This window comes from Faecalicoccus sp. LCP19S3_E2, assembly GCF_052121255.1.
Taxonomy (GTDB): Bacteria; Bacillota_I; Bacilli_A; order Erysipelotrichales; family Erysipelotrichaceae; genus Faecalicoccus.
The window spans coordinates 173,014-280,464 of record NZ_JBQKEP010000003.1 but is presented as its reverse complement, the minus strand read 5'-3'; the positions used below and the strand labels follow the sequence as shown (position 1 = coordinate 280,464).

The 107,451-nt window shown below is 39.2% G+C and carries 105 protein-coding genes, 1 tRNA gene, 1 pseudogene and 2 other annotated features (1 of these 109 only partly in view); of the genes and pseudogenes, 56 read left to right on the top strand and 51 right to left on the bottom strand.

All coding sequences use genetic code 11. From position 1 onward, the window contains the following. The 10 genes and pseudogenes from ACTQX6_RS04710 to ACTQX6_RS04665 all read left to right on the top strand — a co-directional run. Positions 1 to 340 (top strand): annotated as a pseudogene (locus ACTQX6_RS04710) (MalY/PatB family protein); the annotation flags it as partial. Next, a complete protein-coding gene (locus ACTQX6_RS04705) occupies positions 327 to 1,571 on the top strand; it encodes a dicarboxylate/amino acid:cation symporter (RefSeq protein ID WP_441657328.1) in 1,245 nt (414 codons plus the stop codon). The pseudogene ACTQX6_RS04710 and the gene ACTQX6_RS04705, both read left to right, overlap by 14 nt. 146 nt (positions 1,572 to 1,717) lie before the next feature. Beyond that, positions 1,718 to 3,649 (top strand): DNA topoisomerase IV subunit B, encoded by a 1,932-nt coding sequence (gene parE, locus ACTQX6_RS04700; RefSeq protein ID WP_195221934.1) that lies wholly within the window; start codon positions 1,718 to 1,720, stop codon positions 3,647 to 3,649. Then, entirely contained in the window at positions 3,642 to 6,122 is a 2,481-nt protein-coding gene (gene parC / locus ACTQX6_RS04695; protein ID WP_294688986.1) for a DNA topoisomerase IV subunit A, read from the top strand. Before parE ends, parC begins: the two co-directional genes overlap by 8 nt. Positions 6,123 to 6,124: 2 nt before the next feature. Next, positions 6,125 to 7,015 (top strand): DMT family transporter, encoded by an 891-nt coding sequence (locus ACTQX6_RS04690; protein ID WP_294688984.1) that lies wholly within the window; start codon positions 6,125 to 6,127, stop codon positions 7,013 to 7,015. Positions 7,016 to 7,060: 45 nt separating this feature from the next. Then, complete coding sequence (locus ACTQX6_RS04685) at positions 7,061 to 7,276, top strand: YneF family protein (RefSeq protein ID WP_022789121.1); 216 nt, start codon at positions 7,061 to 7,063, stop codon at positions 7,274 to 7,276. Between the two features lie 238 nt (positions 7,277 to 7,514). Beyond that, positions 7,515 to 8,495, top strand: coding sequence for a mannose/fructose/sorbose PTS transporter subunit IIB (locus ACTQX6_RS04680; protein ID WP_195221909.1), 981 nt, complete (start codon positions 7,515 to 7,517; stop codon positions 8,493 to 8,495). A 20-nt stretch (positions 8,496 to 8,515) separates the two neighbouring features. Further along, positions 8,516 to 9,325 carry a PTS mannose/fructose/sorbose transporter subunit IIC gene (locus ACTQX6_RS04675; RefSeq protein WP_022789119.1) on the top strand — a complete coding sequence of 270 codons (810 nt, stop codon included), beginning with the start codon at positions 8,516 to 8,518 and terminating at the stop codon, positions 9,323 to 9,325. Positions 9,326 to 9,345: 20 nt separating this feature from the next. After that, on the top strand, positions 9,346 to 10,257 hold the full coding sequence (locus tag ACTQX6_RS04670) for a PTS system mannose/fructose/sorbose family transporter subunit IID (protein ID WP_022789118.1): 912 nt from the start codon (positions 9,346 to 9,348) through the stop codon (positions 10,255 to 10,257). Between the two features lie 51 nt (positions 10,258 to 10,308). After that, complete coding sequence (locus tag ACTQX6_RS04665; protein ID WP_022789117.1) at positions 10,309 to 10,692, top strand: DUF956 family protein; 384 nt, start codon at positions 10,309 to 10,311, stop codon at positions 10,690 to 10,692. A gap of 9 nt (positions 10,693 to 10,701) precedes the next feature. On the opposite strand, the gene recD2 is transcribed toward ACTQX6_RS04665, so the two are convergent. Then, a complete protein-coding gene (gene recD2 / locus ACTQX6_RS04660) occupies positions 10,702 to 12,825 on the bottom strand; it encodes an SF1B family DNA helicase RecD2 (RefSeq protein WP_294688979.1) in 2,124 nt (707 codons plus the stop codon). Further along, positions 12,818 to 13,981, bottom strand: a complete 1,164-nt coding sequence (gene mnmA, locus ACTQX6_RS04655) for a tRNA 2-thiouridine(34) synthase MnmA (protein WP_294688977.1) — start codon at positions 13,979 to 13,981, stop codon at positions 12,818 to 12,820. Before mnmA ends, recD2 begins: the two co-directional genes overlap by 8 nt. 131 nt (positions 13,982 to 14,112) lie before the next feature. Between mnmA and ACTQX6_RS04650 the strand changes: the two genes are divergently transcribed. Beyond that, positions 14,113 to 14,199, top strand: a tRNA-Leu gene (locus tag ACTQX6_RS04650). Positions 14,200 to 14,263: 64 nt separating this feature from the next. On the opposite strand, the gene ACTQX6_RS04645 is transcribed toward ACTQX6_RS04650, so the two are convergent. Beyond that, positions 14,264 to 14,779, bottom strand: coding sequence for an ECF transporter S component (locus ACTQX6_RS04645; protein ID WP_168965870.1), 516 nt, complete (start codon positions 14,777 to 14,779; stop codon positions 14,264 to 14,266). Positions 14,780 to 14,869: 90 nt separating this feature from the next. Between ACTQX6_RS04645 and ACTQX6_RS04640 the strand changes: the two genes are divergently transcribed. The 10 genes from ACTQX6_RS04640 to holA all read left to right on the top strand — a co-directional run bounded on the left by ACTQX6_RS04640 (position 14,870) and on the right by holA (position 25,107). After that, positions 14,870 to 16,174 carry an aminotransferase-like domain-containing protein gene (locus ACTQX6_RS04640; RefSeq protein ID WP_117445399.1) on the top strand — a complete coding sequence of 435 codons (1,305 nt, stop codon included), beginning with the start codon at positions 14,870 to 14,872 and terminating at the stop codon, positions 16,172 to 16,174. An 8-nt stretch (positions 16,175 to 16,182) separates the two neighbouring features. Next, positions 16,183 to 16,373 (top strand) — a binding site (T-box leader). A gap of 31 nt (positions 16,374 to 16,404) precedes the next feature. Beyond that, entirely contained in the window at positions 16,405 to 19,032 is a 2,628-nt protein-coding gene (alaS, locus tag ACTQX6_RS04635; protein ID WP_294688685.1) for an alanine--tRNA ligase, read from the top strand. A gap of 101 nt (positions 19,033 to 19,133) precedes the next feature. Then, entirely contained in the window at positions 19,134 to 19,385 is a 252-nt protein-coding gene (locus ACTQX6_RS04630) for an IreB family regulatory phosphoprotein (RefSeq protein WP_117445397.1), read from the top strand. Next, the gene (gene ruvX / locus ACTQX6_RS04625; RefSeq protein WP_022789112.1) at positions 19,385 to 19,810 is read left to right on the top strand and encodes a Holliday junction resolvase RuvX; all 426 of its coding nucleotides are present in this window, start codon (positions 19,385 to 19,387) and stop codon (positions 19,808 to 19,810) included. Before ACTQX6_RS04630 ends, ruvX begins: the two co-directional genes overlap by 1 nt. Before the next feature lie 34 nt (positions 19,811 to 19,844). Then, a complete protein-coding gene (locus ACTQX6_RS04620; RefSeq protein WP_022789111.1) occupies positions 19,845 to 20,099 on the top strand; it encodes a DUF1292 domain-containing protein in 255 nt (84 codons plus the stop codon). Further along, positions 20,092 to 21,180 carry an endolytic transglycosylase MltG gene (gene mltG, locus ACTQX6_RS04615; protein WP_168965864.1) on the top strand — a complete coding sequence of 363 codons (1,089 nt, stop codon included), beginning with the start codon at positions 20,092 to 20,094 and terminating at the stop codon, positions 21,178 to 21,180. Before ACTQX6_RS04620 ends, mltG begins: the two co-directional genes overlap by 8 nt. A 59-nt stretch (positions 21,181 to 21,239) precedes the next feature. Next, positions 21,240 to 21,725 (top strand): transcription elongation factor GreA, encoded by a 486-nt coding sequence (gene greA / locus ACTQX6_RS04610; RefSeq protein WP_117445394.1) that lies wholly within the window; start codon positions 21,240 to 21,242, stop codon positions 21,723 to 21,725. 45 nt (positions 21,726 to 21,770) lie between these two features. Further along, positions 21,771 to 22,250: a helix-hairpin-helix domain-containing protein gene (locus ACTQX6_RS04605; protein WP_167698216.1), complete on the top strand. Its 480-nt coding sequence runs from the start codon at positions 21,771 to 21,773 to the stop codon at positions 22,248 to 22,250. A 179-nt stretch (positions 22,251 to 22,429) separates the two neighbouring features. Then, on the top strand, positions 22,430 to 24,175 hold the full coding sequence (locus tag ACTQX6_RS04600) for a ComEC/Rec2 family competence protein (RefSeq protein WP_294688687.1): 1,746 nt from the start codon (positions 22,430 to 22,432) through the stop codon (positions 24,173 to 24,175). A gap of 2 nt (positions 24,176 to 24,177) precedes the next feature. Further along, positions 24,178 to 25,107 carry a DNA polymerase III subunit delta gene (gene holA, locus ACTQX6_RS04595; protein ID WP_441657330.1) on the top strand — a complete coding sequence of 310 codons (930 nt, stop codon included), beginning with the start codon at positions 24,178 to 24,180 and terminating at the stop codon, positions 25,105 to 25,107. 31 nt (positions 25,108 to 25,138) lie between these two features. Here holA and rpsT read toward each other — a convergent pair whose 3' ends face one another. Beyond that, on the bottom strand, positions 25,139 to 25,402 hold the full coding sequence (gene rpsT, locus ACTQX6_RS04590; RefSeq protein WP_022789105.1) for a 30S ribosomal protein S20: 264 nt from the start codon (positions 25,400 to 25,402) through the stop codon (positions 25,139 to 25,141). A gap of 110 nt (positions 25,403 to 25,512) precedes the next feature. Between rpsT and fmt the strand changes: the two genes are divergently transcribed. From fmt to ACTQX6_RS04480, 22 genes are all read left to right on the top strand, one after another. Beyond that, complete coding sequence (gene fmt, locus ACTQX6_RS04585) at positions 25,513 to 26,445, top strand: methionyl-tRNA formyltransferase (RefSeq protein WP_294688690.1); 933 nt, start codon at positions 25,513 to 25,515, stop codon at positions 26,443 to 26,445. Positions 26,446 to 26,456: 11 nt separating this feature from the next. Next, positions 26,457 to 28,259: a translation elongation factor 4 gene (gene lepA / locus ACTQX6_RS04580; RefSeq protein ID WP_272005326.1), complete on the top strand. Its 1,803-nt coding sequence runs from the start codon at positions 26,457 to 26,459 to the stop codon at positions 28,257 to 28,259. Then, on the top strand, positions 28,259 to 29,341 hold the full coding sequence (gene hemW, locus ACTQX6_RS04575) for a radical SAM family heme chaperone HemW (protein ID WP_272005329.1): 1,083 nt from the start codon (positions 28,259 to 28,261) through the stop codon (positions 29,339 to 29,341). Before lepA ends, hemW begins: the two co-directional genes overlap by 1 nt. Before the next feature lie 87 nt (positions 29,342 to 29,428). Beyond that, positions 29,429 to 29,695, top strand: coding sequence for a 30S ribosomal protein S15 (rpsO, locus tag ACTQX6_RS04570; RefSeq protein ID WP_117445387.1), 267 nt, complete (start codon positions 29,429 to 29,431; stop codon positions 29,693 to 29,695). Positions 29,696 to 29,763: 68 nt separating this feature from the next. Further along, on the top strand, positions 29,764 to 31,917 hold the full coding sequence (gene pnp, locus ACTQX6_RS04565) for a polyribonucleotide nucleotidyltransferase (RefSeq protein WP_272005332.1): 2,154 nt from the start codon (positions 29,764 to 29,766) through the stop codon (positions 31,915 to 31,917). Positions 31,918 to 32,148: 231 nt separating this feature from the next. Next, positions 32,149 to 33,525: a dipeptidase PepV gene (gene pepV / locus ACTQX6_RS04560; RefSeq protein WP_272005334.1), complete on the top strand. Its 1,377-nt coding sequence runs from the start codon at positions 32,149 to 32,151 to the stop codon at positions 33,523 to 33,525. A gap of 8 nt (positions 33,526 to 33,533) precedes the next feature. Further along, the gene (trmB, locus tag ACTQX6_RS04555; protein ID WP_306803547.1) at positions 33,534 to 34,178 is read left to right on the top strand and encodes a tRNA (guanosine(46)-N7)-methyltransferase TrmB; all 645 of its coding nucleotides are present in this window, start codon (positions 33,534 to 33,536) and stop codon (positions 34,176 to 34,178) included. Further along, positions 34,162 to 34,491 (top strand): thioredoxin family protein, encoded by a 330-nt coding sequence (locus ACTQX6_RS04550; protein WP_117445382.1) that lies wholly within the window; start codon positions 34,162 to 34,164, stop codon positions 34,489 to 34,491. Before trmB ends, ACTQX6_RS04550 begins: the two co-directional genes overlap by 17 nt. Before the next feature lie 2 nt (positions 34,492 to 34,493). After that, a complete protein-coding gene (locus ACTQX6_RS04545) occupies positions 34,494 to 35,135 on the top strand; it encodes a hypothetical protein (protein ID WP_294688695.1) in 642 nt (213 codons plus the stop codon). A gap of 15 nt (positions 35,136 to 35,150) precedes the next feature. Further along, a complete protein-coding gene (locus ACTQX6_RS04540) occupies positions 35,151 to 36,461 on the top strand; it encodes a UDP-N-acetylmuramate--L-alanine ligase (protein WP_303971603.1) in 1,311 nt (436 codons plus the stop codon). Between the two features lie 139 nt (positions 36,462 to 36,600). After that, a complete protein-coding gene (locus tag ACTQX6_RS04535; protein WP_294688192.1) occupies positions 36,601 to 36,972 on the top strand; it encodes a histidine kinase in 372 nt (123 codons plus the stop codon). After that, complete coding sequence (locus tag ACTQX6_RS04530) at positions 36,969 to 37,550, top strand: hypothetical protein (protein ID WP_117445378.1); 582 nt, start codon at positions 36,969 to 36,971, stop codon at positions 37,548 to 37,550. The genes ACTQX6_RS04535 and ACTQX6_RS04530 overlap by 4 nt, the downstream gene beginning before the upstream one ends. A 3-nt stretch (positions 37,551 to 37,553) precedes the next feature. Beyond that, a complete protein-coding gene (locus ACTQX6_RS04525; protein WP_294688188.1) occupies positions 37,554 to 38,561 on the top strand; it encodes a LacI family DNA-binding transcriptional regulator in 1,008 nt (335 codons plus the stop codon). A 51-nt stretch (positions 38,562 to 38,612) separates the two neighbouring features. Continuing rightward, a complete protein-coding gene (ybeY, locus tag ACTQX6_RS04520) occupies positions 38,613 to 39,068 on the top strand; it encodes an rRNA maturation RNase YbeY (protein ID WP_117445377.1) in 456 nt (151 codons plus the stop codon). After that, entirely contained in the window at positions 39,049 to 39,393 is a 345-nt protein-coding gene (locus tag ACTQX6_RS04515; RefSeq protein ID WP_167698202.1) for a diacylglycerol kinase family protein, read from the top strand. The genes ybeY and ACTQX6_RS04515 overlap by 20 nt, the downstream gene beginning before the upstream one ends. Before the next feature lie 12 nt (positions 39,394 to 39,405). Further along, positions 39,406 to 40,302: a GTPase Era gene (gene era, locus ACTQX6_RS04510; RefSeq protein WP_320863436.1), complete on the top strand. Its 897-nt coding sequence runs from the start codon at positions 39,406 to 39,408 to the stop codon at positions 40,300 to 40,302. Continuing rightward, a complete protein-coding gene (gene recO / locus ACTQX6_RS04505; RefSeq protein WP_294688179.1) occupies positions 40,292 to 41,014 on the top strand; it encodes a DNA repair protein RecO in 723 nt (240 codons plus the stop codon). Before era ends, recO begins: the two co-directional genes overlap by 11 nt. An 80-nt stretch (positions 41,015 to 41,094) precedes the next feature. After that, positions 41,095 to 42,042, top strand: a complete 948-nt coding sequence (locus ACTQX6_RS04500) for a hypothetical protein (protein WP_441657331.1) — start codon at positions 41,095 to 41,097, stop codon at positions 42,040 to 42,042. A 3-nt stretch (positions 42,043 to 42,045) separates the two neighbouring features. Further along, positions 42,046 to 42,702, top strand: coding sequence for a (d)CMP kinase (cmk, locus tag ACTQX6_RS04495; RefSeq protein WP_168965833.1), 657 nt, complete (start codon positions 42,046 to 42,048; stop codon positions 42,700 to 42,702). Positions 42,703 to 42,716: 14 nt separating this feature from the next. Further along, the gene (der, locus tag ACTQX6_RS04490) at positions 42,717 to 44,024 is read left to right on the top strand and encodes a ribosome biogenesis GTPase Der (protein ID WP_294688172.1); all 1,308 of its coding nucleotides are present in this window, start codon (positions 42,717 to 42,719) and stop codon (positions 44,022 to 44,024) included. A 10-nt stretch (positions 44,025 to 44,034) separates the two neighbouring features. Then, a complete protein-coding gene (locus tag ACTQX6_RS04485; protein WP_294688171.1) occupies positions 44,035 to 45,030 on the top strand; it encodes an NAD(P)H-dependent glycerol-3-phosphate dehydrogenase in 996 nt (331 codons plus the stop codon). A 1-nt stretch (position 45,031) separates the two neighbouring features. Continuing rightward, positions 45,032 to 45,322, top strand: coding sequence for an HU family DNA-binding protein (locus ACTQX6_RS04480; protein ID WP_167698195.1), 291 nt, complete (start codon positions 45,032 to 45,034; stop codon positions 45,320 to 45,322). Positions 45,323 to 45,411: 89 nt separating this feature from the next. Here ACTQX6_RS04480 and ACTQX6_RS04475 read toward each other — a convergent pair whose 3' ends face one another. After that, positions 45,412 to 46,167 carry a DeoR/GlpR family DNA-binding transcription regulator gene (locus ACTQX6_RS04475; protein WP_167698194.1) on the bottom strand — a complete coding sequence of 252 codons (756 nt, stop codon included), beginning with the start codon at positions 46,165 to 46,167 and terminating at the stop codon, positions 45,412 to 45,414. A gap of 137 nt (positions 46,168 to 46,304) precedes the next feature. Between ACTQX6_RS04475 and hxlA the strand changes: the two genes are divergently transcribed. The 3 genes from hxlA to ACTQX6_RS04460 are packed head-to-tail and all read left to right on the top strand — an operon-like array spanning position 46,305 to position 47,854. Next, positions 46,305 to 46,934: a 3-hexulose-6-phosphate synthase gene (gene hxlA, locus ACTQX6_RS04470; RefSeq protein WP_117445369.1), complete on the top strand. Its 630-nt coding sequence runs from the start codon at positions 46,305 to 46,307 to the stop codon at positions 46,932 to 46,934. Further along, entirely contained in the window at positions 46,931 to 47,491 is a 561-nt protein-coding gene (hxlB, locus tag ACTQX6_RS04465) for a 6-phospho-3-hexuloisomerase (protein ID WP_117445368.1), read from the top strand. Before hxlA ends, hxlB begins: the two co-directional genes overlap by 4 nt. Positions 47,492 to 47,500: 9 nt before the next feature. Beyond that, complete coding sequence (locus ACTQX6_RS04460; RefSeq protein ID WP_294688164.1) at positions 47,501 to 47,854, top strand: cupin domain-containing protein; 354 nt, start codon at positions 47,501 to 47,503, stop codon at positions 47,852 to 47,854. Between the two features lie 991 nt (positions 47,855 to 48,845). Here ACTQX6_RS04460 and ACTQX6_RS04455 read toward each other — a convergent pair. From ACTQX6_RS04455 to ACTQX6_RS04445, 3 genes are read right to left on the bottom strand one after another with little or no spacing between them, the layout of a single operon-like run. Continuing rightward, on the bottom strand, positions 48,846 to 49,208 hold the full coding sequence (locus ACTQX6_RS04455; RefSeq protein ID WP_117445366.1) for a DUF1667 domain-containing protein: 363 nt from the start codon (positions 49,206 to 49,208) through the stop codon (positions 48,846 to 48,848). A 1-nt stretch (position 49,209) separates the two neighbouring features. Beyond that, complete coding sequence (locus ACTQX6_RS04450) at positions 49,210 to 50,466, bottom strand: NAD(P)/FAD-dependent oxidoreductase (RefSeq protein WP_117445365.1); 1,257 nt, start codon at positions 50,464 to 50,466, stop codon at positions 49,210 to 49,212. 11 nt (positions 50,467 to 50,477) lie between these two features. Further along, positions 50,478 to 51,917 carry an NAD(P)/FAD-dependent oxidoreductase gene (locus ACTQX6_RS04445; protein ID WP_117445364.1) on the bottom strand — a complete coding sequence of 480 codons (1,440 nt, stop codon included), beginning with the start codon at positions 51,915 to 51,917 and terminating at the stop codon, positions 50,478 to 50,480. A 289-nt stretch (positions 51,918 to 52,206) separates the two neighbouring features. Between ACTQX6_RS04445 and ACTQX6_RS04440 the strand changes: the two genes are divergently transcribed. Continuing rightward, positions 52,207 to 53,286, top strand: coding sequence for a LacI family DNA-binding transcriptional regulator (locus tag ACTQX6_RS04440; protein ID WP_117445363.1), 1,080 nt, complete (start codon positions 52,207 to 52,209; stop codon positions 53,284 to 53,286). Positions 53,287 to 53,317: 31 nt separating this feature from the next. On the opposite strand, the gene ACTQX6_RS04435 is transcribed toward ACTQX6_RS04440, so the two are convergent. The 10 genes from ACTQX6_RS04435 to ACTQX6_RS04390 all read right to left on the bottom strand — a co-directional run bounded on the left by ACTQX6_RS04435 (position 53,318) and on the right by ACTQX6_RS04390 (position 62,635). After that, on the bottom strand, positions 53,318 to 54,127 hold the full coding sequence (locus ACTQX6_RS04435) for an HAD-IIA family hydrolase (RefSeq protein WP_117445362.1): 810 nt from the start codon (positions 54,125 to 54,127) through the stop codon (positions 53,318 to 53,320). Positions 54,128 to 54,135: 8 nt separating this feature from the next. Beyond that, positions 54,136 to 54,837: an L-ribulose-5-phosphate 4-epimerase gene (gene araD, locus ACTQX6_RS04430; protein WP_441657332.1), complete on the bottom strand. Its 702-nt coding sequence runs from the start codon at positions 54,835 to 54,837 to the stop codon at positions 54,136 to 54,138. Between the two features lie 4 nt (positions 54,838 to 54,841). Next, positions 54,842 to 56,131 (bottom strand): sn-glycerol-1-phosphate dehydrogenase, encoded by a 1,290-nt coding sequence (locus tag ACTQX6_RS04425; protein WP_294686956.1) that lies wholly within the window; start codon positions 56,129 to 56,131, stop codon positions 54,842 to 54,844. A gap of 60 nt (positions 56,132 to 56,191) precedes the next feature. After that, positions 56,192 to 56,494: a PTS sugar transporter subunit IIB gene (locus ACTQX6_RS04420; RefSeq protein ID WP_117445359.1), complete on the bottom strand. Its 303-nt coding sequence runs from the start codon at positions 56,492 to 56,494 to the stop codon at positions 56,192 to 56,194. Then, positions 56,491 to 56,985: a PTS sugar transporter subunit IIA gene (locus tag ACTQX6_RS04415; RefSeq protein WP_117445358.1), complete on the bottom strand. Its 495-nt coding sequence runs from the start codon at positions 56,983 to 56,985 to the stop codon at positions 56,491 to 56,493. The genes ACTQX6_RS04420 and ACTQX6_RS04415 overlap by 4 nt, the downstream gene beginning before the upstream one ends. Before the next feature lie 77 nt (positions 56,986 to 57,062). Further along, entirely contained in the window at positions 57,063 to 58,478 is a 1,416-nt protein-coding gene (locus ACTQX6_RS04410; protein ID WP_117445357.1) for a PTS galactitol transporter subunit IIC, read from the bottom strand. A 112-nt stretch (positions 58,479 to 58,590) separates the two neighbouring features. Then, positions 58,591 to 58,746, bottom strand: coding sequence for a hypothetical protein (locus ACTQX6_RS04405; RefSeq protein WP_441657705.1), 156 nt, complete (start codon positions 58,744 to 58,746; stop codon positions 58,591 to 58,593). Between the two features lie 54 nt (positions 58,747 to 58,800). Then, positions 58,801 to 59,427: a rhamnulose-1-phosphate aldolase gene (gene rhaD, locus ACTQX6_RS04400; RefSeq protein ID WP_294686952.1), complete on the bottom strand. Its 627-nt coding sequence runs from the start codon at positions 59,425 to 59,427 to the stop codon at positions 58,801 to 58,803. A 13-nt stretch (positions 59,428 to 59,440) separates the two neighbouring features. Next, positions 59,441 to 60,469, bottom strand: coding sequence for a 2-hydroxyacid dehydrogenase (locus ACTQX6_RS04395; protein ID WP_117445355.1), 1,029 nt, complete (start codon positions 60,467 to 60,469; stop codon positions 59,441 to 59,443). 120 nt (positions 60,470 to 60,589) lie between these two features. Continuing rightward, positions 60,590 to 62,635 carry a BglG family transcription antiterminator gene (locus ACTQX6_RS04390; protein ID WP_317396066.1) on the bottom strand — a complete coding sequence of 682 codons (2,046 nt, stop codon included), beginning with the start codon at positions 62,633 to 62,635 and terminating at the stop codon, positions 60,590 to 60,592. 133 nt (positions 62,636 to 62,768) lie between these two features. Here ACTQX6_RS04390 and ACTQX6_RS04385 point away from each other — a divergent pair, with 133 nt between their 5' ends. Next, complete coding sequence (locus ACTQX6_RS04385) at positions 62,769 to 63,626, top strand: alpha/beta fold hydrolase (protein WP_294686948.1); 858 nt, start codon at positions 62,769 to 62,771, stop codon at positions 63,624 to 63,626. 87 nt (positions 63,627 to 63,713) lie between these two features. Here ACTQX6_RS04385 and ACTQX6_RS04380 read toward each other — a convergent pair whose 3' ends face one another. The 3 genes from ACTQX6_RS04380 to ACTQX6_RS04370 are packed head-to-tail and all read right to left on the bottom strand — an operon-like array spanning position 63,714 to position 66,713. Further along, entirely contained in the window at positions 63,714 to 64,637 is a 924-nt protein-coding gene (locus ACTQX6_RS04380) for a hypothetical protein (protein ID WP_117445352.1), read from the bottom strand. Positions 64,638 to 64,650: 13 nt separating this feature from the next. Continuing rightward, complete coding sequence (locus tag ACTQX6_RS04375; RefSeq protein ID WP_117445351.1) at positions 64,651 to 65,400, bottom strand: type 1 glutamine amidotransferase; 750 nt, start codon at positions 65,398 to 65,400, stop codon at positions 64,651 to 64,653. Then, entirely contained in the window at positions 65,397 to 66,713 is a 1,317-nt protein-coding gene (locus ACTQX6_RS04370) for a MurT ligase domain-containing protein (RefSeq protein ID WP_117445350.1), read from the bottom strand. Before ACTQX6_RS04370 ends, ACTQX6_RS04375 begins: the two co-directional genes overlap by 4 nt. 202 nt (positions 66,714 to 66,915) lie before the next feature. Here ACTQX6_RS04370 and purC point away from each other — a divergent pair, with 202 nt between their 5' ends. Next, complete coding sequence (purC, locus tag ACTQX6_RS04365; protein ID WP_117445349.1) at positions 66,916 to 67,629, top strand: phosphoribosylaminoimidazolesuccinocarboxamide synthase; 714 nt, start codon at positions 66,916 to 66,918, stop codon at positions 67,627 to 67,629. A 1-nt stretch (position 67,630) separates the two neighbouring features. After that, the gene (gene purB, locus ACTQX6_RS04360) at positions 67,631 to 69,061 is read left to right on the top strand and encodes an adenylosuccinate lyase (protein WP_294686881.1); all 1,431 of its coding nucleotides are present in this window, start codon (positions 67,631 to 67,633) and stop codon (positions 69,059 to 69,061) included. A gap of 4 nt (positions 69,062 to 69,065) precedes the next feature. Here purB and ACTQX6_RS04355 read toward each other — a convergent pair whose 3' ends face one another. The 16 genes from ACTQX6_RS04355 to truB are packed head-to-tail and all read right to left on the bottom strand — an operon-like array spanning position 69,066 to position 83,370. Beyond that, positions 69,066 to 69,692 (bottom strand): M48 family metallopeptidase, encoded by a 627-nt coding sequence (locus ACTQX6_RS04355; protein ID WP_294686880.1) that lies wholly within the window; start codon positions 69,690 to 69,692, stop codon positions 69,066 to 69,068. Further along, on the bottom strand, positions 69,686 to 70,522 hold the full coding sequence (locus ACTQX6_RS04350) for an Mrp/NBP35 family ATP-binding protein (protein WP_294686879.1): 837 nt from the start codon (positions 70,520 to 70,522) through the stop codon (positions 69,686 to 69,688). The genes ACTQX6_RS04355 and ACTQX6_RS04350 overlap by 7 nt, the downstream gene beginning before the upstream one ends. A gap of 1 nt (position 70,523) precedes the next feature. Further along, the gene (locus ACTQX6_RS04345; protein WP_294686878.1) at positions 70,524 to 71,429 is read right to left on the bottom strand and encodes a tyrosine-type recombinase/integrase; all 906 of its coding nucleotides are present in this window, start codon (positions 71,427 to 71,429) and stop codon (positions 70,524 to 70,526) included. A 12-nt stretch (positions 71,430 to 71,441) separates the two neighbouring features. Then, positions 71,442 to 72,107, bottom strand: a complete 666-nt coding sequence (locus ACTQX6_RS04340; protein WP_294686873.1) for a tRNA1(Val) (adenine(37)-N6)-methyltransferase — start codon at positions 72,105 to 72,107, stop codon at positions 71,442 to 71,444. After that, on the bottom strand, positions 72,088 to 73,260 hold the full coding sequence (dinB, locus tag ACTQX6_RS04335) for a DNA polymerase IV (protein ID WP_294686870.1): 1,173 nt from the start codon (positions 73,258 to 73,260) through the stop codon (positions 72,088 to 72,090). Before dinB ends, ACTQX6_RS04340 begins: the two co-directional genes overlap by 20 nt. Then, positions 73,253 to 74,926 (bottom strand): DNA repair protein RecN, encoded by a 1,674-nt coding sequence (recN, locus tag ACTQX6_RS04330; protein ID WP_294686867.1) that lies wholly within the window; start codon positions 74,924 to 74,926, stop codon positions 73,253 to 73,255. The genes dinB and recN overlap by 8 nt, the downstream gene beginning before the upstream one ends. Beyond that, entirely contained in the window at positions 74,907 to 75,629 is a 723-nt protein-coding gene (locus ACTQX6_RS04325; protein WP_117445341.1) for a TlyA family RNA methyltransferase, read from the bottom strand. The genes recN and ACTQX6_RS04325 overlap by 20 nt, the downstream gene beginning before the upstream one ends. After that, entirely contained in the window at positions 75,622 to 77,475 is a 1,854-nt protein-coding gene (gene dxs, locus ACTQX6_RS04320; RefSeq protein WP_294686863.1) for a 1-deoxy-D-xylulose-5-phosphate synthase, read from the bottom strand. Before dxs ends, ACTQX6_RS04325 begins: the two co-directional genes overlap by 8 nt. Before the next feature lie 20 nt (positions 77,476 to 77,495). Beyond that, positions 77,496 to 78,341 carry a polyprenyl synthetase family protein gene (locus ACTQX6_RS04315; RefSeq protein ID WP_294686860.1) on the bottom strand — a complete coding sequence of 282 codons (846 nt, stop codon included), beginning with the start codon at positions 78,339 to 78,341 and terminating at the stop codon, positions 77,496 to 77,498. Next, positions 78,331 to 78,546, bottom strand: coding sequence for an exodeoxyribonuclease VII small subunit (xseB, locus tag ACTQX6_RS04310; protein ID WP_117445338.1), 216 nt, complete (start codon positions 78,544 to 78,546; stop codon positions 78,331 to 78,333). The genes ACTQX6_RS04315 and xseB overlap by 11 nt, the downstream gene beginning before the upstream one ends. Continuing rightward, positions 78,528 to 79,880 (bottom strand): exodeoxyribonuclease VII large subunit, encoded by a 1,353-nt coding sequence (gene xseA / locus ACTQX6_RS04305; protein WP_294686857.1) that lies wholly within the window; start codon positions 79,878 to 79,880, stop codon positions 78,528 to 78,530. The genes xseB and xseA overlap by 19 nt, the downstream gene beginning before the upstream one ends. After that, complete coding sequence (gene nusB, locus ACTQX6_RS04300; protein WP_168964528.1) at positions 79,877 to 80,254, bottom strand: transcription antitermination factor NusB; 378 nt, start codon at positions 80,252 to 80,254, stop codon at positions 79,877 to 79,879. Before nusB ends, xseA begins: the two co-directional genes overlap by 4 nt. Then, positions 80,251 to 81,153, bottom strand: coding sequence for a 5'-nucleotidase (locus tag ACTQX6_RS04295; protein WP_294686853.1), 903 nt, complete (start codon positions 81,151 to 81,153; stop codon positions 80,251 to 80,253). Before ACTQX6_RS04295 ends, nusB begins: the two co-directional genes overlap by 4 nt. Positions 81,154 to 81,193: 40 nt before the next feature. Beyond that, positions 81,194 to 81,526: an Asp23/Gls24 family envelope stress response protein gene (locus ACTQX6_RS04290; protein ID WP_022789057.1), complete on the bottom strand. Its 333-nt coding sequence runs from the start codon at positions 81,524 to 81,526 to the stop codon at positions 81,194 to 81,196. Between the two features lie 60 nt (positions 81,527 to 81,586). Next, positions 81,587 to 82,540 carry a riboflavin biosynthesis protein RibF gene (gene ribF / locus ACTQX6_RS04285; protein WP_294686850.1) on the bottom strand — a complete coding sequence of 318 codons (954 nt, stop codon included), beginning with the start codon at positions 82,538 to 82,540 and terminating at the stop codon, positions 81,587 to 81,589. Further along, entirely contained in the window at positions 82,540 to 83,370 is an 831-nt protein-coding gene (gene truB, locus ACTQX6_RS04280; RefSeq protein ID WP_294686848.1) for a tRNA pseudouridine(55) synthase TruB, read from the bottom strand. Before truB ends, ribF begins: the two co-directional genes overlap by 1 nt. Before the next feature lie 79 nt (positions 83,371 to 83,449). Here truB and ACTQX6_RS04275 point away from each other — a divergent pair, with 79 nt between their 5' ends. Beyond that, the gene (locus tag ACTQX6_RS04275; RefSeq protein ID WP_195221869.1) at positions 83,450 to 84,190 is read left to right on the top strand and encodes a tRNA lysidine(34) synthetase; all 741 of its coding nucleotides are present in this window, start codon (positions 83,450 to 83,452) and stop codon (positions 84,188 to 84,190) included. Between the two features lie 9 nt (positions 84,191 to 84,199). On the opposite strand, the gene ACTQX6_RS04270 is transcribed toward ACTQX6_RS04275, so the two are convergent. The 14 genes from ACTQX6_RS04270 to ACTQX6_RS04205 all read right to left on the bottom strand — a co-directional run bounded on the left by ACTQX6_RS04270 (position 84,200) and on the right by ACTQX6_RS04205 (position 103,450). Continuing rightward, on the bottom strand, positions 84,200 to 84,781 hold the full coding sequence (locus tag ACTQX6_RS04270; protein WP_117445332.1) for a hydrolase: 582 nt from the start codon (positions 84,779 to 84,781) through the stop codon (positions 84,200 to 84,202). Next, positions 84,774 to 84,923, bottom strand: a complete 150-nt coding sequence (locus tag ACTQX6_RS04265; protein WP_168964523.1) for a hypothetical protein — start codon at positions 84,921 to 84,923, stop codon at positions 84,774 to 84,776. The genes ACTQX6_RS04270 and ACTQX6_RS04265 overlap by 8 nt, the downstream gene beginning before the upstream one ends. A gap of 519 nt (positions 84,924 to 85,442) precedes the next feature. After that, positions 85,443 to 87,200 carry an aspartate--tRNA ligase gene (gene aspS, locus ACTQX6_RS04260; protein ID WP_294686889.1) on the bottom strand — a complete coding sequence of 586 codons (1,758 nt, stop codon included), beginning with the start codon at positions 87,198 to 87,200 and terminating at the stop codon, positions 85,443 to 85,445. After that, positions 87,197 to 88,507, bottom strand: coding sequence for a histidine--tRNA ligase (hisS, locus tag ACTQX6_RS04255; protein ID WP_117445330.1), 1,311 nt, complete (start codon positions 88,505 to 88,507; stop codon positions 87,197 to 87,199). The genes aspS and hisS overlap by 4 nt, the downstream gene beginning before the upstream one ends. Before the next feature lie 39 nt (positions 88,508 to 88,546). Continuing rightward, positions 88,547 to 88,736, bottom strand: a binding site (T-box leader). Further along, positions 88,732 to 89,457, bottom strand: a complete 726-nt coding sequence (locus ACTQX6_RS04250; RefSeq protein WP_027968955.1) for a YebC/PmpR family DNA-binding transcriptional regulator — start codon at positions 89,455 to 89,457, stop codon at positions 88,732 to 88,734. It overlaps the preceding feature by 5 nt. A 46-nt stretch (positions 89,458 to 89,503) precedes the next feature. Next, positions 89,504 to 90,454: a PhoH family protein gene (locus tag ACTQX6_RS04245; protein ID WP_294686891.1), complete on the bottom strand. Its 951-nt coding sequence runs from the start codon at positions 90,452 to 90,454 to the stop codon at positions 89,504 to 89,506. 41 nt (positions 90,455 to 90,495) lie between these two features. Beyond that, complete coding sequence (rpsU, locus tag ACTQX6_RS04240) at positions 90,496 to 90,675, bottom strand: 30S ribosomal protein S21 (RefSeq protein ID WP_016318853.1); 180 nt, start codon at positions 90,673 to 90,675, stop codon at positions 90,496 to 90,498. Positions 90,676 to 90,819: 144 nt separating this feature from the next. Further along, positions 90,820 to 97,827 (bottom strand): Cna B-type domain-containing protein, encoded by a 7,008-nt coding sequence (locus ACTQX6_RS04235; protein WP_294686897.1) that lies wholly within the window; start codon positions 97,825 to 97,827, stop codon positions 90,820 to 90,822. A gap of 148 nt (positions 97,828 to 97,975) precedes the next feature. Next, a complete protein-coding gene (locus ACTQX6_RS04230) occupies positions 97,976 to 99,424 on the bottom strand; it encodes a UDP-N-acetylmuramoyl-L-alanyl-D-glutamate--2,6-diaminopimelate ligase (protein ID WP_294686899.1) in 1,449 nt (482 codons plus the stop codon). Further along, complete coding sequence (gene mtaB, locus ACTQX6_RS04225; protein ID WP_294686901.1) at positions 99,415 to 100,713, bottom strand: tRNA (N(6)-L-threonylcarbamoyladenosine(37)-C(2))-methylthiotransferase MtaB; 1,299 nt, start codon at positions 100,711 to 100,713, stop codon at positions 99,415 to 99,417. The genes ACTQX6_RS04230 and mtaB overlap by 10 nt, the downstream gene beginning before the upstream one ends. Continuing rightward, positions 100,713 to 101,441 carry an RsmE family RNA methyltransferase gene (locus tag ACTQX6_RS04220; RefSeq protein ID WP_117445324.1) on the bottom strand — a complete coding sequence of 243 codons (729 nt, stop codon included), beginning with the start codon at positions 101,439 to 101,441 and terminating at the stop codon, positions 100,713 to 100,715. Before ACTQX6_RS04220 ends, mtaB begins: the two co-directional genes overlap by 1 nt. After that, on the bottom strand, positions 101,438 to 102,166 hold the full coding sequence (locus ACTQX6_RS04215; RefSeq protein WP_117445323.1) for a pseudouridine synthase: 729 nt from the start codon (positions 102,164 to 102,166) through the stop codon (positions 101,438 to 101,440). The genes ACTQX6_RS04220 and ACTQX6_RS04215 overlap by 4 nt, the downstream gene beginning before the upstream one ends. After that, a complete protein-coding gene (scpB, locus tag ACTQX6_RS04210; RefSeq protein ID WP_117445322.1) occupies positions 102,166 to 102,714 on the bottom strand; it encodes an SMC-Scp complex subunit ScpB in 549 nt (182 codons plus the stop codon). The genes ACTQX6_RS04215 and scpB overlap by 1 nt, the downstream gene beginning before the upstream one ends. Continuing rightward, positions 102,707 to 103,450, bottom strand: a complete 744-nt coding sequence (locus ACTQX6_RS04205) for a segregation and condensation protein A (RefSeq protein ID WP_117445321.1) — start codon at positions 103,448 to 103,450, stop codon at positions 102,707 to 102,709. The genes scpB and ACTQX6_RS04205 overlap by 8 nt, the downstream gene beginning before the upstream one ends. Before the next feature lie 114 nt (positions 103,451 to 103,564). On the opposite strand from ACTQX6_RS04205, the gene ACTQX6_RS04200 reads away from it, so the two are divergent. The 5 genes from ACTQX6_RS04200 to ACTQX6_RS04180 form a co-directional block, all read left to right on the top strand. Then, complete coding sequence (locus ACTQX6_RS04200) at positions 103,565 to 104,284, top strand: N-acetylmuramoyl-L-alanine amidase family protein (protein ID WP_272005416.1); 720 nt, start codon at positions 103,565 to 103,567, stop codon at positions 104,282 to 104,284. Between the two features lie 74 nt (positions 104,285 to 104,358). Next, positions 104,359 to 104,880 (top strand): NUDIX hydrolase, encoded by a 522-nt coding sequence (locus tag ACTQX6_RS04195; protein WP_294686904.1) that lies wholly within the window; start codon positions 104,359 to 104,361, stop codon positions 104,878 to 104,880. Next, positions 104,877 to 106,085, top strand: a complete 1,209-nt coding sequence (locus ACTQX6_RS04190; protein ID WP_294686905.1) for an ATP-grasp domain-containing protein — start codon at positions 104,877 to 104,879, stop codon at positions 106,083 to 106,085. The genes ACTQX6_RS04195 and ACTQX6_RS04190 overlap by 4 nt, the downstream gene beginning before the upstream one ends. Beyond that, positions 106,082 to 106,846: an alpha/beta hydrolase gene (locus tag ACTQX6_RS04185; RefSeq protein WP_117445317.1), complete on the top strand. Its 765-nt coding sequence runs from the start codon at positions 106,082 to 106,084 to the stop codon at positions 106,844 to 106,846. Before ACTQX6_RS04190 ends, ACTQX6_RS04185 begins: the two co-directional genes overlap by 4 nt. A gap of 2 nt (positions 106,847 to 106,848) precedes the next feature. After that, positions 106,849 to 107,451 carry the 5' portion of a metallophosphoesterase gene (locus ACTQX6_RS04180; RefSeq protein WP_294686908.1) on the top strand. The gene runs 495 nt beyond the window's last position, so the window shows 603 of its 1,098 coding nt (coding positions 1-603); its start codon is at positions 106,849 to 106,851; the stop codon falls past the right edge of the window.

Below are 107,451 nucleotides of genomic sequence, written 5' to 3'. Positions count from 1 at the left end.
GAATGAAGGGGAAGAATGGCTGGATCAACTGCTTGCTTATCTAAGTGACAACATTGATTTTGTTGTGGAGTACTGCAGAAAGCACATTCCATGTATCAAGCCCATGCGACCGGATGCGACCTATCTGGTATGGCTGGATTGTCGTGATTTGCATTTGAATCAGGAAGAACTGAATGCCTTCTTTATTCAGGAAGCCAAATTAGGTTTGAATAACGGCGGTGACTTTGAAAGAGGACTGGAAGGCTATATGCGATTGAATGTAGCCTGTCCAAGAAGTGTGTTAAGACAGGCAATGAAGCAGTTAGAAAAGGCGGTAAACAGTAGAAATGAAAGAAAGTAAGTTCTGGAAGCAATATGGCTCCGTTCTGTTATTGTTGGGTGGAATTCTGATCGGTTCTTTGATTGGAATCTTCAGTCCAGATACAGGAAAGATTTTAAAACCTCTAGGTGATATCTTTATCAATTTGTTATTTACGATCGTTGTGCCTTTGGTCTTTATATCGATTACGGCAGCCGTGGGAACCATGGTAAACCGTAAGCGGCTAGGTAAGATTTTGGGAAGTACGTTAGTGACTTTTATCGTTACGGGTTTATTCGCATCAGCCCTTGTCCTGATCTGGGTGCAGTTTTTTAGTCCGGCATCCGGTGGGGCTATCGAATTGAGTACGACAGAAATCGATAAGACACAAAGTGTTTCTGAATTGATTGTATCCACTTTGACAGTTTCTGATTTTTATCAGCTGTTGGATAAATCACATATGCTGGCGCTGATCATCTTTGCGATTTTGTTTGGGTTGTGTGTATCCATGAGCGGTGGTGATGAAAGTCCGGTTGGAAAGTTGTTAAAGAATTTAAATGAGATCATTATGCGTTTTGTCGGCATCATTATGAAACTTGCACCGATTGGATTAGGCGCTTACTTTGCGAACTTGATTGCCGAGTATGGTCCACAGCTGTTGGGCGATTATGGTCGCAGCATGATCGTATATTATCCTTTATGTCTTTTATATGTTCTTATTTTTTATCCTTTATACGCATATTTCTCCGGCGGTAAGGAAGGAGTTAAGCGCATGTTTAAGCATATCTTTACACCGGCAATCACAGCCTTTGCGACTCAAAGTTCGGCTGCAACATTACCGGTCAATAAGGAAGCTTGTGAAAAGATCGGTGTACCATCGGATATCAGTGATATTGTCTTACCGATGGGATGCACTATGCATATGGATGGTTCGGTATTAAGCTCGATCACAAAGATCGTATTTTTATTCGCAACCTTTAATCTACCATTTACCGGCATTGACACCTATGCGATGTCAATTTTAGTAGCCATCTGCTCTGCCTTTGTCCTTTCAGGAGCACCAGGTGGTGGCCTAGTAGGAGAAGTTTTGATCGTATCGATGTTTGGCTTTCCACCGGAAGCCTTTCCATTGATCGCAACTCTGGGCTTCTTGTTTGATCCTATGGCAACGGCTTTAAATGCCAGTGGAGATACGATTGCCAGCATGATCGTAACTCGTTTGGTCGAGGGAAAAAACTGGCTTATACAACATTCAACAAATGGTTCTAAGTAAAAAAGAGTCTATAGAAAAGCTTATCCTTGGCGATAGGCTTTTCTTTTTCTTTATAAAATGATCAAAAATCGCCTTGAAATCTAGAATTTGACATTTTTTATGCGAAAAACTTTGATATAATTAAAGCTATGCGAAAGGATGATCAGATGCCAGATAAGACATATGATGAGAATAGTATTGTGATCCTGGAAGGACTGGAAGCAGTCCGCAAACGTCCGGGTATGTATATTGGTTCTACGGATTCCAGAGGTCTTCACCACCTGGTTTGGGAAATCGTCGATAATGCGATTGACGAGGCTTTGAATGGCTATGGAAATCAGATCCATATTACATTGAATGCCGATGGCAGTGTTACGGTAGAAGATCATGGACGTGGAATGCCTGTCGGAAAACATAAATCCGGTGTCAGCACCTTAGAAGTTATTTTTACGGTGCTTCATGCCGGCGGTAAATTTACCAGCAGTGGAGGCTATCAAAGTGCCGGTGGTTTGCATGGTGTAGGGGCCAGTGTTGTGAACGCATTGTGTTCCTGGTGTAAAGTAACGGTGCATGATGGTAAAAATGTATGGTCTATGTTGTTTGAAGATGGGGGAAAGAAAGTCGGAAAGCTGGAGAAGATCGGTAAGACCAATCGTACCGGAAGTACTGTACAGTTCTTACCGGATCCTCACATCTTTAAACAAAATCGCTTTTCCTTCTCTAAGATTTGTGAACGTGCGCAGGAAGATGCTTTCCTTTTAGAAGGCTTAGAGATGAAAGTGACCGATCTTCGAAAAGAAAAACGGGAAATGGTCTATCAGTATGAAAATGGCTTACAGGCTTTTATCGAGGAAATTGATAAAGATCATACACCGATGCACGATCCAATCAGTTTTGAAGGCAACAATAATGGCATACAAGTGCGTGGTTGTTTTCAATATACTGATGATTATCAGGAAAATGTTTTTAGCTTTACCAACATGGTTCGAACACGGGATGGCGGAAGTCATGAAACCGGTGCGAAACAAGCTTTTACCAAAGTGTTCAACGAATATGCCCGTAAAAACGGTTTCTTAAAAGAGAAGGATAAAAGTTTTGATGGCAGTGATGTTCGGGAAGGCTTAACGCTTGTCATCAATCTGACAATTCCGGAAAATCTTCTTCAGTTTGAAGGACAGACAAAAGAGAAATTGGGAACACCGGAGGCAAAATCAGCTACGGATGCGATCGTGAGTGAGAATTTACGCTATTTCTTAGAAGAGAATAAAGAAACGGCACAGGCGCTGGTGCGAAAAATTGTAAAGGCGGCCAATGCGCGTAATGCGGCTCGCAAGGCCAGAGAGGAAGCGCGTAAAGGCAAAGGCAAACAGAAGGCAGAAAGAGTATTGTCCGGAAAGCTTGCCAGTGCGCAAAGCAAGGATGCCCGAAGAAAGGAGCTGTACCTTGTCGAAGGTGATTCGGCCGGGGGTAGTGCCAAACAAGGTAGAGATTCAAAATATCAGGCCATCCTACCATTAAGAGGAAAGGTATTAAATACCGAAAAGGCATCTTTGGAAAACATTGAGAAAAATGAAGAATTGAATACGATCATTCATGCCCTGGGAGCCGGTGTCGGAAAAGATTTTACCGCCGAAGATTCCAATTACTATAAGGTCATCATCATGACCGATGCAGATGATGATGGGGCACATATTCAAAATCTATTGTTGACATTCTTTTATCGCTATATGAGAGATTTGATCGATAAGGAAATGTTATATATCGCCTTGCCACCTTTATATCGGATTGCCAAAGGAAAGAATGAATACTATCTATACACGGATGAAGAACTGGATGAAAAGAAAAAAGAGCTCAAAAACGGCTATACCATCACCCGTTATAAAGGTCTTGGTGAAATGAATGCGACGCAGCTTTGGGATACCACGATGAATCCGGCTACGCGTACCTTGATTTGTGTAACGATAGAAAATGCGGTCATGGCTGAGCGTCGTGTCCATGAGCTGATGGGGGATAAAGCAGAACTTCGTCGTAACTGGATCGAAGACAATGTTGTTTTCACATTGGAGGATGATTATGCAAAGGAGGTGCGCCATGACTAAGGCAAATACAGTGGAAGAACATCATATATTAAAAAATTCACTGGAAGATATCATGGCGGATCGCTTTGCACGTTATTCCAAATACATCATTCAGGAGCGTGCCCTGCCCGATGCCAGGGATGGCTTAAAGCCGGTGCAAAGGCGTATTTTGTATGCGATGTATGAAGATGGAAATACCTACAACAAACCGTATCGTAAAAGTGCTAAAACGGTAGGTAACGTCATCGGTAATTATCACCCGCATGGGGATAGTTCCGTTTATGACGCGATGGTACGATTATCACAATCTTGGAAAATTGCGGATCCATTGATCGATATGCAGGGAAATAACGGTTCTATTGACGATGATCCGGCGGCTGCGATGCGATATACGGAAGCAAGACTTTCCAAGCTTTCGGATTATTTGTTGCAGGATATTGAAAAGGATACGGTAGAATGGGCGCCCAACTTTTCCGATGAAAAGATGGAACCGACAGTCTTGCCGGCTCGTTATCCCAACTTGCTGGTCAATGGAATTACCGGTATTGCCGCTGGTTATGCGACCAATATACCGCCACATAATTTAAATGAAGTTGTCGAAGCAGCGATTTATCGTATCCAGCATCCACAATGTGATCTACATGAGCTGATGCAGATTGTAAAAGGGCCCGATTTTCCAACCGGCGGTATCGTTATGGGGATTGACGGTATCAGTGAAGCTTTTTCCAAAGGTAAAGGAAAAGTCATGATTCGATCTAAGGTACATGTGGAACAGACACGAACAATCAAACAACTGGTTGTTACCGAAATTCCATATGAAGTGATCAAAAGTCAGCTGGTCAAGAAGATCGATGATATTCGAATCAATAAAAAAGTCGATGGTATCTTAGATGTACGTGATGAAAGTGATCGTAATGGATTGCGCATTGTCATCGACTTAAAGAAAGATTGTGCCGATGAAACGATCTTGAATTATCTTTATAAGAATACCGATCTTCAGATTTCTTATAACTATAATGTGATTGCCATTGTCAATAAGGCGCCGGTATTGATGTCTTTGCCGATGGCGCTGGATGCCTTTATTCAACATCGGGAAGATGTAGTTTTAAGGCGAAGTCATTATGATTTAAAGGCTAAAAAGGAACGAGCGCATATCTTGGAAGGCTTGATCAAAGCGGTTAGTGTCATGGATGAGATCATTTCTATCATTCGCTCTTCTAAAGATAAGGCCGATGCCAAAAATAATCTGATTTCTCGCTTTGGCTTTTCCAAAGAACAGGCAGAAGCCATTGTCATCATGCGTTTATATCGTTTGACACATACGGATATTAAAGAATTGCAGGATGAATACGATGCGCTTTTAAAGGATATTCAACGTTTGGAAGGTATCGTATCGGATAAGAAAAAGCTGCATGCATTGCTTGTCAAAGAATTAAAAGAAGTCAATACGACTTTTAAGACCGAAAGACGCAGTGAGATTCAAAAGGATATTCAAGAGATCGTCATTGATGAAAAAGCTATGATTGCGGATGAACAAGTCATGGTGACAATGACACATGATGGGTATGTTAAACGTGTCAGTCTGCGCTCTTACAATGCGTCACCGGATAGCCTGAGTGGTCATAAGGATGGCGATTTTATCGTATGCAGCGGACAGTCCAGCACCTTACAGACACTCTTGTTTTTTACCAATCGCGGAACCTATGGGTATTTACCGGTCTATACCTTGGAAGAAGCCAAGTGGAAGGATCTGGGAAAACATATCAGCAGTTATTTGAAAATCGATTCTTCGGAAAAAATCGTTCAGGCCTATTTGATCGATCATTTTGATAAACATGTAGAGATGGTCTTTGCCTCGGCTTTAGGAATGATCAAGCGAACTTCTTTAAAAGATCTGCAGGTTTCTCGTGCCAATAAAACGATGGTCTGCATGAAAGTTGGATCAGCCGATGAAATGATTTCGGCAAAAGCATCCATGACACAATCTGATCAGATCGTGTTGGTGACAAAAAATGGTTTTGGTTTGACGTATCCGGTTGAACAAGTACCGCAGGTATCGGCAAAATCCAAAGGTGTTAAATCAATCAATCTGACAAGGGACGATTGTGTGGAAGATATGCTTGTCTGTCGTGACTTGCAGGGACAAATTCTATTTATGACAAGCGAAGGGCAGATGAAACGTGTCAAGATGGATCAGATTGCCCAGTTTAATCGACCGGCTAAAGGAAACCGCATTTGTAAGCTGATCAAATCAAATCCAAGTCATCTATATAAAATGAAGGAGATTCGTGATCTACAAAAGGAAATCGTGCTGGAAAGTGAAGAGCTTCTTCGCTTTGTACCGGCATCCATTTCTTTGATGTCGGTAGAATCAACGTTCTCGAATCCATTTGGCAAGTTGGAAGCTTATACGATTCCCGAAATCCTGGATCGTATTGAGGAAGGAAACTGGTCAGAGGAAGAAAGTGAACAGCTTTCACTTTTTGAGGTATAAGCATGTCCAGAAAAAATGCGAGTGCCATCTGTATCTTGGTGGCAGCCATCTGGGGCGGTGGTTTCATTGCGACCGATGCCGCTTTGGCCACCTTTGATCCGTTTACCGTTTTATTGATTCGCTTTTTAGGTGCCAGTCTTGTGTGCTGGCTCATAGTAGGAATTCAAAAAATACGCATTACCAAAGCCGGTGTATTAAAAGGGGCTTTATCAGGTATTTTCTTGTATTTGGCCTTTGCCTTTCAAACCTTTGGTTTAGATATGACCAATACAGGTCAAAATGCTTTTTTAACGGCGGTCAATGTGGTCATGGTACCTTATATCGCCTGGCTCATCTTTAAGAAAAGACCACAGTTCATGCAGGTATTTGCCAGCTTGATCTGTCTGATTGGTATTGGATATCTTTCTCTATCAAAGGGGCAGTTTCACTTTTCTTTTGGAGATGGTTTATCACTGATGTGTGCCTTCTTTTTTGCTTGTCACTTTATCTCTTTGGAGTATTCGACAAAAGGACAGGATGTGCGACTTATCAATGCGGTTCAAATGTCAGTGGCTGCATTAGTGTCTATTCCAGGTGCCTTATGTTTGGAAGCGATGCCTTCACACATCTCCTCGATGGCCATTTTCAGCTGCCTTTATATGATTTTGATTGCCACATGGCTTGCATTTCAATTACAAACTCTGGCGCAAAAATATATCGATTCTTCCAGTGCCAGTGTGCTTCTTTGTACAGAATCTTTATTTGCCAATATTTTTGGATTTGCATTGTTGCACGAAGAAAAGACGTGGATCATGATCCTTGGTGGTTTATTGATTTTTCTGTCGGTTATCTTAGTAGAAGGGGAATCTCTGTTTGATAAAAATAGAATTTTCAAACGGTTGTCAAAAGAATAAAAAAATAGTAATATAAAGTATGTAAATAGTGAGGATGGATTAAATATGGATTGGTTAAGTACAATACTTTACACCTTAGTTGGGGTTGTTATTGGCGGGATTTTAGGTTTTTATTTCACAAAGAAAAAGTTTGAAAAAGAATTAAAGGAAAATCCACCGATCAATGAAAAGATGATTCGTGCTATGTTCTTACAAATGGGTCGTAAACCTAGTGAAGCGCAGATTCGTCAGATCATGAAATCAGTTAACCAAAACAGATAGCGAAGAGGAAACTCTTCGTTTTTCTTTTATGCAAATAATATGTGATAATGATGATGGTAATAGGGGAATATGGGAAAATTTGTGAATAACTATTGCGAAATCGCTTTAATTTTCTTAAAATAAGGATGAATGTACCACTGTATAAAAATAGTATGGCTATATAATGAATACAAATACGAGCTGTTTTTATACAGGCAACATGATCACTTATATACAGGTGAGTAGATAGGAGGTTAATATGGTAGGAATTATCCTAGCGAGTCATGGGGAATTTGCCGAAGGGATTCATCAGTCCGGATCTATGATCTTTGGCGATCAGGCAAATGTCAAACCTTGCATTTTAAAACCAAGCGAGGGACCTCAGGATATTCGCAAAAAAATGGAAGACGCGATTGCTTCCTTTGATCAACAGGATGAGATCTTATTCCTGGTGGATCTTTGGGGCGGAACGCCTTTCAATCAGGCAAGTGCTTTAAAAGACGGGCATGAAAGCTGGGCTATTGTAACCGGTTTGAATCTGCCTATGTTGATTGAAGCCTATGCATCCAGAATGAGCATGGACACAGCTCATGAAATTGCGATGCACATTGCCAAGACGGCAAAAGAGGGTGTTCGCATTCAACCGGAAGATCTGGAACCGGTGGAAGAAGAAAAAGAGCAGAGTGCGGCTCCTGTCATGCAGCAGGCCATTCCGGAAGGAACCGTGCTGGGTGATGGACATATCAAATATGTATTAGCTCGAATCGATACCCGTTTATTGCACGGACAGGTGGCAACAACATGGACAAAATCAACCAATCCGGATCGTATCATCGTTGTTTCTGATAATGTAGCACACGATGAATTGCGAAAAAACATGATCATACAGGCTGCTCCTCCGGGAGTTAAGGCACATGTTGTACCGATTGATAAGATGATTGCTGTGGCTAAGGATCCTCGTTTTGGTGCAACCAAAGCGTTGTTGTTGTTTGAAACACCACAGGATGCCCTAAAAGCAATTCAGGGTGGTGTGGATATCAAAACATTAAATGTAGGTTCCATGGCACATTCACAGGGAAAAGTTGCGGTTACGAAGGCTTTAGCTTTTGATAAAGACGATGTAAAGACCATGCGTGAGATTGAAAAGCTGGGTGTTAAATTTGATGTCCGTAAAGTTCCGGCCGACAGCCCGGAAAATATGGATGCGATCTTGAAAAAAGCAGAAGCTGAACTTGGATAAGATTGTTTTTGGAGGTTAATATGAATATTATTACAGTGATTCTCATTGTCATTGTAGCCTTATTAGCGGGTATGGAAGGAATTTTGGATGAATTCCAGTTCCATCAGCCTTTGGTTGCATGTACATTGATCGGACTTGTAACAGGTCACTTAACAGAAGGGATCATGTTGGCGGGAAATCTTCAACTGATGGCTTTAGGATGGGCCAACGTTGGAGCTGCTGTGGCACCGGATGCTGCTTTGGCATCGGTTGCCTCTGCCATTATCATGGTGCTTGGTTTAGACGGAGCTACCGATGTAAACAGTGTTATTTCTACATCCATCGCGGTTGCGGTTCCTTTGTCAGTAGCTGGATTGTTCTTAACGATGATTTGTCGTACGCTGGCCATTCCTATCGTACATATTATGGATGGTGCGGCTGAAAAAGGAAGCTTTAAAACGATTGAAATCTGGCAATATATCGCCATTTTGATGCAGGGACTTCGTATTGCGATCCCGGCAGCTATCTTGTGCTTTGTTCCATCGGATATCGTTACCAGTGCTCTACAGGCAATGCCGGCATGGTTGAATAATGGTATGACCGTTGGTGGTGGTATGGTTGCCGCTGTTGGTTATGCCATGGTCATCAACATGATGGCTACAAAGGAAACTTGGCCATTCTTCGCCTTAGGTTTCACACTGGCTTGTATCCAGGAGATCACATTGATCGGTCTGGGTGTCATTGGTGTTGCCTTAGCTTTGATTTATCTGGCATTGAAGGAAAGCGGAGGTTCCGGTGGAAACGCCTCCAATACAGGTGACCCGTTAGGGGATATCCTGAATGATTACTAGGATCGAAAGGAGAGATTAGTATGGCAGAAAAAATTGTTTTATCTAAAAAAGATCGTATGAAAGTTTGTTGGCGTCATCAGTTTCTTCAGGGATCCTGGAACTATGAACGTATGCAGAACGGTGGATGGTGCTATTCCATCATTCCGGCTATCAAGAAACTATATACAAACAAAGAAGATCAGATTTCCGCATTAAAGCGTCATATGGAATTCTATAATACCCATCCTTATGTATCTTCTCCGGTCATGGGTGTTACTTTGGCCATGGAAGAAGAACGTGCCAATGGTGCACCAATTGATGATGTGGCAATCCAGGGTGTTAAGGTTGGTATGATGGGACCATTGGCTGGTGTCGGTGACCCGGCTTTCTGGTTTACCATGCGTCCAATTTTAGGGGCTTTAGGTGCTTCTTTTGCCCTGAGCGGTAATTTGTTAGGACCTGTATTATTCTTTGTATTATGGAATGTGATTCGTTTTGCGTTCATGTGGTACACGCAGGAGTTTGGCTATAAAGTAGGAACTTCAATCACCAAAGACTTGTCCGGTGGATTGTTAGGAAAGATTACGCAGGGAGCCAGTATCCTTGGTATGTTTGTCATTGGTGGCCTGGTTCAGCGTTGGGTCAGCATCACTTTAACACCGGTTGTATCTACCGTTGCCAATGATGAAGTTAATATCATCGACTTCTCTAAATTTGACGGTACCGGTGAATCTTTACAGGCCATTTTACGTGAATATGACAGTGGAAAATTCTTGTATGATACAACATCGACTACATTACAAGATAACTTAAACTCATTAACACCAGGTTTACTGGCGGTATTATTGACTTTGTTTATCTGCTGGCTATTGAAAAAGAATATTTCGCCGATCGTTATTATTATTGGTCTTTTCATTGTTGGTATCATTGGTGTTCTTTGCGGATTCATGTAGAATGTATAAAAGTCCGGTTTTTACCGGACTTCTTCTTTTTGAGGTGATACGATGGTTCAATCAATGAATACAAAAGCAGAGTTGACGGTCAAGGGAAGCTGTTTTATGGGCTTGACCAGTACCGGTAAGATTATGGTCGGTGATAAAGCGTTTGAATATTATAACGATCGTAAGGTCGAAGACTACATTCAAATTCCCTGGGAGGAAATCGACTATTTAGCCGCATCGGTTTATTTTAAACGCTATATCAATCGTTTTGCGATCTTTACGAAAAGTGATGGGAGTTTCTCTTTTTCAGCGGGGAAACGCAATAAAGAGCTTCTTCGTGCGATTCGTAATCATATGCCTTCAGATAAAATGGTACAGTCCCTTGGTTTCTTTACTGTTTTAAAAAGAGGTATTCATAATCTTCTGCATAGAAAAAACAGGCCGTGACCTGTTTTTTTATCGTATATAGTCTTGTATCCTTTTCTTTAGTGTTGTTTGTCGAATCCTGCGATTTTTTAAACGTACCTGTTTTTCAAAAACATAGCGTTGTCCAATGATGAAAAGCTGTTTTTTTGCACGGGATATCCCCGTATATAACAAGCGCTTTTCCAACATGTGCAAAGAGTTTTGATCGACCACACAACAAACCGTGTCATATTCGCTGCCTTGGGCTTTATGAACACTGATGCAGTAGGCATGTTTGAGATAATAGAGAAAATCATACGTAAAATCTACGATTCGATTGCCAAAATCCACGCTGATTCTTTGATTTGCTTTTGAAGAATTATCGATTTCGATGATATATCCAATATCGCCGTTATATACATCTTCCTCTGGAAGATTTTTTAGTAACATGACCTTATCGTCTTCACGAAAGGTAGTTGTACCGACCTTTAGCTCCTGCTTGTTTATCGAGGCTGGATTAAATTGCTCCTGCATCGCCACATTGATCGCATCGATGCCGGCAGCCCCTTTATACATCGGTGATAAGATCTGAAAATCATCCAGATTCATATCTTTTGTGAGTCCTTGTATCATTGGCAGGATCCTTTGTGAACTTTCTTCGATAAAGTTGACTCCATCTTCATAGGTACATGTAGTTTCCTCGCGGATTTCTTTAGCCAGTGTAACAATACCAGAACCATTTTTTTGACGAAAGATTTTTTCCAGATGAATGACCGGAAAGACCTGACTTGAAATGATATCTTCAAATACTTTTCCCGGTCCAACACTTTCCAGCTGATCTTCATCACCTATCATTAATATTCGTGCATGATCCGGTAGGGCTTTTAATAAACTGCAGAAAAGATGGGTATCGACCATACTGAATTCATCGATGATCAATACATCCAGTTCTAGGGGATCGTTTTCATCTTTGGCAAAGGTATTATCATCTTTGTTCCATTTTAAAAGGGAATGAATGGTTTTACTGTCCGCATAAGCCAGTTGACTCAAACGCTTGCTGGCACGACCGGTTGGAGCACAAAGCTGTATCTTTGAATCCGGATAGAAGGCATTGTATAAAGCCAGAATCCCTTTAACAGTCGTTGTTTTTCCGGTACCCGGTCCACCATTGATGATACAAATACTGTGATTAAAAAAAGTTTCAATGGCTTGTTTTTGTACACTGTCGTATTGAAGGTTATAAGCAAATTCCACTTCTTCTATTTTTTTATCTAAGTCTTTTTTGGAAAGGGTATCTACTTTAAATTGATGATGGGATAAGATTTTGGCAATTTCAATTTCTTCATCATATAAACCAAACGGATACACTTTGTTTTCATCGACATGAAGACTTTTATGAAGACATAAGCGATCTAAGATTTCATCCAGCAGTTCTATCGAACAATTTGGCAAATGTTCCAAAAGGGACGTCTTAAAAATATATGTATTTCCGGTTGCCATGCTTAGATTTCTTGTCAGTTCATAGACATAGGCATCCATACGACGAGTATCTTTTTTATCCATTTCAAGGCCATCGGCTAACTTTAAGGCCGATCGATAGCCAAAACCATAAATTTCATAGTAAGGGCGAAAACAATCTTCTTCAATCACATCTAAAACATTGTCATAGGCTTGTTCCAACAGTTCGATCTTTTTTTGATCCAACCCCAGTTCCATAAGACGGACATAAGTTTCATTAAAGCCGTCAAAGGACTGTAAACCTTCCTTGATGATTTCCTTTTTTTTGGCATTTAGACCGGGAACCATATCGAGTTTTCCAGGATCTTCGATAATGTGATGCAGACATTCCTCTCCCAATGTGTCATAGATTGCCTGTGCTGTCTTTTTACCAATGGTAGGAAAGGCATCGCTGGTCAAAAAATGAAGAATAGCTCGTTCTTTTTTTGGAAGAACCTTCTGTGCACTAAATATTTGAAATTGAGAACCATACTTTGGATGCGTAATGTAGCGGCCAACCAATTCATACTCCTGATCCTCAATTGGATCTTGCAGGCGACCGGCTCCGGTAAAAGTATGATATGTTTCCGTCTCAGAAAAAGAACCCACAACATAGTGGGTTTCCTGGTTTTCGAATATGATAAAATCCAAACTGGCTTTTATGGTTTGTTTATCCACTGATTTTCTCCTTATATGTTTGAATAATCTTCTCGTTTAAATCTTCATCACCCGCAAAGACTTGTTCAATAACACCGCCACCCAGACAAACATGTCCGTGATAGAAGACGGCTTCCTGTCCCACGGTTACCGATGCGATCTTTTGCGGATATCGAATCATTGCACTGTCTTTGTCAAAAGAAACGATTTCAATATCCTGATCAGCCTGACGATATCGAAACTTACAGGTCAGCTTGGTCGGAATTTCTTTTAAGTCCGGTACTAACCAGTTAATACCTTTAACGATACAGGAATCCGAATAGAGCCATTCTCTATGATCGGTATGACATACAAAGAGAATGTTTTTGTGAACATCCTTTCCACAGACAAACCACGGGCCTTTTTCATGGTCGATATGAAGTCCTTTTCTTTGACCGATCGTATAGTATAGAACACCACAGTGTCTGGCAATCTTCTTTCCGGTGTCGATATCTACGATATCACCTTCTTTATTGGGAAGGTAGTTGGAAAGAAACTGTCTGAAATTTCTTTCACCGATAAAACAAATTCCGGTACTGTCTTTTTTTGTGGCAACACTTTCTAAATGCAGCTGATCTGCCAGTTTTCGAACTTCCGGCTTGATTAGATTTCCAATGGGGAATAGCGTTTTTGCCAATGCTTTTTCCGGAACCTGACACAAAAAGTAAGTTTGATCTTTGTTTTGATCGGCAGCACGTGTAAGATAGGTAAAGCCATCTTTGGTTTCGTTTGAACAATAGTGGCCGGTAGCCACTTTATCAAATCCATGTTTCATGGCATAGTCAAAAAAAGCATCAAACTTAATATATTTATTACAAAGAATATCCGGATTGGGTGTACGTCCTTTTTCATATTCATTTAAGAAGGTTTGAAAAACAGAATCCCAATATTCTTTAATAAAATCAACGCGTAATAACGGCAGGTCTAAATGTTCAGCCACCGCCTTGGCATCCATGTAGTCCTGCTCCTGCGGGCATACATCATTTTGTATGGTAGGATTGCCTTCAATATCATTATTGGCAAACGCATCCCAATTTCGCATGAAACAACATGTTACATCATAACCTTGTTCTTTTAATATATAGGCGGCAATGGCAGAATCTACGCCGCCGCTTAATCCAACTAGTACTTTTTCCATAGGCCCATTATAGAGAAATTCAGTGGAATTTTCAAATGCTTCTTCGGCTTGTTTTCAGCTTTTCAAAAAAAGGTATTGATTTCTATTTTTGAATTCGTTATAATAGACAAGCAACAGCGATAAAGAGATTTCCCCGGGTGGTGAAATTGGTAGACGCAGTGGACTCAAAATCCACCGGTAGCGATACCGTGCCAGTTCGAGTCTGGCCTCGGGGACCATTTAAAAGATTAGAACAAATCATATGGATTTGTTCTTTTTTATTATCACAAAAAAAGTCACACGTTAATGTGTGGCTTTTTCAGAAGATACCATATGAAGTTTTGATAAAAGAGGGTAGCCAACGATCGCAACCAGAAATCCCATGACAGCCTGAAATAAGTTACCCCATACACTGGCAAGACCTAACCATACACTTTGGTTGACAATTGAATCGGCAATAAAATAACCACCGATCATGATCATAGAGCCAATCAGGTACCAAAGTATGCGATACATCGGCCGATCATTTTTTTGTAACAGGTAGGCAACGATAAAGCCTTCCAGCCCTTTAATGATCAGGGTGAAAATAAAGTAGTAACCATAGCCTCCGGCCACATCCGCCAAACCGCTGCCTAAGCCACCAACAAGAAATGATAAACCGGGATTTAAAATAGAAGCAAATAAAAGGATAAATCCATCACCCATATTAACATATCCCTGCATCGCATTGGGAATACGAATCAAGATCGTTGCGACAAATACAATGGCAATTCCTAAGGCACTGAGCACAATTTGTTGAATTTGTTTGTTTGTTTTCATATCTATCTCATTCCTTCCTTTGTCTCTATTTTACGAATAAAGTGTCTTTTATAAAATATACAATTATGTTAAATTTTAAGGGGACAGTTTATGAAACGATATATGCAGGTCTATAACAAATTTGTAGAGGATATCAAAAAAGGATATTTAAAATACGGAGATGCACTTCCCAGTATTCGTAAAAGTGTGCAGATCTTCGGCTTTTCAAAAACTAGCATTGAAAGAGGTTATGAACAACTAGTATTGGATGGTTATATTATCAGCGAGGCACAAAAGGGATTTATCGTGGATATCAAGCCTTATCAGCTTCATCGCCAACAAATCATAGCAGAGGTTTCAAATTCAGACATACCGAAACAATACTTATATGATTTTAGAAGTCATGCCGTCAGTCAGGATAGCTTTGATCTTAGAATCTGGAAACGATATATGAAAGATGTCTTCCAAGATACGCCGTTGATTTCAACCTATGGAGATAAACAGGGCGAACAAGAATTGCGGACCGCCCTTAGTGAGTATGCTTATCATAATCGAGGAATCTTGGCGACTGGTGCTCAGATTTTAGTAGGATCTGGATTTCAATCATTGTTGTTTGATTTTTGTTCACTGTTGGAAAAACCGGTTTCGATCGCAATGGAAGAAGGTGTATCCAAAGAAGTCAACCATGTGTTTACATCCTTTGGATTTGATTGTCACTTTTTATCCAAAGAAAGATATATAGAGGAATTATCTTTACTGGATATTGATATTTTATATATCAATACGGCTTGTTTTGGACGTGATTTTGCACCACTTTCGAATTCTATGCGGGATACGATCTTACATCTATCCTATGATAAAAGCTTTTTAATTCTGGAAGATGACTATAATGGGGAATTGACCTATCATTCCAAACCCAGACAGGCTTTACAATCTGCCAGTGTCATGGATAATGTAATCTATTTCAGTTCCTTTTCAAGACTCTTATTGCCATCCTTACGTCTAAGCTATATGATCTTAAATACAAAGTTTCAATACGCTCATCAACAGTTTAAAGATTCATTTGGCCCGACCGCTTCCAAGCTGGAACAGCTGGTACTGGCAAGATATATCGCCAATGGATATTTGGAAAAACATGTGCGCAAGCTAAAAAGAGAGTATGCGAAAAAAGAGCAGATCACGCATGATCTTCTTTCTTCCGCCGGATTTTCTGTCCTTTTGCAGGAGGCGTATTTTAGCTATCAGATCGATATTTCACATTGTGATGTCTTTGCGATCATAAAGACTTGTGAAGAAAAAGGAATCGGTATCGATACACCGACAAAAGATCGTCTGATCGTTTCTTTTGCGTATTTAGATAGAGATCGTCTGCAGGAAGGGTTGAAGTTACTTGTCAAAATCTTAAAAGAATGCTAGAATTTGAGAGCTTGATGATGAAAAAGATAAGTAGAAGAGAATTTGGACAGTTAGAGATAAGGCGTTTGGTGCAAGCCTTACAATAAGACTCTTTGAAGCTACTTTGGAGTGAAGCCGTATTCTGCGTTAAAGAAGAATTAAGGGCGTTTTCCAACAGGAAGACGAACTAGGATGGTACCGCGTTGATAACGTTCCTAGAGATAGGGACGTTTTTTTATTGGAGGAAAGAAATGAAACAGTTAAGTGGAAATCAAATTCGACAGATGTTCCTGGACTACTTTAAAGAAAAAGGACATATGATCGAACCGGGCGCCAGCTTGATCCCCAACAATGATCCAACTTTATTATGGATCAATGCGGGAGTTGCCGCTTTGAAAAAGTATTTTGACGGAAGTGAAAAACCGCGTTGTAATCGCATTGCCAATGCACAGAAGAGCATTCGTACCAACGATATTGAAAATGTAGGGAAAACAGCACGTCATCATACATTCTTTGAAATGTTGGGAAACTTTAGTATTGGAGATTACTTTAAAGAAGAAGCCATTCCTTTCGCATGGGAATTCTTGACGAGTGAAAAATGGATGGGTATCGATAAAAATCGTTTGTATGTTTCGGTTTATACAGATGATGAGGATGCGTATCGCATTTGGACTGAAAAATGTGGTGTAGATCCAAAACACATCTTGAAAACGGATGATAACTTCTGGGAAATCGGGAAAGGACCGGGTGGACCGGATTCTGAGATTTTCTTTGATCGTGGTGAAAAATACGATCCGGAAGACTTGGGAGAACGTCTGTTCTTTGAAGAACAGGAAAATGATCGATATGTCGAAGTATGGAATATCGTATTCTCTCAATATGATTGTGATCCTTCTATCGATCGAAAAGATTATAAAGAATTGCCACAGAAAAATATTGATACCGGTATGGGCCTGGAGCGTTTGGTTGCCTTGATTCAGGATGGTGAAACAAACTTTGATACCGATTTATTCTTACCAATCATTCATGCGACTGAAAAACTGGCCAAACATCCATACGAGGGTGAATATAAAATGGCTTATCGTGTCATTGCCGATCACATTCGTACCGTAACTTTTGCGTTAAGTGATGGTGCCAACTTCTCAAACAGTGGTCGTGGCTATGTTCTTCGTCGTGTGCTTCGTAGAGCGGTTCGCTATGGCTTGAAGTTAGGATTAGAGGATGCCTTCTTATATAAACTGGTTCCGGTTGTTGCCGATACGATGCAGGACTTCTATCCGTATTTACAGGAGCATGTGGAATTTAACCAGCGTTTGATCAAAATAGAAGAGGATACTTTTAAAAAGACTTTGAAAAATGGACAGGCTTTACTGGATGAGGAAATTCAGAAAGCGCAGAATGGTAAGCTTTCCGGTGAAATTGTCTTTAAGCTGTATGATACTTATGGGTTCCCATTTGAGTTGACACAGGAAATTGCTCAGGAAAGTGGTTTGGAAGTGCTTCGTGATGAATTTGATGCCCAGATGCAACTTCAAAAAGAACGTGCTCGTAATGCCCGTAATACCAAAGAATCTTTTGCTTCGCAACATGTAGATTTGATGGAATTTACACAGGAAAGTGAATATATTGGATACGATCATTTGGAATGTGATGGAACGATTATCGCTTTGTTCAAGGATGGAAAACGTGTGGATGGTTTAGAAGAGGAAGGCCAGATCATCTTAGATACGACCTGCTTCTATGCCGAAAGTGGTGGACAGATTGCGGATACAGGTGTTTTGGAAGCTGATGGAATCAAAGCACAGGTACTGGATGTACAAAAAGCACCAAATAAACAAAACCTGCTGCAGGTCAAGTTGGAACAGGGCGTTTTAAAAGAAGGCATGACATTACATCAGGTAGTAGATTCCAAAAAACGTGCTGCCATTACAGCTAATCACTCCTGTACGCATTTGTTGCAGAGTGCTTTAAAACAAGTAGTCGGAAGTCATATTTCACAGGCTGGTTCTTATGTTTGTGAAGATTACTTGCGTTTTGACTTCAATCATTTTGAAAAGCTGAGCAAAGAACAGCTGGTAGAAATTGAAGACTTGGTTAATCAGTATATCGATGCCAACTATACCGTTACCAAAGAAGTTATGGATATTGAAGATGCCAGAAAATCCGGAGCTACAGCTCTGTTTAATGAAAAGTATGGTGATCGTGTTCGTGTTGTAACGATGGGTGATGTTTCCAAAGAATTCTGTGGTGGCTGCCATGTGGATCATACTTCACAGATTGGTTTGTGCAAGATCATCAGTGAAGAAAGTATCGGCTCGGATATTCGTCGTATTACGGCCAAGACAAAATATGCTGCTTATAAAGAATGTGCGCATCAGCAGGCACAGCTGGAACACATTGCCAAGAGTGCTAAACAAAAGAGCACAAAGGAAATTGAACTGAAAGTTGATTCTTTCCTGGAACAGATGCATGCGCTGCAAAAGGAAAATGAAAATTTGAAGAATCAGATTTTTGCGTTAAAGTCCAAAGAATGGATCCTGGAAGCTAAAGAATGTGGATCTATCAAAGCTTTGATCAAAAAGGTACAGGGCATGGATGCGTCGGCTTTAAAGGATTTCGTTTCTAATTTAAAGGGCCAGGATGAAAACATCGTATGTTTCTTTGTGAATGTAAATGACAATAAAGTTGTCTTTGTTGCCGGAGCTGGAAAAGAAGCGGTGAGAAAAGGTGTGCATGCCGGTAAACTTGTTAAACAGGCTGCCATGCTGTGTGATGGTAACGGCGGTGGAAAACCGGATATGGCACAGGCCGGAGGAAAGGACATTTCTAAGGTCGATGAAGCCATGAAACTGGTAGAAAATACACTAAAAGAGATCTAATGTGGGGATTGGGATCACCAATCTCCTTTTTTATTGAATCGTTTGTGTTTTCATTTTATTTTGAATCGTGTATAATTACTCGTAGCAAGGAGTGTGATAGTATGAAAGATATTACAGAAACTATGACATTTACTACCGAAGAGATTCGTCGAGAAAATATCAAGGGGATCTTGCGTGAAGTCTCTGAGGCGTTGGAAGAACGTGGTTATAACTCGGTGAATCAGATTGCCGGTTATTTGATTTCCAATGATCCGGCTTATATTTCATCGCATAAAAATGCGCGTAATCTGATTCAGCGCATTGAACGATATGAAATTATCGAAGAGCTGGTTCGCGCATATTTGGAAAAATAATGGCACGTATCATCGGTTTGGATCTTGGAAGCGTTACTTGTGGGGTTGCGATCAGTGATGCGACAGGATTAGTGGCAAGAACCTTGAAAACGATCCGTTTTCCATCGGAAGATTATGATATCTGTTTTGATGAGGTATTGGATCTTTTAGAAAAGAATCAAGTTAAAAAAGTCGTGCTTGGTTTACCAAAGCATATGAATGGGGATATAGGCACACGGGCCGAGATATCGATCCAGTTTGCCGAAGAATTAAAAAAAGAGGGTTACGATGTAACTCTATGGGATGAGCGCTTGACGACAGTCAGTGCAACGCGGATCCTTTTAGAAGGTGATGTTTCCCGAAAAAAACGGAAGAAGATCATCGATCAGCTGGCAGCAGTCGAGATTCTTCAAGGGTATTTAGATCAACAAAATGGGGGAGTTTAAACATCCCTATTTTTTTTGGAAAGGAAACAAAATTATGTTAGATTCAAATTGTTTGTATGTACAGGACGAAAACGGAAATGAAAAAAAGATGACTATTCTTTTTACTTTTGACAGTGAAGACAAAAAGAAACAGTACGTTGTTTTTCAGGATGCTGACCACGATACAGAAGAAGTATTTGCCTCCTGTTATGACGATCAGGGAAATTTATATCCGATTGAAAGCGAAGAAGAGTGGGAAATGGTAGAGGAAGTGATCAACACCTTTGCTGAGGATGAGGAAAATGCCTAAACAAAGAAAAAAGCGAAAGGCTTTATGGCCTCGAATCCTGCTGATTATCGTATTGTTGTTGGGGATTGCCGGTATCGGTACATTTATTTATGTGCGCATGAATTTAGAGCCGGTGGGAAATGGAGAAGAAACCATTTCTTTTGAAATTACAGAAGGAGAAACCTTTGATTCTGTCTTGACCTCATTAGAAGAACAACATTTGATTCGCTCTGATTCCGTGGCTAAGCTGTATGCCCGCTTTACAGGAATGAATCAGTATTATGCCGGTCTATTTGAGTTAAACGATGGTATGAGCACTTCAGAAATCTTATCGTATATCGGAAATCAGGAAAATGCCAAACAGGAAGAAAAACGATTGACAGTACCGGAAGGAACATGGGCTAAGGAAGTAGCCGCTTCGATTTCCAGCCTGTATCCATCTTACAGCACCGATGAGATTCTATCTTTGTGGAATGACAGCGAATATATTCAAACATTGTCAAAAGATTATGCCTTTTTGGATGCGGATGCCCTTAACAACGATAACTATAAAGTGAAGCTCGAAGGGTATTTGTTTCCGGAGACGTATTTCTTAGCGGATGATGCCGATCTGGATACGATCACACGTACAATGCTGGATCAGTTTAAACTTTTCTATGAAGAACATAAGTCCGCTTTTGAAAATAGCTCTTACTCGGTACATGAACTGGTAACACTTGCCAGTGTCGTACAGTTTGAGTCCGGTACTAAACAAGATATGGCCACGATTGCCGGTGTCTTCTACAATCGTTTAAATCAGGATATGCGTTTGGAATCCAGCGTTACTGTCTGCTATGCGTTGTATGATCAGTTTGATGATCCACAGGATTGTGAAACACAAACGGATGTGGATTCTCCATATAATACATATCTGAATAACGGACTGCCGGTTGGACCTATTTTAAATCCCGGAGGCGATGCCTTACTCGCTGTATTAGAACCGGAATCTTCAGAGTATTTATTCTTTGCGGCCGATATTCATGGAGATGGTAAGGTGTATTATTCCAAGACGTATGAGGAACATCAGCGCATTTGTGAAGAGCTGGGTCTGATCTTGAATTAAGGATTGAAAAAAACAGTGGGTATGCTATAATCACAATGCAATCAAGGAGTGAATAAACAATGGAAAATGATAAATTTTATGTCACCCAGGAAGGGTATAATGATCTTGTCAAAGAGCATGAAAATCTAGTTCAAAATGTCCGTCAGCAGGTCATCATTGAATTACAGGAAGCCCGTGCACAGGGGGACTTGTCCGAAAACGCGGATTATGATGCAGCCAGAGATCATCAGGCGCAGGTAGAAGCTCGTATTCGTGAATTGGAGACAATGATCAAAAATGCGGAAATTATCGAAGAATCCGATGGCAAGAAAAAGAAGAAAAATGCCGTTGTGAAGTTGGGATCGATCGTGACATTGGAAGATTTACAGGATCATGTGGAGAACACATTCTCTATCGTAGGTTCTATTGAAGCTGACCCATTAAACGGAAAGCTTTCCAACAATACACCATTGGCCGAAGCTATTTTGGATCACAAAGTTGGAGAGACAGTAACCGTTACACGTGTCGAAGAACCATATAAAGTAAAAATTTTAAGTATAAAGTAATAGTTTTTCAAATTTTATACGTATATAAAAGAAGGGTGATATATTATGAAAAGAACTCTTCTTTTTTTGTTATTTGTGTTTTGTCTCTGTTTTGCGTACTGGAATCGATATCAGCCGGTTTCTTTGGATTTAGTCGCACCAACGATCAAGAAAGCAGAGATAAAAGGAGAAGTCAATAAACCAGGGATTTATTCTATCAAGTGGGAAGCTACAATACAAGATCTCATTGAGGAAGCAGGCGGACTTACCAAGGCAGCAGACGTACAAAATTTGACATTGTTAGAAAATGTGGAACCGGACAGTACGATCATGATTCCATCTTCAAAAGAAACAGCGCATTTAATCTCGATAAACTCTGCTTCCAAGGAAGAACTTTGCCGCCTGCATAGAATCGGTCCGGCCATGGCCGATCGTATCATTGCCTATCGTCAAGAAAAGCCGTTTTCTACGCTGGAAGAAATCATGAACGTCAAAGGAATTGGGCCCAAACTGTTTGAAGCCATCAAGGATCAGATTTCGCTATGAAAAGGAATATGTTCTTTCTTGTGGTTGGTTTCTGGCTGTCGTTGGCAATAAAGGATATATACTTTCTACTTATTCTCTTTGTGTGTGGTTTGTTTTTGTTTTGTGCAACCAATACAAAGTATTTGGGTATCCTTGTACTTTGGATAATGGTATGTTTAGTTTCTTTGTGCTTTTATCCTATGCGGCCGACAATGCCAAAACCTGGTACGTATGTGATAGAAAAAATAAAGACTAATTATGCGATTGCCTCGGATTCTACAACAAAGATTCTCTTATATGATCTTCAAGATGCAGATTATGGTGATCAATACGATATAAAAGAATTTAAACGTGTGCATTCCTTGAATAATCTTTCGTTATTTTCCTTTGAACAGTATCTTCAGACGTCCGATATTTATTATCAGGGAATTGTTCATAAAGATTCTCTGGTTCAAAAGGGAAGGTCTTTACGCAGTGATGTATATCGTTTTATTCGTCATCATTCTTCGTCTTTACAAGGATTTTTATATGGCATTTATAAGGAAGATACACCGGATTTAATCATGCGCTTATCGCTTCCATTGATGTCTTTGCTCTATTCTGTAGAGAAAGCTTTAAAACGGTTTGTATCATCTTCAGGGATAACTCTATTCATGATTTTGATAGGACTCTTCTGTGGTTTGCTGTTTGTTTTTACAGCTTCTTTATGTCGCTATATTTGCCAAAAGATTTCTCGTTATTTCTTTAAGGAATGGGAATATCAATTTGCCTGTACGACCTTTTTATTTCTACTTTTGATGCCGCAAAAAGCACTTTCCTTTGCCTTTGTTCTTCCGTCTTTGTTTTCATTGACAGTCGTTTTGTGTTCAGGCTCAGTACAAAGATGGTTGGTACGAAAGCTTCTCTTATTCGGACTTTCATTTTTATACTTTCAAGAGATGGATGGATTCAGCTTTCTTTGTTTTAGCTGGTTACGTAAATGGAGCGGTATCGTATTATTGCTGGCATGTGTTGGATTGTGGTTTCCGGCTGTGGATATTTCAACATACTGGACTGCGTTTGCGAATGCACTTCCTTCGATTACGTGGTTTTATGATGCCGGTCTCTTATTTTTATTGATATGGTTATCCGCCTGTTTTGGATTGCTCTTTTATCACAAACAGAGAATAACTGTGCTATTATCCGTCATCACGATACTGACGCCTTTTGTTTTACCGTATTGTGATCCTTTCTTTAGAGTGACGGTCTTTTCCATCGGACAGGCGGACTGCACTTTGATCACAGAACCTTTTTTGCGATCAGCCGTATTGATTGACTGTGGAGAAAATATCATGCATCCGGACAATATGGAAAAAGTAGTATTGCCATATCTTCAAAAGAAGCATATCAACAGAATTGATACGGTTATTTTGACGCATGAAGACTTTGATCATATCGGCGGTATTGAAACGTTAAAGGAGCATTTACAGATTGATACGATCATTACACAGCCTTTTCAAAAGATCAATGTCTCCTATCCGTTTTATTCACTGTTGGAAAATCGTGATGCGAAAGAAGAAAACGATAAAAGTATCATCTCTTATTTTATTTATGATGATCAGACCTATTTATGGATGGGCGATGCTTCAAGAACGATTGAGAAACAGTTGCTTCACCAATATCCGAATCTAGAAGCGGATATTCTAAAAGTAGGACATCATGGCTCTAAAACCAGTTCTCTACCAGACTTTTTGCATCACGTGCATCCTCAACTTGCTTTGATCTCTTCCGGAAAAGGGAATCGATACGGACATCCTGATCTTGAGGTACTCAATAACTTACAGGAAGCAGGGATTGATGCACTGAATACTGCAGATGTAGGGATGATACAAATTTACAGCTTTCATGGTTTACATTTTTTTCAAACAGGGAATCATATTTTTGGTATAATTGGTTCGGTGATTTAAATATGTTCTATATCGTATTTGGTGATGATACAAGTCGTATTCATCAAAAGGTAGATGTGATTAAAAGAAAGCATAAGATTCAAAATATCGTACGTTTGGATGCACTGGTGCAAACACAGGAGGAAGTCCTGCAGGAGATGGATAGCATTTCTATCTTTGATGAGGCTAAGATGATCTGTCTGGAGCATTGCACTTTCCTGTCTTCGAAAAATACCACGCATTATGACATTGAACCGTTTTTAAAAAGAAATGGGGAAGATGGCTATGTACTTGTTTTGATCTGTGAAAGCGCCAAGCTGGATCAAAGAAAAAAAGCAGTAAAACAGTTGATGGAAATTTCCACGGTGTATAGTTGTATTGCCTTAGATGAACAAAGCCAGAGAAGCTATATTCAGGAGCATATCAAGAAAGAACAGCTGCATATGGATGCGGATGCTTTACGATGGTTTTGTCAAAGAGTCGGACTGGATGCGATGCGAATCGATTCAGAAATCTATAAATTAAAAACCTATGGAGATGTGATTCATTTAGAAGATGTACAAGCATTGGTTACGCCGGAGCCGATCAACGATGTTTTTAAGATGGTCGATGCGCTGTTTTCCAAAAACGGGGTTCGTTTATTAGCTTTTTATCGAAACTTTCGAAAACAGAATATGGAGCCGGTAGCAATCATCGGATTGTTGGCATCACAGGTTCGCTTTTTATTTCAGGTTCGAGTTTGCATGAATCAGGCGATGACAAAAGAAGAAATCGCTTCGTTTTTAAAGGCACATCCTTATCGGGTACAGATCAATATGAAAAAGGCGCAATCTTTTACCAGCGAGGAATTATTGGATCAGTTAGAAACCTTGGCTACATTGGATCAGGAAATGAAAATGGGGCGTATCGATAAGGATGAAGGTTTTGAGAACATGATCTTAAAATGGATGTAAAAAAAAAGAGTTTCCCAAGCGGAAACTTTTTTTACTGAATATGGTTGATAGCTGTAGCCAAACGTGATTTCTGTCGGCTGGCATAGTTCTTATGATGTACGCCTTTAGCGACAGCTTTATCAAGCTTTGAACAACATTCGTTGTATGCGGCAACTGCTGCTTCTTTATCCTGAGCTTCTACAGCAGCTAAAACTTTTTTAATGGAAGTTTTTAAAGCCGTTTTTTTGGATACAACTAATTTGTGCGCTTTGTTATTTGTTTTAACACGTTTCTTTTGCGATTTAATTTGTGGCATGGCTTGCACCTCCTGACTTAAATTGCTTTTGAATTATAACAAAATATTGTTCTTAATGCAACACAAGTTCAAAAAAATAGGGTATAATAGCCAAGATTGGAGGAATGGATATGAAAAAAGTACGTACCGTTTTTATGGGAACCCCGCAAATTGCCTGTACCGTATTAGAAAATATGATAGAAGCTGGTATCGATATCGTGCTGGTGGTGACACAGCCGGATCGAAAGGTAGGCCGTAAGCAGAAGATTACTTATTCGCCGGTTAAGGAATGTGCTTTGAATCATGACATTCCTGTGTTCCAGCCATACCGTATCAAAGAGGAGTATCAGGCTGTTTTGGATGCCAAGCCGGAGCTGATCGTGACTTGTGCATTTGGACAGATCGTACCGGATGTAATCTTAGAAGCACCGGTTTATGGCTGTGTGAATCTTCATGGTTCTTTATTGCCAAAATATCGTGGAGCGGCACCGATTCAAAGAGCCATTTGGGATGGTGAAAAAAAGACTGGCATGTCTTTGATGAAGATGGTTTCGGCTATGGATGCCGGACCGGTTTTTGATACCGAGGAAATCGTGATTGAGCCAATGGAAACATCATCCAGCTTATTTGAAAAGATGGCACTGGCGGCCAGTCGCTTGTTGATAAGAGATTATGATGCGATTTGTTCTAAGGATGCACACTATGTAGAACAGGACGAATCATTGGTAACCTTTGCGGCCAAAATTGAAAAAGAAGATGAAAAGATCGATCTTTCCAAAGACGACAAAGCCATTCTTTGTCAGATCAATGCTTTATCGCATGCGCCGGGAGGCTACATTGAAGTCAATCACAAGAAGTTTAAGATTTATAAAGTAGATTATAAACAACAGGAAGTTAAGGATCCTTTTGTTTGGTTGGGAAAAGTGGATCAAGGCTTTGGTTTAAGTCTTCACCATGGCATTTTGATCATTTTGGAGTGCCAAATGGAAGGAAAACCGGTTGTTTCCGGTCTGGATTTTGCCAATGGACAAGGACAAAATCTAAAAGGGAAACGCGTCAGTTAAGGAGTGGTGAAATGGATCAGAAGAATATACGAAATTTTTCAATTATTGCACATATCGACCATGGCAAATCTACATTGGCCGATCGTATTTTGGAATTAACAGATACTGTGGAAAAAAGAGAGATGAAGGATCAGATCTTAGATTCTATGGATCTGGAAAGAGAAAGAGGTATTACAATCAAATTGAATGCGGTTCAGCTGATTTATCATGCCAAAGATGGACAGGACTATGTTTTTCATTTGATCGATACACCGGGCCATGTCGATTTCAGCTATGAGGTTTCTCGTTCTTTAGCTGCCTGTGATGGTGCTGTGCTTGTCGTTGATGCGGCTCAGGGGGTACAGGCACAAACCTTGGCTAATGTCTATCTGGCTTTAGAAAACGATCTTGAGATTTTACCGGTTTTAAATAAAGTCGATCTTCCCAGCGCACAACCAGATGTTGTCAAAGAGGAAATTGAAAATCTCATCGGTTTAGATTGCAGCGATGCGGTAGAGATCAGTGCTAAATCCGGCTTACATGTCGATCAGGTACTGGAGCAGATTGTGCATAAGTTACCGGCACCCAAAGGTGATAAAGATGCACCGCTTCAAGCCCTGGTCTTTGACAGCCTTTACGATTCGTATCGTGGTGTTATTGCCTTTATCAGTGTTAAAAATGGAACGATCAAACCAAAAGACAAGATTCGCTTTATGGCAACCGGTGCCGAATATGAGGTCATCGATGTTGGTGTTCGAACACCTAAGGAAGTTATTAAATCTGAACTTGTGACCGGTGAAGTCGGTTGGGTGAGTGCGGCCATCAAAAATATCGAGGATGTACGTGTCGGTGATACGATTACCAAAGTGGAACAACCTTGTGAAGTGGCTTTGCATGGGTATCGTGAAATGAATCCAATGGTTTATTGTGGACTCTACCCGGTGGATAATGCTCGTTATGATGATCTAAAAGAAGCCTTATCCAAATTGAAGTTAAATGATGCTTCTTTGCGCTTTGAGCCGGAGACATCCCAGGCTTTGGGTTTTGGTTTCCGCTGTGGCTTTTTAGGACTTTTACATATGGATGTGGTTGAAGAGCGGTTGGAAAGAGAATACAATTTGGATTTGATTGCTACATCACCTTCGGTAATTTATCATGTGTATAAAACGGATGGAACGATGTTGGAAATCGATAATCCGGCCGCTTTACCGCCGACACAAAATATCGATCATATTGAAGAGCCTTATGTACGCGCTGAAATCATGGTACCAAAGGATTATGTAGGCGCCATGATGGATTTTTGTCAGAAAAAACGAGGCGAATACATCGATCTGCAGGTGATTGATGATCTTCGTATGAACATGGTTTATGAATTACCTTTAAGTGAAATCATCTATGATTTCTTTGACAAGATGAAATCATATACTAAGGGTTATGCCAGTCTGGATTATCATTTCAGTGGTTATAAAACAAGTGCTTTAGTAAAAATGGATATCTTATTGAACGGACAAATCATCGATGCCTTAAGTACGATCGTGTTTAAGGATTTTGCCTATAATCGTGGCAATGCGATGACCATCAAATTAAAAGACATCATTCCTAAGCAGCAGTTTGAAATTCCGGTACAGGCAGCTATTGGCGGAAAGATTATTGCCCGTACCAATATCAAAGCGTTGCGTAAGAATGTATTAGCCAAGTGTTATGGTGGGGATATCTCTCGTAAAAAGAAATTGTTGGAAAAACAGAAAGAAGGAAAGAAGCGTATGAAGAAAGTGGGATCGGTAGAAATTCCTCAGGAAGCTTTCATGGCTGTTCTTTCTATGGATGATCAATAATGGCGGATGCATGCTATGTCCATGTTCCGTTTTGTAGGAGCATTTGCTATTACTGTGCATTTTGTCGCTGGATCTACGATGAAAACAGAATAGATCCATGGTTGGATCAGATTCAAAAAGAAGTTCATTCAAAATCTATATCGCATTTAAAGACGTTATATTTTGGAGGGGGAACACCAAACTCTCTTTCAGAGTCTGCATTTATCAAATTAGCTTCTTTCTTCAAACCGTATTTAGATAACAATTATGAATGGACAGTTGAATGCAATCCAGAGTATGTGACACCGGAACAGGCGGCTTTGTATCAGAAGCTGGGTGTTAATCGAATCAGTCTTGGCGTTCAGACGTTTTCGAATACAAGGCTGCAGGCTATTGGTCGAACACATTCTATAAAACAAGTCTATGATGCGATTTCTTATTTTAATAAAGCCGGTATCCACAATATTTCCATTGATTTGATCTATGCTTTACCAAATCAGACTTTAGAGGATGTGAAAGAGGATCTAGCCCATGCGTTTGCCTTAGATATAAAGCATCTTTCCATCTATTCCTTACAGATCGAAGAAAATTCTGTTTTTGGAAAACGGCATATTATGCCCTGTGATGAAGATTTGGAAGCGGATATGTATGAAACCATCGTTTCGGCGTGTATTGAACATGGATTTGAACATTATGAAATCAGCAGCTTTGCCAAAGAGAAAGCCTATTCTCGACATAATCTTCATTATTGGTCGGATCAGGATTTTTATGGTATTGGCTGTGGTGCATCCGGTAAAGAAAATGGGTTGTTGTATGAAAATGCAAAGGATATGCAGACGTATTTAAAAGAAGGCCCCAATCCTGTTTATTTGGAAGAGGACAATGCTTTTGATGCGATCATGATGGCATTGCGAACGAGTTTTGGATTAAATGTTGACCAATGGCAAGAAAAGTATCAGAAGGATTTTCATACGATCTATCAAAATGTATTACGAAAATACATGCCGGAATATCTTGTATATGAAAAACCGTATTTAAAACCGACACCTGAGGGAATGGAAATTTTAAATACGATTTTAGTTGATTTCCTCGATGTAAACTGATATAGTATTCGTGCTTTTGGTCTAAGAACAAGGAGACTTCCGACCTTATTCCTGGATCATTAGAACACAATACAGGAGGAAGAAAAAATGTTATTGAAAGCAGAAAAACAGGCTATTATGAAAGAATACGCCACACATGAAGGAGATACAGGTTCTCCGGAAGTTCAGATTGCGGTATTGACAGCACAGATCAACCGTTTGACAGAACACTTCAAGGAACACAAACATGATTATCATTCTCAAAGAGGTTTGATGAAAATGGTTGGCCGTCGTAAAAATATGTTGGCATATTTGAAGAACAAAGATTTGGAACGTTATAAATCTTTGATCGCTCGTTTAGGTCTGAGAAAGTAATCGAAAGATTACTTTTTTTTGTTGTCTGATTATGTTACACTAACAATCGGTATAAAGAGAGGTAAAATATGGCGAAACAAGAGTTTCATTTAGATTTCTGTGGTCGGGGGATCACAGTGGAAACTGGTGAGATTGCCAAGCAGGCAGATGGTGCTGTCATCGTGCGTTACGGAGATACCGTTACGTTATCAACCGCTTGTGCATCGAATCAGGCAAAGGAAGGAATCGATTTCTTTCCGCTAACAGTAAGTTTTGAAGAAAAGTTATACTCCGTAGGGAAGATACCGGGAGGTTTTTTACGAAGAGAAGGACGTCCCAGTGAGCACGCGACTTTAACGGCTCGTATGATCGACCGTCCGATTCGTCCTTTGTTTGCGGAAGGATTCCGTAATGAAGTACAGGTCGTGAATACGGTTTTAAGTGTGGATCAGGATTATTCACCGGAAATGTCGGCTATGTTTGGGGCCAGCCTTGCCTTGTGCATCAGTGATATTCCATTCAACGGTCCGATTGCCGGTGTAAAAGTCGGTCGTGTCAACGGGGAACTGATTTGTAACCCAACCGTTGAACAGGCAGCTGCCAGCGATATTGATCTAACGGTTGCCGGTACCAGTCAGGCTTTGAACATGGTGGAAGCCGGGGCCAAAGAGGTCAGTGAAGAAGATATGTTACAGGCATTGATGTTTGGACATGAACAAATCAAGAAGCTTTGTGCATTCCAGGAAGAAATTGTAAAAGCCTGTGGTAAAGAAAAACGCGAAGTGGCTTTATATGCAGTTGATGAAGCATTAGATAAAGAAATTCGTGAAAACTTTGAAGCAAAAATCCGTGAAGCTGTATCCATCAAAGAAAAATTGGAACGCTACGGAAAAATTGATGAATTGACAGAAGAAGCAGTAGAGATGATCTCTGCCAAGGAATACAATTCTGAAAAAGAATTGAACAATGCCGCAAAACAGACAAAAGAAATTTGTCGTGCTATTGAAGCCGATGAAGTTCGTCGTTTGATCATTGAAGACAAAGTGCGTCCGGATGGTCGTGCCATCGATGAAATTCGTCCATTGAATTCACAGGTCGATTTATTGCCAAGAGTTCATGGTTCCGCCTTGTTTACACGTGGGGAAACACAGGTGTTATCTACCACAACATTGGGAGCTATCAACGAAAACCAGATCATTGATGATTTGACAGAGGTTGAAGCTAAGCGTTTCATGCATCATTACAATTTCCCACCATACTGTGTAGGAGAGACCGGACGTATGGGAAGTCCGGGACGTCGTGAAATCGGACATGGTGCTTTAGGAGAACGTGCTTTGTTGCAGGTATTACCAAGCTTAGATGAATTCCCTTATACGATTCGTACCGTTGCCGATGTTATGGAAAGTAACGGTTCCAGTTCTCAGGCCAGTATTTGCGCCGGAACGATGTCTTTGATGGCAGCCGGTGTTCCGATCAAGGCGCCGGTAGCCGGTATTGCGATGGGGCTGATCATGGATGATAACTCCGGTAAATATACAGTATTAACGGATATTCAGGGTATGGAAGATCACTTTGGTGATATGGATTTCAAAGTTGCCGGTACTACAAAAGGGATCACTGCCTTACAGATGGATATCAAGGTGACTGGAATCACAAAGGATATTTTCGAAGAAGCACTGGCACAGGCGCACAAAGCCCGTCTGGAAATCTTGGATAACATGTTGGCATGTATTCCGGAACCAAGAAAGGAATTAAGTCCATATGCTCCTAAGATTGCGATGATGAACATTGATCCAGATAAGATCAAGGATGTCATTGGTCCAGGTGGAAAAATGATCAATGAGATCATTGCGGCTTGTGACAATGTCAAGATCGATATCGATGATGACGGAAAAGTTGTGATCTATCATCATGACTATGATACGATCAACAAAGCTAAAGAAATGATTTCTAATATCGTTCGTGAAGCTAAAGTTGGTGATGTCTATACCGCAACAGTCGTTCGTATCGAAAAATTTGGTGCATTTGTCAACTTGTTTGGTAATACGGATGGATTATTGCACATCTCCAAGATTTCTCATCACCGTGTAGAAAAAGTGGAAGATGTCTTAAAAATCGGCGATACGATTGATGTCAAGGTTACTGAGATCGACAACAAAGGTCGTATCAATGTTAGTGCCAAAGCACTGCTTCCAAAACCAAAGGAAGAACCGAAAAAAGAACAGAAAGAAGAATCGAACTAGGATTGCAGAGTGCAATCCTTTTTTTGTAAAAAGTGAATTTATTGGATTTCAGTTATAATATCAAAAGCAAATGTAAACATTTTTATTTTTTGAAATTCTTCTAAATAGCGATAAATAGTAGAGATTTTAATGATCAGGAATTTTTATAAAACGTAATAGAAGATAATTGTCATTCCTGTTTATAGTCGATTTGAAATGTGTTAAAATACCAAAGAGAGGTGGAACTAACATATGGATTTTTTGAAATTTGCACAAGAAAAACAAGATGACTTTCTTAAAGATTTGAATACATTGGTTTCTATAGAATCAACACGTGATTTATCCACAAAAGCTGAGAATGCGCCTTTTGGTAAGAAATGCCGAGAAGCGTTGGATGCGATGTTGGAGATGGGAAAACGTGATGGTTTTGTGACAAAAGATATTGATGGCTATGCCGGTGTCATTGAATATGGTGAACAAAAAGATACATTAGGTGTATTGGGTCATTTGGATATCGTTCCGATTGGGGATGACTGGACAAAAGATCCGCTAAAAGTCACTGTCAATGACGGTTATGTATTCGGCCGTGGTGTCATGGATGATAAAGGGCCGGCTTTGGCGGCTTATTATGCGCTAAAGATCATTAAAGAACAAAACATTCCTTTAAAGCGCAGAGTCATGTTGATTACCGGATGCGATGAAGAAAGCGGAATGGAGTGTATGGACTATTATAAAGAACATGCGGAAATTCCACAGATGGGATTTGTACCGGATGCCGATTTCCCGGTCATCTACGGAGAAAAAGGTGGCCTGCATGTCGTCCTGGAATCGCAGGATAAAAGTGTGATCCAGTCTTTTCATGCCGGCAGTCGACCTAATATCGTGATCGGAAAAGCGGATTGTACACTTGCCTCCATCAATGATAAACAAAAAGAAGAGTTTGCTTATTACTGCAAAGTCAACGGTTTGCAGGGAAGTATTCAAGGCAACACGATTCATATTGACGGTGTTTTTGCCCATGCAGCTATGCCATGGTTAGGAGTAAATGCAGCAGTTCACATTTTGAATTTTGTTGGTCAGTCCTTTGATGATCAGCTTGCCAAAGATTTATATCATATCTTACAAGACTGGCAGGGAAAACCGGTTGGTATTTATAAAAATGGTTTATATATGTCTTTCTTGACGATGAATACAGGTATTGTCGATATCGAAGATGGTAAAACACGTATCTTGATTGATATTCGTTATCCAAACGATACTGATGCGAAAACGATTATGGAAGGCTTTGATGCGACATGTGCTTCTTTATCCTCCAACATTCGTGCAATCATGGAAAGTGATTCCAAACCGTTGTTTGTCGATCCACAATCTAAGCTGGTTACGGATCTGATGGCGGTTTATCAGAAATACACGAAAGATACGTTCTCCTGCGCCTTTACATTGGGTGGAGGAACTTATGCTCGTAAGTTTGAAAATTTTGTATCTTATGGACCGGTCTTGCCAAATGAAGTAAAAACGACCGATCAATTTGTCGGAGAATGTCATCAAAGAGATGAAGGAATTAAATTGGAGAATTTGATACAGGCCATCGCTATTTATGCCGATGCGATCGTATCTTTGTGTAGTTAATCATGCGAATGCGTAAAGTAAAGTGGGCTGTGGAATATTTATCCGACAGTCAGAAGCTTGTCACCCATCCCGAAGAAAAAAAATCTTTATGGAAGGGACAATATCGCCTGCTTCATGTAGAGATTGGTTGCGGTAAAGGGAACTATTCGTTAGAAATGGCACGTAAATATCCGGATGAATTGTTTGTGGCCATTGAAAAGAATGAGAGTGCAGCCGGCATTGCGGCAAAGAAATTTGATGAAGCCAAGGATGTGGAAAATCTTTTCTTGATTCATGGAGATGCTTCTTTGATCGATACATGGTTTGCCAAAGAAGAGGTCGATATACTGCATCTGAACTTTAGTGATCCATGGCCGAAAAAACGATATGCGAAACGAAGATTGAGCAGTGCTTCCTTTCTTCAGCAATATCAGTCGATCTTATCAAAGCACGGACAAATCCAGATGAAAACGGATAATGAAAAGTTGTTTGAATATTCTGTTCTGGAGTTTTTGAAAGCCGGCTTTTTATTGGATGATTTATGTGTAAATTATCGTAGAGAGCCGCATGAAGAAGATGCGATCACCGAATACGAAGAAAAATTTATTGCCAATGGACAGCCTATCTATCGCTGTGTATTCAAAAAGGAGAAGGAAAATGAAACAGATTCATAATGAACAGGAATTTAATACCGCTATTCAAAATGATAAGATCAGTGTCATCTTATTTACGACCAAATGGTGTGGTGACTGCATGTTTATCAAACCATTTATGCCAAGTGTCGAAGCGGCCTATGATGCCTATGATTTTTATGAAATAGACCGTGATGAAATGATGGATCTGGCACAGGAATTGGAAATCATGGGAATCCCAAGCTTTGTCAGCTTTAAAAACGGAAAAGAAGTTTCTCGTTTTGTCTCTTCACTGCGAAAGACCAGACCGGAAATTGAAGCATATCTTGATGCGTTAAAGGATGTGGAGGAATAAACATGTTTAAAGACTTAATGCAAGCTATTTTTACTGAAGAAGTAGAACCGGAAGAAGAAGTAAACAAGCCTGTTCAAAAGGAAGAGACGCCGGTTTCCAATGTACAGGTACAACAACCGCAGGAATCCACTTTTGTTGAGCCGCAGATTCATTTGGCACCACAGACAGAAGATGTACAGATTGCAAACTTTGGTCAGACTCCTGCAAGCACAGAACCTAAAAGTACGATCTTTACAGGGTTGGATGTTGACAGTGTAGCAAGCGAGGAGCCACGTCCAAGAAAAAAAATGTATCATTTTGATCGCTCTAAAACCAAAAAAGTGCGCAGAACTCAGGAGGATTTGGAATATACACCAATCATTTCTCCGATTTTTGGGAATATGGAAGAGTCAAAAAAAGATACGTCCAAAGTGCACAATGCGATCGATTTAAATAAACCGGAACAGCTGGAAGACTATATGACAGTTCTTTCGCCTATGTACGGCGATCGACCGGGCGTAACACCGGTGGTACAGAATATTCCAAAGATGGAACCGGCACAAAAAGAAGCTAACGGCAAGGATCGCGGATATTCTCTGGATTCGATGTTAGAAAAACCGGAAAAGAAAGAAAACAAACAAGCCACTTTGTTTTCAAAAGACTGATTCGAGGTGAGTCAAGTGGCCTATCATTTTATCGGAATCAAAGGTACAGGAATGGCAGCTTTAGCCAGTATTCTTTATGATGAGCATAAAGATGTTACGGGAAGCGATATTGAAAAATATATCTTTACACAGGATGAAGTGGAAAAAAGAGGTATTCCGATCACGACCTTTGATGCCAGTCATATTCATGATCATGATACCTGCATTATTGGACTTTCGTTTGATGAAACCAATCCGGAAGTGAAAGCGGCTATGCAAAATCCAACGGTGAAGACATATTACTACAATGAATACCTGGGAAAATTGTTGGAGTCTTATACATCTATCAGTGTGGCAGGAACGCATGGAAAATCAACGACAACGGGAATTTTGGGGCATGTTTTGCCACAGCTTTTACCGACAGGATATTTGATTGGGGATGGACATGGACATATGCCGGAGGATGCGAAATATTTTGTATTGGAATCTTGTGAGTTTCAACGACATTTCTTGGCATACCATCCAGATTATGCACTGATTACTAACATTGAGCTGGATCATGTTGATTATTATAAAGATATGGATGATTATCTCGATGCGTTTCAATCTTTTGTCAATCAGACAAAGAAGCACTGTGTCATTTTTGGAGATGATCCATATTTGCCAAAATTATCGTATTCGGTACCTGTTACGACATATGGTTTACAAAAGGGAAATGATTATCAGGCTGTAAATATCGAACAAGGTCCTTTTGGAATGCACTTTGATTGTCTATATCAGGGCAAGGTCTTAGCACATATCGAATTAAGTGAGGTTGGTGATCCCTTCCTGCAGGATGCCTTAGGCTGTTTTGCCTTATGTCATGTGTTAGGAATGCCTGTAAATGACATTGTTGAGGGATTAAAGACTTATCAGGGAATTGCCCGCCGTTTTGTCATTGAAGAAGTCAAGGATAGTGTATTGATTGATGATTATGCACATCATCCGACTGCCATTCGCTACATGATCGATTCGGCACGAAAGAAATATCCGGAAAAGAAGGTTATTGCCTTGTATAAACCTGATCGTTATTCCAGGCTGCAATACTTCCTTCAAGATTTTGCCGACAGCTTAAATACGGCTGATCAAGTTGTATTGTGTGATTTCCCTAAAAATGCACAAAGAGAAGATGAAAGTATTACAGTTACGATTCAAGATCTTTTAGATTTATGTCCGAATTCTATCTTATTGGATATCGATGAAAAATCAGCAGAGGTCTTAAAAGAGATGGCACCGGCTGTCTATGTCTTTATGTCCAGTAAGGATATTTACCTGTTAAAGGACAAATTGGCAAAGCTTCTAAAATAGTATCGTTTATAGACGCCTTTAGGGTGTCTTTTTTCAACTCCGTCTTTATTTTAAAGCGTTTTCAAGATTTATGAAAAATTTTTCAAAAAGAAATGGTCTTCCTTCCTTTGAAATGTTATAATAATTCTGAGGTGATATTTTGACTGTAAATGAATTTTTTTCTACGGTTGCGATGGTTGCAGGTTGGATCTTACCTGTGCTGGGCATCGTTGTTTTAGTATATGTGATTTTGATCTTAAAAGAGCTTTTACAAACGGTAAAAAGCGCTACTCGAACCTTGGATACAACCGAACAGCAGCTTCGTAAGCTGGATGCTCCTCTTTCTACAGCAGAGAATATCTCACATACGATCGATGAAGTACAAGAAACTACGAAAAAAGCCGTAAAGACAGCAGCCAGTACCGTAGTCAAGAATGTAGATCAGATTAAGAACTGGGTCAATGCGAAGAAGAACCCGGTCATGGATACAGAACCTGTTAATGCAGCATCAGATAAGGAGGATGAATCATGAGTGATGAAAACAAAAGCGCTGAAGTTGTTCAGGAATTAGAAAATGAAGCGATGGATCAGCTGGAGACACTGAAGGAAGACAACAACAAAGAAAATGAAGAAGTAATTCAGGACGCCAAAGAAAAGATCAAGGCTATTTTTGAAGATCTGCAGGAATGGATCAAAGAAAATACCGAACCGGAGAAAGTCAAAGAAGGTTTGAACAAGGCTAAAGATGAAACGGTAAAGGTCTTAAAGGCGACAAAAGAAAAAGCGGTGGAAATCAGCAATTCAGAACAGTTTAAGAATACAGTTTCAGCCGGAAAAGACTTTTTACTGGGGGCCGGTGCTTTGATTGGAGATGGTATCAAAGCTGGTGCCGATGCCTTGATGAAAAATGATAATATCAAAAACTTTGTGAACACGGCCGATGAAAAGCTGGATGTATTAAGAGAAAGCGAAGGTTTGAAAAACGCCGTGGATTCAGCGGAACAAGTTACACAAAAAGTAGGGGATGCGGTATTTAGTGGAATCCGTAAGTTCCTCGATAAAAAAGATCGTACGACTTCCGATTCGGGGATACAGGAGGATGAAGAATAAGCTATGAAACGTATAACGATTTATGATGTAGCCAAGGAGGCTGATGTTTCTTTGGCTACGGTCAGCCGAGTCATTAATGACAGCAATGTGGTTCGTGAAGACACTAAACAAAGGGTACAGGAAGCCATTGAAAAGTTAGGCTACAAGCCCAATGCAATAGCACAGGGGCTTGCCTTATCCAAAACAACGACCGTATCGATCGTCATGAGTGAAAAACTGTTTGCCTATAATGGAAAAATTTTAAATGGTTTGATGGATGTGGCAAAGATCTATAACTACAACATCATGTTCCATACAACATCACAGGGCATTTCTAAAATGCAGGATGTGATCGAATCCATCATCAAATCTCATGTCGATGGTGTTATTTTATTCAATGACAATTTCTCAGAGGATGAGATGGAAGTCTTGCAGGAATATCAGATTCCAATGGTTGTCGTTGGTTCTTTGTTGCCGGAAACTAAAGTCAACAATGTAGGCAATGTCTATGTCGATTTTGAAAAAATGGCTTATGAAATGGTCAATGAATTGTTTGATAAGGGCATCAATGATATTTCGTTGGTGGAAGACAAGTTAAATTTAAGTATGATGGAACAGATGCGATCTGGAATTGAGCGTGCTTTCCATGATCACGGAATTGAGTTTAAAAAATACATTTCGTATGATGAAACATATAAAAGCTCTTATAATTTCTTAACTGAATACTTTAAGACCAATAAACCAAGCCAGTTTGTGTTTACGTTTAGAGATTCGCAGGCTATTGCGGTATTGAATTCCTGCCAGGAAGCCGGATATAAGATTCCGGATGACTGCCAGCTTGTATGTGTTCTCAATAATAAATATCTTTCCATGACACGACCAAATATCTCAACCTTTAATATTCCGGAGTATGATATGGGGGCCGTATCGATGCGTTTATTGACAAAAATGCTGGTGGATGATGAATCTGTACGTGAAAACAAAAGTATTGAATTAGGATATTCTTTTATACCTAAAGGAACGACAAAGTAAGGACTATAGATTTGAATAGTCCTTTTTTCATGTTTGGTGTATAATTCTTATATGGAAATAGTAATGATCAATGAAGCAAAAGATAAAAGTATTTATCGCTATAAAAAAGACTATCAAAGAATTTTAGAACGAGCTTGTTCTATTCTGCATCGTAACCACGATTATACGTTAAGTGTCATTTTTGTGACACCGGAAAGGATTCATGAGATCAATAAAGAATATCGCAACATCGATCGCAGTACGGATGTAATTAGCTTTGCTCTGCAGGATGACAGTTCCAACATCGTTTTGGAGGAAGAGGAAAACGAATTAGGAGATATCTTCATCAATGTGGAAGCTATCAGCGCACAGGCAAAGGAGTATGGACATTCTAAACGAAGAGAAGCCTGTTTTCTTTTCTGCCATGGCCTTTTGCATCTGATGGGTTATGATCACATGTGTCCACAGGATGAAAAAGAGATGTTTGATTTACAGGATGTGATACTGGATGAAGTGGTTCAAAGGTAGGTTTAAATATGCGTTTAGCGGTCTGCGCTATGCGATTTGTGATAAAAGCATAGCTCTTCAAATGCTGTTTGGCCTGCTAGTGATCCTGTTTGGCTTGTTGCTTGGATTTACTGTACAAGAATGGTTTTGGATCCTTTTATGTATTGTGCTTGTTGTAGTTGGAGAAATCATAAATTCTTGTATCGAACAGCTTGTCGATTATATTTCTTTAGAACATACCAAACAGGCAAAACAGATCAAGGATATGGCAGCAGGAGCTGTCTTTTTACTGAGTCTTTTCAGTGCTTTTATTGGATTTGCGATCCTTATTCAAAAAATAATTTAGAAAGGAACGAGTATGACATATAAATCAGGTTTTATTGCGATCATCGGAAGACCTAACGCCGGAAAAAGTACGCTTTTAAATGCATTATTGCGAGAAAAAGTGGCCATTATGTCTGATAAACCCAATACGACAAGAAACAATATTGCCGGTATCTTAACCCAGAAAGATGCCCAGTTTGTTTTTGTGGATACACCGGGCATTCATAAACCGCAACAGCAGTTGGGACGTGTTTTAAATAAGAATGCGTATATGGCCATGGAGGACTGTGATTGTCTGGCATGGATCGTTGATGGCACACAACCCTTTGGCAAAGGCGATTCGTTTATTCTGGAGCGCATACAATCTTTACATAAGCCTTGTTTTCTTTTGGTCAATAAGATCGATCATCTTTCAAAAGAGAACATGATCAAAGTGCTGATGGATTGGCAGAATAAATATGACTTTCATGCCATCATTCCAATCAGTGCGCTCAAAAAAGAAAACTTGGATGAGCTGTTACAAGTATTGAAACAAGCTCTTCCGGAAGGAATGGCCATGTACCCGCAGGAGATGATCAGTGATCATGATGAGAATTTTCAAACGACGGAGATCATTCGTGAGAAAATTTTATTTGTGACCAAAGAGGAAATTCCACACAGTGTTGCGGTGGTGTTGGAAAATCGCAGGATGGAAGGAAGTCGTCTGCATCTACAGGCGATGATCATTGTCGATCGTGATTCCCAAAAAGGGATATTGATTGGAAAGCAGGGAAGTATGATCAAGAAAATTCGTCTTGCGGCACAAAAAGAACTCAAGGAAAAATTTGGTTGTCCGGTGGATTTGGAATTATATGTTCGCGTAGAGAAAAACTGGCGAAATAAAGAACAAAAAATCAAGGAATTCGGATTGGATGAGCTAAATGACGATTAAAACGACCGGCATAGTTTTAAAAGTTCAAGATTATAAGGAAAATGACGGGCTGGCATGGATGTTGACAAAGAATCAAATCGTTTCGGTTCGAGTACGAGGCATCCAGAAAGAAGGCTCCAAACTTAGAAGCGGATGTCAGCCTTTTTTATATGCGACATGGCAGATCGAAGAAAGAAATCAGGGACCGGGATTGTTGATACATGCCACACCAATTTGTTTCTTTTATCGTGTAATGGAGGATCTAACTATACAGGCTTTTAGCTTTCTGTTACGCGATATTTTATTAAAGACTAAGTCTAGTCCCTTGTTGTTGGAAGCCTTTTTGGAATATTTAAAAGCGGTTCAGGACCAAAGAAATTCTGTCTTTGCTTATGGTTGTTTTGTATTAAAAGAAATCTTATGTGCAGAAGGTATTCAGCCATTTGTCGATGGTTGTACTCTTTGTCATCGAAAAGATGCTTTAGAAACGCTGAGTATCAAAGAAGGTGGTTTTTTATGTCATTATTGTAATCAAAATGGCATAAAAATGAATAAAGCGGATATGAGAAAAGTTTATCTTTTATTCAAGGCATCTTTGAAACATATCGATGTTTTAATTGAAAACTGTCATTTTGAAATCAAAGACTGTATCTTTTGGGCGGATTGGTATGAGCGATTTGAACAGACACATCTTGCCGGTTTGAAATTTTTAAAGACAGTGGTTGACTTATAGAGAAAATAGCTTTATGTAAAGCATATTGTAGAATTGAATCAGATTTTGTATAATATTAAAAGAATGCTTGGGAGGATCTTATGGCAGAAAAATTATCAAGAACAAAACGGTATGAAGATTTAAGAAATCGGCTGGATGAAGAAACGACAGCTGCTCAGGAAGATAAAATCAATCAACAGACAGGGTTTGCACGCTTATCCAGAACACAACACAAGGCGTTGGCACATGCCAATGATTTAAATGTGTCGGCAGTCCCTTCCAGATCATCTGCACAAGAGGCGACTAACAACAACAGCCCGGTCATGGAAGATCTGTTAGGGGAAGTGAAACGCTATAACATTGATCAGGGAAATCGTATAACGGATGATACACAGATCAACATTTTGCGTCAGCTGGATCAAAAACCTTCTTCTATGTACAGAAATACGCATATCGTACCAATGGAGGAAGAAGAAACCGGCGGTACAATGAAGATCCAGAAACCGGAAATCGAACAAGATGTGGATGGCGTGGCTACCTATATGCCAAATCAGAAGTTGACGCGTATCAACCCTATCCAGACAAAACCGGAAATCGTAGAAGAACCGAAAGTCGGTATGGATGATTCCGTACAAAGCTATGTGGCGCAAGAAGATAAGGACCAGTCACCGGAAGCAACTTATACGAATATTGTTCTGGGAAGTCAGGATATTTTAGCGGACGATACGGCAGATACCGATCATTTAAGTCTCTTCGATACGACAAAACCTTCAAAACAAGAAGAGATTTTAGAACAGCCTAAAAAAGAGGCACAGCCAAAACGAACAAAAACACATAAGGCTAAAAAATCAAAATCGAAAAAAGTTCAGGATTCACAAGAAATGCCATCGGCAAAAATTCGTATGAGCACTCGTGATTTGGAAGAGATGGAAAATGAGCCAAAGAGCAAATCAGGTATGATCATCAATGTGATCTTAGTTGTTTTAGTCTTACTTTTGATTGCTTCTTTAGCAGCTACCTTCTACTTCATTACGCAAATAGGAGCCTAAAGCATGCCAAAATTTAATATTGCGATTGATGGCCCCAGTGGGGTCGGGAAAAGTACCATTGCCAATTTATTAGCCGATGCCTATCATATGATACATTTAGATACCGGTGCTATGTATCGATGCGTTGCCTACTATCTGTTAAAAAACAAGGTGGATGTAAATAACGAAAAAGAACTGTTGGACGCATTGGAAAATATAGATATCTCTTTTCAGGAGGATCAAGTGTTTTTAAATGGAGAAAATGTATCCAAAGAAATTCGTATGAATGAGATATCCATGGCAGCATCGAAGTTTTCGGCTTTGAATGCTGTGCGTAAAAAGCTAGTTTCTTTGCAACAACAGATTGCCAAGAATAAAGGCTATATTCTGGATGGAAGAGATATCTGCAGCGTCGTATTGCCGGATGCCGAGGTTAAAATCTATATGGATGCCTCCAGTAAGGCTAGAGCGCAGCGTCGTTATCAGGAATACATTTCTAAAGGTATTGATGCGGATTATGAGACGATCTTTCAAGATATCGTAGCACGTGACTATCAAGATTCGCATCGTGAAAATTCGCCTTTACAAGTAGCCGAAGATGCACAGGTCATTGATACTTCGGATATGACTATTGAGGAAGTTGTAGAAGAAATTCAAAAAATAATTGATGAAAAAGTATAGAGAGGAGTGATTTTATGATCCAGGGTACCATTGCGATCGTCGGACGCCCTAATGTCGGGAAATCAACCTTCTTCAATCGCTTGATTGGACAAAGAAAAAGCATTGTTGATGATACACCGGGAGTGACACGAGATCGTATCTATGGAGAAGTAGAATGGCTCACGAAAACCTATCGTATCATTGATACCGGTGGAATCCAGATTGAGGATCAGCCATTTGCACAGGAAATCAATATGCAGGTGGATATTGCGATTGAGGAAGCCGATGTCATTGTTTTTCTTGTCTCCTGCAAAGAAGGTGTTATGACCGATGATATGGTCATTGCCAAAAAACTACAGAAGTCTGGCAAGCCCATCGTGTTAGTTGTCAATAAGGTAGATAATGAAAAATTACGCTTAGATGCGTATGAATTTTATGCTTTGGGATTACAGGATCCATTCTGTGTCAGCAGCGCCCATGGTATCGGTTTAGGTGATGTATTGGATGAGATCACCAGAGTTATGCCGGAAAAGAAATTATCTCCTTATGAAGGAATGACGTCTTTTTGTGTGATCGGACGTCCCAATGTCGGAAAAAGTTCTTTGGTCAATGCGATCTTAAAAGAAGACCGTGTTATTGTTTCCAATGTAGAAGGAACGACACGCGATGCGATCGATACACCGTTTACTTACGATGGACAGGAATACATGATCATCGATACAGCCGGTATTCGCAAAAAAGGAAAGATTTATGAGAATATTGAAAAATATTCCATTTTACGTGCATTAAGCGCAATTGATCGAAGCAATGTCGTTTTATTCTTAATTGATGGTTCTTTAGGAATTTGTGAACAAGATAAACACGTGGCCGGTTTAGCTCATGAAGCTGGAAAAGGTGTCATCATTGTCTATAATAAATGGGATACTGTAGAAAAAGATGAGAAAACAATGGCTAAGATCGAGAAAGAAATTCGTGTGCAATTTGTTTATTTAGATTATGCACCAATTGCCTTTGTATCGGCTTTGACACATCAAAAAGTCAATCAATTACTGCCGTTGATCAATCAGGTGCATGAAAACTGCAGCTTGCGTATTCAAACCAATGTATTAAACGATGTGATCTTGGATGCGCAAATGATGAATCCTGCCAAGCCGCATAACGGCAAGCAGTTAAAGATCTATTATTCTTCACAGGTCAGCGTAGAACCGCCAACCTTTGTTCTATTTGTAAACGATCCGGAATTATTGCATTTTAGCTATAAGCGATATATCGAGAATAAAATTCGGGAAGCTTTTGGATTTGAAGGTACACCGATTCATATTATAGCGCGAAAGAAAAGTTGAGGTGTTTGATTTGAAAACAGTAGTGATCGGAAGCGGGAGCTGGGGGACAGCCCTTGCACAGGTTTTAGAAGACAATCAACGAGATGTCATATTATATGGTATTGAAAAATCGGAAGTGGATGATATCAATCTTCATCATAAAAACTCCAAATATTTTGAAGATGTTAGTATCAATCCTTCCTTAAAGGCTACTATGGATATTAACGTAGTCAAAGAGGCCGATGTTGTATTACTGGCAGTACCGACCATAGCGATTGAATCCATTTGTCAACAAATTGATTCGCTGTTGACAAAGAAAACGATCATTGTCAATGTATCCAAAGGGTTTCATCCAATAACCAATGAAAGAATGTCGCAGGTGATCCGTCGTTGTATTTCTGCCGATCATTTAAGCAGTGTTGTTTCTTTGATCGGACCTAGTCATGCCGAAGAAGTAATCATTCGATTATTGACAACGATCGATGCGGTCAGCCTTAATGAAGAAGATGCGATCGTTGTGCAGCAGCTATTTTCCAACCATTACCTTCGTATTTATACAGGAAGCGATGAAGTAGGCAGTGAATTAGGTGTAGCCATCAAAAATGTTATGGCTATTGCTTCCGGAATCTTATCCGGCCTGGGCTATCAGGATAACACCAGAGCGGCTTTGATCACCCGTGGCTTACAGGAGATGATTCGTTATGGAATGGCGTTTGGTGGCCAGCAGCAGACGTTTATGGGGCTTACCGGAATCGGAGACTTGATCGTCACTTGTACAAGCATTCATTCCCGCAATTTTTCAGCCGGTTATCAGATCGGTAAGGAAAATACAGTAGAAAACTTTTTAAAGAACAATAAAAAGACAGTGGAAGGGATTCGTACTGCGAAGATCGTTCACAAGGTATCTAAGGAAAATGGAATCGATATGCCAATCTGTGAGGAAGTCTATCAGATTCTATACGAAGGTAAAGAGCCAAAGACATGTGCCAATGACTTAATGCTGCGAGAGCTGAAAAGGGAGTTTTAACATGGCAAAATATGTAAATAAAGAAGCTTTGGCTGAGGTGATTTATCAAGAACTGAAGATTTCCAGAAAAGATGCCGGTCATGCGGTAGAAAGAATCTTTCAAGAGATGTCTCTGGCACTGGCCAGTGATGGAGAAGTTGATATTTCCGGATTTGGCAAGTTTATCATTTTTGATCGTAAAGAGAGAATGGGAATTAATCCAGTCACAAAAGAAAGAATGAAAATCCAGGCAACCAAGCTGCCGAAGTTTAAACCAAGTCAGACATTAAAAAATCTCTGTAATAAAAAATAAATCATGGTATTTTTAAAGCGTTTCTTTATTCTATTATTCTGTTTTCTTGTGATTGGATCCATGATTCTTGGTTTATTGATTTAAGAAAATCAGGCGATGACGATTTCCTTAGCGGAATCGATCATTGCCTTTTCTTTTGGATCGATGGGATTGGTAATGATCTTATCATAATCACTGAAACGAGCAAATGGATACGTACCTGTCTTAAAGAATTTAGAACGATCACAGACTAAGATCTTTTGTTTAGACTGTTCAATCACTTTTTGTTTCACCGATAGCTCCTGAAAAGAGAATGTAGTCGGTCCCTGACAATCTTTAAAGCCATCGGTCCCCATGAAGGCCGTATCGATCTTGACATGCTTTAAATTATCTAAGGCAAAGGCACCTGTTGTCGTACTTCCTTTTTTCTGAATCAGGCCACCAATCAACAGAATTTCGTGTTTCAAAGCTAATAAGCTTTGCACAATACGAATAGATGGGGTAACAATCGTACATCCCTTTTTTAACGCAAAATAACGCACTATGGAAAGCGTGGTGCTGCCCGGATCTAAATATACAACAGAATAATCTGATACAAACTCAATGGCCTTTCGTGCAATTTGATCTTTTAACTCTGTATTTTCTTCAACTTTAACTTCAATGGGCAATTCATCGTATCCATCTTTTCTATGCACGTAGCCATGTGTCTTATTCACTTGACCTCGTTGTTCTAAAACAAAAAGATCTTTGCGCAAAGTTTCGGTTGTGACCTGAAAGGATTCGGCAAGTTCTTTGATGCGAAGGGAAGGTTGTTGTTCCAATTTTTTCAAAATTTCATTTCTACGTTTTTCATTATTCTTTGACATACTATCTCCTAATTCTTTGTTTTCCAATAAATTATACTATATTACCAAGTTTTTTACCCTTTATTTTGATAAAAACCAATCTTTTTATTGAGAGAAGGAGATGAATGATGTACGCTTTACACAAGGAGATGATGAGGATGAAATTACAGGTTGCTTTGGATACATTAAGCCTGGAGGAATGTATTCAACTTTTAGAACAAACAAAGGGAAGTGTAGAGATTGCTGAGGTAGGTACTCCATTTATCATTGAAGAAGGAATGGTGCCTGTCAAAGAGATTCATAAAACATTTCCGGAGATTGAAGTCCTGGCCGATGCGAAAATCATGGATGCCGGTGAATTTGAAGCCGATAAATGCTTTGAAGCTGGTGCTTCTATTGTAACTGTTTTGGGTGTCAGTCATGATGAAACAATTCAGGGAGTTGTACGATCTGCTAAAAATCACAACGGAAAAGTCATGGTCGATATGATCAATGTTCATGATTTAGCCACAAGAACCAAAGAAATCGATGAAATGGGTGTCGATTATATTTGTGTTCATACGGCCTTTGATGTGCAGCAATCCGGTCAAGATCCGTTGGAAGAATTAAAGATAGTCAATAAAGTCATTCATCATGCGAAAAGTGCGGTTGCCGGGGGTGTAAAGCTGGAAACGATTCAGGATATCGTCAATGAAGGTGCTGAGATCATTGTGGTTGGCGGTGCCATCTGCAATGCCAAAAACCGAGCAAAAATGGCAAAAGATATGAAAGGATATTTAAAATCATGAATACGATCGAATATGCAAAAACAGTATTAAATGAACTGCAACATACATTATTAAGTATAGATACCAAAAAAACAGAACAGTTTGTTGAGCTTGTGGATCAGGCTGATGAAATCTTCTGTGCCGGTGCTGGGCGAAGCGGATTTCAAGTCAAAGGCTTTGCGATGCGTTTGATGCATATGGGAAAGAAATCTTATGTTGTAGGAGAAACATGCACACCAAATATCAAAGAGGATGGAATCTTAGTGATTTGTTCTGGCTCCGGTGAAACAAAAAGCTTAGTTAATCATGCGCAAAAAGCCAAAGAGGTCGGTGCTAAGCTTGCTTTGATCACGATCAATCCTGAATCGACGATAGGAAAGATGGCTGATGTTGTTATTGAAATCAGTGCACCGAGTCCGAAAAGTGCGAAAGAAGGACAAATTAAATCCATACAGCCTATGGGATCTTTATTTGAACAATCCGAAGGTTTGTTTATGGATATTGCGATCATGATGTTGATGGAAAAGAATCATATGGATTCCGATACGATGTTTGGAAGACATGCCAATATGGAGTAGTTCATTATTATGAAACAAGAATTAGTCAAATATGTCGAAAAGCCATGGGGTTACGAAAAGTGGCTTGCAGTAACAAATCACTATGCTTTAAAGGAGATTTTCTTTAAGAAAGGTGAGCGCTGTTCCTTTCAATATCATAATCAAAAAGAAGAACACATTTACATTTTGAAAGGGAAGCTTGAGGTCCTGGAAGATGATGAACATAAAAAACTGCATACCCATATATATGGGCCCGGTGATATCATCAGCAATCCTCCGACCTTTCGACATCGGAATACCGCTTTAGAAGATACAACGATTATCGAAGTCAGTACACCACATTTAGATGATGTAGTACGAATCGAAGATGATTACAATCGATAACATATAAAAAGCCCTCACTGGGCTTTTTTGTTTATCTCATTTTTTGTTAGCGCAGGGATTTCTTTTAGATATGTCCTTCGTAATCGAAATAACAAGCTCCTTTATTTAGTAAAAGATCGGAAAGAACTATTACATTCTACTTCGCATAATGTATATTATGTAAAAAAATGTATAATCGTGTTCTATCTAAAACACATTTAATTTTTGAACACGGTTTTCATCTTGCAGTCTTAAAAAACTTTACATAATGCAGATTTTCATGCTATTTTATCTAACAAAATTCATCATTATCTTATTTAGTCTATTTTCTTATATATAATTATGATAATCAAAATATACATTACTTATTTGGCTCTCTAAAACGTATCGAACGTATGATTACCGATGTTTTTCTTTTTCACTTACTCTCATAGAGTCTATTTAATCGAGTTTGATACACACATGTGAACATATTTATTTAAAGTTATGATGAAATCATGATCATCCAAATATTTGAGCGAAAATATAGAAAGAAAAAAATGAAATGTCTATAAATAAAAATATCTCTATCGGTTTAATAACTAAAAATAATCTTAATTACATATTACTAAATTATGTACAATACTTGATTCTGCTAAATTTTTAATAGTTAAGTAGACTATACTAATTTATAAAATAGGGAATTTATGCAAAAAAAGCGATCATTGACCGCTTTTGATTTATTTTAAAAATTCATGAATAACTTAAGCAATACTACTAGTATCTAAATAATAGAGTTTCATTAAGTCTTCGGGCTTGCCATTTTTGATCAAATTCATCATGTAATCCGATCATTAATACTGGATAACCTATTCTTGTTGTTGCCAGGACTTCAGCAACCATTGATCCAAGTCTAAGATATGTCAAAATATCGACAGCGGATAGGAATCCTCCTGGATATCCACTTTGTGCCTAATACACTGGCTTCAGGATTTTTAATGTTTGCTGTTCTAATTCTGTCATAGAAATACTCCTATAATGCCTCCTTTGTCGCAATCACATCGACTCCTGTATCCGCTACATTTTTTAAGACTACATCTCCAATGTGTACAGGAGCTTGTACTTTAACGACTTTAAGATCTTTCATACAGGCAAAAATTTTATCCTTAGGAATATCATGTGCAGTTTTAACAGAAACCATTTTTTCTTCTTTAGAACCTGTTACTGGAACAATGCTGGTTACGATTCTGGTTGGATTGGTTACTTCTTTACGAGCGTAAATATCGCCTTGTTGACAAGTATTACCGGAAACAGAAACTACGTTTCCCTCTTCCATTTTTACTGTTAGAGCACATCCCATTGGACAGCCAATACAAGTTAATTCTCTTGTTTCCATATTATTTATCCTCCAGTGTAATGCGAATCGTAGATGGATCAATCTCCATCAGTTTTTTCTTAGTCAGAATGATCTGTTCCATTTCTCCTGGAGCCAGGATCTTGCTGGGTTTATGAAGAATTCTTTGATCATCCAGATAGACACTGATAAAATGGTCCTTATAAACACCGCCTACACGGAAACGTACCGTCAGCAAGTCATCCATGTCTTCGGGTCTTACCACAAAAGGTACACTGTAACGTACACCATTTTCGGTTTCGATAGGAATAACTTTCGTGTTTTCGATTTCCTGCTCTTTCAGGTATTTTACGGCATTTTTTCCAGCCTGTTTCGCTTCCTGAGATACAAAATCAACCAAGTCATGTACATGCAATACATTGCCACAGGCAAATATGCCATCAACGTTTGTTTCTAACGATTCATTAACCTTTGGTCCTTTTGTAATCGGACTCATTTCAATACCGGCCTGATTGGAAAGCTCGTTTTCCGGAATAAGACCACATGATAATAATAAAGTATCACAAGTATATCTTTCTTCGGTTCCCGATACTGGTTTTCCATCTTTGACCTCTGCAATTGTGACCGCTTCGACACGCTCCTTACCTTCGATATCGACTACGGTATGACTTAGTTTTAACGGAATCCCAAAATCATCCAGACACTGTACGATATTTCTTTTTAAACCGCCGGAATATGGCATCAATTCAGCAACAACTTTTACTTTAGCCCCTTCTAAAGTCATTCTTCGCGCCATAATTAAACCAATATCTCCGGAACCTAAGATAACAACTTCTTTTCCTGGCATCAATCCATCGATATTGACTAATTTCTGTGCCGTTCCGGCACTGTATATACCAGCTGGACGATAACCTGGAATATTTAAAGCCCCTCTAGGTCGTTCTCGACAGCCCATGGCCAAGATGATTGCCTTTGCCTGAATTTGAAATAACCCTTCTTTTGCGTTCATGGCAGTAACTACTTTATCGGAAGAAATATCCATGACCATTGTATTCAGCTTATAGGGAATCTTTTGTTCTATTACTTTCTCAATAAAACGATTCGCGTATTCTGGCCCTGTCAATTCTTCTTTAAATGTATGCAGTCCAAAACCGTTATGAATACATTGATTTAAGATACCACCTAATTTTATATCACGTTCTAAAATTAAGATATTACTTTCGCCTGCTTCTTTAGCACTGAGCGCGGCCGCAAGACCTGCCGGTCCTCCACCGATAATTACTACATTTACCTTTTTCATAGTCTTGCCTCCTACAGATCTTCTTTATCGTTTCCTACGATAAAGTTTGAATGTCCACCGGATTTACTAACTTTATACATATCGATATCCGGTACTTCATGTGATAAGACTTCCATAACACGTGGGCTGCAGAAACCAGCCTGACACCGTCCCATACCTGCTCTTGTACGACGTTTTATACCATCCAGTGAACGGGCAGGAATGATTCGATGTACCGCTTCTACGATCTCTCCTTCTGTTACCATCTCACAGCGACAGATGATCGTTCCATAACGAGGATCCTTTTGGATAAGTTCATTTCTTTCTTCCATACTCATTTGTGATGGCTTGATTAATCCTTTGCGTGACTTTTTGAAATCTGTTTTTTCATGTGCATTCGTTTTTTTCTGGATCATCTTTGCGACCATTACACCAATAGCCGGACAGGAAGAAAGACCTGGTGATTCGATACCAGCAACATCAATAAAGTTTGGTGCATCCTTGACTTCTTCAATGATGAATTCATGATTCGGATGATGCGCACGAAGTCCGGCAAAGGATGTGATGACATCTCTCATAGGAAGATTCTTAACAGCTATGGATGATTTCATAGCAACTTCATCCAATCCTTTTCGTGTTGTATTGATACCTTCTTTATTGTCGATATCCATACTTGTTGGGCCCACTAACATATTGCCGTGTACGGTTGGTGTTACCAGAACCCCTTTTCCCATCTTAGTCGGTAACTGGAAAATTGTATGAGAAACATGTTTTCCAGCACTTTTATCCAGCAGATAATATTCTCCTTTACGAGGAATAATCTCCATTTTATCAGCACTGACCATATTATGGATCACATCGGCATAAACACCGGCAGCATTCACGACATATTTTGAATGAAATGTTTGATTTGGTGTTTGGATCTCATAGTGATCATCTACTTTTTGTATCGCTTCCACTGGAGAATCAAAATAAAATTCTACACCGTTTTCTGCCGCATTTTCAGCCATGGCAAGATTTAACTCAAAAGGACAAACAATACCGGCGCTTGGCGCATATAAAGCTGCCACAGCTTCATCGGATATATTTGGTTCCATTTCCTTTAATTCGTCGCGTTCAACGATACGAAGACCGGGAACGCCATTTGTGATACCGCGATTGTACAAAGTCGTTAGTTGATCGCGATTTTCTTCATCCGTACAAACTACAAAAGATCCGATTCGCCGAAATGGAATATCCAGATCTTTGGCAAGTTCGTCCATCATCAAATTACCTTCTACATTTAATTTTGCCATCAACGTACCTTCTTTGGCATCATAGCCGGCATGAATGATTGCACTGTTTGCCTTGGAAGTTCCGCAGCAAACGTCTTCACACTTTTCAAGAACTGCAATTTTTAGTGGAAAGCGTGAACATTCACGGGCAATTGCACTACCGCTGACTCCAGCTCCAATTATGATTACATCGTACATAGTACCCCTCCATCCATAGTATTCATACACTGTAAATCTAACCCACATAAAATAGGTTGTCAAACTTGTAAATGCCTTTAAATATAGGATTTTCAGGCATTTTTAATTAATCAAAATATCTGATTAATTCATTGAAAAATTCATTGACTTTTTATAATGATCAAAGTCCTGATTTTAACGGTTTTTCTTGCACAACCAATTAATCAAAAGTATAATATTAGTAATCAAAAACAATTTGATTAATTGAGATTGATTATTCAAAATAAATCAAAATTTTAAGGAGAACATTATGGGAAAACGTAAAAAAATAACAACACGTGATATTGCCGAATATACCGGATTGTCACAATCTACCGTTTCAATGATCCTTTCACATAAAGAGAATGTTTCCTTTTCCAAAGAAACACAGGATATCGTATTGCAGGCCGCCAAAAAACTAGGCTATAAAAATGAAATCCACAAGTCGAAATCAAGTCAGAAAGATCTTCATCAAACAATTGTAGTGATTGCCCCTCACCTTTCAAATAGCTATTATGCGACTTTGATTCATTCTATCGTTTACGAGGCAAAGAAGCATAATTACTCGGTCTTTACGATTACGACCATGCGAAATGTACAACAGGAAGACTCTTACTATGAGCTTTTATCCAATTTGGATTTAGCTGGCATCATCTATCTCTATCCCCCTACCAAGATTTCAAAGGCAAACGCTTTGTTTAAAAGAATGCCGGTTGTCTCTATCGGTGATAAACCACAAGGCAGTCGTTTTGACTCGGTGGAATTAAATGGTGTAAGAGCCGGTCATTTAATGGGTGAATATCTGCTTAACTTGGGACATGAGAAAATCACCTTTATCTCTGCACCTGTCATGGGTAAAGAAATTTCTCGTATCCATCGTTATGAAGGATTGATTCATGCCTTTGAAGATCAAGGTAAGGATATTCAAAATATCCAGCTAAAAACCATGTCTTTAGCGCAGTACGAAAGCATTCAGACCGAAAATATCGAATATCAGGTTGGTTACGAGCTCACCATGGAAGCTTTGGAAGAAGGAACGGATTCCACTGCCTTTTTGGCCAATAACGATATGACAGCACTAGGCGTATTATCGGCTTTAAAAAGTGAGGGTTATAAAGTTCCGAAGGATTTTTCCGTGGCTGGCTTTGATAATATTCTGATGTCTTCTCTTCCGGATATTTCGTTGACAACAATCGAACATGCCACGTTTTTAAAAGGAAAAGAAGCAGTCGATATCATCTATAAGAAGCATCTAAAAAATAATGCGCAAAAGTCACATCCTTACATATTGCGTCTAGAATACGAACCGGAACTGATCATCCGTAAAACTACCGGAAAGCCAAGAAAGTAAAAGCTCTAAGGTCAGACCTCAGAGCTTCTTTTTAATCTAACAGGTCTGAAAGAACCCCAATATTTTCAATCATGATATCCGGTTGAATTGGATTGTCAGGAACTTCTTCTTTCTTGGTTTCCCCACTTAAGACCAATATACTGACAATGTCGCTGCCATCCGCAACCGCAATATCGGTGTACATTCGGTCTCCTACGATTGCGATTTGGTCACCGGCAAGTCCGGTTGCCTTCTGGATATAATCCAAAGTTCTATGGCTCGGTTTTCCAAAAAATTCTGGAAAAACACCCGTGCTGGATTCAATACAACGTGCTATGCTTCCGCAATCCGGGATAAACTCTCCACCTTCAATTGGACAGTTCAAATCCGGATTAATTCCATAATACGTTTTTCCGTGTCGAATAAAAGTACAAATCTTTTCTAACTTTTCATATGTCAGTGTAGTGTCAAAACCTAAGATTACAACATCCGGCTCTTGATCATCCAATACCCATCCGGCTGTTTCAAACGCTTTTAATAAACTTGGCGTACCAACAACATAAAGTTTAGCGCCTGGATGATGTTCACTTAAATACTGTAAGATCACATCGGTTGAAACCATCATTTGCTTCTCTGTGATATTAATATCCATGTTCTTTAATTTTGTGATATATGCATCTAAATCACGAGAGGAATTATTCGTAAAAAAGTAGTAATCTCTTCCGGTCTCTTTTACCTTATCTAAAAACTTATGTGTATAAGGAAATAGATCATTTCCTAAATAAATCGTTCCATCCATATCAAGAATAAAGGCTTTGATCGTCTTCATTCTTTCTTTGATCTCCTGTAAATTTGTTAGCATAACATCACCTATTTAGATTGCCCATAATAGGCGTTTGGTCCGTGCTTTCTTTTAAAGTGTTTATCTAAAAGCACCTGCTGCATCGGTTCGATGGCATTGTTTCTTAACAGGGTTGCCATCGTATTCATCATGGCCACCTCTTCCAAAACCACGGCATTGTGTACCGCATTGAACGCATCCGTACCCCAGCAGAATGGGCCGTGGGAATGGACAAGAACCGCCGGTACCTCATCGGGATCGATGTTTCTTTCCTTAAATGTTTCCACGATCACCTTTCCGGTCTCCAGCTCATAGTCACCGTGGATCTCTTCTTCACTCATGAGTCTTGTACACGGTATGTTTCCATAGAAGTAGTCAGCCTGTGTCGTTCCCAGGGCCTGGATATCCAGACCGGCCTGGGCAAAGCTTGTCGCCCATCTGGAATGGGTATGCACCACACCGCCGATGTTCTTCCAGTTTCGGTAGAACTCCAGATGGGTTGGAAGATCGGAGCTTGGTTTTAGACTGCCTTCTACAATATGGCCTTCCAGATCGACCAGCACGATATCTTCGGCCTTCATCGTATCGTAATCGACACCGCTTGGTTTGATGACCACGATCCCCTTTTCCCGGTCGATGGCACTGACATTGCCCCAGGTAAAGGTAATCAGTCCATATTTGGGAAGCAGCAGATTGGCTTCCAATACTTTTTGTTTTAAATTTTCTAACATAGTATTACTCTCCAATAATCTCATCATAGAAATCGTAGAATTTTAACAATCTCATGAAGGTAAGTCTTTGACGCGCATATGGACTCATACGTAATGTCAAAGGCTTTAAGCTCTCATCTAATGTTAATTCGTGCATTGTGGTCAATGCATTAACTTTCTTCATCCAGGAAATGATATCTTCTGACGAAGGTAACTCTTCTAATATTGCAATGATTTCATTTTCTTTCTCTTTTAATAGAGAACCATGAATATTAGCTAATAAATTTGGAGTATTTTCCTTAATGATTTCTTGTTGTAAAGCTTCATTTGTTACTTTGGAATGAATTAGATCAAATTCTACATCGACTGAATTTTTAACTTTATAATTTCCCTCTTTGATCTTGGCAAGTGCATTTTTATAAACTTCGGAGATTAGACATAAACCAACACCAACTTTTTCACCATGATAGAAATCGATTGGATCGTTGATAGCACAAATTTCCCATAAATGCGAACAATGATGTTCTGCACCGGATGCCGGTCTGGAATTACCGATCATCTGCATTGCCAAACCACTTAGTAATAGGCCATACATTAAATTTTCATAAGCAGTAAAGTCGTGTGCTCCTAATCCATCAAGGTTATCAATTAAATCTTGCAAGATATCTTGCTCTAATTTTACGACCGGTAAACTGATATATTCTCCAGTAATAACGTGTCCAATCTTCCAATCTGCGATTGAAGTGTATTTTCCAATCAAATCTCCAACACCGCTGGCAGTCAGTCGCATTGGTGCTTTAGAGAAGATTTCACTATCTGCCAATACAAAGATAGGACTTACAGCTGTAAAGCTTTTTTTGAACCCGTGCCAAGTCATGGCAGCTACTGTGGATACAAATCCATCTACACTGGCAGCTGTTGGTATCGATAAAAAGTTCATATGATGTTCATAAGCATAATAACGGGTAATATCATGGATAGTTCCAGAACCACATGCGATCATAAAATCCAGATCCGAATATTGATCTAATTTCTCACTGGCCGCACCAACTCCATGTTCATCAGCATGAAGGTTTTCCGGATTCAAACAGATCGTTATTACATCTGGAAGTAGTTCTTCCACTTTTTTACCGGCTGCTTCATATGTATTTTCATCACAGACCATAGCCACTTTTTTATACTGTCCATATTTTTCCTTCATAATTTCAGGTAATTTTTCTATGGCTCCTTTTTCAATGATGATATCATCCACGAGAATACGTTGATCTCTGGAAGCATCACAAAGCTTTTGAATTTCATCGATATTTACTTTCATGTATATTCCTCCTCATTTTTAATAAAGGCAATGACATCGCTTGACATCATTGCCTATTTTTTATTTACCTACTGATTTCAATGCAGCAACAACATCTTCGAAGAATTTATCTTCGCCCATACCGGTAATGCAGGCAAATGCATTTACACAAGGAATTCCATAATCTCCTTTTGGCAGTGGACTTGTATTTGCGATGATATCAAAACGTCCAGACTGCGCTAAGTTTAAAGCTTCTGTAGGTTTTGCTTCTGTCGCATTAACTTGATAACCATATGCAGCTAATTTATCTTTTAATTTTGCTGCAACCATACTGCTTGTTACAGTACCTGAACCACAAATAGAGAGAATATTAACTGATGTCATGAATAAAGACCTCCTTCTTGTATTTCAATTTGTTTTTCTTTCTCCTTGATACATTCGATTACTTCCTGTGGTGTTTTCGCATGATAAATTTTTCTCAATACAGATTCATCTTGGACGATCATTAGAATTCTTTGCAACTTTTTAATATGTTGTTGAGGATTTTCAATTGCCAACATCATAACTACATTTACATCCACTTCGATATCTTCACTTCCCATTTGAATAAACTTAACTGGTTTGTTTAAAGTCATGATACCTTCTGTTTCTTTAATCACATGATTTGAATCCGTATGAGGAATGGCGATACCAAATCCATTGATATCAAGACCTGTTGGATAGTCGGCTTCTCGATCTTTTAAGGCTTGTACATAAGATTCTTTACTATATCCTTTTTTTATAAATGTTCCACCTAAGATTTCAAAGACATCATCTTCACAATTGGCATCTCGATTCAGTAAGATCAGGTCACTGTCCATATCTTCCCAGATCACCTTCTACCTCCTCACTATCTATTTTTTAAGGAACAGTAGTGAGGTTTTAATTCACTACTGCGTAGAAAACCATTGAATTAAGCTTCAGCTCCGGCATTTTTGGCAGCCATGTTTTCCAAGTGAGCTTCGATCTTTTTGTCATTCATACGATATAAGATATAAGCCACTGCATAGATAACAACGGTCAAACCAATCCATAATGGATTGCCAGTCAAGAATGCGAAGAAGACTAAACCAACTAACGGCTTTCCTAAAATGTTAAAGCTTGTGATCATGGCAGCACCAGCTGGAATCGCATATCCTGCATCAATAGCAACTTGTGTAAACAAATCGGCTGTAGCTGTACACATCAACAAACCAATACTGAACCAAATAACAGCAGTTACTAAGACCTTAGCCATATTTCCATGGAATACGGCAACTAAACCTTCAACCATGTATGGAATAGCAACTAAGTCAACAACTGGTAACGTTTGGTTTCCTGGTAGGAAGAATGCGATAAATACCATGATTGGCATCAACAATAAGCCACATGTCAAAGTAGCAGGTTCACCATAAGCTACAGCATCGTTAACGGCAATGTACCATTCACGATCTCCGGCATTACCCATGAATTTACGGGCAGCTTCTGTAATCGGAGCAAATGCCTGTGCAAAGAAACCTGTGATTTTCGGGAAGATAGCCATGACGGCAGCAGTCGCAACCGCACATAACAAGATTGATCCCCATCCTTCCATAGATCCTAAATTCGCAACATTTCCTAATAATCCGATGATTAAACCAAGAATGAAACCGATTGTCATAGGTTCACCTAAGAAACCGATCTTATCTTGAATTGTCTGAGGATTTAACTTAACTTTATTCAATTTTAAAAGATTCAAAATTGGATCAATTACGATGGCGAACAAACCTGGTTCAATATTATGCATCGCAATAATCGTACAGTTTGGATACTGATAATAATTTGACCAACGTTTTGCCAATAGATCCGCAACGAGCAAACTGTACAAGTTACATAGAACCATACAAGCAATACCTAATGGGAAACTGCCTGTTACAAAGATAACCATGGCTCCCCATACCATGTAAGAATAGTTGTTCCACAAATCCGATGGTTGAAAACATTTTGTCCATTTGATCAGAAACAGTACAGTCTGAAGTACGATACCTAATCCTAAGTAGATCATACCGGCACTGGTCGAGAAGGCTACCAGTGAAGTTGCCTGCCATCCAACATCAAACACATTTAGCTCTACACCGGTAATGTTGACCATAAAATCTGACATATTCTGAATCAACGGTGTGATGATAGGTGTAAAAGCAGAAACCATCATCGAGATACCTTGTAGAGAAACTGCAGCTTCCAAAGCGGATAAGAATGCTTTTTGAGGCTTAACTCTAAAAATCAAGGCAATGATGAAGATGATAATCGGCACAATGATAGGGGCACTCATGTTATCGATCATCGATTTTAGAAATTCAAGTACTACCATATTTTCTCCCTCCTATCTAGATAATACGTTTGAATACGCTTACAATATAAAATGATTATGATAATAATAGAAGAGTAGTCTTTTTCAATTTGTTCTGCAGAAAATTGAACTCTTAATAATTTTTTTCAAATAAAGCCTCTTCATTTAGAATAACGCCAAATTCTTTGGCAAGTTTTCGAAAGCCATCTGGTGTGATCGTCTGTATTTTTTTGTTTTCACAAGAGTGTATTTTGATCCAAATTTCCGCACTTTTTTCAATCGTATGCATCAATCCAAAAGTAGAATCAAAATCGGTTCCTGAACAGAACACACCGTGATGTGCTCAGATAACAGCATTGTATTTATGTTTTTTCATCAAGTCACTGGTCTTGATCGCAATTTCCTTTCCGCCGGGAACCATCCATTCCACAACACCGACACCCTCAGGAAAAATGATTGGGCACTCTGTCATACTTTCCCAAAGCTCACGTGTAAAAATCTTATCTTCTAAAGGTAAAATAAACGTCATAGCGATTACATTAGGACAATGACAATGGTAAATAATTCGATTCTTTTTATCTTGTTGACCTTTTACTTCCATATTCATTAAATGTGTAGGAAGCTCACTTGTTGGTCTTCCCCCATCAGTAAATCCCCAACAAATCTTGTATTGATCACCGCTTTCATTAACTTGAATGATACCTGTTGTAGATGTTGGATCCTTTCGCATATTATGAAAGAATTTACCTGTACCGCTGATTAAAAAATATTCATTTGCTAAAAAAGGAACACAAGTTCCGATAGGTCTCCATTCCCCATCCAAAGAAAGCTCTTCCTTGACCTCATCTACATTCTCTTTTGTCATCCAATAGGTGAAGTTTCCTCCATTTCGTTCATGCCATCCCAATGCATCCCCATGAAGAGCCATATCAATATATTCGTTAAAAAATTTTGTATCTAATACTTTCATGTGTTTTATTCTCCTAAATCATGTATTTTGTACTTCCTGTTTTTAATACTTCCTGAAACTGTTCCAGCAGCTGTTCCGGAGCCCGGTTATAAGAATCAATCGTGTCGCCGCCTCTATGATTTGTTAATGTACAGTTGTCTAAACTTAATAATGGATAATTGTCTGGCAGTGGCTCTTTAGGAAATACATCAATAGCTGCCCCCATAATGTCATGAGCTTTTAAAGCTTCATACAATGCATCCATATCCACTAAGACTGCACGAGCTGTGTTGATGAGATAACTATTTTTATGCATCATAGAAAGTTCTTTTTTTCCAATGATGGGTGGATCATTAGGTCCGATACGCCCATGTAAAGAAACAATATCTGCTTCTTTAAGAAGCTCCTCCTTTGATACAGCTTTGCATCCATATTTTTCTATTTCTTCCTTTGGTACATACGGATCATTGATCAAAATACAACAGTGAAATGGTCTTAATAAACCAACAACCAGTCTTCCAATAGCGCCAAATCCAATCAATCCAATTGTGGAGCTTCTCATTTCCTTGATTTGACCGGAATTTGGATATTTTTCACGCCATTCTCCATGTTTGAGCGCATAGTTTGCTCGACTAACATTTCTTGTTTCACAAATCATTAATCCTACGGTGAGTTCAGCTACCGCATGCGCATTGTGCATAGGACAATGAATCACACGAATTCCTTTTTCCTTTGCCTTTTCCAAACAAATGTTTTCAACACCACCGCGAGCGGTAATGATGTACTTTAGATTTTTGGCATTTTCAATTGTTTTTTCTCCAATAGGACACATGTGAATGAAAACTACATCGGCATCTTCAATCTCTTTTGCGATTTTTTCAGGAAGTGGATACGCTTCACTCCCCTCGGTTTCAATTTTTCGAATCAGCTCTCTTGTCTCTTTTCTTCCTAAATCTTTTTTCCATTCAAAGCCAACATACGAATCGAACAATCCACATGGCTCTAAAACGGTTTTAAAACTTTCTTCCGATAAGAACATGTCGCCAATCGCAACGCATTTCATAAATCCATCTCCTTTTCATTTTCTTGTTCTTTAACTTAAATATAGAAGAAAGAAGATTAAATCGGAAGAACAGTTTCTTTCAGACTTTCGTGCAAAAAAAGTCCATGATTTCTCATGAACTTATAATAATGCTTCATAACGTACAAAAATCCGATAGATTTCTTCTGGCGTTTTTGCCTTTTTCAAATCTTCCATGAATAAAGGTCTTGCCAAAAGATTCATTAAATGAAACATAGGTTTTAGATGTGTATCTTTATCTACAGTGGCCAAGCAGCAGATGAATTCTACCGGATCCGATCCTTCCGCATGAAAGAGTACCGGATGTTTTAGACGAATCAAATTCATAGCCATCTTTTTGGTGCCAATCGGTGATTCATGTGGTAGCGCAAAGCCAGGAGCTATTACGATATAGGGACCGTTTTCTTCTACATTTCGAATCATTTGATCAATATAAACTTGCGTGATGATTTTTTCTTGAAGTAAAGGCAGTGCGCTTTGCACGATTGCTTCCTGCCATGTGTTCGCTTCTACATCACACTGAATATGTTTATACAATAAATTGCTCAAAACCACTTTATTGTGGCCTACACCGTAATATTGTGTATTAATATCCTCGATAATATTTTTATAGATCTCATTTTTATCATCCCCACTTCGCTGTATCGCATTGGCAATAATAATCTGTAACTCACGAAAATTCTCGTTTTGATCCGATTTTCCCTTTCGTTTCAATTTATCGATTTTCTCACCAAGAAGCAAACATTCCGTATCACTCAAATCCGGATGTACGAGAATGGTCTCACAGCGATTTTCTTCTACCGGAACCGTAGTGATGATCAGTTCAATGGAAGAAACATCATAGGAAGAAAGTGCATGCCTTGGTATTACTTCTACCACATAAAAACTAAAGAATTTTCTTAATTTTGAAATTAGTAATTGTATTTCACTGCCTCCTGAATCACAAACAAGCAAGACCGACAAAGATTTACGGTTCTTTTTACGTTCCATAGCAGCACAAATATGAATCGTGATATAGGCAATCTCATCCTCTGATATCGGTCTTTTCACTATGTCTTCCATAGGGCCGATATGCCTGCGAACGGCCGATACGACATGCGGATATTGTTTCATCACATTATTGAGCAAAGAGCGACTACTTTCAAATTCCATCTCAATATCTTTAAAAGTAGATTGCAGGTGATTCACCAGGTTTTGATAAAATATGAAATCAGAATGAAGATTAATTTCCAAATCTTCTGTTAAAGCATCGATAAACTTTTTGGTACTGATCTGAATTCGCATCAGCTTTTCATCGACATCATTTCTTTTTAAATAATTCATATTGTATAAAATATCACTTAATAAATATTTTTCAGCCAAGGTATATTGGATACCAAAAGACTCTACCATGGAATGAATGATATCATCCGCCATATTCTGCATGGAAATATGTTGAATCACATAGTCAATTTCAACCAATCGCCCCTTATTCTGTTCCTCGATCATCAAGGTTAAATATTCGATCAAATCATGAAATGCTTCTTCTGTAAAGAACATATGATTTTTAATTTCCGCATCCCGGATTATTTGATGAAGTCTTTCCTGATCTTTGGCCGGAAGTAGATGTGTTTCATCATACTGGTGGAAATACATAATGGTCATTTGACAAAGCAAACGCATCAAAAGTAATCTTCGATCACTTTCCTTTCCACGTATCAATAATCCCTTAGACATGGGAACAATTTTCAGATTGTAGGCGTTAAGATTCTCTCTTGCGGTTTCTGCATCGTGAATGATCGTTGATCGTGATACAAACAAAATATCTGCCAATTGTTGAAGAGTCATGTATTCTTGTGAATCACAAAGCAGATAGGAAATCATATCTGCTCTTTCCGACTTACTGAGTTTAAAGGAATAAAAATCATTTTGTTTCAAGGCATCAGAAATTAATTTTGGATCATCTTTTAAATAAATTGTCCCATCATTCTTAAAAAGAACCGGAGACAGTCCATTTGTCTGAAGAAATTCGGAAATTGTATCTAAATCATAGCGAATTGTACGCTCTGACACATCAAAGTGTGTGATCAAATCTTGTAATGTACACGATTTATCGTACTGGATACAATCCAAAAAGTATAAAATAATATCTCTATTTCTTTTATTCATAACTACACCAATCCTAGTATATTGTAACAAAACATAAATTTAGAAGAAGTTCATTTTTTTGCAGAGAAAAACGCAAAAACTTAAACAACTCTTTCGCAACATATTTCTCTATAATAATGCTAAGAGGTACAACATGGAATTTAAAATTTATAAAAATAAAAACAAGCCACTATTTGTCTATATTCATGGAGAATGTTTGTCTAGTTTCAGTTTCAAAAAAGAAGTAGATGAATTAAAGAAAGACTATACGATTCTTTTGCCAGTCTTAAATGGACAAAGCGAGAATCACTCTGGTTTTACCACCATTCAAGATGCGGCAACTTCAATTATTGAATATATAGAGCAAAATTATGACGGTCACGTTCAGGTTTTGGCCGGCTTTAGTTTAGGTGGACAGATCGTAACTGAGATTTTGGCAAAACGCCCGGATTTTAGCGACTATATCATGATTGAAAGTGTCATGATGAAAACAAAAAAAATACACAGCTGGAGTGATTTTGCAGCGGTTCATCTCAATTCTCTGGCTAAAAACAAATTCTTTAACTCATTTATGTATTATACCAAATTTAATGATGATTTCGCATTGGAGGAATATTATAAAAACTACAAAGTCATGTCTAAAGAGACAGTAAGGAATGAATTGTATGCGACTTATCATTACGAGATGCCATCTGGTCTTGAAAAAGTACAAGGCAAAGTTGCAATATTAGTGGGACAACGCGAGAAAAAGATCGTGAAAGAAAGTGCAAATCTTCTGCACGAGGCGATGCCACATGCGCAAATTTTTGTATTACAAAATTATACGCATGGCGCTTTCAGTCTTGGGCATCCTCAGGAATATATTCGCTTTGTGAAATCTTGGATTCAGGAAAAAGATAAGCAACAAAGAATCAAGGAAAGACGAAAAAAAGAAGCTGAAGAAAGTCAATACATGCCAAACTGGAAACACCTTCTTAATAAAATGAAAGATAAAAAAGCGCATCAAAAATAAAAACGAAAGACGAATTCTAATTCTTATAATATAAAACAAGCCTATACAATATTCTAGATATGATATAGGCTCGTTTTGTTTTTATTTTTAATAAGAAACCGTCATATCATGCGTAATGCCAAATGCACTGGAAACCAGATGAATGTCGAAGCAATCTTTATTCTTGCTCTGATAGTTGATGGCAGCATTCTCGAATGTAAAACCAACGTTACATTCAATGCTCTGCTCCGGATCTAAATATTCAACCATATATCCAAAGGCTTTACCCTCAATTGGATCGGTCTTAGGGGCTAATCCGTTGGTCGTAAAATCAATTTTTTTGATTTGATCTTCATTCATGGAAGAAAAATCACCTTTATCCGTATAATTTGTAAGTAAGATTCCATTTAGATCTGCTTTAGGTACCAGATAAGGAACAACGATCTGTTGTTCACTTTTATTGGTATAGGTGACCTTTAAATCCGATAGTGTTGTCTTTCCATTTTCAAACTGTGCTTTTACATCCTCGGCATTGATTTCAATCTTTAAGGCGTTGTCCTCGTACATCGTAAATTCCAAACCCTCTGATTCTTTGATATCTTGATTCGTTGCCTTACGAACATTAACGTTGTTAAAGGATAAGAACTCACCTGAATCCTTAAAATAGAATCCCATGTCATTTTGATTATTATTGGGGAAGCCGATATATCCATAGACATAGGCCGTTTGTTCCGGTAAAACCGTTGTGATCGGCATCGATTCATGTTGGTCAATAGGATTTAAATGTTCTTTGCCATCATCGGTTATGGAATATACAACGTCATTGGTCGAATAGGTATCCTTTGAATCGTTGGTGATCGTTGCCATATAGTAATAATAGATTGAATTGGATTCATCGTTGGTAATCGTCATAACATCTTTTAATTCAAAGGTTACATCCTTTTTTAAAGAGATTGTCGGATCATTTTCCTGACAACCGGTAAACAGTAAAACGATAAAGATCGAACATAATACAGACAGTATTTTTTTCATAAAACACTTCCTCCTATTCCTGAATCTGGAATCGTTTTAATAACGCCTTTCTTGCGTTTTCCTCAAACGTATTATCCAGCGGTTTTAAATCGTTTATCGTAAAATCAGGATTTCTTTTCTGAATGGCTTTTGTGATCACAAAGTCCGCAACATCTGGATTTTTAGGCAATAACGGTCCATGCAGATAAGTACCCAGAATTTTCCCATCATAAAATCCTTCATAGCCGGCATCAAAGGCATTACCAAACCCATGTAAGACTTTACCAAGTGGATGTGTAACATGTAATGTTTGCCCGCCATGGTTTTCAAAGCCAATGATCTTTGTGTGAAGTTCATCTAATTTTGCATCAATGATGATGTTTCCGATACAACGAGTTCCCTGCTTTCCGGTATCCGTATAATAATTATAAAATTTAAGACCTTCAATACGAGATCCATCGGCGGCAATATAGTATTGACCAAAGAGCTGATAACCGCCACAGATCAATAAAATAAAGGTGTTTTCATCCATGGCTTTCTGGATGTTTTCTTTACGTTTTAATAAATCAGGAATTAAACTGATTTGTTCTTTATCGGCGCCGCCACCTAAAAATACCAGATCAAACGAAGAAAGATCTTTCTTTTCACCGATAGCACAAGTTTCCAGGTGAAAATCAATCTGGCGATCTTCACATCGCTTTTGTAAGACCATCATGTTTCCTTTGTCTCCGTAAAGATCCATGATGTCATGATACATCCAACATACTTTTATTGAGTGGCTCATTTTGACATCTCCTTTACTATGGCATTTCGTGTTGGCAATAAGGCCGTATATGTCGCAATCGCATAACATTTTAAACCGTCAGAAAGAGAGGAATGAATAGCTTGCTCGATCGATTCGGCAATCTCAATCGGTCCTTTATAGTTTTCATAATAGATGCGCAAAGCCATATCATAGGCTCTGGTTCCTGTACAAACGACTTTTTTTGTCGAAGGCTTACAAACCTTTTCAAAGAAAGTATCGTAGATCCAGCTGACATCCGTACCATCCTGCTCATGATCGTTTAAAACGATACAGACAACCTTATCGTCTTCGTCCTTATCAATAACTTTCATGACTTCATTGGCACCGGTTGGATTTTTGATCAAATTCAAAATACATTCCTTTTGCTCTTTCTTGAAATGCTCATTTCTTCCCTTTGGCTGCGGCGCATGTTGAAAGACATATAAGACATATTTTATATCAATGTGTAAAAACTGCGCAAGGGCAATCACGGCAGCACAATTATACATGGAATACATCCCTTCATATGGTGAATGTATGGTTTGATTGTCGTACACAAATGTTTCTTTTTCCAGATCAATATTTTGTAAACAAACATCCAGTGATGGTGTTTTAAAATCACAATTTGAACAGTGGAAAGAACCGATATGTGAATACTGATAATACTCATATTCCAGTTTATGACCACATTTTGGACAGAATTTTCCTTCGCTGGCTTCTTTAGTGGATGCCACAGAATATTGATTTTTGTCAATTCCAAAATATGTACAATGCGCTTTTGGTGCACAAAGTGCTAAACGTAGTACATTAGGATCATTTCCGTTCAAAATCAATTCTTTATCATACTCAGGCAGTACATTTTCAATGGAATGAATCAACTGCTCCATTTCTCTGGCACGATCTAACTGATCTCTGAAAAAGTTATTTACAACCAGGGCCGTAACCGGTATTGCCGGTAAAATATGTCGAATGTTTAATTCATCAACTTCCAGAACACAGGCGGTGGCTTTAACTTTTCCTGTAAGTGTTGCCTGTGTCAATAAGGTAGTTACGATACCGGCTTTTAAATTATCGCCTTTTCGATTGGAAATCACATCGTATCCGGCTGTTGATAAAACATCGGCAATCATATTGGCGGTACTTGTTTTTCCGTTTGTTCCGGTGACAAGAATGATAGGGCCGGAAAAGGATAATTTAGATAAAATATTTGAATCTATTTTTAAACCGATTGAGCCTGGTAAAGAACCACCACGGCCAATCAATCGTAAAAGAAAGGCACTTAATTTTGTCGATACTATCGATAATGTTTTCATACTTCACGCTCCCATCCCCTATTATACAATATGTGTCTAGCAGTATCTATAGAATACCTTTTTCTCCAGACAGATTTCATGTTCAAAAGTGTTTCTTGTTCAAGAAAATAGCTCTCTAAAAAAGTGAAACGTTGGGAAATTGACATTGAATTGCCTATATCACTAAAGTATAATAGTACTGTTACAGATGGAGGATAATGACATGAAACAAATGGACATGATTTACGAAGGTAAGGCCAAAAAAGTCTATGCCACAGACGATCCAAACTGTGTGATCGTTGACTACAAAGATGATGCGACAGCATTTAACGGTCAAAAGAAAGGTACGATCGTTGGAAAAGGTGCCATCAACAACCGCATGACAAACTACTTGATGAAGGTTTTGGAAGAAAAAGGTGTACCTACACACTTTGTAGAAGAGCTGGATGATCGTCGTACAGTGGTAAAACGTGTTTCGATCATTCCATTGGAGGTGATCATTCGTAATAAGGCAGCCGGAAGCTTTTCTAAACGCTTAGGAATTCCGGAAGGAACTGAATTAAAATGCTCTACTTTGGAATTCAGCTATAAAGATGATGATTTAGGAGATCCACTAATCAACTCTTATATGGCCAGAGCTATCGGCGCTGCCACACAGGAAGAAATCGATACGATCACAAAATATGCCTTTATAGTGAATGATGTACTTAAAGATTTCTTCGCCCAGATTGGCATCGAACTGATTGACTTTAAACTGGAATTTGGAAAAACAAGCGATGGACAAATTGTTCTTGCGGATGAAATCAGTCCAGATACATGTCGCTATTGGGATATGAAAACAGGTAAACATTTGGATAAAGACACATTCCGTCGTGATTTAGGGGATCCGGAAGGCGCTTATCAGGAAGTCTTTAAACGAATGGGGTTTGGTGAATAGAATGAATGAATTTTATCAGTCTCCTCTTTCTCAGAGATATGCCTCAAAAGAAATGCAGGCTATTTTCTCCAACAATAAAAAATTCAAGACATGGAGAAAGCTCTGGATTGCACTTGCACAAAGTGAAAAAGAACTCGGTTTGGATATCACTGATGAGCAGATCGACGAACTGATTGCCCATAAAGATGATATCAATTACGATGTTGCGAAAGAGCGTGAAAAGATCGTGCGTCATGATGTAATGTCTCACGTTTATGCTTATGGGCAACAATGCCCTAAGGCAAAAGGAATCATTCATTTAGGTGCTACTTCCTGTTATGTCGGCGATAATACCGATCTGATCATCATGCATGAAGCTTTGCGTTTAGTTCAGACCAAGATCGTAAACATTTTGGCTGAATTAAAAACATTTGCGTTAAAGTATAAGGATATGCCTTGTTTAGCTTTCACGCATTTTCAACCGGCCCAGCCAACTACCGTTGGTAAGCGAGCCAGCTTATGGGCGCAAGATTTGTATATGGATTATCTGGAGATCGAACATCTCTTGAAAAATAAAAAACTTTTAGGATGTAAAGGAACTACCGGCACACAGGCAAGCTTTATGGAGCTTTTTGAAGGCGATACCGATAAAGTAAAAGCTCTGGATGCCAAGATTTGTGAAAAGCTTGGTTACGATGCTTACTTCCCTGTTTCCGGACAGACTTATACACGAAAATATGATACGCAGGTTTTAAGTGTTCTGGTGGGCATCGCACAAAGTGCACATAAGTTCAGCAACGATATTCGCCTGCTGCAGCATATGAAAGAAATTGAGGAACCTTTTGAAAAAGGTCAGATTGGTTCCAGTGCCATGGCTTATAAGCGCAATCCTATGCGTTCTGAACGTATTGCCGCTTTAAGCAACTATGTCATGTGTGATGCGTTAAACCCGGCCATTACTGCCAGCACGCAATGGTTTGAAAGAACCTTGGATGATTCCGCCAATAAACGTATCAGCATTGCGGAAGCCTTCTTAGCTACTGATGGCATCCTGGATTTGTACTTAAACATCACAGATGGTTTGGTTGTGTATCCAAAAGTCATCGAAGCCAATCTTCAAAAAGAGCTTCCTTTCATGGCTACCGAAAATATCATGATGGATGCGGTCAAAGCCGGTGGCGATCGTCAGGAACTTCATGAATTGATTCGTCAACATTCTATGGCAGCCGGAAAAGTTGTCAAAGAAGAAGGAAAACCAAACGATTTGATTGATCGTATCGCAGGTGATCCTAAATTTGGTATGACAAAAGAACAAATTCTTTCGATCATGGATCCATCAAAGTTTGTTGGTCGTTCTGTACAACAGACGGAAGAATTCTTTGGCGAACATATCGATCCAATTTTGACAAAAGAAAAAGACGTATTAGGCTTACACGCTGAAATCAACGTATAAGACGCTAAGCGTCTTTTTTTAGTGTAGGCATTTCATAAGAGTTTAATCGTTTATGCACCTCTTTATAATTTGGCATCCAATGTAAAACTTCTCTATAAAATGCAGACGAATGATTTCGATACGAAACATGACAAAGTTCATGAATGATGATCGCATCTAAGCATTCTATATCCGTAAAGGCAAGGTTTCCATTCAAAGAAACCTCTTTTTTTGTCGGATGAAAGCTTCCCCATTTACTTTTGAAGAAGCCGATACGAAGCTTTAATCCTTCAATATGCATTCGCTCACAATGCATTTGAAAGCGTTGCAGGAAAATATCTTGTATCTTCAAACGAATGCATGTTTGAAAGGATTTTATATCCGGTCTACATTTTATGATCGTTGGATCCTTTGAAGTAATAGTATCAAAACAAATGGTATAAGGTTTACCAAATATATAAATCGTATCTAAATTTTGTAATGGCTTTTTACTTGTAGTAAGACGTTGTTCGATCCATGATCGATGTTTACACACAAACTGATCCACATAAGCTTTAGACACATTTTTAGGTGCTGTGACTACGACTTTTCCCTCTCGAATCCTCAAATATAGATTTTTGTTGTTTTTACGAATCAGAGTATATTCTAACATCCGATATCCTGAATCAGCTGATCGACAGCCGAATCGATTAAATCATGAACGATTTCTTTCTGGTTTTCATTGTATTGCGCATAGGTGTTCAGATCGCGTATCAGATCCAACATTGGCAAGGTACCATAAAGCTTAGTCTTTGTATCCTCAAAAAACTGATGAAGCTGAGCCGTATCATAGAATTCGATTTTTTCCTGACAGTTTGGACATTCCAGATAAGCCATATTTTCGATGACACCATATACCGGTACATGCATTTGTTCGCACATGTGAATGGCTTTTGCTACGATCATAGAAACCATAGGCTGTGGTGTAGATACCATCAGTACACCGGATACCGGTAGCGACTGCATGATTGTCAAGGCAACATCACCAGTTCCCGGCGGCATATCGATCAATAACACATCCAGATCGCCCCATAATACATCCGTATAGAACTGTTTGACTACACCGGCAATCACTGGACCACGCCAGATTACCGGGTCGCTTTCATTCTTCATCAAGAAGTTTAAGGACATGATCTTGATTCCGGCGGCAACTTCCACCGGAATGATATAGTTTTCTTTTGTCGCATAAGCCTGTTCATTCTCCGCGGCGAATAAACGTGGAATGCTTGGACCGGTAATGTCGGCATCCATGATTCCTACTTTATACCCTTTTTTCGCAAGAGCCTTAGCTACCATAACCGTAATCGTAGATTTACCAACTCCACCTTTTCCGGACATGATCGCTACGATATTTTTTATATGATTGTTGGGATTGTTTTCTACCCCGCAAGTAGATTGATCTTTTCCACAATTTCCTTTACTTGGACATCCTTCACAAGACATATCAATTCTCCTCCTTTGTTTTACTTAACCCATTAAAATACGTATCATACGCTTTTGTCAATCTTTGATTTTGAATGTGCGTATAGATTTGTGTAGTTTGAATATCACTGTGCCCTAAAAGTTCCTGTACAATGCGTAAGTCACTCTCTCCTTCTAAAAGGTGAGTCGCAAAGCTATGACGAAGACTATGAGCCGAGATACGTGGATCTAAACCACATTCTTGCACTTTTCGTTTGATCAGCGTATGAACATACTGTCGGCTGCAAGCTCTTCCTTTAGCATTGATAAAAAAAAGTGCGGTTCGATTCGTTAGCCATTGTCTTCGTACAAGATTTTGATAAAGTTTCATCTGATCGATACAAACTTTGGCCATCGGAACAATTCTTTCTTTATCCCCTTTTCCGTGAATTCGCAGGATCTTTTGATCATAATGAATCTGATTGGTCGTAAGGGTACAAAGTTCACTGACACGAAGTCCACAGCCATAGAGTACCTCCAGGATTGTTTTTTCATAAATGCCTTTATCGCTTTGATCAAAAGAGGCAAAAAGCGTTTCTAAATCTTGTTTGGTACAGTAAACCGGTAAATGCTTACTTTGTTGAAAGCCACGGATCGAAACAGCCGGATCCTTGATCGTTGGATGATTCAATACCGTATAAGCATGAAAGCCCTTGATACACGACAGCATCTGATTCCCACTTGCCGCCGCATGTGTATCCATATACGTCATCAAAAAGTTTTCTACGATTTGTACATGAATTTGTTCCATATCCGTAATTGCATGATCATTTAAATACTTTAAATAGACATTCAAATTTCTCTGATAGCTCTCTATCGTATTCAAAGACTTATTTTCAATCACTTTTAGTTGCATGATGTAGTCATCATACGCTTCCCTGATATTCATAGTACTATCTTATCACTTTATAAAATAAGGTTGAAGTATCTTGCAGTCGCATCCCGATTCTTTTCGTGCTTCCATCAGTAAAGACTTCGCCACATTTTGATCGTATGCCACCTGCATGCTTTGTATTTGAAAATGATACTTATATAAAACCTTGCAGATATCATTGAAGCGATTTGGACGATGGACAAAATAAAAACGCCCGTTACTTTTTAAAAGACGAGAAGCATTTCTAATCAACTCTTCTAAAGTCAAATGCACTTCTACACGTCCATTTTGTCTGGGATCCATGGAAATATCAGGATGGGTCGCATCAACCTTAAAATATGGTGGATTGGATACGATCACATCAAAAGGTTCATCCTGATATTCCTGCACTCTACAACATACGATCTTGGTTGGATGCTTGAAAAAATGCTCAACATTATATCGTGCAACCAGACACGCTTCGTCAAAAACCTCAACACCAACAAGCTCTTTTACATCATATTGATCACACGCATATAATAAAGCGCCATTATTACAGCCGATATCTAAAATTCGTTCTCCTTTTCGAATCGTACAGAAATTAGCTAATAATTTGGTATCGGTATTAAAGTGAAAATGCTTTGGATGTTGATATAAAGGACGCTCTTTGTCTAAGAAATAGTCCAGTCGTAAGTCACTTTTGTTGATTTCCATCTTTTAAAAGGTCACTCGCTTTCATAAATACTTGTTGATCCATTTTTCGATTCAGCTTGTTTAAGATCCAGTCTGTATCATGTTGCGGAACTTCGAAAATGGAAGGTTGATGCAGGATATTCTCCTGATCTTTGATCGAACCGACATGAATTCCGATATGACGATATCCAATCGGTTCAAAATTTTCTTCGATCAAATTGGATACTGCCTGATAGATCAGTGGAAACTGATTGGTATATTGTCCTAAATTCTGGGAGCGAACGATGTTGTGAAATTCCGTATCACGCAAGGATACCGATACAAGCTGTCCCATCTGATGCTCTCGTATCATTTTATCGCATAAATGCTGGGTCAAATAACGAGCCTGAACCAAAACTTCATCCATCGTATAAAAATCTTGTTCATAGGTTCTGGAAAGAGAAATGCTTTTACGTGTACTGGAAACTTGTAATTGATCGCTGCTTTGTCCATGTACCTTTTGTAAAAGCGCATAACCGTTTCTTCCCAGAATTTGAAGAACCAGACTCTCGTTTTTCTTATCAGCAAGTTCACCAATTGTTGTAATTCCCTTTTCCTTCAAAAAAGGAACAGTTTTCTTGCCTAATCCGACAATAGCTTCGATGGGCAAAGGATAAAGTTTTTGTTCGATTTCGGCCTTTCTTAAAACCGTAATACCTCTTGGCTTTTTCATATCACTGGCCATTTTTGCCAGAAAACGAGTCGGTGCGACACCGATAGACACACTCAATCCCAGGCGCTCAATCAATTCATCCTGAATTTCAAAAGCTAAATCCAAAGGGCGCTTATAACGTGCAATAGCGTCGGTCACATCCATAAAACATTCATCAATACTACAAGGTTCTAAAAGCGTCGTGTATTGACGTAAAAACTCAAAAAACTGAGCGCTGACCGATCGATAGTATTGATAATCTCCCTGAACGATGATCAAAGAAGGACACTTTCGTAAAGCTTCATAGACCGGCATAGCTGAATGCACACCTTCTTTTCTGGCTGCATAATTGGCCGTAGATAATACACCTCGCTTGGAAAGTGAACCAACCGCCATAGGCTTACCTTTTAAGGAAGGATTTTTCAACTCTTCACAGGAGGCAAAAAACGCATTCAAATCCACATGAAACAGCACTCTAGCCATGCAGGATCTCCTGAATACGCTCTTTTAACTCCAAAGCCGCATTTTGAGAACGAGAGCTGATCTGTCCGCTTGTCATCATCGCCAGTTCGTCAATCGTTTGAGAAGCATTTAATGACTCCACTTTTGTCTGACTTTCTTGTCCAACCACTTCTTTTACTACACGATAATGCGTATCGGCCCAGGCCGCAACACTGGCTAAATGTGTGATACAAAGAACCTGATATTGTTTTGATAAGGCATGCATCTTTTCTCCCATCTTAAAGGCAACCTTCCCGCTGACACCGGTATCGATTTCATCAAAGATCAGTGTCTGCGTATCTTCTTTGGAATGAAAGACCACTTTTAATGCCAACATCAAACGAGAAAGCTCTCCGCCGGATGCCGACTGTTTTAAAGAAGTAAATGGTTGTCCGGGATTCATAGAGACCTGAAATTCGATATCATCGATTCCCGTAGCACCGGCTGGTTTGGGATTGCAAGCCACCTGAAAACGAGCATGTTCCAACATTAAATCTTTGAAATGTGTTTCTAAGGATGTACTTAGTTTCTTAAAGACACATTGTCGCTTTTGTGACAGTTCCAACGCAAGCGTATCGTAAGCTTCCTTTTTCGCATCCAAATCTTTCTTCAACTTTTCTAAGAGATCCTCACGATGCAAAATCAGATCGATCTGATCCATGATTTCCTGTTTTCTTTGCGCCATGGCATCTAAAGAACCGCCATATTTTCGAATAGCCTTTTTTAATCGATACTGCTGGTCTTGTAACTGATCCAGATTTTCCGCATCCTGCAAGATACGATCTTTCTCTTTTTTTAGCTGTTCTGATATTTCCATAACTTGATAGTACGCATCGTGAATATAGCTTTCGGAATCAGCAAATGTCTGGATTGACTGCAGCTTTTTATAGAATGTGTAAAGTTGATCGCTTAAACCATTCTCATGATCCAATAGATAAATGCACTCGGATAAATCTTCAATTGTTTTTTGAGCACGCGATTGTTCTTGAATCTTATTTTGCAGCTGATCATATTCTTCCTGCGGCATCCAGATTTCTTCAATTTCATTGAGTTGTGCTGTATAAAGGTCTAATTGATCTGCACTCAACTGTTTTTCCTTGGTATCAGAATATGTCTGTAAAGCCTGATGATAGAGATGATAAGCTTCTTTTGTCTTTTTTCTTAAATCAAGTGTCTGTGCATATTGATCCAACAAATCCAGTTGAACGGACGAATCCATTAAATAAAAGGTATCTTGTTGCGAATGAATATCAACGATTTGAGAAACGATCTGGCGGACAAAATGATTGGTTGTGATCTGCTGGTTAATACGAATCGTGCTCTTTTGTTGCTGGTTGATGGTTCTTTGGATGATCAAAACATCATCGACTTCAAAACCATTGTCTTCCAGCTGTTGGCAAACGGCTGGAGAAGGCTTGCTTAAAACCATCTGTAGGATACATTTTTCTTTTCCCTTGCGGATGATATTCCCTTGAATACGATTTCCCATCAGGTAACCGATCGCATCGATCAAAAGGCTTTTTCCGGCACCGGTTTCTCCGGTTATAACGCTCATGCCTGTATTAAAATCAATCAACGCCGATTCAAATAGAATGTAATCCTTTACCATAACCTGTTCGATCATTTTGTCACCTTCTTCCTTTCGCATACAGCATATATTCCTGGTTGCCGTGACGCCCCTGGATCTGGCTTTTTTCTACGACAACATCTTGATATGTTTGTAAGACAAAATGTTTTATGTCTTCCACGATCTTATTTCTTATCTTTTCACTTTTTAAAACACCTTTTGTATTTAAGTACTGCGGGCCACATTCAAACTGTGGTTTGATCAACACAGCACAATGTTCAGGCTTTAGTTTAGAAAATACCGGCTCTAATATGGTCTTACAGGAGATAAAACTGACATCCATACATAGAAAATTAATCGGATCTTCAAACCAGGAGTCTTCAATATAACGAGCATTACGTCCCTCCATTTTGATCACACGGGCATCCCGATCTAATAAACGATCCAGTTGTAAATGACCAACATCCAGGGCATAGACTTTTTTTGCACCTTTTTCCAGACAAACCTGAGTAAAGCCACCGGTACTGGCTCCAATATCCAAACAGACCTGATCTCTAAGATCAATACCAAGAGAATCTAAACAACCTTTTAGTTTATAAGCCCCTCTGGAAACATAGGTATCCGCATCATCAATTTCGATCGTATCAGATTCTAAGACCAGAGCACTAGGCTTTAAAATCACTTTCCCATTGACATTGACCTTACCTTGTTTGATCAGATCTTGTGCTTTTGTGCGTGTTTTTCCTAACGCAACACAGGCCACATCCAAACGCACCTTATCCATGAGCATCAATTTCCTTAAACAACGACTCCAGATCGATATGCTCATTTTTGCGTAATGCACGAATCGAGCCATGTTCGACAAAATGATCGGAAATTCCTAAAATATGGATTTTATTTTTATATTGATTTTGAAACTCCAGAATAGCACTGGATAAGCCACCTATCGTTACATCCGTTTCAAAAACATAGATTGGCAAATTCAAATTCAATAAAGAAGTTAAAAGATGTTCGTCGATGGGCTTAAAGAAGCGTGCATTGACAACGATCATCTCATATTCATTTTCCTGCACCGTATGCTCTATGCGCTCTACATCCGGTCCATAGGCAATAATGATTCCCTTTGGTTGTAAACCAAACTGTTTCTTAGTCCATGAGCCAATCGGAATCGAATCAAAAGCGATCGTTTCGGGGACAATGGCCTGTCCACGTGGATAGCGAATACAGAAAGGTTTACCGGATGTAAAAGCAGTATATATAAGATCATACGCTTCTTTGGCATCTTTTGGCTGCGAAAGAATCAGATTAGGAATGCTTCGTAACATCGCAATATCAAAAACGCCCTGATGGGTCTCCCCGTCATCACCGACAAGACCGGCACGATCAATACCTACAACAACCGGAAGATTCATACGCGCCAGATCATGGTTCATCTGATCATAAGCTCGCTGAAGAAAAGAGGAATACACACTGACAAAAGGATGAAGTCCGCCTAAGGACATACCGCAAGCCATCGTGATCGCATGTTGTTCGGCAATACCACAGTCAAAGAATCGATCAGGAAACATCTTCGCAAACTTCATCAGCTTGCTTCCCTGTGCCATAGCCGGTGTGATCGCAACGATCTTTGGATCCTTTTTGGCAAGCTGTATCAAGGCATCGCTGATGATCTGTGACCAGCTTTTTTCATTTGGCGGCAGCTTCATCAAGGACTGTCCGGTCGCAATATTAAATGGCGATACACCATGCCATTTTCCCACCGTATCTTGTTCGGCAAAGCTATATCCTTTTCCTTTTTTTGTTCGAACATGCACAACAATCGGTCCATCATGTTCTTTGGCAGTTTCAAAAACCTTGATCAATTCGGCAATATTATGCCCATTGACCGGTCCCATATAGTCTAAGTTAAATTCTTCAAATAAAGGAGCATCGATCAACCCTTTTTTTAAGCGATCTCGAAAAGCCGTCATAAACTTTAAGGTTTCTGTCCCGAATTTATTATGATCCAGACTTCCCTTTACATCCTGTTTTACATTTCGATAAACACGTGAGCTGCGGATCGAGGTGATCCGTTTTTCCATGCCACCATGATTTTTGGATATGGACATATTATTGTCATTAAAAATAATGATCATTTTTCGCTTTTGTGCGCCGATATCATTTAAAGCCTCCATGCTCATACCACTGGTAATCGCTCCATCTCCAATCAATGCTACGACATTATAATCCTGATGTAAGATATCTCTTGCCGCTGCATAGCCTAAAGCCGCACTTAAAGATGTCGAGGAATGCCCGGCTTCCCAACAGTCATAAACACTTTCCTTGCGCTTTTGAAACCCAGAAAGTCCATCTAATTGACGAAGTGTAGGAAATAAAGTCGATCGTCCGGTCAAAATCTTATGTACATAGGCTTGATGCCCCACGTCAAAGATCATTTTATCCTGTGGTCCGTGAAATACATAATGCATGGCAATCGTTGTCTCTACGATACCTAAATTGCTGGATAAATGGCCGCCGGTCTTCGAAATCGAATGAATCAAAAAATGACGAATGTCCTCGGCCAAAGCATTTAATTGTGGTATTGTCAAAGATCGAATCTGATCCGGTGATTCAATATCGTATAGACGCATAGCTTTTTACCTCTTTTCTTTTAACAGGTTCGATGAATTAAAAAATCTAAGATTTTCTGAAAGGATGGTGTCGATGTCGATAAATCATTTAACAAACTTTGGATTTGTTGATCCAGCTTTGCCACTAAGTTTTGTGATTCCTCTAATCCTAATAGCGATACCGCTGTCAATTTATTATTTTGCGCATCACTGGTCGATTTACCTAAAGCCTGGGCAGAGCTTGTCACATCTAAAATATCATCCTGTACCTGAAATTGGATACCTAGATGCACTCCAATTTCTTTTAAAACCGGTATATCCTGTTTTTGATCCGCCAAAATCGCCGCACATACCATAGGCAATGTCAACAGCTTGGCAGTTTTATACACTTCAATTTCCTGAAGCTCTTCAAAATGCGCATCGGTCAGCGTTTCTGCCTTCATATCCAAATCTTGTCCATAGATCATTCCATCAATTCCGGCATATTCACTGAGGTTAGAAACCAGAGCACATTGCTTTTCTGATGAGCACTGAGATTCCAATACGACTTGAAACGCTCTAGTTAAAAGCGCATCACCGGCTAAAACCGCAGTTGCCTCATCATAAGCTTTATGGCAGCTTGGTTTTCCCCGTCGCAGATCATCATCATCCATACAAGGCAGATCATCATGAATCAAAGAGTAGGTGTGAATCATCTCAATGGCACAGCCGCAGGGATAGCCCAGCTGTTCCTTAAATCCATAGTCTTTTAAAAGACTAAATAAGATCAGCGGACGAATACGTTTTCCCCCATTCATCAATGAATAGGTCATCGCTTCTTTGGTACGTGAAGGAAGACCAGCAGTAGCTTGTTGGCGTAAGTAGTCTTCAAACTCTTTATTGTTCATCGTTTGTCTCCTCTTGTTGGTGTAACAACTGATCCATTCGATCTTCAAAGGTCTTTAACTGATCTGAACATTGTTTGGAAAGTTTTAATCCTTCTTCAAAGAGTGACATGGCCTCTTCTAAATCTAGATCATTTTGATTTAACGTATTTACGATTTCATCCAATCGTTTCATGGCTTCCTGAAACTTTAACTTTTTTTGTGCCATAGCTCCTTTTCCTCCTTATCTGTGACGCTGACATGAATACAGCCATCCTCTACCTGCAGCTGCAACGCATCTTGTTTTTGCACCTGATGTATACTTTTGATAATGTTGTTTTCCCTTGTCGCAATGGAATAACCGCGGGATAATGTCTTTAAAGGACTAAACGCGTCCAATAATGCCGCATTCTTTTCCAACTGCTGCTTTCTGGAACGCTTAAATTGATGCATGCGCTCTTCTAACTGATGCTCTTTATACTGCATCGAAGTTAAAGCGAATTCCATCTTCTTTTGAAGTTGATAAGACATTTCCTGTTTTCGTTGACGAATGGTTTCCTTTCTGGAAATCCACTGCAAGGCCGTTTGTTCCAAAGCCTGGTGCATAGAATCCAGTTTCAGCTGTTTTTCATAGGCCCAGGAAAGTGGTTCTTTTAAATATGGATTTTGTTGAAGCAGTTGATATTGTTGCCGATAACGTTCAAAGATATGTTTCATGGATAGCTCCAGCTGTTTGGTTTTCAAGGTTAACTGTTCAATAATTTCATGTTGATCGGGTGTTATCCATTGTGCCGCTGCTGTGGGAGTTACTGCACGATGATCACAAACCAAATCACATAAAGTCGTATCCACTTCGTGTCCTACTCCACTGACCGTATAGGTTTTACACTGATAGAGAGTTTTGACAAGTTCTTCATCATTAAAACAAAATAAATCCTCAAAGCTTCCCCCACCACGAATGATGAGTAAAGCATCATACCCTTTTTGATCCGCCTTTTGTATTTGTTTGATCAAGGAAGCCGGAGCCAATTTTCCCTGTACATAAGCCGGATACAACGTTGCCTTCAACATCGGCCATCGTCTTTGGATCGTCTTAAGTGCATCCTGCAAGGCGGCTCCTTCTTTAGCCGTAATGATGGCTACATGTTCAAACCATTCCGGTTTTTCTTTTTTATGACTTTGATCAAAATATCCTTCTTCCAACAATCGTTTATAGCGCTTCTGGTATTCTAAAAACAAAGCGCCCATTCCATCTTGTCGAATACGCTTGACATAAAGTTGTAAGGAGCCTCGCACTTCATAAACATTGACACTTCCCTGTACTTGTACATTCATGCCCTCTTCCAATGAAAAATCCAGATGTTTGACATAGGTAGAAAACATGACACAGCTCATTTCTCCACGGGAATCTTTTAAGGAAAAATAATAATGTCCAGAACGATGCTTTGTCAGATTGCTGATTTCTCCCTGAATCCATACGGTTGAGAAATCAAAGGTTTGTGTTAAGATGACTTTGATTCGCTGCAACACCGAGGAAACAAGGACAACGCGTTCTTCTTTCATAGCTGATCCAAGATTCCGTTGATCAGTTTATAACTGGAATCATCACAATACGCTTTAGCCAGATTGATAGCTTCATCGATGACAACAGCTTTTGGTGTCTGGATCACATAGAATTCCTGATAGGCCATCAACAAGATCGTTTGTTCCAGAAGACTCAATCGATCAAAGGCCCAGTCATCCCGCAGGCGAGATTCGATATCCTTGCGATAGGCCGTTTTTTTATCCATCAAATCAATGGTCAAAGTGTATAAAAAAGGATCGATCTCATTTTGTCCGTGCGTACACTCAAACAAAGCTTTCCGGATATCCTTTTTTAAAAGAAGATTTTGATAAATAGTTTCTAAAGCAATTACTCGTTGTTCATGTCGATTCATTTCGGTTCCTGTCCTTTCTTATAGGGCACTCTGGCGCTCGGTACAACTTCACTGGCCGGAAGCCCATGTACATCTTGATCATCAAAAAAGATATTAGCGCCAAAGCTTTTTAAGATAGTTGCTTTATTGGCACCTTGTAAGAAGAAGACTTCATCTACATCAATATTCCATTTTCGTAATGTTTTCAACACACGTCTTCCACTGTTTTTATCTCTTGAGGTTACAATAGCAGTACGAATCAGTTGATATTCCCTTGTGTTTTGTTGCAGATTGGCAAGACACAATAAGAATTTTGCCAAAGGCCCTTTCTTTAAGGCCCGATCCTGATTTTCTATCTCGTTTTTCACAAACGCATCTAATCCTTTTTCCTGAAAGATCTTTTCACTTTCCGCCGAAAACAAAACCGCATCGGCATCAAAGGCAATACGAATCTGATCATTATCGGTACGATAGATTTGGTCCGTGTTATAGACAAGGCCGGCCGCAAAGCCATTGTTGATCGCATCACTGACATCAAACTCATTGGAGGATAAAAACAAATCCACACCAAAGGCCTTTAAGTAACGCGAAATATTCTCCCCACCACTCATTGCCATACGATTGATATCTAAACCATAATGATCTAAAGAATTAATGATTCGTAACGATGTCTCAGCCGAGTTTCTGGACATAACGATGACTTCCACCAGTTTTTTGCCGGTTTTTTCATTGATCGATAGTAAATTATTAACTAATGTGAAGCCCGTCCCCGGCTCTAAAATCTCATCCTCATGGGATAATTGATATTCACGATATGCATCCAGCCCCTGTGCTTCAAAGACCTCGTTCTCCTTTTCCAGATTGAACAAAGCACGGCTGGATATTCCCACTACAAGATATTCATCAAACGATACTGCCATAGTGCTCCTTTCTTTTTAAAAAAAGGAATCCGAAGATTCCTTAAAAGATAAATCCGACAACCTGTACCTCAATCGAGGAAGGCTGTAAACCGGTCATATAAGAAATACTTTCAAAGATCTTGTGTTGAAGATTGGCGCAAACATCAGAAACGTTTGCCTTGTAGTTAATTTGAACAGGAATGTTCATTGTCAATTGATTATCATGAATTTCCGAAGACAGTGTATTGGAATTACGCAAGCGTGTCGTTTCAGCCAGCTTTACGTTTTCATCCTCTTCAATCACATTTAACGCAATCGAAGTAAAAACACTTTTATTTAAACGTACAGTTCCCAGATTACTGCTGTTTTCTAATGTGATATATTCTTGTGCCATATCAATCACCCTCATTTCTATCAACAATTATACCAAAATTCAAGCATTACTGAAAGTCCTTTATCCCCAAAGCCGATAAGTATTTTCGACAAGCTCTTTCCGTTTCTGCAACAAAGACAATGTTTCATCAATATCATGGTGAAGCTGGCTTTTTAGTGCATCAATTCCATCAAAGCGCTGTTCCGGACGAATGCGGTCAATAAAGAAAAGTCGCAATGTTTGTCCATATAAATCACCATGAAAGGAAATCAGATGGGCTTCTATACTCATATTTTTATTTTTAAATGTTGGATTGGTGCCAATATTGATCATAGTTGGATAAAGCATGCCTTTATAGTGGCTAAGGCCTGCATAGACGCCGCCGAAAGGTACGATAAATTCTCTGGACAGCTTTAAATTGGCCGTCGGAATCTGCAGTAAAGAAGTACCACGATGATAGCCATGTTCAACTATTCCATCTATCGAGTACCCATAGCCCAGCATTTGGGCCGCATCGAATACTCTTCCCTCCTTTAAGGCAGTTTCAATGCGCGTGCTGGAAATCTTTTCGATCGGATCTAAGATCGCATCAACCACATGAACGGAAAAAAGATCTTGTTTTAGAAGCGTCTCAGTATTTCCTTCATTCTTGATTGCATATCGAAAATCAAAACCACAGACCAGTGATTTAATATGCAGATTGGAAAGAAGTGCATGAAACTGCGATGTATCTAATGAAGCAAAATCTCTGGTAAACTTCAGAATATAAAAAGCATCAATACCCATATGGCCAGCCAGTTCGATTTTATCCTCTAAAGGCGTGATATGTTCAATGACTCGCGTAGGATGAAATAACACCCAGGGATCGGGATCAAAGGTAATGATGGCACTTAACAGTCCCCGCTTTTTTGCCTCTTGTTTACAAGTCTTTACCAAAGCTTGATGGCCTTTATGAAAGCCATCGAAAAAACCGATGCAGGCAACGCTATCTTCCAAGCGTGGTAATGCGTTATGATCAATCGTATATACCTGCATTACCATAACCCCCTTTTAGATGCATATAAATCACCATCGACTCTTTCATAGATGGCAAGCGGCTTTTGTTGATGATAGATACAAACCAGATCCGATGTTTGATTAGAAATGCATAGCTTTTTACCATGCAGCACATCTTGTACATCGTCCATATCCATGCGTGGAATGTGGGAAAGCAAATCCTCGATCGGATAAAAATGGGGCAAGGCTTCGATTTCTTCCAAACTTTGTGCCTGCTCAATGGAAAAACGACCCACACGTATGCGCTCCAGGCTTTTCATACACCCTTCATTGTTTGTCTTTTTCGCAAATTCATAACAAATGCTTCGAACATAAGTACCGCTGGAACAATGCACTTCAAAAGTTAGATCTTGCACATTTAAAGCACGAATCGAATATATTTCGACATCCTGATAAATTGGTTCGATCTCAATATTTTGTCTTTGATATTCCATCAGTTTTTTGCCATGGATCTTCTTTGCGGATGTCATCGGTACAAGCTGAGAAATCTTGCCTTGAAAGGTTTTCAATACTTCTTCAAAATCAAAGTCTAAGTTCACTTCTTTTTCCTGTGTGATATTTCCAAATATATCCATGGTATCCGTTGCATATCCCAGTTGAATACCGGCTCGATACGTTTTATCAGTATCTTTTAAAAATTGTAATATCTTACAAGCTTTTCCTACCAGCACCACTAAAACACCGGTAGCCTGTGGATCTAAGGTTCCTGTATGACCAATTTTTTTTGTTTTTAAAATTTTACGTAAACGATTGACCACATCATGGCTTGTCATGCCTGCGTGTTTATTTACGATCAAAATTCCATCCATTTCATCACCTTAGTCCATTGTACTTATTTTTAAATTGTTATGCAAATGATATAATGCCAAAGAAAGAAAGGAAAACTTTATGAAAATTCAGTCTGTGTTACGTGCGATCCGCAAAGCGGATCAAGACTTTGGTTTGATAGAAGACAACGATAAGATTTGTGTGGCCCTCAGCGGTGGAAAAGACAGCATGTTGTTGTTTGTCGCCTTATCGATGTATCAAAAATTTGCCCCTCATCCCTTTTCACTTTGCGGAATTCATGTTGATGTAGGTTTTGAAGACTTTGAGCATGAAAAGATGAAGGATTTTGCCAAGCAGTATAATCTTGATCTTCATATCGAAAAGACAAAGATTTTTGATATTCTTAAATTACATCCCAACAATAAAGGAAAGATTCAATGCTCCCTTTGTTCAACATTAAAAAAAGGCGTATTGTTCGATAAGGCCAAAGAGCTTGGCTGCAATAAAATTGCCTTGGGACATCATGGTGATGATGCGATTGAAACCTTATTGTTGAATATGGTACACGGCTCAAAGATTGCCACTTTTCAACCAAAACAGTATATGTCACGAATGGATATGTTTATGATTCGACCGATGATCTATTTAAAAGAACAGGAAATCATTGATATTTGTAAAAATAATGAAATTCCGGCTGTACGGCGAGTCTGTCCTAATGATGGAGTGACCCAACGTCAGGAAATGAAAGAACTGCTCCATCAATTTTATCGAAAATATCCACAGGCACAGGATAACTTCCTGCATGCCTTATCCAACTTAGAGCAAGTTTCTTTATGGGAAAAAGACAAAACCGGCAGCTAGCCGGTTTTCTTATTGTTGTTCATCACAGAAATACGTAGCTTCCATATCCGCCGTACTCAAGGCAAAGGCCAATGGAAAATGCTCAAAGGTATAGCCGACATTTTTAGCCGGATCGTCATTGGAAAAGCCCATATGATATCGAATCGCAAAGGCTTCTTCCCGGGACAGTTTCATAAATGGCGTGATCATATATACGCTTTTTTCACCATGACCGTAAGGCATCTTGTCATCAAATTCATAGAAAGGAACCTGTACCCATTCCCCATTGACTTTTTTATTGCGAACGCTTTCTTTATAGACATTGATCTTGCAGACATCATGAAGCAAGCTGACAATCGCAATCGATTCATCACTATACTCCATACCATAAACGTCTTTGACCCGGTTTCGGCTTAAATAATCTTTTAAACAGCTAAATACGTGCAGGCTATGATCGACCAGGCCGCCGGGATAATTGCCATGAAAGCGAGTACTGGCCGGCGCTGTGAAAAAATCAGATTTTGCGCTGCATAAATAGTCTAAAAACTCTTGGGATCCATCCCGTTGAATATATTTTTTATAAGTTTCAATAAATTCTTCTTTTCTATTCATAACACTCATCTTTTCTATCAAACAATACTTTATGTATGCCCCATATCGTAGCTGCTCCAAAGCCAATCCAGGATACGAACTGCAGGATGGCTAAGATACAAAAATAGGGATCGATCATCATACAGGTAAAAATTTCACTCATGAATATACCTTCTTTCTATGATTTCAGTATAAATCATAATTCGACATCATTTATGTCATATAGTCCCCTGTATTTAATCTATCCCTTGTTTTATAAAAAAGTCCCAAGGAGCTGAGATCTTTCCCTGTGTGTACAGGTGGGTGACCTGTGTTAAGTCTTAGGATCCCCACTCGTAGCGGGTCTTCAACACAAAATAACAACGTCCGGTCTCCCTTATCTCAAAGTGTAGGAAAAATGCGTTGTCCTTGGGCAGTTTCATCATAGCCGACTTTGACAAATAAAGCAAGTCTTGACATTTTAGAATAGCTATGTTTATTCCTTTTTTGCCGACAAAAATGATTGTTTTTATAGTTGAACTACCAAGTGAATCGAATATACATTTCATTCTTAAGGAAACGGATTTTGTAAAAATCAAAAACAATCGTTTATCTTATATATGCAATAACATTTGCTCTACAAGAAATAAACAATAAAAGGACACTTACCATGCATTTCATGGTTGTGTCCCTGAATTGAAAATTAGTCTTCGACTTTCTCTTTTTCTGTAATCTGAATGTGCAACTCTTTTAACTGTGCCCGATCAACCGGTGTCGGTGCTTTGGACATCGGACATTTTGCATTGGCATTTTTCGGGAATGCGATAACATCACGAATCGAATCACTTTCTGTTAAAATCATGGCAATACGATCCAAACCAAAGGCCAATCCTCCATGTGGTGGTGTACCATATTGGAAGGCATCGATAAAGAAGCCGAATTTATCTTTGATCTGTTGATCACTAAAGCCTAACAACTCAAAGATTTTCTCCTGCAGCTTATTATCGTAGATACGAAGACTTCCTCCGCCCAATTCATATCCATTTAAAACGATATCATACGCATTGGCACGAACCGCTTCAATATCGGTATCCAGTAAGGAAATATCTTCTTCCATTGGCTGTGTAAATGGATGATGAAGTGCCTGATAACGCCCTAACTCTTCTGAATATTCAAACATTGGAAATTCCGTAACCCACAAGAATGAAAATTCATTCTTTTTCTTTAATCCAAGCTGTATACCAATTTCATTACGCAGGGCACCAAGAACATTACAAGTTCTAGACCATGTATCACTAACGATAAATACACAATCCTGATCCTTTAGATTTAAAGTTTCGTATAATGCTTTTACTTCGTCATCTGATAAGAATTTACGAGCCGAACCGGTCAAATCCTGATCCACGGCCTTTAAGACTACAAGCCCTTTGGCTCCGTTCTTTTTCGCAAGGTTAGTAAAGGCATCGATTTGTTTTCTGGTGATATGGGCAAAATCTGGTATAACAATGGCTTTGATACTTCCTTTGGCTTCGACAACTGATTTAAAGACACCAAATTCTGTATGTTCAAAAATAGATGTGATTTCCTGTAATTCCAATCCAAATCGATTGTCTGGTTTATCGCTACCATAACGATTCATTGCCTCTTTATAAGTCAGACGTAGGAATGGCGTTTCAATATCCAAGCCTTTGACTTCCTTCATCAGCTTCTTCATCATTTCTTCCATCATGGTCAAAATTTCGTTTTCGGTTAAGAAGCTGGTTTCAATATCAACCTGTGTAAAGTCGGTCTGACGATCGGCTCTTAAATCTTCATCACGAAAACAACGCGCAAACTGATAATAGCGCTCAAAGCCACTGATCATTAAAAGCTGTTTATAAAGCTGCGGTGATTGTGGTAATGCATAGAAGCTTCCCGGATGTACGCGGCTTGGCACTAAATAGTCACGAGCTCCTTCCGGTGTACTTTTTCCAAGCATTGGTGTTTCGATTTCAATAAAGGCATGGTTGTCTAAGTAATCACGCATACTTCGTGTAATCTGATGACGCATCATCAATTTCTTTTGCATAATCGGACGTCTTAGATCCAAATAACGATACTCTAAGCGTGTATCTTCTAAAGCATCGGTTTCGTCGGCAATGATCAAAGGCGTCGTTTTTGCCTCATTGACAACCGTTACTTGATCAACCTGCACTTCAATATCTCCGGTAGCCAAATCCGGATTCTTATCCTTTCGTTCTACGACCGTTCCGGAAACCGATAATACATATTCGTTACGCACATTTTTTAAAGTCTCACTGAATGTTTCATCAAAAAGCAGTTGGCAAATTCCACTGCGATCCCGCAAATCGATAAAATTTAACTGTCCGAAGTTTCTTTTTTTAGAAACCCATCCGACTAAATCCACGTGCTGACCAACATGGCTTAGTCGAAGTTCTCCGTTTGAATGTGTTCGTTTCATTCCTCTTCCTCCTGATGATGATGTTCATGTTCTTCTTCCATGTGGGCATCCACATAGCCAATCAACGCTTCACGTGCAATTGTTTCCTGCGTTTTCTCTTTCAGGTTTTTGATCGTGATTGTCTGATCCTGTGCTTCCTTATTTCCCAACAACAAAGCAAATTGTGCATGACTTCGATCCGCTGCCTTAAACTGCCCCTTAAAACCACGTCCTAACATATCCATTTCACATCGATATCCATAGGCTCTTAGCTCTGTTAGGGCTTTAAAAGCATACGTTCTGGCCTCTTCATCCAGACACATCACAAAGACATCTAGATCCGGTTTTTGGCCTAGTTCGATTCCTTCTGCTTCCAAAGCAATCAATAGACGTTCCATTCCCAAGGCCCATCCGATACCGCTCATGGCTTCCGGTCCGCCAAAATATGGAATTAAACCATCATAGCGGCCACCGGCCAAAACAGTGGATTGTGCGCCCATTTCTTTATTTAAAGAAACGATCTCAAATACGGTGTGTGTATAGTAGTCTAAACCACGTACCAGCTGATCATCAATTTCATAGGGAATCTCCAGTTCATCCAACAATGAACAAACTGTATCAAAATAAGTCTTACTTTCCTCGTTTAAGTAATCTTTCATTTTTGGTACATGTTTCATGCACTCTTTGTCTTTATCCACCTTACAGTCTAAAATACGCAAAGGATTTTGTTCATAACGACGTTTACAATCCGAGCATAATTCCTCTTTGTAGGGTGCAAAATAATCTTTTAATGCCTGTCGGTAATTAGCTCTGGAATCATCATCGCCTAAAGTATTCAAACAAACCTTTAAGTCCTGTAAGCCTAAAGCCTTTAAAATAGAAAATGCCAAAGCAATGGTTTCTACATCCGTATAAGGACTTTTATTTCCCAGACATTCTACGCCAAACTGATTAAAGATACGAAGTCTTCCCTTTTGCGGGCGTTCATGTCTTGCCATTGGGCCCATATAATATAACTTAACAGGAAGATCCGGATTGGCATACATCTTATTTTCGACAAAGGAACGAACGACACCGGCAGTTCCTTCCGGACGAATCGTTAACGAAGTTTTTGAGTTCTCCAGTTTGAAGGTGTACATTTCCTTATTGACCATATCACTGGAATCATTTTCTCTTTTAAATACATTCGTGTGTTCAAAAATTGGTGTACGAATCTCATCATAGTTATACAAATAACAGAATTCTCTTAATGTTCTCTCTAAGCTTTGCCAGGCATAGCTTTGTTCAGGAAGAATATCCTGACATCCTCTTGGTATCTGGTACGACATAGTTTCACCTTTCTTTCTATAAAATAAAAAACGCCCTTATATAAGGACGTTTTCACGCGGTACCACCTTACTTCATACACAAAGTGTATGCACTTATGTCTTAACGCGACCAACGATCAGCTTTTCACTGATTTCTCCAAAGTGTCCCATCTGTAACCCATCCGATCTTTTCACCAGCCAGATCTTCTCTACATCTGTTTTACAGATTTCTCTTCTTCAACGAATTAGTTTAAATTATCTACATTATGATATACGTTCTGTACATCATCTACATCATCCAACAATGTCACAAGGCGTTTGAACAAATCCAAATCTTCTCCTTCTAAAGAAACTGTTTCGTTTGGAACCATCTTATTTTCCAGGACTTCAAACTTAACACCCGGAATCAATTCTTCCACAGCTTCTTTGGCATCATCCAACTGTGTCGGATCAACTGTAATTGTCATATATCCATCTTCAATTTCAATTTCTTTTAGATCGATATCTTTACTGATCAGACAATCCATCATTGCTTCTTCATCATCGTACTGAATTACGATAACACCTAAATGTTCATACCCAAAGCTTACAGATCCACCAACGCCTAATTTCGCATGGCTTTTGTTGAAGCAGGCACGAAGGTTTGCAATCGTACGATTAGGATTATCCGTCAAACAATCAATGATAATGGTACTTCCGCCACCGGAACCAAAGCCTTCATAACGGGCGCTCGAATAGTTTTCATCGGCACTGGATTTAGCCTTATCGATCGCACGTTTGATAACATCAGCCGGAACGTTATTCGCTTTTGCACGTTCAATGGCTTTCTTTAAAGTCTGGTTCATATCCGGGTTTGGATCCCCGTTTTTGGCAGCTACCAAAATTTCTTTTGAATATCTTGAATAGATCTTAGCTTTCTGGTTCGCTGTTTTCTGCATGGCAGCAGCACGAACTTCAAAATGTCTTCCCATAGTTTTTTTTCACCTCAAATACCTTTCTAGTATAGCCTAAAGACTTTTAATTTTCAATTGTCTCATATCGTTCAATGATCTTTTGTACAAGCGGATGTCGCACAACATCATCCGCACTCATCTGTACAAAGGCAATACGATCGATTCCCTTTAAGATTTGTGTAGCCTGTACAAGTCCCGACTGCTCTTTTCGAATCAAATCGATCTGTGTGACATCTCCGTTGATGATCATTTGTGCATTTTGACCCATACGCGTCAAAAACATCTTCATCTGTGCCTGTGTCGTATTTTGTGCTTCATCTAAGATTACGACAGCTTTATTCAATGTTCGTCCACGCATAAAGGCCAATGGCGCCACTTCGATGACTTGTTTTTCCATGAATCGTTCTACGGTTTCCACACCTAACATATCATATAAAGCATCGTATAAAGGACGAAGATACGGATCGACCTTATCCTTCATATCCCCTGGCAAGAAACCAAGTGATTCTCCGGCTTCTACGGCAGGTCTAGTCAGAATAATCTTTTCCACTTCTTCTTTCTTGAGCTGCATAACCGCATAACAGACCGCCAGATAGGTTTTACCGGTACCGGCCACACCGGAAGCAAAAATAATATCGTTATGAGTAAACGCATCACATAAGATAGCCTGTCCTAAAGTCTTTGGATAGATCAACTTACCGGACTTGGTCTTCGCGATCGGCTGTAAATGACTGAGATCAAATTGATCTAGCTGATGATTCTTTGCCAAACGACAAAGATAGTTTACATCTTGTTCATTTAACTTATGCTTGGATTCGATTAAATCAAAACAGGTAGAAACTACTTGTTGAATCTCATCAAATTGTTCTGAATCAAACTTGAGCTGCTGATCTCGAAGGATAAAGTCCGTTTTAAAAGCTTTACGGAGCACCTGCAGGTGTACATCCTGATTTCCTACAAAGATCTGTATTGCGTTTACATCATAATTTGATAAATCGATCGTTTTAAATGCCATATGCTTCTCCTAATATAAAAAAATCTGCATAATGCAGATTCTTATTTTCCTCTACGTGCTTTACGTGCAGCTTCAGATTTTAACTTTCTGCGCACACCTGGTTTTACGTAAAATTCTCTTTTTCGGGCCTCAGCAAGGGTGCCGTTTCGAGATACCTGACGCTTGAATCTTCTTAATGCATCATCAAGCTGTTCGTTCTCTTTAAGAACTACCTTTGGCATTTGATAACCTCCCTTCCTGAGCAACAACCAAAGGAATTATAGCAAACTCCCTTTTTCATTTCAACTGTTTTATAAAAACTTTAGGTACATAAAGTGCATAAAATAAAAGCAAAGACGGCAGAATACATCCTGCCATCTTCACTTTTAAAGTCCTTTTCGTTTTACAATCCAAAGCGCAATCAACATGACAACACTGGTTATGGCCAGAACGATCATAGAAGTGCCGTCAAAGGATTCACCGGTTGGCGTAGAACCCTTTGATTTCGAATCGGATGTAATTTGTGTATTCGTAGCAATAAATCCATCTTCCATGTTTCCGGTAATCTTAGATGTATAACCTGGTTGTTCTTCCTCTTCGATTTCATAGGATATCGCATGTCCATCCTTTACATCATACATCACAAGATCTTTGAATTCATATTGCCAGCCACATTCTTGAGTCAACCTGACAGTCTGTACCCTTTGGCCATCTTGTTTTAAGTAAATCGTGGCTGATTTTCCTTCCTGCCCAATCCATTTTTTAGATACGGTAATATTTCTTTTTGACACGTTTGTGTTTGTCAGTACAAATCCACTTACCATATCACCTTCTATGGATACAGTATAATTTGGCAATTCCTTTTCTTGTATAGAATAACTGATTTCATGACCATCCTCTGAATCATATTGACTTAAACCATCAAACACAACTTTCCATTCATTCTCCTCACTTAATGTCAGAGATTGACCCGTATCTTTTCCATCGGCATATAAAGCAACCATGACCTGGTCAGCTTTTGGACCGATCCATCTCTTTTCGACTGAAATCGAGCGCGTCTTCATGTTTGTATTTGTCACAACATAACCATCTGTTGTTTGTTTGATATCTGAAGAATAGTCGGCAATCGGTATTTCTTTGATCGCATACTGTATTTCATGACCATCTTTAGAGTCATATTTTGTAAGATCGTTAAAAGCACCTTTCCAATGATTCCATTCATTTAGTGTCAATTTCCGATCCGTTTCAATTCCATCTTTAACCAGAAGGATATCCACCTTGGAAGCTGCCGGTCCAATCCACTTTTTCTCTACCGGGACATTTACCGCTTCCGTATTCGTGTTCGTAACGGTAAAGCCATCCTTCATATTTCCTTCGACTTTGGAATCATAATCAGGCAGTTGTGTTTCTTCGATCGTATATACATAGGCATGCCCATCGTTATGATCGTATTTCGCAAGATCTGTGAAAGATCCCTGCCATTGATCTTGTTTGCTTAGTACCAGGGTTTGATTTGTTTTCTTGCCATCCTGATACAGTGTAAATGTAGCCTTGGCCTGAGCCGGTCCGATCCATTGTTTCTTAACGGAAACCGAAAGTGTTTCTATATTCGTATTGACGATACGATAACCCGATTTTGCATCACCTGTGATTTCAGACTGATAGCCATCGATTGGTGTTTCTTTGATCGCATACATAATTTTATGTCCATCGTTGGAATCATAGACCGGAAGATCCGTGAATGTAGAGGTCCATTGATTCGATTCTGATAAAACCAGGGATGCGATCTGATCAATTCCGTCTTTATAAAGGTTGACCTCGGCCTGTTTTCCTTCAGGACCGATCCAAGATTTTTCCACCGGAATATCCACTGTTTCCGTATTTGTGTTGGTAATCACAAAACCGGTATTCATATTTCCGGTAATCTTTGATACATAACCATCCAGATTAACCTCAGAGATTGTATATGATATAGGCTGTCCGTTTTCATCATACTGTTCCAAATTGGTAAAGGTGTACTGCCAATGATTGGATGCAGACAATTCTATCGAATCGACTTTTTGATCTCCATTCATCAAATCTACCGTTACCGAGTCCGCTGCTTTTCCGATCCATTGTTTTGTGATGCCGACAGATACTTTTCCGGTAATAGTATTTGTGATTGTAAAGCCCGTATCCTGCGTACCCGTAATCAAACTTTTATAGCCAGGAACATCTGCTTCCTTTAAAGAATACACATACCGATGTCCATCGGATGGATCAAATTCCAAAAGATTATTAAAACTTGACTTCCATTCCTGATCTTTGGTCAAAGTTAATACTTGCCCCGTTTCCTGTTCATCACGCAGCAAAGAGACTTCAATTGAATCTAAGGCCGGCCCAACCCATACTTTTTGAACCGGGATAGAGATCGCATGCACATTCGTATTCGTCACTACAAATCCATTTAGTGCATCGCCTGTGATCTTGGATGTATAGTCTTTAACAGCTGTTTCCTTGATTTTATAGTCAATCAGGTGACCATCTTTTTCATCGTATTTCGGTAAATTCTCAAAGGAATCTTTCCATTCATTCTGTGCATTCAGCACCAAAGTATTTTCTGTATCTTCTTCATCTTTGACCAATGTAATGTCAACAGAATCTGTCATAGGCCCAATCCAATGTTTCTCGACCGGAATACTTACCGTTTCTGTATTAGTATTCGTAACCGTAAAGCCATCTTCCATAGACCCCGTAATTTTAGAAGTATAGTTTTCAACCGGCGCTTCCTGAATCGTATATTCAATCTTATGACCATCCGTAGCATCATATTTTGCCAGATTATCAAAAGAAGCTTTCCAGCCATTTTCTTGATTCAAAGTCAGTGTTTGTTCGGTTAGTGCTCCATCTTTTACAAGAGTTATCTGTGCCTGTGACTGTACCGGACCAATCCACGACTTGGTAACCGAAATGGATAAAGTCTCTGTATTCGTATTTGTCAGGACAAATCCATTATCCATGTCACCGGTCATTTGTAAAGAATAGTCGGAAATTTCATTTTCTTGAACCGTATATACAATTTCATGACCATCCGTTGGATCGTATTTGATCAAATCCTCGAACGAAGACTTCCATTCATTTGCTTCCTGTAAGGTCAATGTTTGATCCGTTGGCGTTCCATCTTTGATAAGTGTGACCTGTACAGAGTCCTGTTTTGGCCCTATCCACGTTTTAGAAACCGAAACATCCCGTTTCTCTGTATTTGTATTCGTAATGACAAAACCACTTTCCATATCACCACGGATGGATGAAGAATAGTTTTTCCCGGCATCCTCTTGAATAGAATAGGCGATAGGATTTCCGTTTTTATCATTGACCGGCAAATTTTCAACACTTGTTTTCCAATCATCGACTGCCTTTAAGACGACCGTTTGACCTGTATCCTTCTCGTTAGCCAATATATGAATCGTGACTTCCTGCGTATTTTGCGGTCCGATCCATTCTTTTTGAAGGTGCATAGTAGTTCTCGGCACATCATTTTGAATCAAAATTTTCTGTACATCCGTATCGTTGATCGGTGGTTTGACCGTAAAATAGGTTTTCGTATCTGTTTTCACATAACCCGATGGTGCCTTTGTTTCCTGTAGATAATATTCTTTCCCCACTAATAGATTCGGGAAGGTGGCAATACCATCATGATTTGTTACCACATACGACAAAATCAGCTTATCCGATCCGTTTTCTCCGGTACCTTCTTCGTATAGATTAAAAGTGGCCCCAAATAATTTATACGAATCATCTTCCATGTTGACTTTTTCTACCAATACATCTCGTTTTGGATACGTTACCTGCACTTCGGTTCGCAAGGCTTCCATAAAAGATGTTCCCTCATTCAAAGTATACGCAAAGGAGTTATACGCCTTGTCTCCATCCTGAATCTTAGGATCATTGACAATCTGATTGTGCGTAACGATATACGCATTTTCTCCCACCGGTATCGTTTGTCCTTTCTTTAGGACAGCCTTGATCATCGTGACCTTGCTCATATCATCAACCGAACTGGACCAGTTGGCCTTATAGTTTTCCTGTGTGGTTTGTTTAACCGGATCCGTTGAATAATAATAATCAAATTTACTATTGTCCTCTATGGAAAGAAGTGGCGTTGTAAATGAAGAACCACGAGCCGGATACTCACCGGCATCGTTATGAACGATCGCATGATCCCCCTTATCCGGTAAGATATCAAGAATCTCCAGCTGATCGATCGGTGCATTGGAGTTATTCTTTAGTACCCAGCGATAATCAATTTGATCCCCAATCGTTGCCTTGCTGCCAAGAGAGGAAGCATATTTGGAATCCGGTTCCGAAGTCAGCTTTACTTCCTTGATTGCCGATAATACTTTCGGCGGATAGATCTTAAAGGTAGAAGCGTTGAAATTTGTAAAGCGAGTATTATCATCCGGTCGATTGTTGGCATCTTTTAAAATCGTACTCCACACCCCACTTGGTGAAGAATCTTGTAGAATCCCATATTGATTACCGTTAGGATCTACACCAATCTTATTATTATCATAAGACATACAAGAATATATGGTATAGTTTCCAATATCCAGTCGAGTCGTGACGGTAAAGTCCAAATAGAGCCAATTATCCGTATCTCGACTCAACGATCCATCTAGCTTAGGAATCGTTATGGATTTTGGCTTGGCGATAACTAAATTCATGCCATCTCTATATCCACGAATGACTTCGATACTTTCAAAAGTATTTGTATTTTTTATGGGTTCTAGTCCATCCGGGACTAAATAATAAACATTTAAATTTTTCGGCTCTGTTGCTTCAGAAAAATTTCCGATTCTAGAATGCCTATACCTCTCACTTGTAGAAATTGTATCGTTGGTAAAAAACTGGCTTCCATTTGTGATAGATAGTCTATTATATCTGATAATTTTTTCTATTTGCATGCGAATAAAATCAGTGGTCCAGGCATATTGACGAGTATCCTCTTGGGAAGTAAGCTCGGTATCACCGGCAAACTTATAGTATCTGGTTGTAATCGAGGTATTCGCATACTCAGTGGTGTCTCCCAACAATGCCTCTTGGTGTGCATCGATTTTTTCTTTTAAGGTTTGGTAGGTAGATTCTTTTACACGGCCAATGACATCCGAATAAATGGCATACTTGCAGCGTTCGATTTGATCTTTTCCTTTTAAGGTCACTCCGCCATTGGGATAAACAAATTCTACTTTTGTATAATTCTCTGTGTTTGAAAGTGTCTGCCAGTCTTCACCATCAAAAGAATCATTATAGGAACGATCTATATGGATCGGTACATGATCACTGATCAGCACCTTTTGTCCGGATGAAGTAATTCCATACGCTTTTGTTCCAGTTAATTGTTCCTTCATCCATTTCGCATCCTCCTCATTTAAACCTATCACCATTAAACGAATTTGATGCGGTTCTACATAAGGACTAATATCCACCCTGGAATCTCTGATGGTCAATTCGCGAATACTTTCATCTTCTCTATTGGCATTTGATAAAGACCAGACATTGATATTTTTTAAAGTATAGCGCATACGATGTGTATACAAATAATCCTTATTATAGGAAATAGTCGTATACTTATAAGTAAAATCTATTGGATAAGTTGACCCATCAATTGGTTGATAATCTTTATCAATGATTTTTTCATATTTCGCAATATCCCAGCTAGGCGAGGCACCTTGTGGTTTGGGTATTTCTTTTAAGACATAATAAGGTTTACTGTAGTAACCAGTATTTGGTCCTAAATCATTTTGGACGATACCATCGACAACCGGCTGTATACTAAAATCGACTCTAAATTCTTTTGACTTGTTGGAGGCATCATAACTGGATAAATCAATGCCTCCCAGATCCAAGGTAATTGTTCGATAATATGTATTATATCTTCTTAGAGTATAATCATAGCCATCATTAAACTTATCTCTAGGAATATCTCTATAATATCGATTTGTTTCTGGCTCATACGTCCAGCCCGTATTTTCTTTCACCTTGGTTCCTTCGGGAATCTTCGCATATAGGCGTCTATCTCGTGGATCATTTTTATTCGAATTAACACTGTAGTAATAAGCTATAAAATCCACATACGTACCTTCTTTAATCACAAAATCAGAATCCACTTCTTTAATCAATTGTGTTGCTTCATAATCTTTCTTTTGTAAAGTTTCGATTGTGGCCTTTGCCTTAATGATCTGGGTACTGTCCTGTGTCAATTTTTTACCATCTTTATTAAAGAACTGTTGGGTGATTGTATGTTGTGAATTATTGATAACTTGTCCCGGTAAAAGATTTACACGAATAGGTGTTCCTCCATTGTAGCCGCCATATAAAGTCTTATACGTTAAGATGATCTGATAATCGGTATCTGTTTCTTTGATTTCCAGACTCTTAAAATTGTCAAAGGACGTGGAAACTTCACTTTCTCTTGGTTTTTGAAACGATGCCTTTGGTAAGGAGACAATGGTATAAGCGCCTTCGGGTACCACGGTATTGTTTCCGGATATAGAAATGTTGTCATAGACTGTTATGATTTCACCACCATAATAAGCATCACTGGTACCGGGCGCTAAATTGATGGAAGAATCATAAAGATCTGTAGATGTAGAGGGATCCTCCGTTTCTTCTGCCGGCTGTTCTTCCGGCGTAACTACAGTTTCCGGCTGGATAGTCTCGCTTGTTTCTGTAAGAGATACTATCAAAGCGTAAATACTGAAAGAAGAACTTTCAAATGTAATTAGTTTTTTATTGGTATCGAACGTTGCAAGTTCTTTTTTTTCAGGCTTGGCATTTTTATCTGGCAAATGATACAAAGTGGCTTTTGTATCTTTGGATAGATCCAGATTTTGCAGGGTAATGGATATCTTTTGTTTCGGTTCTATATGATGTAAGTTCTCAGTATAAAAATCAAAATCAAGCGCGATTATCTCTTCCTTTTTGATGGTTTCATCCTGTGCATGTAGAAGATCATAAATCGTATCGACATCTACTTTTTGGATATCCACTTGTATCCCCCGTGGAAATGCACCTTCTGGTGCATTTACTTTTACCGTTGGTCCATCTTTCATATCGATGGACTTTTCAAAAGAAGGAAATTGTTCTTGTTCAACTGGTTCTTCTGCGGTGGTTTGTGGTATTGAAACTTCATGATTTTGACTCGGCTCATTGATCACCGGTTCTTCTAGTGCTGGCTCTTCTGGAACAATTGTTTCTTCAACCGGTTCTTCGATGGATTTGTCAACATCCGATGGATTGTCTATAGGAATCTTTTCTTCCTGTGCCCATACGTTAAACCCCGGACTGGTGATTGTATTACAGGCCAGTAGTACAGTTGTCAAAAATGTAGTGGATAATTTCTTAAAACGTTTCATACTCTTTCTCCCTTTAATGAATATTTTTATATTATGGTCAATAAAATATTGAATAATCCTATTTACATAGTAGCATACATATGCATATAAGCCTATATATTTAATAGGAACAATAATAAAAAGTCATTCGTGGGAATGACTTTGTTGTTTATTCTTTTGTATAGCCTGCTTGCGCAAGACATTCTCTGGCGCAGTTATTGTCGCCTGTCCATGGAACACGTCCTTCTGTATGATACATAAAAGGTTCATCCCCTTTACCTAAGATTAATATCACATCCCCATCGGATGCGTTATCAATGGCCTGGCGAATCGCTTCATAGCGGTCTTCGACAAATACACTTGGGGTATCTTGAATTCCCTCTTTAATTTGACAGGCGATGTCTTTAGGATTTTCATCTCTTGGATCATCTTCGGTCAAAATGATCAAGTCGGCATATTGATCGGCCAGTTCTCCAAAGACCTTACGTTTGGCAATATCACGCTTTCCGGCGGATCCAAAGACACTGATGACACGATGTTCATTGGCAATATGTCTTCCATATCGTAACATTTGTTCCATGCCATCGGGTGTATGAGCAAAGTCAACGATCACATGAAACGGCTGGCCGCAATCGATCTGCTCCATACGACCTTCAATTTGTGGAATCGAAGCACATGCCTGCAAGATGATCGCCAGATCCATACCGGTCTGATGTAAAGCCGCAATACAGGCTAATAAGTTATAGACATTGTACATCGCAACAAGACTGCTCTTTACATGATAAATCTTTTCCTGATACACAAGATCAAAAGTTGTGGATTCTGGATCAATACGAACATTGATCGCCCGATAATCACATTCCTTCTCCACACCATATGTAACAACTCTGGCTTTGGATAAAGACTTTAAATCTTCAAACTTATCATCATCGACATTTAATACGGACACACCGTTTTCTTTAACTAAATCTTTGAACAAAATAGATTTGGCATTAAAGTAACTGTCCATGGTGCCATGAAAATCTAAATGATCATAAGTAAAGTTAGTAAAGATTGCCACATCAAAACGAATCGCATCGACACGATGTTGTGCTAAACCATGCGAGCTGACTTCCAGGGCGCAAGATTTTATACCGGCTCTTACCATATCGCTGAGCTTCTTTTGAAGAAACAGGGCATCCGGTGTCGTCAGATCCGGTGCTAAGCGTACCTTTCCATATTCAATCGCAATCGTTCCGATATAGCCACAAGGCTCTTTTAGCTCACGAATATATTTGATGATATTGGCACATGTACTTTTTCCGTTGGTGCCGGTGATTCCATACATTGTCATTTTATCAGAAGGCTTGGCATAGAAAATTCGGGCACACTGATTCATGGCTAAAACGACATCTTCTACACGAATATAGACAGCACCTTCCAGTTTGTTTTCGATCTCTTTGGAATGAACGATACCAATTGCCCCTTTTTCTACAGCCTGGGCAATAAAATCATGTCCATCATAAGTCATTCCCGGAAGGCAAAAATACAGATCTCCTTTTTGCACCTTACGTGAATCAAAACATAAACCTGTGACATTAACGGTCGGTGCATTTTTAAAAAGCTTGCTTAGTCGCATAACGATCCTTCTTTCTTTAACACAATATAAGTATGATCCTTGATTTCATCCCACGTTACATGAATACGTGAGGCAGGAGGAACATCACTATAAATCTTAACGGGATGATATTGTTGGCAATAGCCATGATACACACCATCCTGGTCTTGTTTTTCAATTAAGACTTCTAAATTGGTAAAGCGCTCCATATCATTTTGACGAAGTTTGTTGGAAAGTGCTAATAGTTTATTGACTCTTTCTTTAACGATTGAGCCATGCACTTCCCCTTTCATCCTGCTGGCAGCGGTGCCGTTGCGCTTAGAGTATGGAAAAACGTGTAAGAAAGAAAAAGCACAATCTTCAAGATTTTTATGCGTTGTTTCAAACTCTTCTTCACTTTCCTGTACAAAGCCGACAATCACATCAGTAGAGATGGAAATATCAGGTATTTCTTTTCGTATATGATCCAATCGTTGTTGAAATTCTTCGATCGTGTAAGGACGATTCATACGCTGTAAAGTTTCGTTACAACCAGACTGAATCGGAATATGCAAATGATGACAGATTCTTGTGGTCTGTTTCATCAATTCAATCAGTTTATCATCAACTTCGGTAATTTCAATACTTGAAATTCGGTATTGAACCCGTTCATTTGTTTTTTCTAGTAATTCTTTTAACAGTTTAGCCAGTGTAGTATCCCCATCCTGATAACGACCGGTATGAATTCCCGTCAAAACGATTTCATAATGTCCTTTATCAGATAAAGACTGCGCAATTTCAATGACCTTTTCTTTTGATAAAGAACGTTGTCGTCCTCTGGCATATGGAATTGCACAATAGCTGCAGAACTGATTACAACCATCTTCGATCTTTAAAAAAGCACGGTGTTTGGATTCATAAACATGGATCGGCATTTCTTCAAACGATGTAAAGTCGCGAATATCTTCCACCAGATCCTTACGAACATGATCCTTTAATAATTCTTCGATACGCTGCACCAGCTCATTTTTATGATTGGCGCCGATGATCAAATCCACATCCAGATTTTCTCTTTCCGTTTGATTGGCATGCTGAACATAGCAGCCAACCACAACAATCAAGGCATTAGGATGTGACTTCTTTAAAGAATGTATCTTTTGTCGAGATTTGGCTGCCGCCGTATTTGTTACCGTGCACGTATTGATAATACAAACATCACATGGATCAGTAGATTCTACCAATTGATGACCATGTTTTTCCAGCTGTTCTTTATAATAATTGGATTCATAGCTGTTGACCTTACAGCCTAGTGTCGTAATACTGAATCGCACTACTTTTCCTCCTTTGATAAAGCGTGTTGATAATCAATGCAGGATAGCGCATAAATCGCTGCCGTTTCAGCACGCAAAATTCTTTTTCCCAAGGTAACCGGAATAAAGTGATCATCCTGTAAGATTTCGATCTCATTGACATCGAATCCACCTTCCGGACCGATTACGATGGTAACCGATTTAGGGTCTTCTTTTAAATACGATGCCAAATGCATCGATGCTTCATTTTGTTTTTCATAGCAGACCAGATTGCATTTTCCCTGATAGTTATGCAGGGTTTCAATGCTTTGGATGGGTTCTAACTGCACTAAATCGTTGCGATTACATTGTTTGCAGGCATCCAACAGGATCTGCTGCCAGCGCTCATACTTCTTTTCCTTTTTCTTTTCATCCAGTCTGATGATGGAAAAACGACTGTCAAAAGGAACAATGCGGCTGACGCCCAACTCACATGCCTTTTGTAGCATAACTTCAAAACAATCCTGCTTGATTAGTGCACAACAAAGCGTAATGTGATGCAAGGTAGCAGGTACTTCGATCTCATCCGTGATATATAAATATGGCTTTTGTAACGGCTTGGCTAAAAAGGCACCGCCCTGCTTACTGATTACGCGTACTGTTTCTTTTTGTTCGATACGCAATACATCAAATAAATGATGCGCCTGTTTGGTATCTAAAAGAACCTTGGAGTGTAATTGACAAGCCTCTTCTACAAATACTTGTTTCATTTTGTTTCTCCCTGATTGGCCAGATACAAAAGTTTTTTGACTTCATATGGCTTTAACTGCCGAATCTCACCCGGCTTTAGGGCATCCGCTTCGATAAAACCAAAGCGTTTTCGATGTAAACGACGCACCTCATGCCCCAACATTGCCATCATATTTTTGACCTGATGATTTTTTCCTTCTGTGATCGTCAGTTCAAAACGACAACGTTCTCTTGTCGGATCGGTTTCCAACATATAGACTTTTGCCGGAAGAAAAGTTTCCTTACCATCACTTAACCCCTTACGCAGCTTACGAATATCGTCTTCACTTAAGATTCCCTGCAGATTTACGATATACGTCTTTGGCAAATGATAACGAGGATGGATCATCTTATTGGTAAAATCGCCATCGTTTGTCAATAATAAGACACCACTGGTATCATAATCAAGTCTTCCTACCGGATACACTCTTTGATCAATGTGAATATAATCCAATACGGTTTTTCGATTATGTTCATCTTTGCTTGTACAAACACAGCCTTTAGGCTTGTTCATCACATAATATACTTTTTCTTCACGCACTAATGCCTGTCCGTTGATTGTGATCGTATCGTTAGGCTTTACTTTGCTTCCTAAGATATCGACAACTTTTCCGTTTACCTTGACTTTTCCCTGAATGATATATTCTTCGGCTTTTCGTCTTGAACAAAAACCAGACTGGGCAATGGCTTTTTGTAATCGTTCCATCATAGTTCCTCCTCATGAAACAACTCTTGTTCTTCCTGTGGCTTTGGAAGCTCCGGAAGTTCCTTGATCGTCTCTAATTGAAATGTATCTAAAAAAGTATCGGTCACCTGATACAGCAAAGGCTTTCCTACGACATCCAATCGATCTTTGGCTTCAATCAAACCTCGGGCCTGCAGCTTCTTTAACATCATCTCACAGTTGACCCCGCGAATCTCTTCGATTTCCACACGTGTGACCGGCTGTTTATAGGCAATGATCGCAAGGGTTTCAATGGCAGCCTGTGAAAGTGTCGGATGTTGAATGTTTTCAAAAAGCTTTTGTCCAAATGGATACACAAAGTCTTTAGTGACAAATTTATATCGGCTGGCATATTCCACTAACTCAATTCCTTTTGAAGACGAGGCATATTCTTCTTTTAAAGAAAGAAGCGCATCCTGTACTTTCTGGCTTTCTTCAATTTGTAGGGCGTTTTGTATCTGGATCATGGAAAGTCCTTCCTCGCCACTTAAAAAAATCAAGCCTTCCACCAGTGCTTTTAAATCATGCATGAAGCTGCTCTCCTTTCTTGAGATAAATTTGATCCTCTTCATTGATTGTAAAATCCAACATTTTCTGATGAATCAAATCTAATATAGCTAAAAACGTGACAACGATCATATGCAGATTGGTACAGTCTGAACAAAGCTCTTCAAAAGTGATCGGATGATCGATCGTATTTAAAAAGCGCTGAATTTGTTCGAGTCGTTCTTCCACTGACAATTCCTTGATCGTTACTTTTGTCTCATAAGGCTGTAATAAGATCATGCGATGCATCACACGCTGCATAGCTTTGACCAGTTCATAAGGTGATTGTGTTGGAAGATTATCTATTTCGATAGGTTTTGCCCATGACTCGATCAAAGAAGCCGCCGGTCGTGAAAAATGCAGCTGTCTTTGTTCAAAAGAATCTTTTAAAGAAGCCGATACTTCTTTATAGCGCTGATATTCCAATAAACGTTCGACCAGTCTTTGTCTTTGTTGCTCTTCTTCATATTCTTCTTCCACGACCACTTCTTCACGCGGTAAGAGCTTACGACTCTTATATTCCAGTAAAGAAGCCAGTTCGCTTAAATATTCGCTGGCAATTTCCAAATGAAGATCTTTCATCTGATGGATAAAATCAATATATTGATTAGCTAAGACCAGCATGTCTAAGTCAAAAAGATCTAATTTATTCTCTTTGATCAGATGCAGCATCAGATCCAATGGACCTTCAAACTGATCGATCGTTACTTTAAATTCCACATTCACTCACCACATCACAGTATAACAAATTTTCAGACAACAAGAAAGTAGGACTAATGGATGTCAAAGACACCCTTTTATGATATGATGGTAAAGATTTTAGGGGGTGAACCCATGAAAAGAGCTTTGTGGTTTTTAATAGCAGCACTGATCATGGCATTGATCGTACAGCCAAATCTTTCAACTGTCCATGAGCCGGAGGTGCGTACACCAACCAACACAACAAGCAGCGCAAAGACAAATGATACGATCGACATGGGTATTTCCCACTCCAAAGCAACGATCTGTCTGGATGCCGGGGGTGGTGGTATCGATACCGGCTATACAAGCGGTGATCACACACCGGAAAAGGATATCAATTTACAAATTGTACAAAAAATAGGTAATTATCTTACACAGGCAGAATACAATGTCGTTTATACAAGAACGGATGATTCAACGATCGTTTCAGCCAATGAAGTCGATTCCAGCAAGCAGCGTATCCAGCTGGCTAAAGATCAAAATGCGCAGTATTTAATCAGCATTCATATGAGCGATGATGTCGATACGACCATTCATGGGTATTCTCTTTTTACCCATCCCAAGGAAGAATTGATCGATCTGTGCAATGCGATCAACGAAAAACTGATGTCCATCAACTATTCTCGCTTTAATGGTTTAGACAGCGATCACTATGAAAACTTTCCAATCCTGATGGATCAATCACTTTCTACGATCATGATCGAGCTGGGTTATTTAAGCAATATCGAGGATTATACCAACTTAACCAATGAAGACTATCAGGATCGAATTGCCCACTCGATTTGCGAGGCTATCTTAGCGCAAATTGACTGAACTTTTACCGGTGTTTCTTTGAGAACGACCGGTTTTTTTGATATAATGAAAACTATGAAAGAAGATGAAAATATATGGAAAATAAGGAGATCTTTAAAGGAAAAATTTTTACTTTAGAACAAAAAGACGTAACGATCCATAATAAAGAATACAGACGCGATATCATTCGCCATCCCGGTGGTGTCGGTGTGCTTTTGATCGTCGATGATAAAGTTTTGCTGGTTAAACAAATGCGTCATGCGATTGATCAGGAAACACTGGAGATTCCTGCCGGTAAGCTTGAATATGGAGAGGATCCCATGACGGCCGGTCTGCGTGAATTAAACGAAGAAGCCGGCTATGAGTGCAAGCGTTTAAAACCGATCATACACTTTGTTTCCACCCCTGGATTTTGTGATGAAGTCATCTGGCTCTATGAAGCCATAGAACCTTATGTAACGAAACATAAGCTGGCCATGGATGAAGATGAAGAAATTACCAAAGTATGGATTGATCTCAAAGAAGTACAACAAATGCTTCAAAACAATCAGATCATTGACGGAAAAACGATCATTGCCCTGCAATATGCGCTTTTGGAAAGGAGAGATGTCAAATGAATTTTATCATGATTTCACCCAACTACCCTGAGAACTACTGGATGTTTTGCCGGGGATTAAAAAAATACGGGGCGACAGTTTTGGCCATTGTCGATACAGCGTATGACAATTTGTTACCGGAATTAAAAGAAAACATCGATGAATGTTATGTCGTTTCCAATTTCAACAATTACGATGAGATGCTTCGTGCTGTTGGTTACTTTACGTTCAAATATGGAAAGATCGACTGGATCGAATCCAACAATGAAGCCTGGCTGGATCTGGATGCCCGCTTACGTGATGATTTTAACGTAAAGACCGGTTTTAGCTATAAAACCATTCAGGAATACCAGAGTAAGGCAGCCATGAAAAAATACTATGAAAAGGCCAACATCCCGACCGCTCGATACTATTTGGTGGATTCTAAGGAAAACGCCTTACAGTTTGCCAAGAAGATCGGTTATCCTCTGGTTTTAAAGCCCGATCATGGTGTAGGCGCTTCTTTTACTTATACGATCAAAAGCGATGAAGATCTGATCAAGTATTTAGATTTGACCAAGGAACACCAGATGATCTTGGAAGAATACATTGAAGGTGATATCTTTACTTTAGATGGTGTATGCGATCAGGAAGGAACGATACGTTATTTGAATTCTTTAGAATATGTCGGCAACTGTATGGACAGTGTTCAGTACCAACAATCGATTGGCGCTTATACGGCCTTTACGATCAGTGATGAATATCGAAGCATTGCGCAACGTACCATTCATGCCTTTGCGCTAAAAAATCGGTTCTTTCACTGTGAATTCTTCCGTTTGACCAAAGACAAAGAAGGTTTGGGTAAAAAAGGAACGGTCATTGGATTGGAAGTCAACTTCCGTCCACCGGGAGGTTTTGCCCCGGATTTGATGAACTATGCCGGTTCTTTAGATGTCTATGATATCTGGGCACAGGTATTATTAACACAGCAGGGTGATTATATGCATATTGCCCGTGAATCGGCCGGCTTTGCGGGAAGACGAAATTCGATTGCCTATAAATATCGTGTGGAAGAAATTGAAAAGATGTATAAAGATCAATGGATTGCCACGAACTATCTTCCGGAAGCCTATGCAGCTACGATGGGTGATGTAACCCTGGCCTGTCGTTTTCATACAACAGAAGAAAGAGATGCTTTCTTTGCGATCGCATTTCAGGAATCTACCAGAAAGGATCGAAACAAGTGATTTTAAAGTTTGAGCTATACATGTCCGCCCTGCAGAAACAAAGAAAGATCCACATGTATTTACCAGACGATTATTTATATTCTCAGAAACGATATCCGGTTTTATACATGTTTGACGGACATAATCTTTTTCATGATGAAGATGCGACCTATGGAAAATCATGGAATTTGGCATGGCATATCATCGAAGGTAAAAAGGATATGATCGTAGTTGGTCAGGAGTGTTCACACCATGGCAATGACCGCTTAGATGAATATAGCCCCTACCCTTTTGCCGATGCACAGCTGCAAGTCCAACTAAATGGTTTGGGCGAAGAGACAATGGATTTTTTTGTCAATGAACTCAAGCCTTACATTGATGCCCACTTCCCGACTTTACCGCAGCGAGAAACAACATGGATCGCCGGCTCCAGCTGTGGTGGTGAAATGGCTTTGTTTGCGGGTATGCGCTATCGCGATATCTATTCTCGCTCTTTGGTAATTTCACCATACTTGATCCCAACAGCGGATTATTTCCTGATGGAAGCCGATCAAACGTTTTTTGATCAACCATCCTATTTCTATATGTCCTGGGGTGCCCTGGAAGGAAACGGTAAACATACCTTTGTGCAGGAAACAACAATTTGCACGGAACTGGCCAATCGATTACAGGAGCATGGTGCCAAAGTCTTCTTTCATGTCAAACCGGAAGGTGAACACACCGAAAGTTCCTGGGAAGAAGAAGCGCCTTTATTCTTGGATTTTTTGTTTTATTATGAGTAGTTATGAATCGTAAACCTGTAGTTTTAAATTTACCGGCCCTTCACCAGGGAAAAACGATCGTGATCAGTGATATCCATGGCAATTTGAAAGCGTTAAAACATTTATTGTCACTTTGTCATTACGATAGTTCAAACGATCGCCTGATCTTAGCCGGTGATCTTTTGGAAAAAGGAGAAGAAAACCTTGCGACATTGTGCTATATCATCCAACTTTGTGAACAAGGAAATGCGTATGCCTTAATGGGAAATTGTGACTTCACCATAAAAAATGCTTTTTTATCGTATCGTCTTGATTTCTTAAAACAAATCTTATTGACAAGAAAGAATTCCGTTCTTCATGAAATGGCTAATGAAATCGGAATGTCTTTTCATAAAGATACAGATATGGAAGTTTATTGTGCAACGCTTCGAAAGCACTTTCTCAAAGAAATGGCCTTTGTCAATGATCTTCCTCATGTGATTGAAACACCTGATATGATTTTTACCCATGCCGGTATCGCATCGGAAAAACAATATGGTGATGACTTTAAGATCACCATGACCACGCCTATGTTTTTTGAAACGAAACAGACTTTTGAAAAGAAAGTTATTTGTGGTCATATGCCG

Bases quoted from the DNA above. Each gene is read 5' to 3' on its own strand.
- ACTQX6_RS04705 (WP_441657328.1), top strand. From the start codon at position 327: ATGAAAGAAAGTAAGTTCTGGAAGCAATATGGCTCCGTTCTGTTATTG.
- parE (WP_195221934.1), top strand. From the start codon at position 1,718: ATGCCAGATAAGACATATGATGAGAATAGTATTGTGATCCTGGAAGGA.
- parC (WP_294688986.1), top strand. From the start codon at position 3,642: ATGACTAAGGCAAATACAGTGGAAGAACATCATATATTAAAAAATTCA.
- ACTQX6_RS04690 (WP_294688984.1), top strand. From the start codon at position 6,125: ATGTCCAGAAAAAATGCGAGTGCCATCTGTATCTTGGTGGCAGCCATC.
- ACTQX6_RS04685 (WP_022789121.1), top strand. From the start codon at position 7,061: ATGGATTGGTTAAGTACAATACTTTACACCTTAGTTGGGGTTGTTATT.
- ACTQX6_RS04680 (WP_195221909.1), top strand. From the start codon at position 7,515: ATGGTAGGAATTATCCTAGCGAGTCATGGGGAATTTGCCGAAGGGATT.
- ACTQX6_RS04675 (WP_022789119.1), top strand. From the start codon at position 8,516: ATGAATATTATTACAGTGATTCTCATTGTCATTGTAGCCTTATTAGCG.
- ACTQX6_RS04670 (WP_022789118.1), top strand. From the start codon at position 9,346: ATGGCAGAAAAAATTGTTTTATCTAAAAAAGATCGTATGAAAGTTTGT.
- ACTQX6_RS04665 (WP_022789117.1), top strand. From the start codon at position 10,309: ATGGTTCAATCAATGAATACAAAAGCAGAGTTGACGGTCAAGGGAAGC.
- mnmA (WP_294688977.1), bottom strand. From the start codon at position 13,981: ATGGAAAAAGTACTAGTTGGATTAAGCGGCGGCGTAGATTCTGCCATT.
- ACTQX6_RS04645 (WP_168965870.1), bottom strand. From the start codon at position 14,779: ATGAAAACAAACAAACAAATTCAACAAATTGTGCTCAGTGCCTTAGGA.
- ACTQX6_RS04640 (WP_117445399.1), top strand. From the start codon at position 14,870: ATGAAACGATATATGCAGGTCTATAACAAATTTGTAGAGGATATCAAA.
- alaS (WP_294688685.1), top strand. From the start codon at position 16,405: ATGAAACAGTTAAGTGGAAATCAAATTCGACAGATGTTCCTGGACTAC.
- ACTQX6_RS04630 (WP_117445397.1), top strand. From the start codon at position 19,134: ATGAAAGATATTACAGAAACTATGACATTTACTACCGAAGAGATTCGT.
- ruvX (WP_022789112.1), top strand. From the start codon at position 19,385: ATGGCACGTATCATCGGTTTGGATCTTGGAAGCGTTACTTGTGGGGTT.
- ACTQX6_RS04620 (WP_022789111.1), top strand. From the start codon at position 19,845: ATGTTAGATTCAAATTGTTTGTATGTACAGGACGAAAACGGAAATGAA.
- mltG (WP_168965864.1), top strand. From the start codon at position 20,092: ATGCCTAAACAAAGAAAAAAGCGAAAGGCTTTATGGCCTCGAATCCTG.
- greA (WP_117445394.1), top strand. From the start codon at position 21,240: ATGGAAAATGATAAATTTTATGTCACCCAGGAAGGGTATAATGATCTT.
- ACTQX6_RS04605 (WP_167698216.1), top strand. From the start codon at position 21,771: ATGAAAAGAACTCTTCTTTTTTTGTTATTTGTGTTTTGTCTCTGTTTT.
- ACTQX6_RS04600 (WP_294688687.1), top strand. From the start codon at position 22,430: ATGCGGCCGACAATGCCAAAACCTGGTACGTATGTGATAGAAAAAATA.
- holA (WP_441657330.1), top strand. From the start codon at position 24,178: ATGTTCTATATCGTATTTGGTGATGATACAAGTCGTATTCATCAAAAG.
- rpsT (WP_022789105.1), bottom strand. From the start codon at position 25,402: ATGCCACAAATTAAATCGCAAAAGAAACGTGTTAAAACAAATAACAAA.
- fmt (WP_294688690.1), top strand. From the start codon at position 25,513: ATGAAAAAAGTACGTACCGTTTTTATGGGAACCCCGCAAATTGCCTGT.
- lepA (WP_272005326.1), top strand. From the start codon at position 26,457: ATGGATCAGAAGAATATACGAAATTTTTCAATTATTGCACATATCGAC.
- hemW (WP_272005329.1), top strand. From the start codon at position 28,259: ATGGCGGATGCATGCTATGTCCATGTTCCGTTTTGTAGGAGCATTTGC.
- rpsO (WP_117445387.1), top strand. From the start codon at position 29,429: ATGTTATTGAAAGCAGAAAAACAGGCTATTATGAAAGAATACGCCACA.
- pnp (WP_272005332.1), top strand. From the start codon at position 29,764: ATGGCGAAACAAGAGTTTCATTTAGATTTCTGTGGTCGGGGGATCACA.
- pepV (WP_272005334.1), top strand. From the start codon at position 32,149: ATGGATTTTTTGAAATTTGCACAAGAAAAACAAGATGACTTTCTTAAA.
- trmB (WP_306803547.1), top strand. From the start codon at position 33,534: ATGCGTAAAGTAAAGTGGGCTGTGGAATATTTATCCGACAGTCAGAAG.
- ACTQX6_RS04550 (WP_117445382.1), top strand. From the start codon at position 34,162: ATGAAACAGATTCATAATGAACAGGAATTTAATACCGCTATTCAAAAT.
- ACTQX6_RS04545 (WP_294688695.1), top strand. From the start codon at position 34,494: ATGTTTAAAGACTTAATGCAAGCTATTTTTACTGAAGAAGTAGAACCG.
- ACTQX6_RS04530 (WP_117445378.1), top strand. From the start codon at position 36,969: ATGAGTGATGAAAACAAAAGCGCTGAAGTTGTTCAGGAATTAGAAAAT.
- ACTQX6_RS04525 (WP_294688188.1), top strand. From the start codon at position 37,554: ATGAAACGTATAACGATTTATGATGTAGCCAAGGAGGCTGATGTTTCT.
- ybeY (WP_117445377.1), top strand. From the start codon at position 38,613: ATGGAAATAGTAATGATCAATGAAGCAAAAGATAAAAGTATTTATCGC.
- ACTQX6_RS04515 (WP_167698202.1), top strand. From the start codon at position 39,049: ATGAAGTGGTTCAAAGGTAGGTTTAAATATGCGTTTAGCGGTCTGCGC.
- era (WP_320863436.1), top strand. From the start codon at position 39,406: ATGACATATAAATCAGGTTTTATTGCGATCATCGGAAGACCTAACGCC.
- recO (WP_294688179.1), top strand. From the start codon at position 40,292: ATGACGATTAAAACGACCGGCATAGTTTTAAAAGTTCAAGATTATAAG.
- ACTQX6_RS04500 (WP_441657331.1), top strand. From the start codon at position 41,095: ATGGCAGAAAAATTATCAAGAACAAAACGGTATGAAGATTTAAGAAAT.
- cmk (WP_168965833.1), top strand. From the start codon at position 42,046: ATGCCAAAATTTAATATTGCGATTGATGGCCCCAGTGGGGTCGGGAAA.
- der (WP_294688172.1), top strand. From the start codon at position 42,717: ATGATCCAGGGTACCATTGCGATCGTCGGACGCCCTAATGTCGGGAAA.
- ACTQX6_RS04480 (WP_167698195.1), top strand. From the start codon at position 45,032: ATGGCAAAATATGTAAATAAAGAAGCTTTGGCTGAGGTGATTTATCAA.
- ACTQX6_RS04475 (WP_167698194.1), bottom strand. From the start codon at position 46,167: ATGTCAAAGAATAATGAAAAACGTAGAAATGAAATTTTGAAAAAATTG.
- hxlA (WP_117445369.1), top strand. From the start codon at position 46,305: ATGAAATTACAGGTTGCTTTGGATACATTAAGCCTGGAGGAATGTATT.
- hxlB (WP_117445368.1), top strand. From the start codon at position 46,931: ATGAATACGATCGAATATGCAAAAACAGTATTAAATGAACTGCAACAT.
- ACTQX6_RS04460 (WP_294688164.1), top strand. From the start codon at position 47,501: ATGAAACAAGAATTAGTCAAATATGTCGAAAAGCCATGGGGTTACGAA.
- ACTQX6_RS04455 (WP_117445366.1), bottom strand. From the start codon at position 49,208: ATGGAAACAAGAGAATTAACTTGTATTGGCTGTCCAATGGGATGTGCT.
- ACTQX6_RS04450 (WP_117445365.1), bottom strand. From the start codon at position 50,466: ATGAAAAAGGTAAATGTAGTAATTATCGGTGGAGGACCGGCAGGTCTT.
- ACTQX6_RS04445 (WP_117445364.1), bottom strand. From the start codon at position 51,917: ATGTACGATGTAATCATAATTGGAGCTGGAGTCAGCGGTAGTGCAATT.
- ACTQX6_RS04440 (WP_117445363.1), top strand. From the start codon at position 52,207: ATGGGAAAACGTAAAAAAATAACAACACGTGATATTGCCGAATATACC.
- ACTQX6_RS04435 (WP_117445362.1), bottom strand. From the start codon at position 54,127: ATGCTAACAAATTTACAGGAGATCAAAGAAAGAATGAAGACGATCAAA.
- araD (WP_441657332.1), bottom strand. From the start codon at position 54,837: ATGTTAGAAAATTTAAAACAAAAAGTATTGGAAGCCAATCTGCTGCTT.
- ACTQX6_RS04425 (WP_294686956.1), bottom strand. From the start codon at position 56,131: ATGAAAGTAAATATCGATGAAATTCAAAAGCTTTGTGATGCTTCCAGA.
- ACTQX6_RS04420 (WP_117445359.1), bottom strand. From the start codon at position 56,494: ATGACATCAGTTAATATTCTCTCTATTTGTGGTTCAGGTACTGTAACA.
- ACTQX6_RS04410 (WP_117445357.1), bottom strand. From the start codon at position 58,478: ATGGTAGTACTTGAATTTCTAAAATCGATGATCGATAACATGAGTGCC.
- ACTQX6_RS04405 (WP_441657705.1), bottom strand. From the start codon at position 58,746: ATGCATACGATTGAAAAAAGTGCGGAAATTTGGATCAAAATACACTCT.
- rhaD (WP_294686952.1), bottom strand. From the start codon at position 59,427: ATGAAAGTATTAGATACAAAATTTTTTAACGAATATATTGATATGGCT.
- ACTQX6_RS04395 (WP_117445355.1), bottom strand. From the start codon at position 60,469: ATGAAATGCGTTGCGATTGGCGACATGTTCTTATCGGAAGAAAGTTTT.
- ACTQX6_RS04390 (WP_317396066.1), bottom strand. From the start codon at position 62,635: ATGAATAAAAGAAATAGAGATATTATTTTATACTTTTTGGATTGTATC.
- ACTQX6_RS04385 (WP_294686948.1), top strand. From the start codon at position 62,769: ATGGAATTTAAAATTTATAAAAATAAAAACAAGCCACTATTTGTCTAT.
- ACTQX6_RS04380 (WP_117445352.1), bottom strand. From the start codon at position 64,637: ATGAAAAAAATACTGTCTGTATTATGTTCGATCTTTATCGTTTTACTG.
- ACTQX6_RS04375 (WP_117445351.1), bottom strand. From the start codon at position 65,400: ATGAGCCACTCAATAAAAGTATGTTGGATGTATCATGACATCATGGAT.
- ACTQX6_RS04370 (WP_117445350.1), bottom strand. From the start codon at position 66,713: ATGAAAACATTATCGATAGTATCGACAAAATTAAGTGCCTTTCTTTTA.
- purC (WP_117445349.1), top strand. From the start codon at position 66,916: ATGAAACAAATGGACATGATTTACGAAGGTAAGGCCAAAAAAGTCTAT.
- purB (WP_294686881.1), top strand. From the start codon at position 67,631: ATGAATGAATTTTATCAGTCTCCTCTTTCTCAGAGATATGCCTCAAAA.
- ACTQX6_RS04355 (WP_294686880.1), bottom strand. From the start codon at position 69,692: ATGTTAGAATATACTCTGATTCGTAAAAACAACAAAAATCTATATTTG.
- ACTQX6_RS04350 (WP_294686879.1), bottom strand. From the start codon at position 70,522: ATGTCTTGTGAAGGATGTCCAAGTAAAGGAAATTGTGGAAAAGATCAA.
- ACTQX6_RS04345 (WP_294686878.1), bottom strand. From the start codon at position 71,429: ATGAATATCAGGGAAGCGTATGATGACTACATCATGCAACTAAAAGTG.
- ACTQX6_RS04340 (WP_294686873.1), bottom strand. From the start codon at position 72,107: ATGGAAATCAACAAAAGTGACTTACGACTGGACTATTTCTTAGACAAA.
- dinB (WP_294686870.1), bottom strand. From the start codon at position 73,260: ATGGCTAGAGTGCTGTTTCATGTGGATTTGAATGCGTTTTTTGCCTCC.
- recN (WP_294686867.1), bottom strand. From the start codon at position 74,926: ATGCGAAAGGAAGAAGGTGACAAAATGATCGAACAGGTTATGGTAAAG.
- ACTQX6_RS04325 (WP_117445341.1), bottom strand. From the start codon at position 75,629: ATGGATAAGGTGCGTTTGGATGTGGCCTGTGTTGCGTTAGGAAAAACA.
- dxs (WP_294686863.1), bottom strand. From the start codon at position 77,475: ATGCGTCTATACGATATTGAATCACCGGATCAGATTCGATCTTTGACA.
- ACTQX6_RS04315 (WP_294686860.1), bottom strand. From the start codon at position 78,341: ATGAACAATAAAGAGTTTGAAGACTACTTACGCCAACAAGCTACTGCT.
- xseB (WP_117445338.1), bottom strand. From the start codon at position 78,546: ATGGCACAAAAAAAGTTAAAGTTTCAGGAAGCCATGAAACGATTGGAT.
- xseA (WP_294686857.1), bottom strand. From the start codon at position 79,880: ATGAAAGAAGAACGCGTTGTCCTTGTTTCCTCGGTGTTGCAGCGAATC.
- nusB (WP_168964528.1), bottom strand. From the start codon at position 80,254: ATGAATCGACATGAACAACGAGTAATTGCTTTAGAAACTATTTATCAA.
- ACTQX6_RS04295 (WP_294686853.1), bottom strand. From the start codon at position 81,153: ATGGCAGTATCGTTTGATGAATATCTTGTAGTGGGAATATCCAGCCGT.
- ACTQX6_RS04290 (WP_022789057.1), bottom strand. From the start codon at position 81,526: ATGGCACAAGAATATATCACATTAGAAAACAGCAGTAATCTGGGAACT.
- ribF (WP_294686850.1), bottom strand. From the start codon at position 82,540: ATGCAGGTATATACGATTGATCATAACGCATTACCACGCTTGGAAGAT.
- truB (WP_294686848.1), bottom strand. From the start codon at position 83,370: ATGGATGGAATTTTGATCGTAAATAAACACGCAGGCATGACAAGCCAT.
- ACTQX6_RS04275 (WP_195221869.1), top strand. From the start codon at position 83,450: ATGAAAATTCAGTCTGTGTTACGTGCGATCCGCAAAGCGGATCAAGAC.
- ACTQX6_RS04270 (WP_117445332.1), bottom strand. From the start codon at position 84,781: ATGAATAGAAAAGAAGAATTTATTGAAACTTATAAAAAATATATTCAA.
- ACTQX6_RS04265 (WP_168964523.1), bottom strand. From the start codon at position 84,923: ATGAGTGAAATTTTTACCTGTATGATGATCGATCCCTATTTTTGTATC.
- aspS (WP_294686889.1), bottom strand. From the start codon at position 87,200: ATGAAACGAACACATTCAAACGGAGAACTTCGACTAAGCCATGTTGGT.
- hisS (WP_117445330.1), bottom strand. From the start codon at position 88,507: ATGTCGTACCAGATACCAAGAGGATGTCAGGATATTCTTCCTGAACAA.
- ACTQX6_RS04250 (WP_027968955.1), bottom strand. From the start codon at position 89,457: ATGGGAAGACATTTTGAAGTTCGTGCTGCTGCCATGCAGAAAACAGCG.
- ACTQX6_RS04245 (WP_294686891.1), bottom strand. From the start codon at position 90,454: ATGGCATTTAAAACGATCGATTTATCAAATTATGATGTAAACGCAATA.
- rpsU (WP_016318853.1), bottom strand. From the start codon at position 90,675: ATGCCAAAGGTAGTTCTTAAAGAGAACGAACAGCTTGATGATGCATTA.
- ACTQX6_RS04235 (WP_294686897.1), bottom strand. From the start codon at position 97,827: ATGAAACGTTTTAAGAAATTATCCACTACATTTTTGACAACTGTACTA.
- ACTQX6_RS04230 (WP_294686899.1), bottom strand. From the start codon at position 99,424: ATGCGACTAAGCAAGCTTTTTAAAAATGCACCGACCGTTAATGTCACA.
- ACTQX6_RS04220 (WP_117445324.1), bottom strand. From the start codon at position 101,441: ATGAAACAAGTATTTGTAGAAGAGGCTTGTCAATTACACTCCAAGGTT.
- ACTQX6_RS04215 (WP_117445323.1), bottom strand. From the start codon at position 102,166: ATGGAACGATTACAAAAAGCCATTGCCCAGTCTGGTTTTTGTTCAAGA.
- scpB (WP_117445322.1), bottom strand. From the start codon at position 102,714: ATGCATGATTTAAAAGCACTGGTGGAAGGCTTGATTTTTTTAAGTGGC.
- ACTQX6_RS04200 (WP_272005416.1), top strand. From the start codon at position 103,565: ATGAAAAGAGCTTTGTGGTTTTTAATAGCAGCACTGATCATGGCATTG.
- ACTQX6_RS04195 (WP_294686904.1), top strand. From the start codon at position 104,359: ATGGAAAATAAGGAGATCTTTAAAGGAAAAATTTTTACTTTAGAACAA.
- ACTQX6_RS04190 (WP_294686905.1), top strand. From the start codon at position 104,877: ATGAATTTTATCATGATTTCACCCAACTACCCTGAGAACTACTGGATG.